Genomic DNA, 115,343 nt, shown 5'->3' on the forward strand with positions numbered 1-115,343 from the left:
TGGCGATGCCGCCTTCATAGATCAGGTCGACGATCAGCTTGACCTCGTGCAGGCACTCGAAATAGGCCATTTCGGGCTCGTAGCCAGCCTCGACCAGGGTTTCGAAACCCATGCGGATCAGCTCGACCAGGCCGCCGCACAGCACGGCTTGTTCACCGAACAGGTCGGTTTCACATTCCTGACGGAAGTTGGTCTCGATGATGCCCGAACGGCCGCCACCGATGCCCGAGCAATAGGAGAGGCCCAGCTCCATCGCCTTGCCCGACGCGTTCTGGTGAACGGCCACCAGGCAGGGGACGCCGCCGCCCTTGGTGTATTCGCCGCGCACGGTGTGCCCGGGGCCCTTGGGGGCCATCATGATGACATCGACGCCGGCCTTCGGCTCGATCAGGCCGAAGTGGACGTTCAGACCATGAGCGAAGGCAATCGCAGCGCCCTCACGCAGGTTGTCATGGACGTATTTCTTGTAGGTGTCGGCCTGCAGTTCGTCGGGCATGGTGAACATGATCAGGTCGGCCCAGGCGGCGGCCTCGGCGATGCCCATCACGCGCAGACCTTCGGCTTCGGCCTTTTTGGCCGAGGGCGAACCGGGACGCAGAGCGATGACCAGCTCTTTGGCGCCCGAATCGCGCAGGTTCAGCGCATGGGCGTGACCTTGCGAGCCATAGCCCAGGATGGCGACCTTGGTGTTCTTGATCAGATTCACATCGCAATCGCGATCGTAATAGACGCGCATGGCGTTCTCCTTGTTTGATGGGGGCAGGATACGGGGATTTTGCCGCGGATCGGTGCAAAGTTTGACATTTCGGCGGCGATCTGCGCAGGTTCATGCGTCATTTGGACCAAAGGTGAAGATTTCATGCTGGACGATGCCGACCGCCGCATCCTGCGCCATTGGCTGGCCGAGCCCGGGGCCCCGCGGGGCGCCTTGGCCGAACGCGCCGGGGTGACGCCCGCCACTTTGGGCCGCCGGCTGGAGAAGATGCGCGCGTCGGGCGTCATCAAGGCGGTGCGGGCGCGGATCGACTGGCGCGCCTTGGGCTATGCGGTCGAGGTCTCGTTGCGGTTCACCCTGGACAAGACCAACCCCCGCGCCTTTGACGAATTCATCGCGGCGGCAAGGGGCGTGCCCGAGGTCGTCGGCATCGAGACCTTCCTTGGAAGGGTGGATGTCCGCCTGAACGCCGTGGCCCGCGATATGGGCCATTGGCAAGAGGTCTACCGCGAAAAGATCCTCGGCCTGCCGCATATCTCGGAGGTCGAGGCGCTCATGCTGATCTCCACCATCAAGGAGTCGGAGGGGCTGCCGCTATGATTGACCTTGATGACACCGACCGGGCGCTGTTGCGGGGGCTCTCGCTGGAGGGCGATCTTTCGGCAGGCGAACTCGGGCGGCGGCTGGGGCTGTCGCAGCCAGCCGCCTGGCGCCGGGTCAAGCGGCTGGAGGAGGCGGGGGTGCTGCAGGGGCTGCGCATCGAGACCGACCGCGCGGCCTTGGGCTTTGGCGTGACGGTGTTCCTGGGGGTCAAGCTTGCCGCCAAGGGGCGCGGCAGTTTCGAGGACTTTGAACGCGCCGTGGTGGCCATCCCCGAGGTTCAGGTGGTCCAGCATGTGTTGGGGCTGTTTGACTACCGGCTGCGGGTCGTGGCCCGCGATATTCCCGATTTTGAACGCGTCCTGCGACGGCGGGTGATGACCCTGCCAGGCGTGGGCAATGTCGAGGCCAATGTGCTTTTGTCAGAAGAAGCGCGGCCGGGGCCGATTGGGTAGCGGCGGGGTTCACCCCGTCACCCCCAACCCGTCACCCCCAACCCGTCACCGGGGCAGGTCGATCACACCCTTTTTCAGGATGAAACAGCCATAAGGCCCGGGGTCCGATGTGCGGATCACGGCAAAGCAGGACTTGGCCGCCTCGTAGAAGTCGAAGCGCTCCAGAGGGTTCAGGGTGATCGCCCGCCCCTCCATCCGCGTGCACAGCGCCTGGAACTCTTCGAACAGCGGCAAGACGCGGCCCGGCGCGCCCACGACCTGCATCCGGGCCACGGGGGCGGGGACGAATGTGTCCAGGGGCATCAGCGACAAGATCGCCTCGGCCGCCTGCAGCAGGTCGCAGCCCGCCATGTCGATCAGCCGGCCATGGGTCGTCCGGGCGGCGATGGTCGCGGCCGGGTGGTTGATGTCGCACAAAAGAAGGTCATCGCCATGGCCCATCTGCATCAGGACATGCAGGACCTCGGCAGTCAGGCGGCGGTCGATCCCTTTCAGCATTACTTCACCGCCCCCGCCGCCATGCCCTTGATGATGAACCGCTCCAGCCCAATTCCGATCACGATCAGGGGGAGGATGGCGGCGAAGCTTAGCGCGGCCATCGACCACCAGGAGATGCCCTGCGACCCGGTTTGGCTGGCGACCATGACGGGCAATGTATTGGCATAGGTCGAGGTCAGAAGGGCGGCAAAGAAATATTCGTTCCAGGTCAGGACCAGCGACAGGATCAGCGCGGCCACCATGCCGGGCAGGGCAATCGGCAGGATGATCGTCAGGAAGGCCCCCCAGATCGACAGGCCATCGACCATGGCGGCCTCTTCCAGCTCGGTCGGGATCGAGGCGAATTGGTCCTTCATGATCCAGATGACGATGGGCAGGACCGACAGCGTATAGATGGCGATCAGGCCGACATGGCTGTCCAGAAGCGCCAGCTCTTTATACAGGACCAGAAAGGGCAGGGCGAGGACCACGGGCGGCAGGATCAGTTGGCTGAGGAAAAAGAACGAGATGTCGTCGTTCTTCATCCACAGGAACTTGAACTGGAACCGGGTCAGACCGTAAGCCGCCATGGCCCCGATCACCGTGGCCAGCACCGAGGAACTCCCCGCGATGATGGTGGAATTCCAGAACCGTCGCAGGAACTCTTCGCGCACGGTGGAGTCCTGCAAGATCGTCTCGGGCGAGAGGCCAAGCGACTTCCACCCCAGCCATTTCGGCGCGAAATCGACGTAAGGGATCATCGAGCCCTTCATCACATCCGCCGCCGCCTTGAACGAGGTCGTGGCCGTCCAATAGATCGGGAAGAGGCAGATGAAGGCCCACAAAAGCAGCGCGCCATAGATGGCAACGCGGCCGGTGAACCATTTGGCGCGGAACTGGCGGTCGGCGGGGGCGTCGTGGAAAATCTGGCTCATGTCAGGTCCGGGGCCTTAGTGCCTTGTCGGCGAATTTCATCAAGACGGTCATCACCACGATGATGATGACCAGGTAAACCATGGCCAGAAGCGTGCCATAGCCCACGTTCGACCGGTCGCGATATTCGCGGAAGATGAAGGAGGTGACGCTATCGGTCGCCCCCCCCGGCCCGCCAGAGGTCACGTTGATGATCACATCGGCCAGCTTCAGTTTGAAGATCAGGCGGATCAGCAGGGCGGTGATGGACACCGGCAGCATCAGGGGGAATGTGACCTCCCAGAACGACTTCCAGCCGGTGGCGCCATCGACGCGGGCGGCCTCTTGCAGCTCTTTGGGGATGGCCTGCAGGCCTGCCAGGATCATGATCATCATGAAAGGGATAAAGGTCCAGGCATCCATGGCCATGATGACCGCCTTGGCCGTCCAGCCGTTGGAAAACAGCGCCGGGCTTTCGACGCCCATGGTTCGCAACAGGCGGATGATGGGGCCTGCGGGCTGGATCACCAGCATCGACTTGCCGATCATCCAGGAGACGGCAACGGGCGAAAGCATCAGGGGCAAAAGGAAGGCCACGCGAAAGAACTTCCGCGCCCGGATCTGGGTGTTCAGCATCAGCGCCAGGCCAAAGGCCACGATATATTCGGGCAGGATCGCCAGGCAATACCAGATCATATTGGTCAGCGCGTTCCAATAGAACGGGTCGGCCCACATCTGCCGGATATTGTCCAAGCCGTTGAACTGCCGACCGTTCGGCGAAGACAGGTTCCAATCCGACAGGGCAATGATCATGCCAAACAGCAAGGGAAACACGGTCAGCGACACGACGAACAGCGCGGCCGGCAGGACGAACAGCGTGCGCTTGCCCTGCTCTCCGCGCAAGATCACTTGCGCCCAACACAGGCAGATGGAAAACACCAGATAGGCGTAAAGCGTCGGCCGCCAATTGGTGAAGCCCAGGTCCTGGCCTCCCCAGACCTGCTGGCTTTGCAGTCCCGCGACCAGCGCCAGAAGCCCAAGGCTCCCCCAGATCATCGCGCGCCCCAAAAGCCTGCGCCCGGAGGAGATGTCGTCCACCGTCACGACATGAAGATATTCGCCGCTGCTCATGCTGTCATCCGATAGAAAAGGTGCGTGCAAGCACGCACCCTGAAAAAGTGGCCGGGGGCCCTTTGGCCCCCGGTATGCTTTGGGTTACATCCCCAACGAAGCCTTATACAGCGCGATTTGCGCGTCACGGCCGATCTGGTCGGTGATCTTCTCCCAGGCGGCGGCGATGGCATCGGCGGTCTCTTGCGCGCTGGCATATTGACCGGCAAAGCCCTTGGCCAGTTCGTCTTCCGCAACCGAATAGTATTGGAAGATGCCCGGAATCCGCGGTTCGATCGCGGCGTTGGGGTGGTTGTAGCTGTCGGCGTTCGACCCGAGGTAATCCTCGACAAAGGCCTTGTCGTAGCCCGCAGCCGCCCATTCGTCATAGTTGAAGTGGCTGTTGCGATAGGGCTGGAAGCCCGAAGGGTAGGCCGCGGTCCAAAGCGACAAGTCCTTGCCGCCCAGATGCGCCGCCGCCGACCAGGCCGCCTTGCGCTTTTTCTCGTCCGTGGACACGCGCGAGGTCACATAGACGCCCCACCCAAGGTAAGCCATGTTGGGCGCGAAGTTTTCCTTTTCCTCCCAGGCCGAGGTCTTGGAGTTGTAGACCTTTTTCGCACCCGGGTTGATCGAAAAGCCCACGACATCGCCGATGACCGACGAGTCCGAGGTCTTGGCGTTCGAACCCACATCACCCCACCAGGTGATCATCGAGCCCGTGCCGGCCAGGAACTGCTGGAAGGCGGTCGTGCCGGGGTCGGCGTTGATCTGGTCGGGCGGCAGGGCATTGCCCTTGATCAGGTCCATCACGTCCTGGATCGCCTGCACCCAGGCCGGGTTGTTGACGCGCGGCTTCATCGTGTCGGCGTCAAACAGCCATGCCGGATCGTCGGGATGCTTGGCATAGGCCGAAGCGCGGTCCTCCAGGAAGTAAAAGCCAAAGCCGCCCCAGCCCTTCAGCGGGTCCAAAAAGCCAAAGGCCGGAGAGCCGGTCAGCGGGTCGGTCTTGCCCACAACGGCCAAAGAGGCCGCGTTGACGTCTTCCCAATGCATCGGCGCCTCGGCCATGCCCGAAATCGAGCCCTCGCCGAAATAGTCCTTGCGATAGGCGAAGGTGTGGCAGTCGCCGTCCACCGTGATCCGATAGGTCTTGCCGTCCCAGGTGCCAACCGGCGCCTTCAGGTAGTTCACATAGTCGTCCATGTCGATCTGGGCCTTGACCCAATCCGGCATCTCGTCCAGCAGGCCTTTCGACGCGGTGTCGCCCTCGAACGGAGCGCCCATCTCGATGATGTCGAAATCGACGGTGCCGGTGGCAATCGCCTGTTGCAGGCGCGGGTTATAGTCGGCCTGCGCCAGGTCGATCCAGTTGATCTTGGCGCCGGTATAGGTCTCCCAGGACTTCAAGAATCCGCGGAACAAAAGGTTGTGCAGGTTCTGGTTGTTCAGGCCAAGGAAGGTCAGCTCGACGCCGGCGAACTCGCCCTCGGCGACATTGGCCTTGGTGGCGCCAAGGCACAGCTCGCCCACCTTCTGCCAATCGGCATCGGTCGGAGAGCCCGCGCCGACGCCCGGGATCGCCAGGATCTGCGCCCGAAGGTCGTCTTGCGCCAGGGCCGCGCGCGGCTTCAAGGCGCCGCCCATCATCGACAGGGCCGCCACAGAGGCCGCCGATTGCATCACGCCGCGACGGGTCATGCCCCGACGCATGGCATAGTCGTAAAGTCCGGTTTTCATCTCTTCCTCCGCAAGAGCCCCCAGGGTTCGCCCGGGTGTTTGTCGTCCGCATCCCGACCCCCCGCAGGGTCCTCCGGTCCGGTCAGACTTGCATTGACATTCACCAAGCCGGGCGCGCAAGTCAAGCACTGACATGTTAGCACGCCAGAAGACGCGTTCGTGGTGGACAAAGGGCCCCCGGCGCGGCTACCAAAAGGGCGACTGAGGGGGAGAGACCGATGGCCGAAGTGAAAATCCGCGACCTGGTGAAGGCCTATGGCGGGCTGCAAGTGGTGCATGGCGTGAATGTCGACATTCCGGACGGCGAATTCGTCGTGCTGGTCGGGCCTTCGGGCTGCGGGAAATCGACGCTGTTGCGAATGCTTGCGGGGCTGGAGGCGATTTCGGGCGGCACGATTTCCATCGGCGACCGGGTGGTGAACAACATCGCGCCCTCCGAACGCGACATCGCCATGGTCTTTCAGAACTACGCTTTGTATCCCCATAAAACCGTGGCCGCCAACATGGGCTTTCCGCTGAAGATGGCGGGGATGCCCAAGGCCGAGATCGACAAGCGCGTGTCCGAGGCCGCCGAGATCCTGGGTCTGACGCCTTACCTTGCGCGCTATCCCCGCGCCATGTCGGGCGGCCAGCGCCAGCGCGTCGCCATGGGCCGAGCCATCGTCCGCAACCCGCAGGTCTTCCTGTTCGACGAGCCGCTGTCGAACCTGGATGCCAAACTCCGCGTCCAGATGCGCACCGAAATCCGCGAACTGCATCAGCGGCTGAAGACCACGACGGTCTATGTCACCCATGACCAGATCGAGGCCATGACCATGGCCGACCGAATCGTCGTGATGCGCGATGGCCGCATCAGCCAGATCGGCGCGCCGCTTGACCTTTACGACCGCCCGGCCAACACCTTTGTCGCCGGTTTCATCGGGTCTCCGGCGATGAACCTGATCGAAGGCCGCGTTGAAAATGGACGCTTTACCGCCCCCGGCCTGAACCTGCCCCTGCCGCCCGGCGCCGCCGAGGGCCGCAAAGTGACCTACGGCATCCGCCCCGAACATCTGGCCCTGACGCCGAACGGAACCGAAGCCCATGTCGTCGTGGTCGAACCCACCGGCGCCGAAATCCACCTTGTCTTGCGCGCGGGCGATCAGGAACTCGTCGCCGTGGTCCGTGAACGCCAGGCCTTCAAGCCGGGGCAGGTGCTGCATGTGACGCCCGACCTTGGCCAGGTCCATCTGTTCGACACCGCCAGCGGCGAGCGCATCGGATGACCATTCTCTGCTTTGGTGACAGCAACACCCATGGCACCATGCCGATGCCCGCGCTGGATTTCGACGGCCGCTTTCCCCATGCGGCGCGCTGGCCCTCGGTTCTGGCGAAAGCCACCGGCCATGAGGTGATCAACGAAGGCCAGCCGGGCCGCACCACGGTGCATGATGATCCGATGTCGGGACCGCATCGCAACGGGCTGACCGTGCTGCCCGCCCTGCTGGAATCCCACAAGCCGCTGGACCTGGTCATCGTCAAACTGGGCACCAATGACCTGAAGCACTGCTTCCATGTCTCGGCCCATGACATCGCCTTTTGCCTGGAACGGCTGGCGCAGGTGATCCGCACCCAGGCGCCGCGCACGAAAATCCTGATCGTCGCCCCGCCGCCGATCCTGGAACAAGGCTGCCTTGCCCAGATGTTCAGCGAGGGCGCCGCGAAATCCCGCCAGCTTGCCGCCGCGATCCAGTCCATGTGCCAGCGCAGCGGCCTGCCTTTCTTTGATGCGGGCGCCCATATCGCGGTCTCTGCCATCGACGGCATCCATTATGAGGCCGAAGCGCAAGTCACCCTCGGCCTTGCCTTGGCCGACGCGGTGCGCAACATATTGGCCTGACGGCCTGCTTTCACATTGGCTTAAATATTCTGCGGGGGTCCGGGGGTGCAAAACCCCCGGCCTTTCCGCAAAGGGGGAGGATACATGCTCAAGAACTTCGACAACCGCCTGAACGCCGAGGTGATCCAGGTGCTGCGTGCCATGGGTCACGGCGACACTTTGGTCCTGGCCGATACCAACTTCCCCAGCGATGCCATCGCGCGCCAGACCACGACCGGACAGCTGTTGCGGATGGAGAACCTGACGACGGCCGAGGCCGCCGAAGCGATCCTCTCCGTCCTGCCCTTGGACACATTCGTCCCCGACCATGCCGCGCGGATGGAGGTCGTGGGCGCGCCTGCCGAAATCCCGCCCGTGCAACACGAGGTCCAGGCCGCTATCGACCACGCCGAAGGCCAGCCGCGCCCCATGGTCTCGGTCGAACGCTTTGCCTTTTATGAGGCGGCAAAACAGGCCTATGCCGTGATCCAGACCGGTGAACGCCGGTTCTACGGCTGCTTCATCTTCCGCAAGGGCGTCATCGCGCCCGAAGGAGCAAAGTGATGGGTAAAGTTGTCAATCTCGGCGTTTTCGTCGCCGACACCGCCTATCGCGCCGCCCGCCAGCCCAAGATGGGCGAGACCATCCTTGGCCGCAGTTTCGTTCTGGGACCGGGCGGCAAAGGGTCGAACCAGTCGGTCGCCTCGGCCATGGCAGGCGCCGAGACGCATTTCATCTCGCGCCTCGGCGCCGATGCCTTTGCCGATATTGCTTTGGCCACCTGGGCCAAGGCGGGGGTTCACCCGGCCGTGACCCAGGACCCCCAAAGCTATACCGGTGCGGCTTATATCTTTATCGAGGATGCGACGGGCAATAACGCCATCATCATCTCGCCCGGGGCGGCGGCCGATATTTCCAACGCCGATATCGACGCCAACAAGGCGCTGATCGAAAGCGCGCAGGTCTTTATCACCCAACTGGAACAGCCGATCCCGGTGGCGCTTTACGCCCTGCAACTGGCGCGGGCGGCTGGCGTCACCACGATCTTGAACCCGGCCCCCGCGGCGCAACTGCCCCAGGGGATGCTGGGCTTTTGCGATTACGTCACGCCGAACGAATCCGAGGCCGAGGCCCTGACCGGCCTGCCCGTGACCTCGGTCGCCGAGGCCAAAGTGGCCGCCCGCCGCCTGCGCGAATTGGGGGCAGGGGCTGCGATCATCACCCTGGGCGACAAGGGCGCCTTGTTCCATGACGGCACCCGCACCGTCCATATCCCGCCCTTCAAGGCGGGGCCGGTGGTGGAAACCACGGGGGCGGGCGATGCGTTCAACGGCGGTTTCGCGGCAGCGCTGGCCGAGGGTCAAGACCCGGTCGAGGCCTGCCGGTTCGGTTCTGCCACGGCGGGGATCTCGGTCACAAGGCCGGGCACGGCGCCCTCAATGCCCGCAAGGGCCGAAACGCTGGCCTTGTTGAACGGGTGAAGCGGGCGCTGCCCCCGCGCTGACGCGCCCCCCGGGATATTTGTGTCAGTCTGAAAGGGGGAGCGATCCCGCGCCAAGATGAGTATTTGGGCAAGTCTGAAAGCCAAAGGCGCGCAGGGGGGACCCGCGCGCCTTTTCAGTGCTGTGTCAATCTGGTGCCAGCCTGCGCCCCGAGGTCCGCGCGCGCTGCCCGAGCCGGTTGGCCGCAGGCCAGAGGCGAGATGAAAAATCTTGCGCGCGCTGCGCGCTCAATTTGATCTGGGCCAGCGATCAGGCGGCGGTCAGGTCCACAGGAAGTCCAGCGCGCTCAGCTGGTTGGCATCGGTCAGGCCGGTCAGGGTGATCGTGATATCGGCCACCCCGCTGCCATCGGTATCGACCAGAAGCTGGTTGCCCTGCACGCGGGCTTCGGAATGATCCAGCCCGCCGGTGAAGGCGTCCGTGCCAAGCCAGGCAAAGGTTCCGACCTGCAAGCCGCGGAACTCGAAGCGGTCGCCCTCGGCCGCTCCGCCGTCCAGAGCGTTGAAGTCGGCCACCGTGTCGATCCCGTTGCCAAGCGCCGTGACGAAGACGAAGGTATCGGCCCCCGCTCCGCCGTTCAGCAGGTCGTTGCCGCCGTTGCCCTGCAGCACATCCGCCCCATCCCCGCCCAAAAGCTGGTTGGCGCCGCTGTTGCCCGTCATCCGGTTGTCGGCCGCATTGCCCACCCCGATCAGCGCCGCAGTGCCGGTGAAGACCAGGTTTTCGAACTCTGCCCCCAGCGTGTGCCCAAGCGCGGTTTGCACCGTATCCACCCCGCCGCCGGCGGCCTCGACGATCACATCCCCGACATTGTCCACGACATAAAGGTCATCGCCCGCGCCGCCGACCATGCTGTCGGTGCCCGCCCCGCCGTCCAGCGTGTCGTTGCCCGCCCCCCCTTCCAGCGTGTCCAGACCCGCCAGGCCCGACAGGAAGTTGGCGGCCTCGTTGCCCGTCAGCCGGTTGTTCAGCGTGTTGCCCGTCCCGTTCAGGGCCTGGGCGCCGGTCAGCTCCAGATCCTCGACCGCGCCGGCCAGGGTCAGCGTCACCGAGGACAGGACCTTGTCCGTGCCGCCGCCGGTCAGTTCGATCACCTTGTCGGTCGTGGCATCGACGATATAGAGATCGTCCCCCGCCCCGCCCGTCAGGCTGTCATTGCCCGCCCCGCCGTCCAGCGTGTCATTGCCAAGGCCGCCGGTCAGCGTGTCATTGCCGGTATCCCCGATCAGCTCATTGGCGCCGTCATTGCCGATCAGCACGTTGTTCAGCGCGTTGCCGATCCCGCTGAGCCCCTCCAGACCGGTCAGGGTCAGGTTCTCGACCTGGTTGCCCAACACCAAGGACACGGTCGAGATCACGGTATCGGTGCCGCCGGCCGCGGCCTCGACCACCACATCCATCACCGAGTCGACGTAATACACATCGTTGCCGGTGCTGCCGGTCATGATGTCATTGCCGGACCCGCCGTCCAGCGTGTCGCTTCCGGCGCCCGCGTTGATCGTGTCGTTGCCGTCCAGGCCGGTCAGCCGATTGGCCCCGCCATTGCCGGTCAGGATGTTGTGCAGCTCGTTGCCGGTGCCGGTGATGCCCGCGCTGCCGGTCAGGGTCAGGCGTTCGACATTGGCCGTCAGCGTGTAGCTGACCGAGGACTGGACCGTGTCGATCCCCTGGGTCGCGGCCTCGAAGACCACATCGCCCAGGCTGTCCACCATGTAGACGTCGTTGTTCACCCCGCCCGCCAGATAGTCGTTCCCCGCCCCGCCGGTCAGAATGTCATTGCCGACCCCGCCATAGATCGTGTCATTGCCCGCCCCGCCATCCAGCGCATTGGCGACGCCATTGCCGGTCAGGATATTGTTCCCCGCGTTGCCGATCCCGTCCAGCGCCCCGGCCAGAAGGATCAGGTTCTCGACATTGGCGACCGAAGCCAGAGAGAAGGTCACTGTCGTCTGAACCGTGTCGGTGCCCGCCGTCAGGCCCTCGGTCACGACATCGGTGGCGCTGTCGACCAGGTAAAGGTCATCGCCCTGGCCGCCGGTCAGGCTGTCATTGCCCTCGCCGCCGTCCAGCGTGTCATTGCCGGCCCCGCCAATCAGCGCGTCATTGCCCAACAGCCCATACAGCGCGTTGTTGCCATCGTTGCCGGTCAGGACGTTGGCGACCTCGTTGCCCGAGGCCGAAAGGTTGTCCGTGCCGACCAGGGTCAGGTTTTCGACATTGGCCATCAGCCCGATGGCAAAAGAGGTCACGACCGTGTCGATGCCGCCGGTCAGGTCCTCGACGATGATGTCATTGGCGCTGTCGATGATGAACATGTCATTGCCGGTGCCGCCGATCATGCTGTCGTTGCCCGTGCCGCCGTCCAGCGTGTCGGCGCCCGACCCGCCCTCCAGCGTGTCGGCTCCGGCCAGACCCGTCAGCAGGTTGTTGCCCGAGTTGCCGACGATCCAGTCCGCCTTTTCGCCGCCCGTGCCGCTGACGCCCTGTGACCCGGTCAGCACCAGCTTTTCGACCGATCCGGTCAGGGTAAAGCTGGCCAGGGAGTTGACGATGTCAAAGCCCTCGCCGTCGATTTCGGTGACGATGTCGGCGGTGGCATCCACGCTATAGATGTCGTCGCCCGCGCCGCCCGCCATGAGGTCGTTGCCGCCGCCGCCGTCCAGCGTGTCATTGCCCGCCCCGGCCAGGATCGTGTCGTCGCCCAACTGGCCCGAAAGCGAATTGGCCCCGGACGTGCCGGTGATCGCGTTGTTGGACGCGTTGCCCGTTCCATTCACTGCGGCTCCGGTCAGGATCAGGTTTTCGACATGGGTGGACAGGGTCAGCGTCACCGAGGAATAGACCGTGTCGGTGCCAGCATTGATGACCTCGACCGTCTTGTCGTTGGTGCTGTCGACGTAATAGGTGTCGTCGCCCGCGCCGCCCGTCATCACGTCGTTGCCCGCGCCGCCGTAAAGCGTGTCGTCGCCCGCCTCGCCCAACAGCGAGTCATTGCCCTCCAGCCCGTAAAGCACGTTGTTGCCCGCGTTGCCGGTCAGGACGTTGGCGCCGATATTGCCGGTGCCGGTCGCGTTGGCGCTGCCCGTCAGGGTCAGGTTTTCCACGAAGACCGAGGTCAGGGTATAGGTCAGGTCGGTCAGGACCGTATCCACGCCTTGGCCCGACAGTTCGACCACGATATCGGACAGGCTGTCGACGATATAGGTGTCGTTGTCCAGCCCGCCGACCATGCTGTCGGTGCCGGTGCCGCCGTCCAAAGTGTCGTCGCCGTTCAGCCCGACCAGCGTGTCATTGCCTGCAAGGCCCTGCAGCAGGTTCCAGCCGCGCATCCCGATAAAGCCCGCAAGGCCCGAGTTGCCGGTGATCACATTGTCCAGCGCATTGCCCGTGGCCGAGATGTCCAGCCGCCCGGTCAGGGTCAGGTTCTCGAAGTTGTCGCCAAGCGCCAGCTCGGCATTGGTCAGGATCGTGTCGATCCCGCCGCCCGCGGCCTCGAAGATCACGGTTTCCGCGGTGGCCACGTCATAGGTGTCGTCGCCCGCCCCGCCGTAAAGCGTGTCGATCCCGCCCGAGCCGCCCGACAGCACATCATTGCCGTCGCCGCCCGCGATGTTGTTGTTGTCGGCATCGCCCACCAGCGTATCGCCATGAGACGAGCCGATCAGGTTCTCGATATTGACCAGGTTGTCGCCCGCCGCGGCCCCGCCCGTGCCCCAGCCGCCGTTCAGCGACATGTTCACCCCGGCCGCCGAGCCGACATAGGACACGGTGTCCAGACCGTCCGACCCGTTGATCGTGTCCGCGCCCTCGCCGCCGATGATCAGGTTGTCGGCGGTGTTGCCGACGATGCTGTCATCCCAGGCCGAGCCGATGGCATTGGTCATGCCCGAAATCGTGTCGCCCGCGGCATGGCCGCCCTCGACCGTCTGCGCGCCAAGATCGACGATGACGGCGGCGTCGGACCCGGTGTAATCGACCGTATCCACCCCACCATTGCCGGTGATGACGTCAGCCCCCGCGCCGCCGCGGATGATGTTGTCGCCCGCGCTGCCGGTCAGCGTGTCGTTAAAGGCCGAACCCGCGACGCCCTCGATCGAGGTCAGCACATCGGCGCCCTCGGTCGATCCGGTCAGGACCCCGGTGCCGATGTTGAAGTTGATCGCCGTGGTCGAGCCCGACAGGTCGACCATGTCGACGCCCTCGCCGCCGTCCAGGTTGTCGGCCCCCGCGCCGCCGATCAGGATGTCGTTGCCGGCGCCGCCGATCAGCGTGTCGTTGCCAAGACCCCCGTTCAGGATATTGGCGTCGCCATTGCCGGTCAGGCTGTCAGCCAGGCCCGAGCCGATGACATTCTCGACCCCCGTCACCACATCGCCCGCCGCATCGCCGCCCAAGGCGGCTCCGGTGGCCAGGTTGACCGTGACCCCCGCGCCGGATGCCGCGTAATCGACCGTATCAACCCCGGCACCGCCCGAAAGCACATCGGCCCCGGCGCCGCCGTTCAGATAATCGTCGTCCTCGCCGCCGTAAAGGCTGTCGGCCCCGGCGCCGCCGGTCAGCACATCGTCTCCGCCATTGCCGCCCAGCACGTTGTTGGCGCCATCGCCGCCCAGCGTGTCGTTGAATTGCGACCCGAAGACGCCCTCGATGGCGGTCAGCACATCGCCCGTCGCATCGCCTCCGGTGCCCGAACCCGAGCCCACGGTGATCGAGATCCCCACGGTCGAGGTCGAATAATCCACCTGGTCGTTGCCCGCGCCGCCGTCCAGCGTATCGGCGCCCTCGCCGCCCTTGAGCAGGTCATCGCCCGACCCGCCGAAAAGCGCGTTGGCATTGGTGTCGCCGACCAGCGTGTCGTTGAAATTGGTGCCGATGACGGTCTCGACATTGACCAGCACATCGCCCGTCGCATCGCCCGCCTTGCCGACATCGCCCAGGATCACATGGACGCCCGCGGTCGCGGTGGCATAGGTCACGGTGTCATTGGCCGCGCCGCCGTCCAGATAGTCGGCACCGCCGCCGCCCACCAGGATGTCGATCCCCGCCCCGCCATAGATCGCATTGTTGCCGGCATCGCCGGTCAGCGTATCGGCATAGGCCGAGCCAAGCAGGTTCTCGATGCCCACCAGCACATCGCCCGCGGCGTCTCCGCCGGTGTTGGCGCTGCCGTTGATCGTGACATTGACCGCAAGGGTCGACCCGCTGTAGTCGGCCTGGTCAGTGCCAAGGCCGCCGTTCAGCACATCGGCCCCCGCGCCGCCCTGCATCGCATCATTGCCGTCGCCGGCGTCAAGGCTGTCATCGCCCGCGCCGCCCAGAAGGCTGTCGTTGCCCGTGCCGCCAAACAGCGTGTTGGCCGCGCCATCGCCGCCCAGCGTGTCGCCATAGGCCGTGCCGATCAGAACCTCGATATTGGTCAGCACATCGCCCGAGGCCTCGCCGCCCGAACCGGCCGCACCGCCGATGGTGATGTTGGCCCCCTGGGTCGCGGTCGCATAGCTCACCGTGTCCTTGCCCGCGCCGCCGTCGATCGTGTCCGACCCAAGGCCGCCGCGCAACAGATCGTCGCCCGCCCCCCCCGAAAGGCTGTTGGCCGCGCCATCGCCCGTCAGCGTGTCGTTCAGGCCAGAGCCGATCAGGCCCTCGATGGCGATGAAGCTATAGGTCTCGCCCCCCGCACTGGACCCGGTCGCGTTGATCGTCGCCGTCACCGCCGTGGTGACGGCCGAGAAATCGACGATATCGGTGCCAACCCCGCCGTCCAGCGTATCGGCCCCGCCGCCGCCCACCAGAGTGTCATTGCCCGATCCGCCGGTCAGAAGGTTGGCCGAGCTATTGCCGATCAACCGGTCCGCCAGGGCCGAGCCGATCAGGTTCTCGATCCCGGTCAGCACATCGCCCGCAGCGTCTCCGCCGGTGTTGGCGGCGCCGGTGACCAGGCTGACCACCACGGCCACGGTTGACGCGCTATACGAGGCGGTGTCGATGCCCGCCCCGCCATCCAGGATGTCATTGCCCGCGCCACCCGTCAGCGTGTCATTGCCATTGCCGCCATAGATGCTGTCGACACCGGCATCGCCTGAAATCAGGTCGTTGCCGTCAAGGCCCGTGATGCTGTCGGCCGAGGTCGAGCCGGTGATCGTATCGTTCAGGGCGGTGCCGACATAAGTGGTCATGGGGTTCTCCAATCTGTGACGCCCGTGCGGGAAGCGGGCCGGAATATCCTGTCCAAGGGCTAGGCGCGGCTTGGGGCGCAATTTGGACGGCACTGGCGGCGCAAAAGGTCTTTTCGCGGCGCGATTGTGGCAGTGTTGGGCGATCCGCCCGGGAAAGCCGGGGTAGGGGGGAATTGTCGCGCCGGCTGCGACAATTCACGCGCTTTGCGGTCAAGCTACGCGTTGATTCCGGTAGCTCTTCCGTCTAGGTCTTGGGCATGATCACGCAGAAGATGAAATATGCGCTGAAGGCGCTTTTGACCCTGGCCGATGCGGCCGCCGGTCCCGCCCCCGAGGCGCTGACGATCGAAGAGATCGCCAGGCGTTCGGGTGCGCCGAAAAGGTTCCTGGAACATATCCTGCTGGAGATCCGCAACGCGGGCTATATCGCCTCGACCCGGGGCAGGTCGGGGGGCTATCAGATGATCAAGCCGCCCGAAGCGATTTCGGTATCAGAGCTTTTGCGGATGATCGACGGGCCCATCGCGCCCTTGCAATGCCTGTCGCGCCGCGCCTATCAGCGCTGCGAGGATTGCAGCGACGAAGAGACCTGCCGCATCCGCAAGGTCTTTGCCGAGGTCTTCTGGTCTTACCTGGTGCTGATCGAAAGCCTGACCTTGGCCGATATCCAGAAATCGGCCGAAGTCAGCGACCGCATCCTGGGGTGATCCAATAGCGCGCGTGCCGCGCATTGTTTTTTCTCGCCTCTGGGCTGCCGCCCAACCGGCTTGGGGATGCCTCCGGCGGGAACATTTGGGTCAGTATGAAAGCCAAGGTGCCGCGCGCCTTCAGGGACGTCCGCCCTGACCTTGCGCCTGCGCCATCCGGACGAGGCGTCTCTTTCCCTTTCACCTTGGCCCAAATATCTCCGGCCCAAATATCTCCGGAGGGGTCCGGGGAGGCAGCGCCTCCCCGGGGGGGAGGTCAAACCTGCGATCTGCGTTCGCGCCATTTGTCCTGCGCTTGCAGGCCCCAATAGGTCAGCTGCGCCGCAATCAGGCCCAAGCGCCCGCCCGCCCAGTCAAGACCGAAGGGGGCAAAGGCCTTGATGCGGTCGGATTGGCCCAGCATGGCTTCGGCCAGGACCTTGCCGGCAATCGCCGTCGTGTTCAGCCCATGGCCGCCGAAGGCCGTGATATGCCACAGGTCCGGCGCCAGGCGCCCCAGTTGCGGCATCCGGTGGCGGGCATAGCCCATCAGCCCGGACCAGCTGTGGTCGACCCTTAGCCCCGCCAGCTGCGGATAGACCTCGACCATGGCGCGGTGCAGGTCGCGCGCAACGGCCGCATCCGGAGCCGCGCGGGTCGTGATCCGACCGCCCCACAGAAGCCGGCCTTGGGACACGCGGTAGTAATCGCTGGCGCGGCGGTCATCCAGCACTGCCATGGGGGTGCGGATCACCTCGGCCAGAAGGTCAGGCGCCGCTTCGGTCGCCATCATATAGGTGGCAATCGGCAGGATGGCGCGTTGCAGCCTGGGGATCAGCGCGCCGGTATAGCCGCCCGTGGCCAGCACGATGCGCCGCGCCGTCACCATGCCCTTGGGCGTCCTGATCCGCTGGCTGATGCCGAAATCGGTCGCCACGGCGGGGGTGTTTTCATAGATCCTGACGCCAAGGCTTTCGGCTGCCCGCGCCAGGCCCAGGACATAATTCAACGGGTGGATGTGGAAGGCCTGCCGGTCCTCGATCCCATGGTGATAGCGCCGCGTCTCCAGCCGGTCGGCGATGGCTTCGGCGTCCAGATAGGTGACGGGCAGGCCCTGGGTCGCCAGCGCCTCGGCCTCGGCGCGCAGGTCGGCGCCCTGATCGAACCGGCGCAGATGCAAAAGGCCCGGTGTCGGCTCTGCCCCCTTGATCGCGAATTCGGCGATGGTCTGGCGCAGGCGGGTGACGCCCTCGACCGACAGGGCATGAAGCTGTTCCGCCCCCGCAGCCCCTGCACGCGCCCGGATCGCGCTGGCCCCGCAGGCATAAGAGGCCGAGACGATGCCGCCATTGCGCCCCGAGGCGCCAAAGCCCAGGCTTTGCGCCTCGATCACGGTGACGCGGGTGCCGTGGCGCGCCAGTTCCAGCGCGGTGGTCAGCCCCGCAAGGCCGCCGCCGATGATCACGGTGTCGGTGTCATGCGCGCCCTTCAGCGCGGGGCGTTCGGCCCGGTCCAGGCGGGTTTCGCTATACCAGGTCGCGGGCGAGGTTGGGGCCCCCCCCTTTGCAGCGGGGCTCATGCGTCCAGGTCCACCCAGACCGGCACATGGTCCGAGGGTTTGTCGCGGCCGCGCACATCCTTGTCGATGCCGGCGTCCGACAGAAGGTCGGCGGCCTGGGGCGACAGAAGCAGGTGGTCGATGCGGATGCCGTTGTTGCGCTCCCAGGCGCCGCGCTGGAAGTCCCAATAGCTGTAGACCCCCGGCCCCGGGTGCCGGACGCGGATCGCATCGGTCAGGCCCAGGTTCAACAGCCGGCGAAACGCCTCACGCGAGGCGGGCAGGTAAAGCGCGTCCTCGGTCCAGTCCTTGATGTTGGCGGCGTCCTCGGCCTGGGGGATCACGTTATAATCGCCACACAGGACCAGCGGTTCCTCTTGCGCCAAAAGATCGCGGGTGCGGGCCTGCATCCGCTCCATCCAGGCCAGTTTGTAATCGTATTTCGGCCCCGGCGCCGGGTTGCCGTTGGGCAGGTAAAGCCCGCAGACCCGGACGGGCCGCTTGCCGATCACCGTCGCCTCGATCCAGCGGGTCTGTTCGTCGGCCGTGCCGTCAGGATTGGCGCCGGGCAGGCGGCGGGTGACATCCTCAAGCGGCAGTTTCGACAGGATCGCCACCCCGTTGAAGCCCTTCATCCCATGGGTTTCGACCCGGTAGCCCAGCCGTTCAAAGGCCTCACGCGGGAAGGCCTCGTCAACCGATTTGATCTCTTGCAGGCAGGCCACGTCGGGGGTGGTCTCTGTCAGCCATTGCACCAGCGCGTCGTGCCGGGCCTTGATGCCGTTGATGTTGAAGCTTGCGATTTTCATGCCGTGATTTGCGCCGCGGAGCGGGCGGCTTGCAACCACAAACTGTCGACCTCGTCCAGAAGGCGCGGGTCGAAGCGGTGCGCCTCCTCCCAATAGCGGCCCGAGGGGACGACATAGCCGAGTTCAGCCTCACGCATCAGGGCGCGGGTGATCAGCGCCTGATCCAGGGGCAGGGGGCGCAGGTCGGGCAGGTCGTCCAGCGTCGCACGGGGCCAGATCAGCCGCGAGGGCGCTTGGCTGAGGTTCACCGCCGCCACGCCTTCGCGCGCAGCCAGGCACAGGAACCGCGCCGACTTCGCCTCCAGCGAGCGCAGGGTGATATCGGCGCGCAAAGGATCAGGCGTGCCCTGGCCGTAAAAATGCGTCGGGCCAGTGGCGGGGTAATGCATGTCGCAGCCAAAGGCCGCGAGGACGCGGGGTTTCAGCGCATCCAGCACCCAATAGGCCGTGGTGAAGGCCATGGTGCCGCCGCCATAGACAAAGCCGCCAAAGCGGTTCTGGGCCTGGACGAAGGCGTCTTCGGCGACGATGCTTTGGCCCGCGGCGGGGGTCGGGTGGCGGTCGGCGGGAAAGTCCCAGGGGTAGATGGCATGGTCCCAGTCGGGGCGGATGCGCCAGGCGTTGTTGATCGCGACGATGGGGCCGAAATGCGCCCGGGGCCAGGCCGCGGCCTCGACGGCGGAGGGGGCCGAGCCCAGCATCAGAACGGGTTTCATCCGGCTTCTCCAGGTCAGGCCGGGCCTTTGGACGCGGCATGGGGATTATAGCATGACAGGCCGTCAGACGGCGGCCTTTTCAGCAGCTTTGTTCGGGCGATTTAGCGCGCCGGCGCCGCGGTCAAGGGAGAAGGGCGGGGAAATCCCGGCTTGGGCCTTGGGAACAGGGCGGCCCGGGGAAGGTTCGGACTGGTGAAGGTGCAGGCCCGGAAATGTTCAGGCCCTGAAAAGCTCAGGCCAGCGAGAACGAGGTTCCGCAGCCACAAGATGCGACCGCATTGGGGTTTTCGACAACGAAGCGCGCCCCGATCAGCTCGGCTGAAAAGTCGATGACGGCGTTGGACAGATAGGGCAGAGAGATCGAGTCGATCAGAACGCGCTGGCCGTCTTTCTCGATCACCAGGTCGTCAGAGGTCGGATCATCCAGCTTGATGTCGTATTGAAAGCCCGAACAGCCGCCGCCCTCGACCGCAACGCGCAGGGATTTCTGCTGGCCGGTGGCCTTGAGGATCTCGCCAAGGCGCTGAAAGGCGCGGTCGGTGACTTTGGGCGGAAAGGTGAGGGTCATCATGGGTCTCCTGAGGGGGAATGTAAGGGCAGGGCGCGCCGGGTTCAAGGCTTCGGCGTCTTCTCCATGCGGGGGGCTGCCGCCCCCCGCACCCCCCGCCATCGGGGGGACTGCCGTCCCCCCGAACCCCCCAGCCTCAAGGGGAGCCAGCTCCCCTTGAGAAACCCCCGAGATATTTGGGTCAGTATGAAAGGACGGGGGCGCGCAGTCCGGGTGGCGTCCTGTGTCGGTGGTGGGTGCCGCTTGGTCTTGTGTGCGGCCGGCAAGATGCGCCTTTTTGGGGGGGATGTAAGTAGCGAGGGGCGGCGGGGGGGCGGCGGGGCAGGGGGGCCAACCTTCACCGCTTGGCCTTTTGCCCGCGCCCGGCTAAGCTTTGGCAAAACAACGGAAGATCCCATGCTTGCCCCCTATGCCTGCCAGCCCGACCAATCCCGGGGCCGCCTGTTTCCGGAAAGCCTGTCCTCGTTCCGCTCGCCCTTTCAGCGCGACCGCGACCGGATCATCCATTCCTCGGCCTTCCGCCGGCTGAAACACAAGACCCAGGTCTTTGTCGAACACGAGGGCGACTATTACCGCACCCGCCTGACCCATACGATCGAGGTGGCCCAGGTCGCCCGCACCATCGCGGGCGTGCTGAACCTGAACACCGACCTGGCCGAGGCCGTGGCGCTGGCTCATGACCTGGGCCATACCCCCTTTGGCCATACCGGCGAGGACGCGATGGAGCGGCTGATGGCGCCCTATGGCGGCTTTGACCACAACGCCCAGGCCCTGCGCATCGTCACAAGGCTGGAGCGCCATTACGCTGATTTCGACGGGCTGAACCTGACCTGGGAGACGCTGGAGGGCATCGCCAAACATAATGGTCCAGTTGTCCGGCCTTCGCCGGACGGGGGCCCAGTTGTCCGGCCTTCGCCGGACGGAGGCCCAGTTGTCCGGCCTTCGCCGGACGGGGGCCCCGTCCGTGGCCCGAACGCGGATGAGAAACATGCCCATTCCGAAGAGGGGGGCCCCCTCCCCTATGCCCTGGCCGAGGTCAACGCCGCCTGGGACCTGGAGCTGCACACCCATGCCAGTGCCGAGGCTCAGGTGGCGGCCATCGCGGATGACGTCGCCTATTCGCATCACGACCTGCATGACGGGCTCCGCTCGGGGCTTTTTACCGAAGACGACCTGATGGACCTGCCCGTCACCGGCCCGGCCTTTGCCGAGGTTGACCGGCTCTATCCCGGTCTGGACAAGATGCGCCGCCGTCATGAGGCGCTGCGCCGGGTCTTTGGTCGCATGGTCGAGGATGTGATTGCGGTGGCCCAGAACCGCCTGTCCGCGGCGCAGCCCAAGTCGGTCGACGACATCCGCCTGTTGGGGACCACGGTCATCCGCTTTTCAAAGCCGCTGTATCAAGAGCTGAAGGCGATCCGGTCCTTCCTGTTCACGCGGATGTATCGCGCGCCCTCGGTCATGGTCGAGCGTGCGCGGGTGACGCGGGTGGTGGATGGGCTTTTCCCGCTGTTCCTGGAGCGGCCCCACCTGCTGCCGGACACCTGGACCGCCGATATCGCCGCCGCCCGCGATCAGACCGAACTGGCCCGCGTCATCGCCGATTACGTGGCCGGCATGACCGACCGCTTTGCGCTGCAAGAGGGGGAAAGACTGTTGGGTATCCCCGCTCAGGCCTAGGCCTAGGCCTTGCGCGTCGCCGCATAGACCCACACGCCGACCAGGGCCAGCGAGGCCAGCATGTTCCACGACGCCATCGACAGGCCGAACATCTCCCAGGCCACCTGGTCGCATTGCACGACCGGCGCGGCCTGGATCTTGGCCAGAAGGTCCTTGGCCGACAGCGCCGACACATCGCCCGAGGTGCAAGTCGAGGGCCCAAGCCACCACTTGCGCTCGACCCCGGTGTGATAGGCGCCGATCCCCGCCGTTGTCAGTGCGGCCAAAGCGCCGGCCCAGGGGATCACGCGCGCCAGCACGGTGTTGCGCAGGGCCAGCATCAAGGCCCCCAGCGCAATCGCCGCCGCATGGGGCCAGCGCTGCAACAGGCACAGATGGCAGGGCGCCATGCCGCCGATATATTGGAACCCGAAGGCCCCGCCCAACAGCGCGGCAGAGCCCAGGGCGGCAAGCAAAGAGGCGGTCAGACGGGTCATGCGAAGCTCTTGATCAACCAGAAGGCAATGGCGGCCACGATCACCAAAACCGTCGCCAAGGCAAGGCGCTTCTTGATCACTTCGGCGACAGTCTCGCCATAGCGCGCCAAAGCCCAGCCCAGGATCAGGAACTTGCCAAAGCGCGCCACGATGGCGGCCGCGATGAAAAGCCACAGATTGAAGCTGACCGCGCCGGCCAGGATCGTCACCACCTTCATCGGCGGCAAATGCGCCGCGCCCGATGTGACAAGCAGCAGCAACAGCATCTCGACCCCGGTGCGGGCCTTCAGCGCCTCGAAGGCCTCGACCGAGTTCCAGAATTGCAACAGCGGCAGGGCCACGAGTTCAAACAGGTAATGCCCGATCACCCAGCCAAAGATCCCGCCCAACACCGAAGCAAGCCCCGCAATCACCGCATAGCGCATGGCGCGTTCGGGGCGGGTCAGGCACATGGGCAGGAACATGACCTCGGCCGGAACCGGAAAGAACGAGCTTTCGGCAAAGGCCACGAAAGCCAGAAGCGGTTCGGCCCGCTTGGAGCGGGCGGCGGCGGTCAGACTTTGGGCCATGCGTGCGAACATGGGGTCCAGATGGCCCGCCCCGGGCGCGCGGTCAAGAGGGGGCGGGGAAAGCCGCCGCCACAGGGTGTTGACGGCGCCAAAGACAGGGCTTAAACGATGCCCGGACAGCGGGGCGACCCGGTGTTCGCCCGGACCGCGTGACGACTGCCTTCGTCGTGCGCTCCGTGGCTGAACTTGGGGCGAAGCCCCCTTGGTCAACGACCGTGCCCTTGCCGCAAGGCCTACCTGGGGGTGCGTGATGTGCGGGCGTGGCGGAATGGTAGACGCGACAGACTCAAACTCTGTTTCCGCAAGGAGTGTCGGTTCGAGTCCGACCGCCCGCACCATTTAAAATCAAGCACTTACAGATCAGTTGCGAAAGTTGACCGTCCGAGCGTCCGAGTGCGTCCGGCCGGACGATGGTTTTCGGGGCGGTGGTCAGTCGGCCCGCGCTCCGCATGACACTGGCGCCGGGATGTCGCGATCAAATGCACCTTTCGCCGCACGATGCGGCGCAGGCGACTGCTGGTCCCGCCGCCGCGATCGCGGCAAAGGCACAATCGCAGCTTTGAGGGAGATGGCACCCCCCGAAGTTTGCCCCCCCGGGCTTTGGCACACCCGGGATCTTCGGTGGTTTTGCGGGGCAAGGTGGGAACATCCCCGGAACGCATCGCGGCATTCCCGTGGCCTTTCTGCGGCCGGTGATTCGGTCAAAGCCTGCCCCGCCAATGCGTTAGCGGGCAAAAATCCCGGCAATTTTCCGCAATTGATGCTCAACTTGAAACTTGCACCAGGGGCGGAGACCGGATTTGGGCGGAATTCAGGCAAATTTTCGGGGTCGTGGTAAACAGAAGGTTGCGTTTCCATTCTGGCGACACTTGCTGCAGGTGCAAAGTCGGTCTTTCGCGAAAAGGGAAGGGATTCAAGGCGCAGCGCCGATTCCTTCATGTGGCACTGTTTCCAGGCCTTTTACAGTGCGCAACCTTGAGGAGAAGATTTTCCCCTTCTTGCCGCGGCACCGCAGAATTTCCCCCCTGCTGCGGCCCCGGTTCCGCCGTTTTTTCACTTTTCCTGAACCTTAACGCCGGGTAATCAAGACGTGTCCTGCCCTGGTGGGACAAGGCCGTGGGGGCGGTCTGTAAGTGGTGTTGCACTTGACGGTGCAGGAATGTTGTTAAAAGACCGAGCGGTTTCGACGCTGCGTCGAACCCTGCGGGCCAGAAGGCCCCGCTCGCCTTTTGGCGTCCTCCTGCCACCCGACCATCACGACAGTCCGGCATTCGGGCCGCGCATCACTTGCGCAGCCCGGATCAGGAGCTTTGCGGCTCCTGCATTTCGGAGAACGGGGGTTTCCCCCAGAGGCGTGGAGTGGTCGGTGACGAAACCTGGCAAAATTAGGCGCAATGACCTGCGGGTCTGCTCGATTCTGTCGGTGTCGCCTGCCCTGTCCTCTGTTTCGGCGGCAAGAAATGAAGGGGATCGGGTATGACGCTGTGCTTCTTTTACACTGACTTTTGGGGCAACAAGTGCTGGGTCGATTCCAGCTGCGTGAGCCAGCGTTCGGACGGCTGCTGGTATGACCAGTATGGCCGCAAATGCCAGGACACCCGGGACGGCACCGTCGAGGGCACCGCGGGCAACGACCTGATCGACTACAATTACACCGGCGATCCGGAAAAGGATCTGATCGACCACAATGATGCCATCCTGGGCAACAAAGGGTCGAATGACGATGTGGTTTACGCCAATGGCGGCAACGACACCGTGATCGCGGGCGAGGGCCATGACACCGTTTACGGCGGCGACGGCAACGACAGCCTGTCGGGCGGCAATGGCAATGACAACCTGCAGGGCGAGGCGGGCAATGACACGCTGACCGGCGGGTCGGGCGCGAACGTCGAATATGGCGGCGCGGGCGATGACAAGTTCATCGGCGGCGCGGGCGCGGACACGTTCTTTGGTGGCACGGGCCAGGACAATATCGACTATTCGAACTCGGCCTCGGGGGTGAACGTCAACCTGTCGACCGGCGTCCTGTCGGGCGGCGATGCGGCCGGCGACAGCGTCGGCAGCGGGATCGACGGTGTCATCGGGTCGAATTCGGCCGACAGCCTGACGGGCTTTGACAGCCAGGGCACGACCGCGGGCGATGTCTATACCAACCAGTTCTGGGGCAATGGCGGCAACGACACGATCACGGGCGCGGGTGGGAATGACCTGCTGTATGGCGGCAACGATCAGGACAAGCTGGACGGCGGCGCGGGCGACGACCTGATCGCGGGCGACGCGGGCAACGATTCCATCGACGGTGGCACGGGCCAGGACACGATCTATGGCGACAGCGCCACGACGGCGGCGCCCTCGCCGGTCACGATCACCCTGACGGGCGATGCCGGGGCCTATGACTGCAAGCTGTTCGTCTATTCGATCAACCCGGTCACGGGGGCGATCACCAATATCCAGACGCTGAACACCGACACCGATGTCGGCATCGGCACGAATTACACCTATAACGTCGCGCCGGGCACCGTGATCGGCGTGGGCATCGTCTCGCCCGATGGGACCTATTATTCCTCGGGGTATGGTGGGCGGATCGGCCTGAACAACGACAACCAGATCCACACCAAGGGTCTGGGCGTTGATGCCAATGGCGCGGTCAACATCGGTTTTGAAGACACCAAGGCGCTTGGCGACAAGGACTTCAACGACGTGTCGGTCAAGGTCAACCTTGGCACCTCGGGCGCCAGCTTTGACAATGCGCATTACACCTATACCTCGGTCACGCCGTCGGACGCGGGCGCGGGCCATGACACGGTCAATGCTGGCGACGGCAACGACCTGGTTTATGGCGGCGCGGGCAATGACGTGCTGGCCGGCGAAAAGGACAATGACACCCTGTCCGGCGACAAGGGCGACGACACGTTGAACGGCGGCGCGGGCAATGACAGCCTGTCGGGCGGCGACGACCGTGACGTCTTTGTCGGCGGCAATGCCGGCGACAAGGTGGACGGCGGCGAGGGCGGCAACGACCTGGACACGCTGGATCTGCGCGGTCTGGGCCCTGTCACCGTGGTTTACGACCCCGCCAATCCCGAGAATGGGACGATCCAGTTCCTGTCGGGCTGGGGTGGCACGGTCACGGGGTCGATGTCCTTCACCAATATCGAAAACATCCTCAAGGATGCGCCGCCGCGCGATGGCTATGTCGACGGCACCACGGGCAATGACCTGATCGACGGCGCCTATACCGGCGACCCGCAGGGCGACCGCATCGACGCCAATGACGCGATCATCGGTGGCGCCGGTCCGAACGACGACGTGGTCCGCGCCGGTGAGGGCGATGACACGGTCCGCTCCGGCATCGGCAACGACCTGGTCTATGGCGGCAACGGCAATGACTCGGTCGAGGGCGGCGAGGGCAACGACACGCTGAACGGCGAGGCGGGCAACGACAAGCTCTTTGGCGGCGCGGGCAATGACAGCCTGGACGGCGGCACGGGCGATGACACGCTGACCGGTGGCGAAGGCCGCGACACCGCGGTGGGTGGCGAGGGCAATGACGTCATCGACACCGGCTCGGCCACGGATGCGCCCGATATCGCGGTGCCCGGTTTCAATGGGGCCGACACCGATCCGAACGACGACCGCGATCTGGTCTATGGCGGCAATGGCGACGACGTGATCCGCACCGGCGATGACGCCGACACCATCGACGGCGGCGAGGGCCGCGACAGCATCGACGCGGGCAGCGACGCTGACCTGGTGACGGCGGGCGCTGGCAATGACACGGTTGTCGGCGGCGAGGGCTCTGACACGATCGAGGGCGGCGCGGGCGATGATCTGATCACCGCGGGCATCGTGACCTCGGGCGCTGCGATCCCGGATGCGACCGACCCGGCGCCGAACAACGACCGCGACCTGGTGCGCGGCGGTGACGGCAATGACACGATCATCGGCGGCGACGATGCGGACACGCTGTATGGCGACGCGGGCAACGACCGGCTGGATGGCGGGATCGACGACGACAGTCTGATCGGCGGCGCGGGGCAGGATACGGCCCTGGGCGGCGACGGCAATGACGTGATCGACACCTCCTCGGGCGCGGGCTCGCCCGATATCGGGCTGGGTGCGGCGGGCGATGCAGATGTCAACGACGACCGCGACTCAGTCTCGGGTGGCAATGGCGACGACGTGATCCGCACGGGCGACGATGCCGACACCATCGACGGTGGCGACGGGCGCGACAACATCGACGCGGGCAATGATGCCGACCTGGTCACGGCGGGCGCTGGCAATGACACCGTCGTCGGCGGCGAGGGCTCTGACACGATCGAGGGCGGTTCGGGCGATGACCTGATCACCGCCGGGATCGGGGCGGGCGCCATTCCGGATGCAACCGATGGCGCGCCGGGCAATGACCGCGACCTGGTGCGGGCTGGCGACGGCAACGACACCGTCTTGGGTGGCGATGACCGCGACACGATCTATGGCGATGCCGGCAATGACGTCATCGACGGCGGCATCGACGATGACAGCCTGTTTGGCGGCGACGGAAGGGACTCGATCCTGGGCGGCGACGGCAATGACGTCATCGACACCTCCTCGGGCGATTTGGCGCAGCGTCCCGACATCGGCTATCCGGGGCTGTATGCCGCCGATACCGACGTCAACAACGACCGTGACACGGTCGATGGCGGCGCGGGCGATGATGCGATCAAGACCGGCGACGATGCCGACCTGATCACCGGCGGTGACGGGCGCGACACGATCGACGCGGGCACCGACAACGACACCGTCTATGGCGGCGCGGGCGCCGACAGCATCGTGGGCGGCGAGGGCTCTGACACGATCGAGGCCGGCACGGGCAATGACGTCGTTTACGGCGGCTATGGTCCGGGCGTGCCCGACAGCGTCAACATCCCCGACGCGACCGATCTTGCGCCGACCAACGGCCTTGACCTGATCCGTGGCAACGAGGGCGATGACACGCTCTATGGCATGGACGACAAGGACACGATCTTTGGCGATGCCGACAATGACCTGATCTATGGCGGCATCGACGACGACAAGCTTTATGGCGGCGCCGGCAATGATGCGGTCAATGGCGACGAGGGCAATGACACGCTTTACGCCGATGCGGGCCGCGACACCCTGACCGGTGGCGCCGACCGCGACGTCTTTGTCGGCGGCAACGCCGGGGATGTGGTCGATGGCGGCGAGGCTGGCAACGACTACGACACGCTGGACCTGACCGGCGCTGGCCCCTTGAAGGTGATCTACGACAGCGCCAATCCGGAAAACGGTGTGGTGCAGTTCCTGGATGCCGACAAGAACGTCACCGGCACGATGACCTTCACGAATATTGAAAACGTCATCCCCTGCTTTACCCCCGGCACGCTGATCGCGACGCCGCGCGGCGAGGTTCCGGTGGAATCCCTGCGCGCCGGCGACCGGATCATCACCCGCGACAACGGGATGCAGGAAATCGCATGGGTTGGCCGTCGTGACCTGTCCTGGGCCGACCTGAACGCCGCTTCGCATCTGAAGCCGGTTCTGGTCCGGGCCGGATCGCTGGGCAATGGCCTGCCGGAGCGCGACATGCTCGTCTCGCCGAACCACCGCCTGTTGGTCGCCAACGACCGCACGGCGCTGTATTTCGACGAACACGAGGTTCTGGTGGCCGCCAAGCACCTGACCGCCGCCAAGGGCGTTCATTCGGTCGATGCGGCAGGGGTCAGCTATATCCACTTCATGTGCGCTCGCCATGAAGTCGTGCTGTCCAACGGCGCCTGGACGGAAACCTTCCAGCCCGGCGACCAGACCCTGCGCGGCATGGGCAATGCCCAGCGTTCGGAAATCTTCGACCTCTTCCCCGAGCTGAAGACCGATGCCGGGATCGAGACCTATCAATCCGCCCGCAAGACGCTGAAGCGTCACGAGGCCGCGCTTTTGATGCGCTAACAAGTTATGCAGCTGGTCGGGGATCACCCCGGCTCTGGGAAAGGGGGGCGCAGGCCCCCCTTTTCAATTTCAGGCCCCCTTGGTTCCATATCGGCCCGCAGGTTCTGCAAGGCCCGGCGTCCCATTCGGGCAAAAAAGTGGCCCGCTGCCCGCATCCCGCCTTGATTGCCCGGAAAACGCCACGGGTCCTGCCGTATTTTAATAGAATTTGCCTCTTATCCGAAGGGCTTAGCCTCGGAGACGCAGATGGCCACCTATAACGACACGCTCAATGTCAACAATTCCCAGACCGGGACAGGCTTTGCCGACACGATCTATGGCAATGGCGGCAATGATACCTTGTCGGGGGCGGGCGGGGTCGATGCGATCTATGGCGGCACCGGCAATGACATCCTGGATGGCGGGACCGCGGGCGACTCGCTTTTTGGCGGTGGGGGCGACGACCGCATCCTTTTGACCGGAACCTTCGGGGCCGACACGATCCAGGGCGGCGAGACGACGGACGAGGTGACGGGCGACACGGTCGACGCCAGCGCCCTGACCGCGGCGATCTCGGTCGTGTTTTCGGGGGCCGAGGCGGGAAGCATCACCTCGGCCAACACGACGGCGACCTTCTCGCAGATCGAGGGCCTGGTTCTGGCGGGCCTGGCCGACAGCCTGAACGCGACGCTGGCCACCTCGGCGGTGACGGCCGATCTGGGCGCGGGCAATGACACGGCCTGGGGCGGCTCTGGCGCCGATACGCTGATCGGGGGCGGGGGGGCGGATTCGATCCTGTCCGGGGCGGGCAATGATCTGGTTTATGACGAGGCCCAGAACAACACCAATGCCGGGGCGGCCGATTATGTCGATCTGGGCGCGGGCGATGACCGCTATATCGGCACCGGGATCGGGGCCACGGATACCGACCAGATCTATGGCGGCACGGGCAATGACCAGATCACGGCGCTGGGCGGCAATGACTCGCTTTATGGCGGGTCGGGCAATGACACGCTGACGGCGGGCAATGACACGCTGACCAGCGCGGGCGACCAGCTTTATGGCGGGCTTGGCAATGACCAGCTGAACGGCGCGGGCACGGCCGACACGCTGGACGGCGGCGATGGCGCCGACACGCTGACGGGCGGCGCGGGCAATGACATCCTTTACGGCGGCGACACGCTGGCGGGGGCGGGCGGGACCTTTATCCTGAACGGCAATTTCACCGCGGGCACGGCGAATTGGTCGGGCACGGACATGGAGGTCAATCCCGAGAGCGCCTATTTCACCGGCGGCTCGACCAGCAACATGACCGTCGAGATGGACGGCAACTCTGGTCAGACCACGGTCATGGAGCAGAGTTTCACCGTGGCGGGGACGCAGGCGGCGACGCTGTCCTTTCGGGCGGCGCTGCGTGCGTCGCCTGCGGGCACGGCGGGGGTTGATGGCTTTACCGTCACCGTGGTCGATGCCAACGGTGCTGCGATCCTGAGCCAGACGGTTTTGCCCGCTGCCTGGGCCAATTATACCTTCAACTTCACCTTCCCCAGCGGCGGCACCTATACGCTGCGCTTCACCGAGGTTGGCAACAACGACAGCATCGGGTCGATCCTGGACGATGTGCAGATCACCGGGTCGTCGGTGGCCTATGACGCTGCGGGCGATGTGATCTCGGGCGGGGATGGGGATGACACGATCTATGGCTATGCCGGCAACGACAGCCTGTCGGGGGATGCGGGCAATGACAGCCTGATCGGGGGCGAGGGCGATGACACGCTTGCGGGCGGCGATGGCGCGGACAGCGTCAATGCCGGCGGCGGCAATGACCGGATCATCCTGTCCTCGACCGATACGATCGACGGCGGCGCGGGTCTTGACACGCTGGACGGCACGGCGGGCACCACGGCCGAGGTCGTGACCTTTACCAGCGGCACCGGCGGCACGACCAATATCGGCACCGGCTTTGCCAATATCGAAACCTTTGTCAGCGATCAGGGCGCGGACCGCTATGATGCAAGCCTGGCCACCGGGCCGCTGACCATCCTGACCGGGGCCGACAATGACACGGTGACGGGCGGGGCGGGCAATGACACGCTGGACGGCGGCAGCGGCGACGACAGCCTTGCGGGCGGCGCGGGGGCGGACAGCATCACCGGCGGCACCGGGGCGGACACGCTGGCGGGGGGTCTGGGCGATGACCTGCTTTCTGGCGGCGACGACGCCGACCGCTTTGTCATCGCAGCCACGGGCGGCGCCGATCAGGTCTTTGGCGGCGAGGGCGGCACGCTGGACCAGGACACGCTGGACCTGTCGGCCCTGACCACCGCGGTCACGGCCGCGTGGTCTGGCGCCGAGGCGGGCACGGCCACGACCTCTGGTGGCGCGGTCACGTTCGCGGGGATCGAGCGGCTGACCACCGGCACCGGCGCCGACACGCTGAACGCCAGCGGCTCGCCCACCGGGGTCTGGCTGGACACGGGCTCTGGGGCCGATGTGGTCACGGGGTCGGGCGCGGCGGATACGGTCGCGGCCGGGGATGGCGCGGACAGCGTTCTGGCCGGGGGCGGGGCGGATGTCGTCGATGGCGGCCTTGGCGCCGACACGCTGTCGGGCGAGGCGGGGGCCGACAGCCTGACGGGCGGCGAGGGCGCCGACGCGCTGTATGGCGGGACCGAGTCCGACACGCTTGCGGGCGACGCGGGCAATGACCTGCTTTACGGCGGCGCGGGCAATGACAGCCTGTCGGGCGGCACGGGCGACGACTCGCTTTTGGGCGAGGCCGGGGATGACACGCTGCAGGGCGGCACCGGGTCGGATGGCTTTGTCTATCTGGCCGATGGCTTTGGCGCCGATGCGGTCACTGGCGGCGAGGATGTCGGCAGCGCCGAGATCGACTATATCTATGCCGATCTGCCCGGTCCGGTGACGGTGGTCTATTCCGGGTCCGAGGCCGGCACGATGACGGCCCCGGGCGCGGGCAATGGCACGGTCAGCTTCTCGCAGATCGAGGCGCTGTGGACCGGCGCCGGGGCCGACCTGATCGACGGCCGTCTGAACGGGGCGGGCGGCTATGTCCTGACCAATGACGGCGCGGATACGATCTGGGGCGGGGCAGGGGTCGAACAGATCTATGCCGGAAGCGGCGCGGATTCCATCGACGGTGGGGCCGGGGCCGATCAGGTCTTTGGCGGCGCCGGCAGCGACTGGATCAAGGGCGACAGCGGCGACACGGTCGACGGCGGCGCCGGGGATTTCGACACGCTGGACCTTTCGGCCTGGGGCTTTGCCCGGACCAATGTGATCTACAGCGCCACCGATCCTCAGGCTGGAACGGTCGAGTTCCTGAATTCTGATGGCACGGTGCAAAGCACCATGACCTTCTCGAACATCGAGAAAGTCATGCCCTGTTTCACCCCCGGCACCCTGATCCAGACCGGTCGCGGCGCCGTGGCGGTTGAATGCCTGGCGCCCGGAGACCTGATCCTGACCCGCGACAACGGGGTCCAGCCCCTGCGCTGGATCGGCAGGCGGGCGCTAAGCCTGGCCGATCTGATCGTTCAACCTCGGCTGCAACCGCTGCGGATCACGGCGGGTAGCCTTGGGGCGGGCCTGCCGCGGCGTGACCTGACCGTGTCGCCGCAACACCGCATGTTGATCGAGGGCGCGCGGGCCGAGATGCTGTTTGGCGAGGCCGAGGTTCTGGTGGCCGCCCGCCATCTGGAGGCCACCCCGCTTTTGCCGGCCGGTGTCACCTATATCCACCTGCTGTTTGATGCCCACGAGATCATCCAGGCCGAGGGCGCCTGGACCGAAAGCTTCCAGCCCGCCGCCCGGATGCTGTCCGAGATGGAGGCCGAGACCCGCGCCGAGATCGAGGCGCTGTTCCCCGACCTGTCCCATCAGGGCTTCCCCGCGGCCAGGCTGTCGCTGAAGGCGCATGAGGCCAAGGTGCTGCTGGCGGCGTAAGACGCGTCGCAAGTCCCGGGGGGGCTTGGCCAAAGCCCGCCCCGGGACTTGCGCTCTGTCATCTATCCCCGCCACAGGCCAGAGGCGAGATGGCATCTTGCTTGCGTCAGCCCGCGCCGTTTTGTGACGCGCGCCAGGCGGCCCAGGCCTCGGGCGTGTCCAGATCGGTGGTCGCATGACATCCCGGCAGGGCGATCCGCTCCAGCAGGTGGGGATTGTCTTGCAAGATCACCCGCGCGCCCGCATCCCCCTGCAGCGACGCAAAGGCCGGTCGCAGATGGGCCGGAAAGATCACCGGATGGCCGGGGGTCCCCGTCTGGTCGGTGGCCTGCAGGATGGAGGCCGGCCGCAGCTTGTGCCGCGCCAGCATCGCCATCAGGTCATGCCGGGTGATATCGGGCATGTCGGCGGGCAGCACCATCAGGATGCCCGCCCCCGCAGCCCCGCGCCGCAAAGAGGCCGCCAGCCCCTCGGCCGCCTCGGGCACCTCGCGGATTTCGACGGGCAGGCCTGCGATCAGCGCCCGGCGGGGATCGTTCACACGCAGGGTGACGATGACATCGCGGCGCAGGGTCAGGGCACGTGTGACGGTGCGGCGGAGGAGCGGTTCTCCGTCGATCAGTTCGGCCAGCTTGTCGCGCCCCCCCATGCGGGACGAGCGGCCTGCAGCGGGGATCAGAACATCCATCTTGGTCTTTCGCGGAACCCGCAGGGGGTTGCACACCCCCTGCACCCCCGTGGAGTATTTGGGTCAATGTGAAAGGGCAAGGGGGCGGTGGTTTGCGGAAGCGGCGCGTCCCCGGGCAGAGGACGCGCCGGTCAAGCGGGCGGCGAGCGGCTGCGTAGCCCGGGTTTACCCGCGCATGCGGCCCTGGTCGTCCCAGAGCGGCGCGAGGTGGACGCGAGCTTTGCGACGCTGGCCGAGGATTTCGACCTCGACTTCCAATCCGTCCTGAACGCGGTCAGCCGGAATGAAGCCTTGGGCCACGGATTTCCCGGTCCAGTGGCTGAAGCCACCGCTTGTGCACCAGCCGACCACGGCGCCGTCCAACCAGATCGGCTCCCAGGCGACGACATCGGCGTCGTCGGCATCGACCACCAGGGGGACCAGCTTGCGACTTGGGCCCTTGGCTTTCTCGGCCAGCGCTGCGGCTTTGCCGATCCAGTCGCAGGGCTTGTTCCAGGCGATGAACTTGTCCAGACCCGTTTCGGCGGGGGTGTAGTCGGGCGAGAACTCGCGGCCCCAGCTTCCGAACCATTTGTCCAGACGCAGCGACATCATGGCGCGCATGCCGAAGGGGCGCAGGCCCAGGTCTTGGCCCTTTGCGTTCAGGATATCCCACAGGTGGCGGACCGACATGTGATCGGTGAAGATCTCGTATCCGAGGTCGGCCGTGTAGCTGACGCGTTGGACGATGCAATTGGCCATGCCCACGGTCAGGCGTTTGACGTCCATGAACTTGAAGGCCTCAGGCCCGACATCGGCGCGGGTGACGCGGGACAAGAGCTCGCGGGCTTTCGGCCCGGCGATCTGGAAGCCCGACCGCGCGTCGGAGATGTTCTCGACGCTGACGCCGGGTTCCGCGTGTTGTTCGAACCAGCGGCTGTGCCAGCCCTGCGCGCCATAGCTGGCGGTCAACTGGAACTCGACCTCTGACAGGCAGGATACGGTGAAGTCGCCGATGATCTTGCCGCTTTCCGCCAGCATGGGCGTCAAAGACAGCCGCCCCGGCTTGGGGATGCGGCCCGCCATGATGCGGTCCAGCCAGGCGCGGGCATTCGGCCCCTTGACCAGGTATTTGCCGAAATTCTGCACCTCGTTGATGCCGACGCCTTCGCGGACGGCCATGACCTCTTGGCGCGTGGCCTCCCAGGCGTTGGAGCGTTTGAACGTGGGTTCCTCGTAGCGGGGTTCGCCGGGTAGGGCGTAGTAGTTCGGGACCTCAAGCCCGTATTGCTGGCCCCAGACGGCGTTCAGGCTCTCGTTGACCTCATACATCGGGGTCGTGCGGAAGGGGCGGGCGGCCGGGCGTTCTTCGTTCGGATAGCCGACCGAAAAGCGCATCTGGTAGTTTTCGATGACCTTCGGCACCGTATAGCCGGGCGAGGTCCAGTTGCCAAAGCGCGCCACGTCAAAGCCGCGGGGGTCGCGTTCGACCTCGCCGTGGATCATCCATTGCGCCAAGGCCAGACCCATGCCGCCGCCTTGGCTGAAACCGGCCATGACGGCGCAGGCGCTCCAGTAGTTGCGCAGACCCGGGACCGGGCCGATCAGCGGGTTGCCATCGGGGGCGAAGGTGAAGGGCCCATGGATCACGCGCTTGACGCCCGAACGCTCCAGCACCGGGATGCGGCGATAGGCGAAGTTGACGGAGTCTTCGATCTTGTCGAATTGCTCGTTCAACAGCTCATGGCCAAAGTTCCAAGGCGTGCCATCGACGGCCCAGGGCTCGCAGGGCTTTTCGTAAAAGCCGATGCACATGCCACGGCCTTCCTGGCGGAGGTAGAATTCGCCGCCCGGGTCCATGACATGGGGGAATTCGCGGCCCGCCTTCAGGATGTCCATGATTTCCGGGATGTCATCGGTGACGATATATTGGTGGGCCATCGGGAGCAAAGGCAGGTAGACGCCTGCCATGGCGCCGATTTCCCGCGCCCAAAGGCCGCCGGCGTTCACCAGATGCTCACAGTAAACCGTGCCCTTTTCGGTGACGACCTCCCAGCCTTCGGCGGTCGGGTTGGTCTCCAGCACGCGGCTGTGCAACACGATTTCCGCGCCGCCCATGCGCGCGGCCTTGGCATAGGCGTGCGTCGTGCCCGAAGGGTCCAAGTGGCCGTCCAGCGGGTCATAAAGGCCCCCAAGGATGCCCTTCACATCCACCAGCCCATCGGTCAGCTTGGTGATCTCGGCGGGCGTCAGGATCTCGGTGTCCAGCCCCATATAGCGGTGCTTGGCGCGTTCGGCCTTCAGCTGTTCGAACCGCGCCTCGTTGTCGGCCAAGGTCACGCCGCCGACATGGTGCAGCCCGCAAGACATGCCGGTGATCGCCTCCAGCTCTTTATACAGCCGGATCGTATAGCCCTGCAGCGCGGCCATATTGGTGTCGCCGTTGATCGTGTGAAAGCCCCCCGCCGCATGCCAGGTCGAGCCCGAGGTGAGTTCCGACCTTTCGATCAGCATGACATCGGACCAGCCAAGCTTGGTCAGGTGATACAGGACCGAACAGCCGACGACGCCGCCGCCGATGACCACCACGCGGGTATGGGTTTTCATGGGATTTCCTTGTGAAACCGGGATTGGCGCCAGATGACGCCGGGCCAAGGCGCGCGTCACGTCAATCCGCGACAGAAAGCGTCGCAAGCAGACTATGGTCGCCAATTGAAAAGGGCCGGCGCTGGGCCGGCCCTTTCATCAGCTTGCATGGCTTACTTCTCGGGGATCAGGCCCCTGGGCGCAAACCGCAGCACGATCAAAAGCGCCAGCCCCAGGGTCAGAAGTCGCATCTGCGGCGCCACGTCGATCAGGTGAGTCTTCAGGTCGCCATCCGGCATCCCCGCCGTGATGGCCGCGGCAATCATCGGCCCGGCATTGTCGACGATCAGCCACAGCCAGCCGACCAGCAGCCCGCCCAGCACCGAGCCCCAGTTGTTGCCCGACCCCCCCAGGATCACCATGATCCAGATGAGAAAGGTGAACCGCAGCGGCGAGAACTCGCCCGGGACCAGTTGGCCCAGCATCGAGACATACATCGCCCCCGTCATCCCCACGACGGCAGAACCGAGGATGAAGATGATCAGATGCTGACGCTTGACGTCCTTGCCCATGGCAGAGGCCGCGATTTCGTTGTCGCGAATGGCGCGCATCATGCGGCCCCAGGGCGAGTGGACGGCGCGTTCCAACAGCCAGATCAGGATGCCCAGGATCAGGGCAAAGATCGCGCAATAGATCAGCTTGACCAGGATGGTCGAGGCGGTGGTGGGGTTCAGCCCCCATTGCGCGCACAGGTCCAGGAAGCTTTGCGTCTTTTGCAGGTCGACTTCATAGGGCACCGGCCAGGGGCGCGGCAGGCCCACGAAGTTCTTGACCCCGCGCGACATCCAGTCCTCGGATTTCATCGCGGTGATGATGATTTCCGCGATGCCCAGGGTGGCGATGGCCAGGTAATCTTCGCGCAGGCCAAGGGCGATCTTGCCGATGGCCCAGGCGCCCGCAGCGGCGAACAAAGCGCCCACCGGCCAGGCCAGAAGCGAGGGCAGGCCCAAGCCGCCGATATTGCCATGGGTGGCGGGGTCATAGGCCTCGATCGCCGCAACCGCCGGGTCGAAGATGGCGCGATACAGGAAAAAGCCGCCGATCAGCACGACGGCGAGCGCAAGGCTGCGGCTGCGACCCTGGGGCAGGGCGCCCCAAACCCGGACCCCGACCGCGATGATCAACAGCGCCAGGACCAGGGCCGCGATGACCTGCCAGCCGGCAGAGCCGAGGAAAACGCCGTCTCCTGTCGCAGCAAAGGCCTCGGGCACCGGTTGGCCCGAGATGAACACGACGGCCAGGCCACCCAAGGCGACCGACCCGACGATGCCGGTCGAAAAGAGCCCGGCATAGCCCCATTGCATGTTCACGCCCAAAGCGGTGATCGCGGACAAAAGCCCGATCACCAGGATGGACAGCGACACGTTCCAGGACAGCATCTGCCCGGTCAGGATATACAGAAGGGCGACGCCGCCGAAGAGGACGATGTTCTTCATCACGAGCCTCGCTTTCCGAAGATGCCATTGGGCATGAAGAGCAGCACCAGGATCAGGATCGAGAAACTGACCGCGAATTTGTAATCGGTGCTAAGCAGTTGCAGCAGGTTTTCCGGCGCCCAGGCCTCGGGGACGATATAGGTCACGACCTTTTTCCAGGCATAGGTCAGGAACACTTCCGAGAAGGCGACGATAAAGCCGCCCGCGACCGCGCCCAGGGGCGAGCCCAGGCCCCCCACCACGGCTGCGGCAAAGATCGGCAGCAGCAATTGGTAATAGACAAAGGGACGGAAGCTTTTGTCCAGGCCGTAAAGCGTGCCCGCGATGGTCGCAAGGATGGCCGCGATGACCCAAGTCACCTGAACGACACGGTCGGGGTTGATGCCCGACAAAAGCGCCAGATCCTCGTTGTCCGAAAACGCCCGCATCGACTTGCCGGTGCGGGTGTTTTGCAGGAACCAGAACAGCGCCGCCATGGTCACAAGCGCCGTGACCAGGGTGATCGCGGTGGAGCCCTTGATCGCCAGACCCTCGGCCAGGCCGGTCATGGCCTTGAAATCCCCCGCCGAAATCAAAAAGCGGCCGCCATCGGCGAAGTTCTGTTCCTCGGTGCCGATGATGATGCGCACGACACCATTCATCACGAACATCACCCCGGCCGAGACGATGACCAGGATGATCGGCTTGGCCTTTTGCTTGCGGTAGAATTTATAGACCGCGGTGTCGGTGCCAAGAAGCAGGGCCGAAGTGGCCACGATCCCGAAAGGCAGCGCCAAAAGCGCGGTGGGCAGGGGCGCAATCGAGATCCCCAGCGATTGGAACCACCAGGTCATCAGGATGACGACCGTGGTCCCAAAGGCCATGGTGTCGCCCCAGGCAAAGTTGGAAAACCGCAGGATGCCAAAGATCAGCGTGACCCCCAGCGCCCCGATGGCCAGCTGTGCGCCATAAGAGGCCGCGGGGATCACGACAAAGTTCAACAGGGCGATCAGAGCGTTCAGAAAATCCATGGCTCAGCCCCCCAGGAAGGTGCGGCGGACGTCCGGATTGGCCATCAGGGCCGCGCCGGTGTCGGTGAAAGCGTTCTTGCCCTGGACCAGGACATAGCCCTTGTCGGCGATGTTCAGCGCCTGGCGGGCGTTCTGTTCGACCATCAGGATGGAAATCCCGGTGCGAGCGACCTCGATGATGCGGTCGAACAGTTCGTCCATGACGATGGGGGAGACGCCTGCAGTGGGTTCGTCCAGCATCAGGACGGAAGGCTGGGTCATCAAAGCGCGACCCACGGCGACCTGCTGACGTTGACCGCCCGAAAGCTCTCCCGCCGGTTGGCGCCGCTTGGTTTTCAGGATCGGGAACAGCGTATAGACCTGTTCAATCGTCTGTTTGATGTCATCGCGGCGCAGGAAGGCGCCCATCTCCAGGTTCTCTTCGACCGTCATGGTGGTGAAGATGTTGTGGGTCTGGGGCACAAAGGCCATGCCCTTGGCGACGCGGTCTTGTGGGGACAGCTTGGTGATGTCCTCGCCGTTCAGCCGCACGGCACCGCCGCGCAGCTTCAGCATCCCGAAGACCGCCTTCATTGCGGTGGATTTGCCCGCGCCATTCGGGCCGACAATGACCGCGATCTGGCCCTTTTCGACGGCAATGGTGCATTGGTGCAGGATATCGACCGGGCCATAACCGCCCGTCATCGCATCCCCGATCAGGAAGGGTTCGCTCATCCCCTTTCCCCTTTCATACTTGGCAAAATACGCTCTGGGCTTTGCCCTTGGTTTCGCCACGGATTCAAGAAACCGATGGCATGAGGGGCGCAGACGGCCCCCCTGCGTGCCGCCAAAGCCAAAGCGTCAGCCATGGGCCACCACCTTGTTCTTCAGCCCGGTGCCAAGATAGGCCTCGATCACGCGTTCATCGGATTTCACTTCCGCCACGGTGCCTTGCGCCAAAACCTTGCCCTCGGCCATGACGATGACCGGATCGCACAGCCGCTGGATGAAATCCATGTCATGCTCGATCAGACAGAAGGTATAGCCGCGTTCCTTGTTCAGCCGCACGATGGCATCGCCAATCGTGTTCAGCAGCGTGCGGTTCACGCCCGCGCCGACCTCGTCCAGGAAAACGATCTTGGCATCGACCATCATGGTGCGGCCAAGCTCCACCAGTTTCTTTTGCCCGCCCGAGATATTGCCGGCTTTTTCATCGGCGATATGGCTGATGGTCAGGAAGTCCAGCACCTCATCGGCACGTTTGCGCAGCGCGGCTTCTTCCTCGGCCACGCGGCCGCGGTTGAACCAGGCGTTCCACAGATTCTCTCCGGACTGGCCGGCGGGCACCATCATCAGGTTTTCCCGCACCGTCATGGACGAAAACTCATGCGCGATCTGAAAGGTGCGCAGCAATCCCTTGGCGAAAAGCTGGTGCGGTTCCAGGCCAGAGATGTCCTCTCCGTCCATCAGAACCCGCCCCGAGGTCGGCTTCAGCCGCCCCGCAATCACGTTGAACAGCGTGGTCTTGCCCGCTCCGTTCGGTCCGATCAACCCGGTGATCGACCCGGTCTTGATTTCCAAAGACGCACCATCCACGGCGCGAAAGGCCCCGAAGTGCCTGTGAAGGTCCTCGACGACGATCATGATTCCCCCTGTTGGCCTTTGGCCCGTTTGCGGGCTCTGCGGCTTATATGCGACGGCCCGGGGCATCAACCCCGGGCCGTGCTGGTTATGGTGTCAGATCAACGGAACTTGACGGTTTCGAACTTGCCGCCCTTGATCTCGAACTCTTTGTAGCGGCCCGCGGATTCGCCCGGCCCGATCAGGGTCACGCCCGAAGCGCCGTCATAGTCGATGGCGGTGCCAGCGGCGATCAGCTCAAGCGCCTTGCCCAGTTCGCCCGGCAGGATCTTGACGCCCGAACCATCGGCGGGGCCGTTGGCGATCTCGGTGATCTTGTCCTTGTAGACTTTGGGGTCCGACGAACCGGCAGCGTTGATCGCAAGCATGATCAGCGCGGCCGCGTCATAGGATTCCATCGTGTAGGGCGAGGTCGCGTCATAGGCGGGCGAGTTCGCCTTGCCCATTTCGGTCAGAACGGCGGCGCCGGGGCTGTCCGACTGCGGAACCTGGCCATAAGAGCCGTCGATCTGGGTGCCGAAGTGGTCGGTCAGGCTGTCGCCCACCATGCCGCCCGGGATTTCGAACTGCGAGAAGGCGCCGCTGTCCAGCGAGGCCTGGATGATGCCCTTGCCGCCCTGGTCGACATAGCCCGCGACGACGAGGATATCGCCGCCCGCAGCCGCCAAAGAGGCAACCTCGGCCGAATAATCCGACTTGCCGTCTTCATGCGGGATGTTGATGTTGACCTTGCCGCCGACCTTTTCGAACGAGGTCGCGATGGCTTCGGCCAGGCCCTTGCCGTAATCCGAGTTGGAATAGGTCAGCGCGATCGACTTCACGCCCTTTTCCATCAGGATTTCGGCGGCGATTTCGCCCTCACGCGCGTCCGAAGGCGCGGTGCGGAAGAACAGGCCGTCGTCTTCGGCGGTGGTCAGCGCCGGCGAGGTGGCCGAGGGCGAGACCATGACGATGCCGTTCGGGCGCGCCACGTTCTGCAGGACGGCACCGGTCACGCCCGAGCAGTCGCCGCCAAGGATGCCCTTGACGCCATCGGACGTCACCATCTTTTCGGCAGCGGTCTGGGCGGCGGCGGCGTCGACGCAGGTCGAATCGCCCCGGACGGCCGAGAAGACGAAGGGCGATTTGCCCGAAGCATTCACTTCGGCAATCGCGGCTTCAGAGGCATTGGCCATATGGCCGGTCAGCGATTCGATCGGGCCGGTAAAGCCGTAGAGAATCCCCAGTTTGACATCTTCGGCATGGCCCATGCCCGAGGTCACAGCAATCGCGGCCGAAGCCAGCAGCAGTTTTTTCATTCTTGTCTCCCGTGTCGGATTTGTATCCTGAGGGCAGACTAGAGGGGGAAAAATAAAAAGGAAAGGGGGGTCTTGTCGACATCGTGCCGACATAAAGGGAGGGCCTGCCGACCAGGGGGAGGGGATTGACCCGGGCGCAACAGCAGGGCGGTCGCGCCCGGGTCTGATGGGCCTTGCCCGACGCGGAACATTGGCCGTGGTCCTTGGCAGCCCCTCTGTGACCGGGCGGCGACACTTGGGCTCCGCCGCACAGCCGGGGCTTGACCTTGACGGCTTTGATGCCCACCTGTCACCCTGATACCAAGGTTTCGAGAGGACCACCATGTCGCAGCGCTTCGGTCTTGTTCTGGCTTGTGCCATTGGCTTTGGCGCGCCTGTGTCGGCCGCTGACCTTTTTGGCGCCATCGCCTTTTCGCCCTCGACTGGCAAGGTGGGTGGCGGCTGGAACTTCGCCTCCAAGGAAGATGCTTCCGGTGAGGCTGTCACGCAATGCGGCGTGGGCGATTGCGCCTCGGTCGTTGTGTTCCCCTCCTGCGGGGCGGTGGCTGTGGGCGACGGCTATGGCATGGGCTTTTCGGCCGATGGCGCCGCCGCCAAGGCCGAGGAAACCGCGCTGGCCAATTGCTCGGGCTATACGGCCAACTGCCTGATCACCATGAGCTTTTGCAACGACGCACAATAAGGCTGGCCCGAAAGCGATCCTGTGTCCAGCGCGCCACGTTTGACGCGGCTGGCAAGGTGCGCCCGATCTTGCGGTTGATCTGCTCCGGGACGCGGGTCAAATGGACCTCAGACATTTCAGGAGGTCATGATGACATTCACCCAATCGGTCAAATCCGTCTATTCCGCCAGCATCTTTCCCGGCCGCGCCGCGCGGTCGGAATTCTGGTGGTTCGCCCTGTTCCAATTCCTTGTCGCCCTTGTCGTCTACGCCATCTTTGGCGCGTTGATCGGCATGACGATGTCGCCCGAAGTCATGATGTCGGGCGGCCCGAGCGGCGGCGCCTTTGCCATGTTCTTTGTCCTGATGCTTCTGCTTTACGCCTTCAGCGCGTTGAACCTTGTCCCCGGCCTGGCTGTCTCGGCCCGTCGCCTGCATGACCGCGACATGTCGGCGCTGTGGCTGTTCATCGCCTTTGTCCCGCTGGTCGGCCCGATCGCGCTTCTTGTGATCTTCTGCCTGCCGGGAACCCCGGGACCGAACCGTTTCGGCGCAGACCCGAAGTCCGGCGCGAACGTTTTCTGACCCAACCGCAAGACCAAGGGCGCCCCGGGTCTGACCCGGGGCCTCCTTAGATCGACAGCCGACCGGCCGCCGGCGCCTGGGGCACGTTCCCTTGCGTCCCGCGCTCGCGGTAGGGCGTCGTGTTGTAATGGCTGCGGTAGCATTTCGAGAAATGCGACGGCGAGGCAAAGCCGCAGGCCAGGGCCACGTTGATCACCGACATATCGGTCTGCATCAACAGGTTGCGCGCCTTTTGCAGGCGCAGTTCCATGTAATACCGCTTGGGGGACCGGTTCAGGTAACGGCTGAACAAACGCTCCAGCTGGCGGGTCGACATGCCGACTTCCTCGGCCAGATCGGCGGGCGACATCGGGTCTTCGATATTGCCTTCCATCATCTGGATGACCTGAGACAGCTTCGGATGGCGCACCCCGATCCGCGTCGGGATCGAGAGCCTTTGCGTGTCCTGATCGGTGCGGATCGTCGAATAGATCAGCTGATCGGCGACCGTGTTGGCGACATCCTCGCCGTGATCGGCGGCAATCACCTTCAGCATCAGATCCAGCGACGAGGTCCCCCCGGCGGTCGTCCAGCGGTTGCCATCCATGACAAAGACCGATTTCGTCAGGTCGACTTCCTCGAATTCCTCCAGGAAACCGTCCTGATTCTCCCAGTGGATCGTGGCCTTCTTGCCATCCAGCAGCCCCGCCTTGGCCAGCGCATAGGCCCCGGTGCAAAGCCCGCCAATGGTGACGCCGCGCCGCGCTTCACGGCGCAGCCAGTTCAGCACGCCCCGCGTCGCAGCCCGGCCCACGTCGATCCCGCCGCAGACCAGAAGGATGTCGTCGCGGTCGATCTCGTCCAGCCCCATGTCCAGCTTGAAGGCCGCGCCATTGGAACAGGTCGCCGTCTCGCCCCCCTCGCCGGCCAGCGCCCAAGTATAGGCGGGCTCGCCGATCACGCGGTTGGCGATGCGCAAAGGTTCGATGGCCGAAGCAAAGGCCAGCATGGTGAATTTGTCGAGAAGAAGGAAGACAAAGCGACGCGGTGCCTCGGGTTTCGAGGTCTGGGTAGCTTTGCGGGGGCCCGTGGACATTGCGCGACCTGACATGTCGGATTTGGGCCAAGGAAACAGGAATCCCGCGGAACCGCAAGGGGTAAGGAAAAGGATTTTCTTGCAGGTCAAAAGACCGGGGGTTCTGGTTGGAAAGGCGGGGGGTCTGGCTGGAAAGGGCCGCAAAGCGACGCTTTCGGCCTTTGCATCGGGGCAAGATTTCCTTAGAAGACTTGCAGATTCTGACGTGAGGGTGAAGCCATGACCAAGGGCTGGACGAAAACCGATTGGCGCGTGAAGCCGCGGGTGCAGATGCCGGACTACCCGGATCAGTCCGCGCTGAAGGATGTCGAGGCGCAATTGGCGAAGTATCCTCCGCTGGTTTTCGCCGGCGAGGCGCGCAAGCTGAAGAAACAGTTGGCGGCGGCGGCCGAGGGGCGGGCTTTCCTGCTTCAGGGTGGCGATTGCGCCGAGTCGTTCTCCGAATTCTCGGCCGACAACATCCGCGATACTTTCCGCGTCATGCTGCAGATGGCGGTTGTCCTGACCTATGGCGCAAAGGTGCCGGTGGTGAAGGTCGGTCGCATGGCGGGGCAGTTTGCCAAGCCGCGCTCGGCCGGGACCGAGGTGATCGGTGGCGTCGAGCTTCCGTCCTACCGCGGTGACATCATCAACGGGTTCGACTTCGACGCCGGCTCGCGCATCCCCGATCCGCAGCGCATGTTGCAGGCCTATACGCAGTCGGCGGCTTCTTTGAACCTGTTGCGGGCGTTTTCGACGGGCGGTTTCGCTGATATCCACCGGGTCCATTCCTGGACCCTCGGCTTCGCCGAACATGACAAGGCGGAGCGTTACCGCGCCCTGTCGAACCGGATTTCGGACGCGCTGGACTTCATGTCGGCGGCGGGGATCACGTCGGACACTGCGCCTTCGCTGTCGACGGTGGACTTCTACACCAGCCATGAGGCGCTGCTTCTGGAATACGAAGAGGCTTTGTGCCGGATTGATTCGATCACCGGTCAGCCGGTGGCGGGCTCGGGCCACATGATCTGGATCGGCGACCGGACGCGGCAGCCCGATGGCGCGCATGTCGAGTTCTGCCGCGGCGTGCTGAACCCGATCGGGCTGAAATGCGGGCCTTCGACGACGGCCGAAGACCTGAAGGTGCTGATGGCCAAGCTGAACCCTGGCAACGAGGCCGGGCGTCTGACGCTGATCGCGCGCTTTGGCGCGGGCAAGGTGGGCGACCATCTGCCGCGTCTGGTCAAGACGGTGCAAGAAGAGGGCGCCAATGTGCTGTGGTCCTGTGACCCGATGCATGGCAACACGATCAAGGCGGCTTCGGGCTACAAGACCCGGCCGTTTGAATCGGTCCTGCGCGAGGTCCGCGAGTTCTTTGCCATCCACGCGGCCGAGGGCACGATCCCGGGCGGCGTGCATTTTGAGATGACCGGCAAGGATGTGACCGAATGCACCGGCGGTCTGCGCGCCGTGACGGATGAGGATCTGTCCGACCGCTACCACACCGCTTGCGACCCGCGCTTGAACGCGTCCCAGGCTTTGGAGCTGGCTTTCCTCGTGTCCGAAGAGTTGTCGTCGCGGCGCGACGAACCCAAGCGCGTCGCCTTGTAAGCGCAGGGCTGTTGCCAAATGGAACGGGCGCGCGAAAGCGCGCCCGTTCCATTTGGCGGGGGCCGGGGGGAGGGGGCTTGCCCCCTCCCCCCGGCCCCCGCTCCTCGCCCGAAGGTCATGCCAGCTTGCTGGCTTGGCCTGATGGGCGAAACCTGCGTTTGGGGGGAGATCGGGTCAAGTCCAAAACGGGCCAAGTCCAAAAGAGCGGGGTCCAAGAGAAAAGCCACGGGGCTTTGCCCCGTGGCTTTTCTCTTGGAGGGGGCGCGGCGCTTCGCGCCGCGCCCAAGTGACCCGGCAGCGCGGGCTTTGCCCGCGCGCCCCTTGGATCAAACGGACCTACTCGCGGGGCGCGTCAGTCGCGCGAATGGACCAGGCGCAGGTAGGGCTTGCCCTTGTCGGCCCGTGGCGGGCGGTTCAAGGCAGAGGGCGATGACGACAGGGGTGACGGCGGGGCAGGCGTGAAAGCGGCCTGGGGCGGGGCGGCAAAGCCTGGCCGTCCCACTGGCGGCAGGTCGGGCAAGCGGCGGTCAGAGGCCTCGCGCAGGCCGTCGCGGCGGTCGGGCTGGTTGCGGCGCTCGATCACTTCCGACATCAGGCCCGAGATCGCAAAGCGGCGCGGCGCGCGGCCCACGACGCCGTCCAGCGCCAGGCAACCAAGCGCCAGTTCCGTCTTGCCCGCCGCCGATGTCAGCGGCAAGAGCAGCATCCGGCCCTCCAGCGGCGGACGGCCGATCGACCGCTCCGCCTCCAGCCACAGTTCCAGCGTCGCAGGGCCGGCAAAGACCCCCTCCAGCGCATCCGACAGCCGGTTGCGGCCCTGCGGCTCATACAGCGCCGACAGCGGCATCCCGCGCACATCCATCCCCATCACGTCATGCACCATCATGCCCGCAATGCGGAAGCGGGCGATGCCCGGCGCGATGCGCTCCAGCAGAAAGGTGTTCTCCAGCGCCCCGGCAATGCCGCGCGGGTCGATGCGGTCACGTGCGGGCAACGAGCCGCCGACGCGCAGGCCTTCCCAATAGGCGCGGACCTCCGCCAGCATGGCAAAGCGCGGCCCGCTGGGGCCACCCGAGTTTGCCCCGGTCTTTCCACCCTTGCCCAGAAACGACAATGCCATGTATCACCGCCGCGATCTCCCGCGGCTCCCTGACGGTCCTGAACCCGGAACTTTGCCTCGGATCAAGGAGAGGTTAATCTCGCGGCAACATCTGTTACCGATGCCTTAACATACACGCTTCATGTGCGATTTGGCGCACAATCTCGACAAATGGTAAACTTCTGCAGCCCAAGGTTGCAAGCCCCAAGGAGGCCACGATGACCATCTCGATGACAGGATTTGCCACGGCCAAGGGTCAGGGCGCGGGCCATGCCTGGGCCTGGGAGATGCGGTGCGTGAACGGCAAGGGGCTGGATCTGCGGCTGCGGGTGCCCGACTGGATCGACGGGCTGGAGCTGGCCTTGCGGGCCGACCTGACGCGCGTTCTGGGGCGGGGGAATGTGTCTTTGACGCTGAAGGTGACGCGTGAGGGGGCTGAGGGCGCGGATGGCCTGCGCCTGAACGCCGTGGCGCTGGCCGCCGCCCTGGAGGCCCTGCGCGCGGTCGAGGATGCCGCCATGGCCAAGGGCGTGACCCTGGGCCAGGCCACGGCGGCCGATGTGCTGTCGTTGCGCGGTGTGCTGGACACCAGCGGGGCCGAGGTCGACACCGCCGCCTTGCGGGCCGCGATCCTGGCCGATCTGCCGGGGCTGCTGGCCGATTTCCAGACGATGCGCGGCACCGAGGGCGCGGCCTTGAACGCGATCCTTGCGGGCGCCTTGGACCGGATCGAGGCCCTGGTGTCCGAAGCCGCGGTGGCCATGGCCGCACGTGCGGGGCAGGCGGGCGCGCGCCTGCGCGAGGCGGTGGCGCGGCTCTTGCAGGCCTCGGATGGGCTGGACGAGACCCGCATCGCGCAGGAACTGGCCCTTTTGACGGTCAAGAACGACATCACCGAGGAAATCGACCGCCTGGGTGCCCATGTCGCCGCCGCCCGCGCGCTTTTGGCCGATCCCGGCCAGGTGGGTCGCAAGTTCGATTTCCTGGTGCAAGAATTCCTGCGCGAGGCCAATACGCTGTGTTCCAAGGCGCAGTCGATCGAGATGACCCGCATCGGGCTTGACCTGAAGACGATCATCGACCAAATGCGCGAGCAATCACAGAACGTGGAGTGAGCATGAGCCGCAGTTTTCACCGTCGGGGCCTGCTTTTGATCCTGTCCTCGCCCTCGGGCGCGGGAAAGTCGACGCTGTCGCGGCGGTTGATGGAATGGGACCCGACTTTGCGGTTTTCGGTTTCGGCCACGACGCGCAGCCCCCGTCCCGGTGAGCAAGAGGGGCGGGAGTATTACTTCAAGACCCGCGGCCAGTTCGAGACCCTGGTGGCTCAGGGTCAAATGCTGGAACATGCCGAGGTTTTCGGCAACTTCTACGGCAGTCCCCGCGGTCCGGTCGAAGCCGCCATGGCCGAGGGGCGTGACACGCTGTTTGACGTCGATTGGCAGGGCGGCCAGCAGATCGCCCATGCGATGGGCCGCGATGTGGTGTCGGTTTTCATCCTGCCGCCCTCGATTGCCGCGCTGGAATCGCGGCTGAACGGGCGCGGACAGGACGCGCCCGAAGTGATCAAGGGCCGCATGGACAAGGCGCTGTCCGAGATCAGCCACTGGTCCGAGTATAATTATGTGATCGTGAATGATGACCTTGACAGGGCCTTTGACGATTTGGTCACTATTCTGCGTGCAGAACGTCTGAAACGGGATCGTCAGCCGGAGCTGGCCGACTTTGTCCGTGGCTTGAATCGGGAGTTTGCGGCGCGATGATCTATGACCTGGATGGCGTGGCACCGGAACTGGGCATGGGGGCTTGGGTCGCCCCTGGCGCTCAGGTCATGGGCAAGATCCTTTTGGAAGATGAAGTCTCGGTCTGGTTCGGCGCGGTGTTGCGCGGCGACAACGAGATGATCTGGGTGGGGCAGGGCTCCAACATTCAGGAGAATGCGGTTCTGCACACCGATGTGGGCTTCCCGCTGTTGATCGGGCCGAATTGCACCGTGGGGCATCGGGCGATGCTGCACGGCTGTTCGGTGGGCGAGGGGACCTTGATCGGCATGGGCGCCACGGTGCTGAACGGGGCCAAGATCGGACGGAACTGCCTGATCGGCGCCTGTGCGCTTGTGACCGAGGGGAAGGAAATCCCCGACGGCTCGCTGGTGATGGGCACCCCGGGCCGCGTGGTGCGCGCGCTGAGCGACGATGAAATCGCGGGGCTGCTGCGATCGGCCGAAACCTACCGCGACAATGCCAAGCGCTTCCTGGTCGGCCTGAAAGAGATCAAGCCCGAGGTCGAAAAGAAAGTGACCAAGCCGCGCGCCAAGGTGACAAAGATCCAGCTGGCGGGTTAGGCGGCGGCGGGCCGCGGGTGCGGGCTGTGTTTCGCTGGGGGGCCTGGCCCCTTCCGCTGGTTTGGCCCGAACGGATGCTGACGTTATAGGCCCTGACCTTTGATGGCCCCGACCGTTGAGGGTCTGACGCATCCCCTGCAAGGGACGGGCCAAGGGCTGCGCGCGACCCCGCAGCGGGGCTCCTGACGGTGCGCATTGGGGGGCAACCACACAACCGTCACATGCAGAGCTCGGCATGGCGCCTGGCCGAGGCTGGACGCGGGCCCTCTTGCAGTGCCTCGGTCAGATCGGGCGGCCTTGGGGCACTTGCCCGGGAAGGGGGCGCGCGCGACGCTGCATGGTGTCCTTCGGCGGACATGGGATAGCGCCTTTGCTGCGCGCGGACCGGCCGCCCTCCTTCACCGCTTGGGCCCCTGGGCCTGCCGGCACCGGCTTTGAACGATGCATGAAGCGCCTCGCTTTGCCGGAGGACCCAACCCCGGCCGCCGCGTCCTCTGTCCGTTCGGTCGGCAGGGCGAGGGCCGCGCAAAAGCATTGGCGGTGCAGTCGGCGGAGCCCCTTGGTGGATCGGATGATCCTGCGCGGCCCCTGTCAGTGCGGCGTTGCCGGGCACTGGCGCCCCGGCCCCGGTTGCCCACCCCTGCAAAAGGCCCCCACCCATGGAAAAGGCCCCCGAAGGGGCCCTGTCGTCGCAACATGTCACGGCGCGTAGGGGCTATCAGCCCCAGATCATCTGCCGGGCGATCCGGTCCGCGTCCCCGGCGTTGATGCCAATGTCCAGCTGGTCGCGCCAGGACAGGCCCGCGATTTCGTCACGGATGCGGCGGTATTCGGCGCGGCGGTGGGCTTCTTGTTCGACACGGGCAAGGAATTTTTTCATCTTCATCTCCAGTTCAGCGGGGACCCTCGGGTCCCGGGGCGGGGCATTGGCCCCATCATCGGTTGCACAAGTCCGGGCAATCAGCCCCAGACGGCCTCATGAGCGATGCGCGATGCATCGCCGGGGTGGATGCCAAGGTCAGCGGCCTCGGCCGGGGAGAGGCGGGCCAATTCGTCGCGGGTGCGGCGAAACAGGGCGCGCTTGGCGGAATAGTCACGATAGGCGGCAAACAGGTTTTTCATCACATCACTCCTTACAAGCTGGAAGGGTCCAGCGAGGGGCCATCTCAGCCCCAGACAGCCTCACGGGCGATACGGTCGGCGTCTTCGGGGAAGAGGCCGAGGTCGATGGCGACAGAGCGCGGCAGCATGGCGATCTCGTCGCGGGTCTTGCGGTAGAGGGCGAAATTCGTGGCCTCGGCGCGGTAGCGGGCGAACAGGTGCTTCATGGTGTCGGTCCTTTCTTCGGAGCCTTTGTTTGCTCCATGTCCCGAATATGGACCTTTCCAGCGGCCAAACAACCGACAATGCTGCGGTGCGGCGTTGCGCTGGATGCATAGGTAACGCAAAATTAACTAGGCTCCTGCCCGATTTCCGGCCAAAGGGTGCTGAAATCCGGTCAATTCCCGGGCAAAATGCAAAAAGGCCCCCGAAGGGGCCTTTTCATTAAAATTCAACGGGTTCGACTCAGGTCAAACTGAAAGCTCAGATCAGCTTGCCCATGGCCACGGCCGTATCGGACATGCGGTTCGAGAAGCCCCACTCGTTGTCATACCAGGACAGGACGGACACAAAGGTCCCGTCCATCACCTTGGTCTGGTCCATGTGGAAGATCGACGAATGGCTGTCATGGTTGAAGTCGGACGAGACATTCTTGTCGTTGGTATAGCCCAGGATGCCCTTCAGCGCGCCATCGGCGGCGGATTTGATCGCGGCATTGACTTCTTCGACCGTGGTCGCGCGCTTGGCGATGAACTTCAAGTCGACGACCGAGACATTCGGCGTCGGCACGCGCATCGCAAAGCCGTCCAGCTTGCCCTTCAGCTCCGGCAGCACCAGACCCACGGCCTTGGCGGCGCCCGTCGAGGTCGGGATCATGTTCAGCGCGGCGGCGCGGGCGCGATACAGGTCCTTGTGCATCGTGTCCAGGGTCGGCTGATCGCCGGTATAGGAGTGGATGGTGGTCATCATCCCCTTTTCGATCCCGATGGCGTCGTTCAGCACCTTGGCGAAGGGCGACAGGCAGTTCGTGGTGCAAGAGGCGTTCGAGACGACGATATCATCCTTGGTCAGCGTGTGGTGGTTCACGCCGAAAACGATGGTCTTGTCGGCATTGTCGCCGGGGGCCGAGATCAGCACGCGCTTGGCGCCGGTCGCCAGGTGGCCCTGGACCTTTTCCTTCGAGGTGAAGATCCCGGTGCATTCCATGATGACATCGACGTCACCCCAAGGCAGCTCGGCCGGGTTCTTGATCGCGGTCACGCGGATCGGGCCACGGCCCACGTCGATCCAGTCGGCGCCCGTGGTCACGGTCCCGGGGAAACGGCCATGAACGGAGTCAAAGCGCACCAGATGGGCGTTGGTTTCCACCGGGCCCAGATCGTTGATCGCAATGACTTCGATATCGGTGCGGCCCGATTCGATGATGGCGCGCAGGATGTTGCGGCCGATGCGGCCGAACCCGTTGATGGCGACTTTGACGGACATGGTGCCTCCTCAGGACATGACGCGACTCAGCGCGCCGGAAAGATAGCGCTAACATCGTCAGTTTGCGCCGGATTTCAACAGTAAATGGTCGGTCTGGTCTAATGTCGCCAGAAAGTCAGATACAGTGCAAGGTCCATCAGCTTGCGCGCCAGAAAAAGCGAGGCCAGTCCCTGGTTCAGCAGGGCATCCAGGCCGAAAAGGCCAAGGATGAGCCCGGCAATGATCAGATGTCCGCGGATGGCGGCCTCCTGTGGCGGGGGCGCCCCGCGCTGGGAGTGCCCTGTATGGGTCGGGGGCCAGTGCGGCCTTGGGTCCGGGCGACGATAGACCAAGGGCCGCAGGGAGAGAAGTCGATTGCGCGTCTTCTTTGGTCGATCGTGCCGGCATCGCTGGGGATTTGGCGGGCGTTCATGGCGGCCTTGGCGCGATATTCGCGCGCAATGGATGGCGTTGAAAGTCGCATTGTCATTATAAATCAGTTTGTTAGAGGTAGCGCCCCCGTTTCCGCCAACATCGTCGCGGTTGAAATTCCTGCGCCATCGCGTATCTAGGCGAAAACGAAGGGATTATGATGAGCGGGCTTCTGGCACTTCTGGACGATGTCGCGGCGATTGCCAAAGTGGCGGCGGCCTCGGTCGATGACATTGCGGCGGCGGCGGCCAAGGCGGGGGCCAAGGCCGCGGGCGTGGTGATCGACGATGCGGCGGTGACGCCGAAATATGTCCATGGCTTTGCGGCCGCGCGCGAATTGCCGATCATCGGGCGGATCGCGGTGGGATCGCTCAAGAACAAGCTGATCATCCTGCTGCCTGGCCTTCTGGCGATGAACGCCTTCGCGCCCTGGGCCATCACGCCTTTGCTGATGCTGGGCGGCGCCTATCTGTGTTTCGAGGGGGCCGAGAAGGTGTTTCATGCGCTGGCCCCCAATGCCGACGACCATGTCGAGGAGGATTTCGCCACCGGCGACCCCGCCCATCTGGAAGAGGAAAAGATCGCGGGCGCCATCAAGACCGATTTCATCCTCTCGGCCGAGATCATGACGATTGCGCTGGCCGCCATCCCGGAAAGCAACTTCTGGACCGAGGCGATCACTTTGGCCGTCGTGGGCACGCTGATCACCGTGGCAGTCTATGGCGCGGTGGCTTTGATCGTGAAGATGGATGATGTCGGCCTGCATATGGCCGCCAATGCGCCGTCGCGCGCGCTGCGGGCCTTTGGCCGGGGGCTTGTCTCTTTCATGCCCAAGCTGATGTCGACCCTGTCCACGGTCGGCACGGCGGCGATGCTGTGGGTTGGCGGGTCAATCGTGCTGCATGGGTTGGAGGTCACGCATCTGTGGGCGGCACCTTACGAGGTGATCCACCATTGGGCCGAGGCGGTGGCGGCGCTGGCGCCCTTGGGCGGCTTTACCGCCTGGGCGGTGACAGCGTTTTGCGATGGCGTCGTGGGGTTGGTTCTGGGCCTGGCGCTGATCCCGCTGGCCACGCGGGTTTTGCCCAAAGTTCTGGCGCCTGTGATGGGCCTATTCCGCTGAGCGCGCCCAAAGCGCGGTAAGCGCGGGGTCGTGGGTCAAGGCCCCCGTCCCCTCCCGCGCGACTTTCCAGCCGGTGGAGCATTGCTGGCAATGGACGAATGTGGTCTGACCGGTGAACAGCGCGTCAAGGTCGCCAAAGATCCGATGCACGGTCCAGCCCTTTTTCCCCGCCAGACGCCCCGGCACCACGCACCATTTCGGCATGCAGGGCTGCGGGGTCTCGGGCCGGTGGTCATGGGCGGCCTGCGGCTTGCGGCCCCCGGTTTCTCCGGCATAGACCCAGGTCCCGTTCAGCCGTACGAGGCCCATGAGGCTGCGTTCCGCCGCCTCATGGGCGCTTGGCCCCATGGCCATCTCGTCGATATCCAAGGACAGGACCGACCGCGCCTGACCCAGCATCCGCAGCCGGGCGAGGTTGAACATCGCGGTCTGAAAGAAGCGCGCCGGAACCTCCAGCTTGGCCGTCCGCCCATGTGCGGGGCCATAGGGAAAGGGCGCGCGGATCACGACCGCCGTCTTCAGCCCCGGCACGCGGGACAGCGCCGCGGTGATGTCGGCGGCATCATAGGTGGTCGAGCCATTGTCGAACAGCAAAACAGCCTCGGTCCCCTGGGTCGCCACATGGTGACGCGCCCAGGCGGTGATCCAGTCGATCGGGTTGTCCTTTGACACCGCCATCAGCACCCGCAGGCCTGCGAAACGGTCCGCCAAAGAGGCGCTTGGCGACAGAGGCAGGCCCATGACGGACCGGGCCGAAAGCGGCGCGGTCAGATGCTCCCAGCGGAGGTGGCGGCTGCGGCGCGGCGCAAGGTCGGCGCGGAGGGAAGGCCACAGGTTCAACAGCCGCGGCGTCAGGAAATGGATGCGGCCATCCTGAACCCAATGGTCATAGGCCAAAGTCAGGCGGTCATAGCGCGCCTCGTATAGCGCGTCCCGCCGGTCAGCGGGGCGCGCGAAGTCTCGGGTCGGCCCGCCCTCGGGCAGGGTCAAAGAGGCCAGGTCAAGCGTGTCGAACCCGGCCCCCATGGATCACAGCATCGACTTGGCCAAGGCCACGGTATCCTCGGCGGTGATGCCGAACTCTTTATACAGCCGGTCGATGGGCGCCGAGGCGCCAAAGCCCGTCATGCCGACAAAGCCCGCCTTGGCTTCACGCCCGCCCTGGCCCAGAAGCCAGCGGTCCCAGCCGTGACGCACGCCCGCCTCGATGGCGATGCGCACCGAACCCGGCGGCAGGATGCGCTTGCGGTAGGCCTCGTCCTGTTGGGCGAACAGCTCCATCGACGGCATGGACACCACACGGGTGCCGATCCCATCGGCCTCCAAAGCCGCCTTGGCCGCCATGGCGATTTCGACTTCGGACCCGGTGGCCATCAGGATGACCTGACGTTTGGCCTCGGCCTCGGCCAGGACATAGGCGCCCTTGGCCGTCTTGTTGACCGAGGTCGCATCGGTCCGCAGCGTCGGCAGGTTCTGCCGCGACAGGGCCAGAACCGAAGGCGTCGCCTTTTGCGACAAGGCGATCTGCCAGGCCTCGGCGGTTTCGATCAGGTCGCAGGGGCGGAAGACCAGGGTGTTCGGCGTCGACCGCGAAATCGCCAGATGCTCGACCGGCTGGTGGGTCGGGCCGTCCTCGCCCAGGCCGATGGAGTCGTGCGTCATCACATAGACGACCGGAACCCCCATCAGCGCCGAAAGCCGCATCGCAGGCCGCGCATAGTCGGTAAAGCACATGAAGGTGCCGCCATAGGGCCGCACACCGCCATGCAAAGCCATGCCGTTCATGGCCGAGGCCATGCCATGTTCCCGGATGCCGAAATAGATGTAACGGCCCTTGCGATCCTCGGGGGTGAAGACCCCCAGATCGGCGGTCTTGGTGTTGTTCGATCCGGTCAGGTCGGCCGAACCGCCGATGGTTTCAAACAGCACCGGGTTGACCGCCTGCAAGACCTTTTCGCTGGCCGCACGGGTGGCAAGCTTGGGCTTGGTCTCCAAAGCGGCCTTTTTCACGCCGATCACGGCGCGGGCCAAAGCCTTGTCATCGACCGCGCCCGAGAACAGACGCTCGATCAACTTCTGACGGGCGGCGGGCTGGGTGGCCAAATTGGCCTCCCAAGCAGCGCGGGCCTCGGCGCCGCGGGCACCAAAGGCCTCCCATTGCGATTTCACATCAGCCGGGATTTCGAAGGGCGCCGCGGTCCAGCCATAGGCGGCCTTGGTGTCGGTGATCAGCTTGGGATCGGTCAGCGCGCCGTGGCCCTTGGAGGTGTCCTGCGCCGAAGACCCCAAAGCGATATGCGTCTTGCAGGCGATCAGCTGCGGCTTGTCAGCCTTTTTGGCGGCCAGGATGGCGCGGTTGATATCCTCGGGGTCATGGCCGTCACATTCAAAGACCGCCCAGCCAGAGGCCGCAAACCGCGCCTTCTGATCGGTGATATCGGCAATCGAGACCTTGCCGTCGATGGTGATCCCGTTGTCATCCCAGAAGACGGTCAGGTTCGACAGTTCCTGCTTGCCCGCCAGCGCGATGGCCTCTTGCGAAACGCCCTCCATCAAACAGCCGTCGCCGGCGATGACCCAGGTGCGGTGGTTCATGACCTTGGCGCCCAGACGGGCGCGCAGGTTGGCTTCGGCAATGGCAAAGCCCACCGAATTGGCGATGCCCTGACCCAGCGGGCCGGTCGTCGTTTCAATCCCGCCGGCATGGCCGAATTCCGGGTGGCCGGCAGTGCGCATCCCCCATTGGCGGAAGCCCTTGATCTGGTCCAGCGTGATATCGGCGTAACCGGTCAGATAAAGCAGCGCATAGATCAGCATCGACCCATGGCCCGCCGACAGGATGAAGCGGTCGCGGTCGGGCCAATTCGGCGCCTTGGGGTCAAAGCGCAGGTGCTTTTCAAACAGGACGGTGGCCACATCGGCCATGCCCATCGGCATCCCCGAATGGCCGGAATTGGCCGCAGCGACGGCATCCAGCGTCAGCGTGCGGATGGCGGCGGCACGCATCCAATGGTCGGGATGACGGGTGCGGAGGGTCTGAATGTCCACGTCCTGATCCTTTTTGGTTAGGTTTGCCGAGGTGCATAACACCCCTGTTCCAAGTTGCAAGTTGGCAAGGGCCCCCGACGACGCATCTCACGCGGAAATTGCGCGGGGTGGGGCCGATTTCCCGCAGGGGGCGCCGTATTGGCGCTTGACGGCGCCGCGGGGGCTCCGCACTCTGGGGCAAAGGCGTTTTACGCCCGGAAGTGAGGCAAGAATGAGCGATTTGGCAGCGGTGGAACACAGAATCCGCGAGGCTTTGGCCAGGGTCGATGCCGGGATCGACCGTTTGCCGATTGGCGGGCCCTCGGCGGCGCAGACCGACGAGATCGCCAAACTGCGCCTGTTGCTGGATGCCGAACGCGCGGCCCGGGCCGAGGCAGAGGGCCAGCTTGCAGATTTCCACGAGGCGGTCGAGGCGGCTTCGGCGGAAAAGGACGACGACCGGCTGTTGCGCCAGATCGACGCGCAAAGCCTGGACAACCAGCGGCTGCGCGCCTCGGTCGCCTCCTTGCGCGAAGAGTTGCGCCGCCTGACAGAGGCCCTGGCCGAGGGGATCGCCGACCCCGACATGATCAACCACGCCATGGCCATCGAACTGGAGGCCCTGCGCGCGCAACGCGCCAGCGAGACGACCGAGATGGCCGATATCCTGTTGGAACTTGACCGCATCGTGACCGCAGAGGAGCCCGCCCATGCCTGACGTCGAAATCGCGATTGGCGAGCGCAAGTTCTTTGTCACCTGCCGCGAGGGGGAGGAACACTTCCTGATCTCGGCCGCGCGGATGCTGGATGCCGAGGCGCAGCCGATCCAGGCCCAGCTTGGCCGCCTGCCCGAAGCGCGGATGCTGTTGATGGCGGGGCTGATGCTGGCCGACCGCACGGCCAGCCTGGAGGATGAATTGCGCCAGGCCCAGGCGCGGATTGCGGAACTTGAGTCGGAGACTGTGCCCGGCCCGGCGCCGATGGCTTTGGCCGTCGCGGCGGGGGAGGATTGGGAAACCCTGGCTGAACAGGCGGAAGCGCTTGCGGCCCGTATCGAGGAGTTGGTTGCATGAAATACCTTGGGTTTGGCGTGCTGGCTTTCGGACTGGCGCTGTCGGGCTGCGTGACCCCGCCCGAGCCGGAAAAGGCGCCTCCGGTCCTGCCGGGCCGCGTGGTCGAGTATAAATGTGCGGCCGGGGGCTCGGTCACGGTGGATTACGGCGAGGGCAAAGTGACGCTGCCGGGGCCGGAAACGCTGATCCAGGAAGAGGGCGTGCAGCGCTGGTCCTGGCCCTCGGATGGGACGCATCACATCTGGGCGCTGGATGGCGCCGGGGTGGGGACGCTGTCGCTGAGTTCGGCCGGTTCGGTCGCGGTCGAGAAGTCGGGCTGCGTCGCCAAGAGCTAAGGTCTTGCGGCGTCGGGAGGGTTTCACACCCGTCCAGACGCCGCGGCCTGATGCGGACCCATGGCGTGATGATCGGCCCATGTGGGAGATTTTAACCAAAATGAAAGGGCGCCCGCGGTTGGGGCGCCCTTTTGATCGGCGGGGGCTTTGCTTCAGCCGCGTAGCCCGGGGCATGCCCCGGGTCTGTTCAGCCCTGGTTGGCTTCGCGGATCTTGCCCGCGGCTTCTTTGTCAAAGGCGACGCCCTTGGCTTCCAAAAGCTGGTCCAGCTCTCCGGACAGGGTCATTTCCGTGACGATGTCGCAGCCGCCGACGAATTCGCCCTTGATATACAGCTGCGGGATCGTCGGCCACTCCGAGAAGTCCTTGATCCCCTGGCGGATTTCCGCATCGGCCAGAACGTTCACATCGGCATATTCCAGCCCGATGTAGTTCAAGATCCCCGCCACGCGGGAGGAAAACCCGCATTGCGGCATCATCTTGGTGCCCTTCATGAAAAGCACGACGTCGTTTTTCTCGACGGTATCCTTGATCGTATCAAGCGCGGTCATTGTCTTTGTCCTCCAGCGGCCGGTCGGGCGGCGGTGTCATATTGGATATATGGGGGGATTCGAGCCCGGTGCCAAGATAGGATGCAAGCCGGGCCTCGGTGGTCTCATACGGGCGGTGGCGCCTTGCCGCTTCTGCGCGATGGCGGGCGCGATCTTCGGGGCTGCGGGGGGCAAAAGGGCCAAGACCCACGGCATACATCAACCATGTGGTGACGATGCGCCCCAGCCCCATCACGGCGCCCTTGTCGTCAGCCCCAAGGCGTGCAGCGCTCCGGCAGGCCCGTCCATCTTGCCCTTCAAGGCCGCATAGACCGCGCGTTGCTGGTTCACGCGGGACATGCCGGCAAAGGAGGCATCGACGACCTCGGCCTGGAAATGCTGGCCGTCGTCGCCCTGCACGGTGATTTGCGCCTGGGGGAAGGCGTCGCGGATGAGGCTTTCGATCTCGGCGGCGGTGATGGGCATCGCGGTCTCCTTTTGGGGGAAGTTAGGGCGCGGGGTTCCGGGCTGCAAGAGCCTGCCATTCGCCCCGCAGCATGCCGTACAGCATCAGGTCGACACTGCGCCCCAGGGCCGGGCGATACCAATGCTGGCGCTGGCACCCTTCCAGCGTGAAGCCGGCCTTGACGTAGGACGCCATGGCGCGGGGGTTTTCCGATGAGGCATCGAGCCACAGGCGCTGCGCCCGCAAATCGCGGAAGGCATAGTCGATGAGGTCGCGCAGGAAGGGTTGGCCTTGCCCGCGCCCGGCGTCAGCCAACCCCAGGCGGCGCAGTTCGACCGCGCCCGAGGGCTCACCGATCTGGGCAAAAAGGGCAAAGCCCTGATTGTCGCCCCAGACCAGCAGGCGATGGGCCGAGGTGGTCAGATAGACAGAGAGCCCCTCTTCGTCCTCGTCGGTCAGAAAGGGGGCATAATCCGGCCGCCCTGTCAGCGACCGGATGAAGGCAAGATCGGCCCCGGTGGCGGGCCGCAGGCTCACGCCACGGCGGCGGCGAAGGCACCGCGATACAGCGCCGAAAGCTCGGCCAAGGGGGCCTTTTGGCTGCCGAAGGCCACAAGATCACCGCCAAACTGGCCGACTTGGGCGGCGGGGACGCCAGCGGCCTCGGCCCGGGCCAGCAGACCCGCCAGCGCCTCGGGGGCCACGGCCACCAGATAGCGCGCCTGATCCTCGCCGAACAAAGTGGCGATGTCCTCGATGACCAGGGTCAGGCCCAGGCCCGCGCCCTCGGCCATTTCAAAGGCCGCAAGGCCCAGGCCGCCGTCCGACAGGTCGGTGCAGGCGTGAAAGGTCGCGCCATTGCCGCGGATGAAGTCGCCGTTGCGCTTTTCGGCCACCAGATCGACGGGGGGCGCGTCGCCGGCCTCGATCTCCCAGGCTTCGGCGGCCAGGGCCGACTGGCCCAGATGCCCCAGGGTGCGGCCGATCACCACGGCGACATCGCCCGCAAGGGGCCGCCCGCCGATGATCTGCGCTGCATCCGCCAGCAGACCCACGGCGCCGATGGTCGGCGTCGGAAGGATGCCCTTGCCATCGGTCTCGTTATAAAGCGACACATTGCCCGAGACGATGGGCATATCCAAAGCGATGCAGGCCGCGCCGATCCCCTTCAGCGCGCCCACCAGTTGCCCCATGATCTCGGGCTTTTCCGGGTTGCCGAAGTTCAGGTTGTCGGTCGTGGCGAGGGGCAGCGCCCCCACGGCGGTCAGGTTGCGATAGGCCTCGGCGACGGCCTGTTTGCCGCCCTCGAACGGGTTGGCCTTGACGTAGCGCGGCGTCACGTCACTGGTGAAGGCCAGGGCCTTTTTCGTGCCATGAACGCGGACCACGCCCGCCCCCATGCCCGGAATCCGGATCGTATCGGCCAGAACCTGTGCGTCATATTGTTCATAGACCCAGGCCTTGTGGGCATAGGACGGAGAGCCGATCAGCGACCTAAGCGCCTCCAGCGGCAGGATATGGGGCAGGCGGGGCAGGGCCTCGGGTGCCGGGCTTTCCACCCAGGGGCGGTCGTATTCCGGCGCCGAGGACGACAGTTTCGACAGCGGCAGGTCGGCCTTGATGTCCTGCCCATGCAGGATCAGGAAGCGGTCTTCGGCAATGGTCTCGCCCACGATGGCGAAATCCAGGTCCCATTTGACAAAGATCGCGCGGGCGACGTCTTCAAGCTCGGGCTTGAGGACCATCAGCATCCGTTCCTGGGATTCCGACAGCATCATTTCATAGGCCGTCATGTTGGCCTCGCGCTGCGGGACCTGATCCAGTTGCAGCTTGATGCCAAGGCCGCCCTTGTCGCCCATTTCCACGGCCGAACAGGTCAGGCCCGCCGCCCCCATGTCCTGGATGGAAATCACGGCCCCCGAGGCCATCAGCTCTAGGCAAGCCTCCAAGAGGCGCTTTTCGGTGAAGGGGTCGCCGACCTGAACGGTGGGGCGCTTTTCCTCGATCGTTTCGTCGAATTCGGCGCTGGCCATGGTGGCGCCGCCGACCCCGTCACGCCCCGTCTTGGCGCCAAGGTAGACGACCGGCATGCCGACGCCGCTGGCGACCGAGTAAAAGATCTTGTCGGCGTCAGCCAGGCCCGCCGCAAAGGCGTTCACAAGGCAGTTGCCGTTATAGCTGCGGTGAAAACGCACCTCGCCGCCGACGGTGGGCACGCCGAAAGCGTTGCCATAGCCGCCGACGCCCTCGACCACGCCCTTGACCAGCTGCCGGGTCTTGGGATGCGACGGCGCGCCAAAGGAGAGCGCATTCATCGCCGCAATCGGACGCGCGCCCATGGTGAAGACATCGCGCAGGATGCCGCCCACGCCGGTGGCCGCGCCCTGATAGGGCTCGATATAGGAGGGGTGGTTGTGGCTTTCCATTTTGAAAATGACAGCCTGGCCGTCACCAATATCGACGACGCCGGCGTTTTCCCCCGGTCCGCAGATGACCTGAGGGCCCGTGGTGGGCAGGGTGCGCAGCCATTTCTTGGACGACTTATAGGAACAATGCTCGTTCCACATGGCCGAGAAGATGCCGAGTTCGGTGAAGGTCGGCTCGCGCCCGATGATGCCCAGAAGGCGTTCGTATTCGTCTGGCTTTAGCCCATGCGCGGCTACGAGTTCCGGGGTGATCACGGGGTCGGTCATCTGGGGCTCCCTCGGGCAAGGTTTGCAGGCGTCTTACGCAACTTCCCGCCCAAGGGAAAGGGTTTCAGAGGAAATCTTGGTCCGTGACTTGGTGGGAACTGTTGTAAAGCTGCGCCCGCCAGTCGAAGACGCCATCGCCATTGCGGTCCGCCTCCAGCCAAGCGGCCTGGCCATTCCAGCGCACCTCTCCGGCTTGGCCGGAGAAGGCCTCCGGACCGATCCAGGTCATCGCGGCAGAGAGTTTCAGATGGTCTTCGCCCGGGGTGAAGTCGAGGATGCGGTCCATGCCCCAGGTGGCGGACGTCAGGACGAAGACATCCGCCCCCGCCCCGCCCTGCAAGATGTCCGCGCCATCGCCCCCCTCAAGCCAATCATTCCCGCCGCCGCCGTAAAGATGGTCACCCCCATCGCCGCCATAAAGCCGGTCATCGCCTGCCTGACCCTTCAGCGTGTCATAGCCGTTGTCCCCGAAAAGCCAGTCGCCCGCGCCGCCGCCTTCAAGGATATCCGCCTCTTCGCCGCCCCACAGCCGGTCGGCACCGCCATGGCCGAAAAGCCTGTCACGCCCATCGCCGCCCTGAAAGCGATCCCCCGCCGCACCGCCCGTCAGCGTGTCATCCCCGCGCCCGCCGCGCACCGGGCCCTGGGTGCCCGCCGCTTGCGCGATGAACTGGTCATGGCCCGCCCCCAGCGCGACCTGGCCCATATGGCCCGTGTTGCGCACCAGATCATCGCCCGCGCCGAGGTTCAGATCCTCCATCCACCCGGAGTTCTCCACCTCATCCCGCGCGCCCGAGCCCTGCAAAAGCCCCGCGAACCGCCCCGAGTTCAGGATCTGCGAACCCACCCCCCGGCTCATGTCAAGCGCCGCCCAACCGCCGCTGATCGTGCCCGCATTGTCCAGCTGCAACCAGCCCAGGCTTTCGATGGCGACGCTTGACCCCTCGATCACGCCTTCATTCGTCACCTCTCCTGTATCGGCCGTCATATGGATCGCGCTATAGCTTTCGCCATGCATCAGCCCGCCCGGCGCGTTGATGATTTCAACGCGCAATCCCGTCGCAAGGACGGCCCAGTCCCCCCAAAGAATGCCCGCGTTCAGGACCCTTGCCACACCGACCTCAAGCGAACCCGCGGCCACCGCCGTGCTTGCCCGGACCTCCCCGAAATTCAGCAGCGTCAAATCGTCCATAAAGGCTTCTATCGACACGCCAAATTCAAAATCGCCCGAGATCGCGCCGTGGATCCGAATTTCGCCGAGGCCGGGTTGCTCAATCGCTGGCAGGACGAAAATCCCATATCCGCGCCCCCAGGCGACAGCGGGGGTTGTGATATCGGTCACGTCCAAGGTGAAGGCCCGGTCGTAACCCACGAAAAGTCCGGTGCCATCCGTCAGGTCGAACTGGGTCCTGTCAGGCGTGGTCAGCCAGACCCTGTCGCCAAATGCCGCCACGCAAGCTTCAAGCCAAGCCGAGGTATCTAGAGCCATACTGGCCTCCACTGGGAAAATACCTGGGCAGTACATGCGATTCGCCTGAAGACAAGGTGAACGCGCCTTCACCATGTTTCGCAGGCCGCCCGGTTTTTGGGCCAAGACCGCCCAAGCCCCCGGAAATCCGCCCCTTTCCGCCGCATCGCAGCGAAAAGCCAAAAAAAAGGCCGAGCTTTCGCTCGGCCAAGTCCAACAGGGAGGTATGAAGCGATGAGAGATACTCAATCACCGCCTCACGGGCACAGATAGGCGCAGGCGCGTCCTGTCGCAATGGCGTATGCGCCTTTGGCGTGGCAATGCCGATATGCGGCCAATGCATGGCTGAAACGCACCCGAAAGTCGCCCGCTAAAGTCTTGGAAACCATCGGCCGTCGCGCTGACCCGCTTTGCGCGCGTCTTGCCCGTCGCGCCAGGTCGCCTTTTGTCGCAAGCCGGTCTGTTCCCGCCATCTTCGCGCCGGTTTCCGCCCTCTTCGCCCGATTATTATGCATATGCAGAAAAAGAAGGCCCAAATTTTGGGCGATCTTGCTTGAATTGCACAAAGTCGCAGGTCGCGTCGGGGGCAGAGATTGCGGGGCAGGGCGGAAAGCGGCCTTCATGGGCCATCCCCGGGACAACCGGGGGATCGGCGGCAGGGGTTCGTTTTGCAGGCTCACCCCCACCGCCTTTGGTGCAACAATCGCTGCCAGCCCAATATGGGCGGCCCTTGCCCGATTGGGAAGGGTGTCAAGGCGGCCCTGACGGGGGATTCCCATGAAACTTTCTCGCCGCATGCTTTTGGCCGGGGGCGCTGCTGTCGTCTCGGCCCCGATGATGTCCCGCGTGGCCTTTGCCCAGGAAGAAACGATCAAGGTCGGCATCCTTCATTCGCTGTCGGGCACGATGGCGATTTCGGAAACCACGCTGAAAGACACGATGCTGATGCTGATCGAGGCGCAGAACGCCAAGGGCGGTTTGCTGGGCAAAAAACTGGAAGCGGTGGTCGTGGACCCGGCCTCGGATTGGCCGCTCTTTGCCGAAAAGGCGCGCGAGTTGCTGACCGTCGACAAGGTGGCGGCCATGTTCGGCTGCTGGACCTCTGTCAGCCGCAAGTCGGTCCTGCCGGTCGTCGAAGAGCTGAACGGGCTGTTGTTCTATCCGGTGCAGTATGAGGGCGAGGAATCGTCCAAGAACGTGATCTACACCGGCGCAGCACCGAACCAGCAGGCGATCCCGGCGACGGATTACTTCCTGGAAGAGCTGGGCATCCAGAAATTCGCGCTTTTGGGCACCGACTATGTCTATCCGCGCACCACGAACAACATCCTTGAGGCTTACCTGAAATCCAAGGGCATCGCGGCCGAGGATATCTTCGTCAACTACACGCCCTTTGGTCACTCGGACTGGGCCAAGATCGTCTCGGACGTCGTGGCGCTGGGGGCAGATGGCAAGAAGGTCGGCGTGATTTCCACGATCAACGGCGATGCGAACATCGGCTTTTACAAAGAGCTGGCCGCGGCTGGCGTCACCGCCGACAAGCTGCCCGTCGTCGCCTTCTCGGTTGGCGAAGAGGAACTCTCGGGCCTTGATACCTCGAACCTGGTCGGCCATCTGGCAGCCTGGAACTACTTTGAATCCGCCGTCTCGCCGGACAATGCCAAGTTCATCGCGGACTGGAAGGCCTTCATCAAGGACGACAAGCGCGTCACCAATGACCCGATGGAGGCGCATTACATCGGCTTCAACATGTGGGTCAATGCGGTGACGGCGGCGGGCACGGTGGACGTGGACCCGGTGCTGGACGCCTTGGTCGGGCAAAAGTTCCCGAACCTGACCGGCGGCATGGCGGAACTGCTGGCGAACCACCACCTGACCAAGCCCGTGCTGATCGGCGAGATTCGCGCCGATGGCCAGTTCGACATCATCAGCCAGACCGAGCCGGTCGCGGGCGACGCCTGGACCGACTTCCTGCCCGAATCCGCCGTGCTGGAGTCGGATTGGAAGGACCTGAAATGCGGGATGTATAACAAGGACACCAAGACCTGTGTCCAGTTGACCTCGAACTACTAAGACCCAAGGGGGGCGCTGTGGTGCCCCCCACCCTCCTGCCTTCCGAGACATCATGCGCATCCTGATCGCGGCCCTTCTGGGCCTGTTCCTTGCCTTGCCCGCTTGGGCCGAAACCGTGGCCGAGATCGCCACGTCCGAGGCCGCAAGCCTGGCCAAGCCCTCGCGTCAGACCATCGGCCCGGTGATCGACCGACTGGCCGCCAGTGGCGATCCGATGGCGGCACAGGTCCTGCAGGCCTGGGGCGACAAGCGGCTGGGCGCGCGCAAATCCGATGGCGCGGTCTTTATCCTGACGCCGGATGCGGCGGGCTTTGCCCTGACCGACATGACCGGCGCCCCCGCGGGCACGGCCTCCGCGGCCGACATCACCGAATTCAAACCGAACGCCGGGGTGCGCGGGCTGATTTCCGCGGCTTTGGTGCAATTCACCCTGTCCGACCCCGATCCCGCGCGCCGGGCCGAGGCGCTGACCTCGATTGCCCAGGACCCGAACGCCGAAAGCCTGACGCCGCTGCGCGCCAGCATCGAGACCGAGACCGACCCCGCCCTGAAGACGCAGAAACAGCGGCTGGAGCGGCTTTTGACCATCCGCTTCGATCCCCTCTCCGAGGCGCGCATCCTGGCCATCCAGGGCTTTGGCGCCGACACCGGGCTGGACCTCCGCGCAGCCCTGTCGCCGCTGGTGGCCACGACGCTGAAGGTGGGCGCGACCGCCCAGGGCAACGTGGCCCGCACCCTGCGCCCGGGCCGCGAGATCACGGAAGGACAGGCCTATGACCTGTTGGTGACGGCAGGCGAGGCCCCGGCCCGCCTGACGCTGGAGGATCAGAAAAAGGCGCTGGCCGCCCATATCGCCAATGGCATGGTGGGGGGCGTGAAGGTCGCGGACCTGACCACGCAAGAGGCCCGCGACCGCGCCTATACCGCGCTGGAGACCTCTGGCGCCGTCCCCCTTGCCGCCACCGCCGACGAAGTCACCGCCGCCGTCGGAGCCGTCACGGTCTATGAGACCTATGCCGAGCCCGACGCGCAAGTGACGGCCGCCGCCCTAACCGCCCTGACCCGCATCGACCGTGCCGTGGGGGCCCTGACGACGGTGGACCTTGCGATGGACGGCATCAGCCTGGCCGCGATCTATTTCCTGGCCGCCATCGGCCTGGCCATCACCTTCGGCGTCATGCGCGTCATCAACATGGCCCATGGCGAGTTCATCACCATGGGCGCCTATACCGGCTTTGTCGTTCAGACCCTGATCCCGGACAAGACCGTGTCCCTTGTCGTGGCCTTCCCCCTGGCCTTTGCCGTCACCTTCGCCGCCGGTGTCGCGATGGAGCGTCTGGTGATCCGCCACCTGATGAAACGGCCCTTGGAAACGCTCCTCGCCACCTTCGGCATCTCGATTGCGCTGCAACAGATCTTCAAGAATATCTTCGGCACGCAGGCCCGGCCCCTGACCTCCCCCGATTGGCTGGGCGGCGCTCTGGTCTTCAATGATGTGGTGTCCATCAGCTATATCCGCATCGCCATCGTGGTGCTGGCGGCGCTGTTCCTGGGCTTCTTCCTTTACATGATGAAGCGCACGCGGCTGGGGCTTGAGGTTCGCGCGGTGACGCAAAATCCGATGATGGCCGCCAGCATGGGCATCAACCCCGACAGGATCAACATGCTGACCTTTGGCCTGGGGTCGGGCATCGCCGGCATCGCAGGCGTGGCCATCGGGCTTTATGCCAAGGTCACGTCCGAACTGGGCGCCGATTACATCGTGCAAAGCTTCATGACCGTGGTTGTGGGCGGCGTGGGCAACATCTTCGGAGCCCTCGCCGGTGCAGGCATGATCGGCACGCTGCAAAAGGCCATCGAGTTCCTGAACCCCTCGAACACGCTCGCCGCCCAAACCTACATGATCCTCTTCATCATCCTCTTCATCCAGGTCCGGCCGCGCGGCATCATCGCGCTCAAGGGCCGGGCGGCCGGAGACTGACATGACCCTTCCCCTAAGCGAAATGCCCACACCGGCCCCGCAAAACCTCGCCCCCCTTTCATCTTTTCAAAAATATCCCGGGGGTCCGGGGGCAGCGCCCCCGGCGCTCTCCGCCTTCGCCAACCGGTCCTTCCTGGCGCGCAACCCCTCGGTCTTCTGGTTCCTGCTCGCTTTGGCCGTCCTGACAGCTGTGGTCACGCTCCTGTCCCCGGCCCTGGGTCTGGACGCCATGTCGACCTCCTTCATCAAGACGCTCGGCAAGACGCTGTGCCTTTGCATCGTGGCGCTCGCCATGGATGTGGTATGGGGCTACACCGGCATCCTGTCGCTGGGTCACATGGCCTTTTTCGGCCTTGGCGGCTATATGATCGGCCAATGGCTGATGTATGCCCGCACCGAGGAAATCGTGGTGGCCTCCCTGGCCGAGGGCGCCATACCGCCCATGGCCTCGGAAATCGCCCAAGGTGTCACGACGCAGATCTTCGGGGTCGTGGGCTCGTCCGACCTGCCGCTGATCTGGTCCTTTGCCCATTCCGCGCCCTTGCAGATGGCGTTGATCGTGCTGGTTCCCGGGGTGCTGGCGCTGATCTTCGGCTGGCTCGCCTTCCGAAGCCGGGTCACTGGGGTTTACCTGTCGATCCTGACCCAGGCCATGACGCTCGCCCTGTCGCTGTATCTCTTCCAGAACGACAGCGGATTGCGCGGCAACAACGGGCTTTCCGGCCTGCAGAACCTGCCGGGCCTGCCGGAGGCCTCCCAGGACGATGTCTCGCTCTGGTTCTTCTGGGCCTCGGCGCTGGGGCTGGCTTTGACCTACCTGCTGCTGGCCTGGGTCACGTCCGGCAAGTTCGGCTCGGTCCTGCGCGCCATCCGTGACGATGAGGCGCGGGTGCGCTTCCTCGGCTACCCGGTCGAGGGTTACAAGCTCTTTGTCTTTGCCGCCACCGCCGTCATCTGCGGCCTTGCGGGCGCGCTTTACTACCCGCAAGCCGGCATCATCAACCCGGCAGAGCTTGCGCCCATCGCCTCGATCTATCTGGCGGTCTGGGTCGCCATCGGGGGCCGTGGGCGGCTTTATGGCGCGGTCATTGGCGCGGCCTTCGTCTCGCTTCTGTCGACCTGGTTCACCGGGGGCCGCGCGCCCTCCATCCCGCTTGGCTTCTACACGATCGACTGGGTGGACTGGTGGCAGGTGCTTTTGGGCCTCGCCTTTGTCTGCGTCACGCTGTTTGCGCCCAAGGGCATCGGCGGGCTGTTTGACCGCATCGCGCCGCCCGACCGGCAGGGCGCCCCGCTGGGCCCCAATGACGGCGCCTTGATGGAACAGGAGGCCAAGGAATGAGCGCGCTGCTGGAAGTCTCGGGCGTCTCGGTGGCTTTTGACGGGTTCAGGGCGATCAACAACCTGTCCTTTTCCATCGGCCCCACGGAACTGCGCGCCATCATCGGACCCAATGGCGCGGGCAAGACCACCTTCATGGACATCGTCACCGGCAAGACGCGGCCCGACAGTGGCACCGTCACCTGGGGCGAGCGGGGGGTGTCGCTGCTAAAGCTCTCCGAGGCGCAGATCGCCCGCGAAGGCGTCGGCCGCAAATTCCAGCGCCCCACGGTCTTCGAGGATCAGACCGTTGCCGAAAACCTGACGCTGGCCTTGAAGTCGCCGCGCGGACCGCTGGCGGCGCTGATGTTCCGCCTGTCGGGTGCGGGCCGCGAACGGGTGACGCAACTGGCCGAAAAGGTAGGCCTGACCGATCACCTGACGCGCAAGGCGGGGGAACTGGCGCATGGGCAAAAGCAATGGCTGGAGATCGCCATGCTGCTGGCCCAGGAACCCAAACTCCTGCTGGTCGATGAGCCCGCCGCGGGCATGACCCTGGCCGAGCGTGAACAGACCACCGCCATGCTGGTGGAGCTTGCCAAATCCCATGCCGTCGTCGTCGTGGAACATGACATGGACTTCGTGCGCCGCCTGAACTGCCGCGTGACCGTGCTGCACGAAGGCTCTGTCCTGGCCGAGGGCTCGCTGGACCATGTCACCGCCGATCCCCAAGTCATCGAAGTCTACCTCGGGAGGGGATGATGCTGCAAACCAAGGGCCTGACACTGCATTACGGCGGGGCGCGCATCCTGCATGGCATCGACTTTACCGCCAAGGCGGGCGAAGTCACCGTGATCATGGGCACGAATGGGGTGGGCAAGACGTCCTTCCTGAAGGCCTTGGCCGGGACGCATCTGCGCAGCGGGGGGGATATCACCCTGGACGGCCAAGCCATCGGCCGCGCCCGCCCGCAAGAGATGGCCACGCGGGGCCTTGCCGTCGTGCCGCAGGGCCGGATGATCTTCCCCCTTCTGACCGTGCGCGAGAACCTGGAGACGGCCTACGCCACCTTGCCCAAGTCCGAACACCATATCCCCGATGAAATCTATGAGCTTTTCCCCGTCCTGCGTGACATGACGCGGCGGCGGGGCGGCGACCTCTCGGGCGGGCAACAACAGCAATTGGCCATCGCGCGGGCCATGCTGATGAAGCCCAAGGTCCTGCTGTTGGATGAACCGACCGAGGGCATCCAGCCCAATATCATCCAGCAAATCGGCCGCGTGATCACCTATCTGAAGCAAAAGGGCGACATCGCGGTGGTCTTGGTCGAGCAGTATTTCGACTTTGCCCATGGCCTGGCCGATCAGGTCTATGTCTTTCGCCGCGGCCAAGTCGCGCTGAAAGGCGCCCGTGGCGAGATCACCGAGGCCGCCTTGCGCGCCGAAGTCTCGGTCTGACCCTCGCAAACCCATAGACTTTAGCGCAAAAGTTAACGATTATGCGGTAAAGACACACGGCGGGACCAAGGCATCAGACCAAGGCCCGCCACGAGCACGAGCAGGCACATCAATTGGTCACGCTGACTGGCGGGGCGGGGGCGGAAACGCTTACCGGAGGCACGGGCAACGATTCCCTTGTGGGGAATGGCGGCAATGACACGCTTTATGGCGGTGACAATGCCGACCTGCTGTTTGGCGGGTCGGGTGTCGATCAGCTTTATGGCGGGACGGGCAATGACACGCTGACGGGCGGGACAAACAACGACCGGCTGGAGGGCGGGACGGGGTTTGACACCGCAGACTATTCGGGCGCGCTGGGGGCGGTTTCGGTCAACCTGGGCACCGGAGTTGGTGTCGGCAGTGATGCGGCGGGCGATACGCTGGTGGGCATCGAGGCGGTCGTGGGCTCTGGCCTGTCCGACAGTCTGACCGGCGACACGCTGGCCAATGCGCTGTATGGCGGAGCGGGGGCGGATACGCTGATCGGCGGCGCCGGGACGGACAGTCTTTACGGCGGCACTGGCAATGACAGCGTCGACTATACGGCCTCGGCGGCCGTGGTCATCGACCTTGCGGCAGGCACCGGCGCGGGCGGCGATGCGGCGGGGGATGTGCTTTCGTCCATCGAGGTCGTCACCGGCAGCAATTTCGACGACCGCCTGACGGGCTCGGCCGCGGCCGAAACGCTGTTCGGCGGCGCGGGCAACGACACGCTGACCGGTGGCGCGGGCGCTGACAGCCTTGTGGGTGGCGCGGGGCTGGACACGGCCGATTACACTGGATCGGCCGCCGTCACCGTCAACCTGACCACCGGGGTCGAGACCGGGGGCGACGCCGCGGGCGACGTGCTGTCGGGGATCGAGAATGTCACCGGCGGGGCAGGCGCCGACAGCCTGACCGGCGACGCGCTGGCCAATGTGCTGACCGGGGCTGCGGGCAACGACAGCCTTTACGGCGCCGCGGGCAATGACGCGCTGTATGGCGGCGAGGGCAATGACCTCATCCAGGGCGGCGCGGGCAGTGACCTGTTGTCGGGCGGGGCGGGGATCGACCGGCTGGACTATTCCACCTCGACCGCGGGGATCAGCGTCAACCTGGCCACCGGAGCCACGGGCGGCGATGCGGCGGGCGACACGCTGGACGGGTTCGAGGCCGTCACGGGCGGCTCTGGCAATGACAGCCTGACGGGGGATGCGGGCGCCAACACCCTGACCGGGGGCACCGGCAATGACATCCTGACGGGTGGCGGCGGCGGCGATCTGCTGGAGGGCGGCACCGGCACCGACACCGCCGATTACAGCGCCGAGGGCTCGGTTTCGGTCAACCTGACCACGGGACTTGAAGGGGGGGGCTTGGGTGCGGGCGACACGCTGACGGGGATCGAGAACCTGACCGGCGGCGCCTTGGCCGACAGCCTGACGGGCGAGGGCGCGGCCAATATCCTGACCGGCGGCGCGGGCAACGACAGCCTTTACGGCCTTGCGGGCGGCGACAGTCTTTACGGCGGCGATGGCGATGACCGCCTGGCCGGGGGCACGGGCAGCGACCTTTTGTCGGGCGGCACGGGGTTCGATACGGCCGATTACAGCGCCTCGACCAGCGGGGTTGGCGTCACGCTTTCGGGCGGCACGGGCGGCGATGCGGGTGGCGACACGCTGACGGGCATCGAGGCGGTCATTGGCGGGACCTCCGCCGACACGCTGCAGGGCGACGGCCTGGCCAATGCCTTTTACGGCGGGGCCGGGGCGGATCAGATCTATGCGGGCGATGGCGACGACACTTTGGCGGGCGGCCTTGGCGCCGATACGCTGAACGGCGGCGCGGGCATGGACTTTGCCGATTACAGCGAGTCCAACGCCGCGGTTTCGGTCAACCTGGACACCTGGACCGCGCTTTATGGCCATGCGCAGGGCGATGCGCTGGGGGCGATCGACGGGGTCATCGGGTCGGCCTTCAACGACACGCTGACCGGGTTCAACCAGTTCGGCCTGGTGGGCGACGTCTTTACCAACGTGTTTTACGGCGGCGCGGGTCGGGATTCCATCGACGGCCTGGCGGGCAACGACAGCCTTTTCGGCGGGACCGATGCCGACACGGTCATGGGGGGCGCGGGCGACGACACGGTCTTTGGCGACGAGGGCAATGACCTTGTTCAGGGCGGCACCGGGGCCGATACGCTCTATGGCGGCCTGGGCAATGACCTGTTGCAGGGCGGCGATGGCGACGACGTCCTTTGGGGCGATGCGGGCGCCGATACTTTCGTCGGCGGCGCGGGGTCGGACACGTTCCACGGCGGGGCGGGCGATTACATCGACGGCGAGGAAAGCGGAACCGAACGCGACATCCTGGACCTGACCGGCCAGGCGCCCTTTGTCATCCACCGCGATGCGACCAATGCCGAAAACGGGACGGTCGATTTCCTGGACGCCCAGGGTCAGGTCATCGGTCAACTGACCTTCCGCAACATCGAGACCATCGTGATGTGCTTTACCCCCGGCACGCGGATCGCGACGCCGCGCGGGCCGGTTCCGGTGCAAAAGCTGCGGGTGGGGGATCTGGTGCTGACGCGCGACCATGGCGCCCAGCCGCTCCGCTGGATCGGGCGCAAGCAGATTGGCGCGGCCGAGATGGCGGCGGACCCCTCGCTAAGGCCGGTGCGGATCAAGGCGGGCGCGCTTGGGGCGGGTCTGCCCCTGCGCGGGATGGATGTGTCGCGCCAGCATCGGATGCTGATGGGCGCCGCGCGTGAGGCCCTGCTTTTCGGCACGCCCGAGGTCCTGGTGCGCGCCTGCCACCTGACCCATCTGCCCGGCGTGCGCGAGGTGATGCGCGACAGCGTCACCTATATCCACCTGTTGTTCGACCGCCACGAACTTGTCCTGGCCGAGGGCGCCTGGTCGGAAAGCTTTCAACCCGGTGAGCGGACATTGGGGGGGATGGAAGCGGGGATGCGCGAAGAGCTTTACCGGCTGTTTCCAGAGCTGCGGGCCCTGGGCGCGGACTATGAGGGCGCGCGGCTGACGCTGAAGGCGCACGAGGCGCGGTTGGTGGGGGCGGAGTAGCGGGGTCCGGCAGACCCCATAGGCATGAAATGCCTTTGGGGTCTGCCGGAGGAAGCGGGGGGGCTGCCGCCCCCCCGCACCCCCCTGCCTCAAGGGGGGCGAGCCCCCCTTGAGAAACCCCAACCGAAGGTCGCGCAAAATGGGGCGCCGGTTTGCTCTGGACGACGGCCCTGCGCTATGCCCTGCGCTTGGGCACCCGTCCGACGGCTTCCAGAAAGTCGCGGCCTGCTTCCGATCCGAAATGCGGCGTCTGGGTCAGGCCGGGGAAGCGCGCCTTCATCTCGGCGGCGATTTCGGGCGGCAGACGCGAGACGGTCGCTTCGTTGACCAAAAGGCTCTCGCAAGGCACGCCCTCGGCATAGATGATCTCGTGGCGGTCAAAGACCAGGCTGAAGTAATCGACATAGCCGCCCTCGCGCAGATAGACCGTGTCGCCGTCGATCAGGTCGCGCGCGGGCACCAGCAGTTCCGAGGTCATCATCCCCGCCACCCGCTCGCGTTGATACAAAAACACCCGGTGGTGCTGCGAGACGACAAGGTCACCATCATTGCCCAGCTTGCCCTTGGTGATGACGACGGGCGCGGTCGCCCCCACGGCGCGCAAATGGGCCTGGCCGATCCAGCGCACGGTCTGGCGGCCATGGTCGCGGGTCAGGACCTGCAACCCCGGCACGATCTGTTCGATGGCGCGCTGGCTGCCGTCGGTCAGGGTGATCATCGTGCCGCGCGCGAAGGACAGGCACAAAAGATCGGCCAGGGCCAGATCCTCGGGCGGTTCTTCGGCCGCAAGCAGCGTGTATTCGACGCCGGTGCCAATCGGCGTCAGGGGCAGGATCGCGGCCTCGGTGCCAAGGTCGATCAGCAAGACCTCGATCCGGTCGCCATCCGGCGCCATCAGCGTGTAACGCGCGACAAGCCGCACGCCCTGACCCGCCCGACCGATGCCAGAGCCCGGCGCCACCTCTTGCCGCCCGGCCTCGGGACGGGTCAGCGCCAGGGCCAGCGGTTCGGCCTGACCATGCAGCACATAGACATCGCCCACGCAGACCTCTTCGGGGCCCATGATCCCGTCGCCCTGATTGGCGCCGTTCGAGACAAAGAAATCCTCGGCGGCGAAGACTTGGGCGATATGGCCGGGGCCGGTCGTGCTGGAATCGGTGGTCATGCAAGCACCTGGGGAACGGGATGGGCCGGGGCTAGCAATCCCATGCGGAAAGGTCAACAAAGGGACCGATTTGCGGCGGGATCGCGGCGGGGCGAAACAATGGAGCGGGATATGGATTTGGGGATCAGGGGCAAGCGGGCCCTGGTGACGGCGGGGTCCAAGGGGCTGGGGCGCGGCTGTGCGCTGGCCCTGGCGGCGGCGGGGGTCGATCTGGTGATCAATGCGCGCGGCGAGGCGGCCTTGCAGGCGACCGCGTTGGAGGCGCGGGCTTTGGGGGTGAGTGTGGCGGCGGTCGTCGCCGATATCACGACCGAGGCCGGGCGCGCCAAGGTGCTGCAGGTGGCGGGGCAGGTCGATATCCTGGTGACAAATGCTGGCGGGCCTCCGCCCGGGTCCTGGGAGAATTGGGGACGCGAAGATTACCTGGCCGCCATCGAGGCCAATATGCTGACGCCGATCCTGCTGATGAAGGCGGTGCTGCCGGGGATGATGGCGCGGGGCTGGGGGCGGGTGGTCAATATCACCAGCCAGTCGGTCAAGGCGCCGATTGCCGCCTTGGGACTGTCGAACGCCGCGCGCACCGGGCTGACGGGCTTTGTCGCGGGCGCCGCGCGGCAGGTGGCGCCCCAGGGCGTGACGATCAACAACCTGCTGCCCGGCATCCATGACACCGACCGCGCGCTGTCGCTGGATGGCGGTGTCGTGAAGGCGCGCGGCATCACGATGGAGGAGGCGCGGGCCGAGCGCATGGCGGGCATCCCCGCGCGGCGCTATGGCTCGGCCGAGGAATTCGGCGCGACCTGCGCCTTTTTGTGCAGCCAGCACGCGGGGTTCATCGTCGGACAGAACATCTTGCTGGACGGGGGCGCGACGGTCTCGACGCTGTGAGCGGGGTCCCCCGCGTTCGGGGGGCTGCCGCCCCCCGAGCCCCCTGCCCAAAGGGGCCCACGGGCCCCTTTGGAAACCCCGTGGATATTTGGGAAAAGATGAATTGGGGGGACGCGTTGGGGCGGGGCGCATAGGGCGGCGCGGGGCATCTGCTGCCATGTTGCACGGGTCACCCCCGGGGCCCGTATCAGCGCCGCGTGAGCTGCAGGTGGATGCCGTCTTGTGCCCGCACGGTCAGATGGGCCACGGGGACCGGGACCTTGCCCGCCGCTGGGGCCAGGTGAAAGGCGCGCAGGATCAGCGCCAGCAGCAACGGGCCCTCGACCATGGCGAAACCTGCGCCGGTGCAGACCCTTGGCCCTGCCGAAAACGGGATGAAGGCGTCGCGGGCGCAGGCGCGGTTTTCCGCGCGCCCCCAGCGGTCGGGGTCGAAGCCGTCGGGGTTGGTCCAGATCCGGTCGTGGCGCTGCAGGTGCCAGGGTGACAGGACGATCTGTGCCCCCTTGGGTGCCGTGCGGTCGCGCAGGGTCTCGGGCTGGGTCGTCTCACGGACCATCATGGGCACCGGCGGATAAAGCCGCAGCGCTTCGCGGAAACAGTCGCGGGTGAACTTCAGCCGCGAGAGGGCGGCGAAATCGGGGCTGTCGGGCAGGGAGGCCGCCTCCTGCGCCACGCGGGCCTGAGCCTCTGGATGGGTGGCCAGCAGATACAGCGCCCAAGCCAGCGCCGAGGCCGAGGTTTCATGCCCCGCCAGGAAAAAGATCGCGACCTGGTCGACCATCTCGGCGGTAGAGAAGGTCTCGCCCGTCAGCGGATCGGCGGTCGTCATGATCTTGGTGGCCAGGTCATCGGGCGCCTGACCCGCTGCGATCTGATCCGCGCGGGTGGCGGTCAGCTGGGTGATCAGGGCCCGGATGCGGCGGGCTGATTTCAGGGTCCGGGGGCGGTGAAACCGCGGAAACCAGGCGGGCAGCGGCAAAAACGCCGCCAGGTTCAGGATCGGCTGGCTGCGCTGATAGGCGCGGAATTCGTGGAAGGTCGCCTGGGCCACGGCATCCTCGATCGGCAGGGAAAACAGCGTGCGAAAGATCACATCGGCCGCAGCATGAGAGGTGTGTTCCTCGATTTCATGCGTGCCGGGCGTCAGGCGGGCGACCGTGGCCAGGCCCGCGGCCCACATCGCCGGAAAGGTCTCGCGCAGGCGGCCGCCCTCGAAGGCGGGGTCGATGATGCGGCGCTGGCGCTTCCAGGCATCGCCATTGGTCAGGAAGACAGAGTTGCCCAAAAGCGGGCGCAACCCTTCCGCGATGCGCAGGGATTTGGGGAAGTCGACGGGCCGTTCGGTCAGGACGCGGGCGATCAGGGCGGGGTCGTTCACCATATAGCTGCGGAAAAACGGCGTGCGGAACTCGGCCATCCAGGCGTGATACAGCCGCGCCGGTTGCGCCGACAGGATGTCGCGGCGAAACAGCTGCAGGTAACGCCAAAGCGACACGCGGTCCGGGCGCGGTGTGGGCTTGGGGGGGATCATGTCGACCGCCAACCCGAAAGTGCCGTCTCGATCCGGGATTTCGACGCGGGGCGGCCCGCATACCGCTGGCCCAAGGTCAGGGGGCCAGAGGTGATCTGGAAGTAATCGTAATCCCCCGGCCCCCCGCCAAGGGCGTCAAAGGCGCAAAGATATTGGAAATGCAGGCGAAAGAACCGCCAGCGCAGCGCCTTCCAGCGTTCGGGCGACAGGGTCTGGGTGAAGGCCGCCGAGATCACGAGGGGCCACACCTTGCCCTTTGGCGCGACACCTGTCACCGAAACCGGGTCACACAGCGCAAAGGCGCAGCCGTCGCCAGGGGCCGTGACATCGACCCAGGTGATGTCCGGGCTGGCCGACAGATAGCGCAGGTCGCCCCGCAGCCTTTGGGCGCGGGGCAGAAACGACACCATGGGCACGACCTGTCCCAGGGTCAAAAGCGACAGCGCGGGGCGGGGTTGCGGCAGGCCCTGGCGCAGAAGGTCCGACAGGATCGACACCGCCAGATGCGCGCCCGAGGAATGGCCGACCACAAGCACCTCATCGGGGACCTCGTCGCCATCGGTCAGGGCCTCGCGCAAGCGGGCGGTAAAGGCGGCCATCCGCGCCTCCAGCTCTGGCGGATTGGCGCCCAGGCTTTGCGCGGAATAGGCGTAGTCATGCATCAGATACCAGGCGTAAATCCGGTGGTCGATGCGGCGAAAGGCCCGCAGCGTATAGGGAATCGCGGGCAGGGCCAGAAAGGCGCCAATCGCGGGATGGGCAAAGGCGCCCAGCCGATAGAGCCCCGCCGCAAGCGCCAGCGCCAGCGCCAGTTGCACCAACAGCACCACGATGGGGTAAAGCGCCGCAATCATCGGCCCCTTGCGCAGCCGCATCAGCCGAAAAAGCGCGCCGGACAGGATATAGGCGCCAGCCGTGCGGATCAGCTGCAGATAGGTCGCAAGCGTCCCCTGATCCATCGAGCCGCGCACGATGTCAGACCAGACCAGGACTTCAAAGCTGGTCGCGGTCTGCACCGGGGGCGCACCGGGGAGGGGCGGCATCAGCGCCTCGGTCCGCCAACCGTAGGGGCCGGGCGTGCTGCGTGGTTTCAGCGCGATGTCATAGCCCGAAAGCCGGGCCTGGTCGCGCGATTCGGTCCGGTAAAGCTCGCGGTAGCGGCGGGGATGGATCGGATCATAGCCCGGGATGTAAAACACCCTCCGCCGGAAAGCGGGCTGTGGGTCCGGTGGGGGGGCTTTGTCCGTCATCGCGGCCATTGTGGCCGGGGAATGTGGAAATTCAAAGACCTGGCCCCGGCCCTGGGTCAAAAATTTTCACCCAGGGTCCAAGGCGACGATGGGGGCTAGCCGAGGGTCGACAGGAAGGGCAGGGTCTCTAGCAGCCAATACGAGAACTGCGAGAAGCCGCCGGTCAGCATCATCAGCCCGATGGTCCACAGCAGCAGGCCCATCAGACGCTCGATCGCCTCCATGTGGCGCTTGAAGAAGGCCAGCGTCCCGGTCAGGCGCGGGAAAAAGGCCGCCACCAGCAGGAAGGGCAGGCCCAGCCCAAGCGCATAGACCGCCAGAAGCGCCGTGCCGCGGGCGACATTGCCTTCCTGGGCCGCGATGGTCAGGATGGCGCCCAGTTGCGGCCCGATGCAGGGCGTCCAGCCAAAGGCAAAGGCCAGCCCCAGGATATAGGCGCCAAAGGCCGAGCCCCCCTGGTCGCCCGCATCCATCCGCAGGTCACGCATCAGAAAGGGCAGGCGCAGGATGCCCAGGAAATGCAGGCCAAATCCCATGACCGTCAGCGCCGAAAGCGTCGCAAAGATCTGGCCATTGCCAAGGAAAAAGGCGCCAAAGGCCGAGGTGGCCGCGCCCATCAGCACAAAGACGGTCGACAGGCCAAGGACAAAGAACACCGCCGCCAGAAGGGCGGACTGGCCGCGCTTCAGGTCTCCGACGGTGATGCCGGACATATAGGCCAGATAGGGCGGCACAATGGGCAGGACGCAAGGCGACAGGAACGACAGCACCCCGGCCGCAAGGGCCACAAGGACCGCGGGAAGAAGACTTGCGTCCATGAGATCAATGCCAAACATGCGTCGGTCATAGCGGGTTTCGCCGGCAAGGTCACGGGGGCGCAGGGGGGAGGGCGCGGGAAAGTGATGGCGGGGGGCTTGGGTCAGCGCAGCTCGGGGCGGGCTTGGGCAGAGGCTTGGGATTGGCGCTGCGCTCCCGCGGGCCAAGCGGCGCCTTGGGTCTTGTGCCTTGGCCTCGGGCGGGGCAGGAAGGGGCCGAACGGAGGATCGCCATGGATTGGGACGAGGTTGCCGATTGCGAGGGGCTTTTATGTCCGCTGCCGGTGTTGCGGGCGCGCAAGCGGCTGATCGCCATGGCGCCGGGCCAGGTTCTTTGCCTGCGCGCGACCGATGCGATGGCACGCATCGACCTGCCGCATTTCTGCGCCGAGGCCGGGCATGACTACCTGGGATCGCGAGATGAGGCAGGCGTGACGCTTCACCTGGTCCGGCGCGGGGCGGTTGTGGCCTGAGCGCTGCGGGCGGACCAAAAGGAGGCCGCCGCCCTCGATGGGGGTGGCCGGGTGCAGCGATATCTTTGGGCCTGACCTGTCCTTAGGTCGTGCAGGCAGGGCTTTCAGCCGGGGCGTGCATGACGGTCTTGCTGTCGGCGCAGCAAGCGGAGGCTCAGGCGCCCTCGACCGGGGCCAGGGCCAAAAGCAGGGGGCCGCCCGCTTCTTGCGACCTTGCGTTCAGCGCGGCCACCAGCGAAACCAGCGCTGTGGCCTGATCGGGACCGGCGTCCCGCAGCTCTGGCCACCAGGTGATTTGCAGAACCAGCGGACCCGGCCTTGCGGCATGTTGGGTCAGCAGGCGTTGCGACAGCAGGCGTTCCGACAGGGCCTCTTCCATCACGTCGATCCAGGCATCCTGGTTGCGGCCATACCAGGACGGAAACCCGAAAGCCCGAGCGAAACTGGTGTGAAAACTGGTCCAGCCGATCAGCGTCCGCCCGTCAAGTTCGACCACATCCATCATCTTGCCCCCAGACCTCGGTTTGTCCGGCGCAGCCCGGGACCTAAGGCCCATGCCAAAGAAAAAGGCCCGGGACGCGATGCCCGGGCCTTTGGTTCAGCGGCCCAAGGACCACCAGCCCTTGCGCTTGGGCTTGTTCGGATCGTCAGGTTCTGCCGGTGCAGCCTCTGCGCTTGCGGCCTCTGCGCTTGCGGGCGCGGGGGTTGCCTGAGCGGGGGCCTTGTCCTGCGGATCGGCTTGCAGCGCCGCCGCAGGGGCGGGCTCCAGGCCGGGATCGGCGGGGAAGCTTGCAGCCGGAGCCTCGACGGCGACCACCTCGACCGCAACCGCCTCGGCTGCGGGCTTTTTCGCGCGCGAGCGGCTGGCGGGTTTGCGGGCCGGCTTGGCCTCGGCCTCCGGCGCAACTTCGACGGCTTCGGGTGCGGCTTCTGCCGGCACTTCGGCCACCGGTTCGACCGCCTTCTTGGCGCGGGATGCCGATGTCCGGGTCCGCTTCTTCGGCGCCGCCTCGACGACCGGCGCCGGAGCCTCTGTGACAGGCGCCGCCGCTTCGGTCACGGCAGGCTCGTCGCCTTCGGTGGCCTCATCCCCATCCGAGGCCCCCTCGTCGGCCTCTTCGTCGGCACCCTCGTCGCCTGCATCCTCGCCCGACTGGGCCGAAACACCGGCGCCGCCCGACTTCTTCTTGCGACGCCGACGGCGCTTTTTCTTGGACCCGTTCGACGCCGCAGCCTCGCCCGCAGCCTCGCCACCAGCCTCGGGCGCCTCTGCCACTTCGGTCGCTTCGTCCACGACCTCGTCTTCGATATCCTCTTCGACCAGATCCAGCTCTTCTTCCTCGACGGCCGCGCCCATCAGGCTGGCATTGCCAGAGACGACCGGCGCATCAGGGACGAACCGCGTCGCGGTCTTGAACTTTTCGATGGTGAAATCGGGGGCGATCATATGGGGATCGGCCTCGATCCGCACGGCCATGCCGTAACGGGCCTCGATCAGGGCCAGATGCTCGCGCTTCTGGTTGAAGAGGAAGTTAACGATGCCGATGGGCGCGCGCAACAGAACCTCTTTCGACCGCTTGCGCGTGCCTTCCTCTTCCAACGCGCGCAGGACCTGCAGGCCGATGGAGTCGTCCGACCGGATCAGACCCGTGCCATGGCAATGCGAGCAGGGCTGGGTGGTCGATTCCAGCATCCCCGGACGCAACCGCTGACGCGACATTTCCAACAGGCCAAAGCCCGAGATGCGGCCGACCTGAATACGGGCGCGGTCGGTCTTCAGCTTGTCCTTCAGGCGCTTTTCAACCGACAGGTTGTTGCGGCGCTCTTCCATGTCGATGAAGTCGATGACGATCAGACCGGCCAGGTCGCGCAGACGCAGCTGGCGGGCGATTTCTTCGGCGGCTTCCATGTTGGTCTTGAGGGCGGTCTCTTCGATCGAGCCCTCTTTGGTCGCGCGGCCCGAGTTCACGTCGATGGCCACCAGGGCCTCGGTCACGCCGATGACGATATAGCCGCCCGATTTCAGCTGGACGGTCGGGTTGAACATGCCGCCAAGATATCCCTCGACCTGATAGCGCGCGAAAAGCGGCGTCTGGTCGTGATAGGGCTGCACGACGCGGGCCTGACCCGGCATGATCATGCGCATGAAGTCCTTGGCGGTGCGGAAGCCCGCCTCGCCCTCGACCAGAATTTCGTCGATCTCACGCGAATAGAGGTCGCGGATCGTGCGCTTGATCAGGTCGCCTTCCTCGTAGATCTTGGCCGGAGCAATCGACTTCAAGGTCAGCTCGCGGATCTCTTCCCACAGCCGCATCAGATATTCGTAATCGCGCTTGATTTCCGGCTTGGTGCGCTTGGCGCCCGCGGTGCGGATGATCAGGCCGGCGCCTTCCGGCACCTCCAGCTCTCCGGCGATTTCCTTCAGCTTTTTGCGGTCGGCGGCCATGGTGATCTTGCGGCTGATGCCACCGCCGCGCGCGGTGTTGGGCATCAGGACGCAATACCGACCGGCCAGCGACAGATAGGTGGTCAGCGCAGCGCCCTTGTTGCCACGTTCCTCCTTGACGACCTGGACCAGCATGATCTGGCGAACCTTGATCACTTCCTGGATTTTATAGCGCCGCGCCCGGGGCTTGCGCGGGGCGGCGATTTCCTCGGCCATATCCTCTTCGGCGATGGATTCGATCTCGTCGTCGGTATCGGCGGCGTGGTCGATGGCGCGGAACCGGGGCGCCTCGTCGTGATGGGTATGGGTGTTGTCATGGGCGTGATCGTGGGGCTCTTCGTCAGAGCCGAGGTCGATCACCTCCATCGAAGCGGGCGCCGGTTCGACGATTTCGACCGGGGTTTCGATTTCGGTCGCCTCTTCCGAGATCACCTCATCGGCAGCCTCGACCGCTGCGGGCTTGGGACCCCGGTGGCGGCCACGCCCCTCGGAACGACCCTCAGAGCGGCCTTCGGACCGCCCCTCGGACCGCCCCTCGGACCGGCTGTCGCGGCGGTTTTCTTCTTCTTCCTCGGCACGGGCAAAGGCGCGTTCCTCTTCCAACAGCGCCTTACGGTCGGCCATCGGGATCTGGTAGTAATCCGGGTGGATTTCGGCGAAGGCCAGGAAGCCATGGCGGTTGCCGCCGTAGTCCACAAAGGCCGCCTGCAACGAGGGTTCAACCCGCGTCACCTTGGCCAGATAGATATTTCCGGCCAGTTGGCGCTTGTTTACCGTCTCGAAGTCGAATTCTTCGACCTTGTTTCCGTCCACCACGACAACACGAGTTTCCTCGGGGTGGGTGGCATCAATAAGCATCTTCTTTGACATGTTGTTCCATTGCGCCGCTCTGGCGGGCCCGCAAGGGCCAGGGCAAAGGGGCGGCTTGTTCGGGCGAGAGGTCGCGCATGGCAACGGAGGGACCTGCCCCAAGGGGCGCCCTCGATCCGTTCCCGATGTTTCGCGCGTCTCATCGCGGTTCACTTCCGGGCCATCTGGCCCATTATAACACCCGGGAAATCAATGACTTGCCGGGCAACTCTCCGGTCTTGCGACCGATCCGACCACCTGCCGTTTCGACGCCGTCCAAGGCGCCCGAGCGGGCTGGCAGAGAATTCTTGCGTGGATATAGCCACGTTCTTTGACCCTAAGGCGAAAAAACCCCCAATGACAATGGGATTTCTTTGTCCGGGGCCTCAAAGGAAACAATTGGCCTTATCCAAGGCGCGCTTGCAGGTCGCGCAAGATAGCCAGGCGCATCGCGGTGGCCAGGCCCTGATCGTCACGCGCGCGGTCGATCTCGGCGGCAAGCTGGTTGACCGACAGGCCGCGCGCTTGGGCCAGGTCCTGGAAGGCCTGCCAGAACTCGGGCTCCAGCGACACCGAAGTGCGGTGGCCCTTTAGCGTCAACGAGTGTTTTTGGGGCCGCGTCATTCGCGCTTTTTGCCGTCAAGCTCGGATTTGGCGCGGGCCTCATCTTGCGCCTCGCGGGCCTTCTGCGCCTTGGTGCGGCCGAATTTGACCGCGTTTTCATCGGATTGGACCTTGGAGGCGGCGCGGGCCGCCTCCTTGCGTTTTTGTCTGAGGTTGATGACCTCTCCGGTCATGCGCCAACAGTCATTTGGGGCCCACCATATCCTCGGGCCGCACGATGCGGTCAAAGGTCTCGCCATCGACAAAGCCCAAAGCGATGGCCTCTTCGCGCAGGGTCGTGCCGTTCTTGTGGGCCGTCTTGGCGACCTTGGTGGCATTGTCATAGCCGATGGTCGGGGCCAAAGCCGTCACCAGCATCAGGCTTTCCTTCATCAGCTTTTCGATGCGTGGGATATTGGCTTCGGTGCCCACGACCATGTTGTCGGTGAAAGACGCCGCCGCATCGCCCAGCAATTGAATCGATTGCAGGACATTATAGGACATCATCGGGTTGTAGACATTCAGTTCGAAATGCCCCTGGCTGCCCGCAAAGCCCACAGCCGCGTCATTGCCCATGACATGCGCGCAAACCATGGTCAGAGCCTCGGCCTGGGTCGGGTTGACCTTGCCGGGCATGATCGAAGAACCGGGCTCGTTCTCGGGCAGGATCAGTTCCCCAAGGCCAGAGCGCGGACCGGACCCCAGCAAGCGCAAGTCATTGGCGATCTTGAACAAAGCCGCCGCCACGGTCTTTAGCGCGCCAGAGAACATGACCATCGCGTCATGGGCGGCCAAAGCCTCGAACTTGTTCGGCGCGGTCACGAAGGGCAGGCCGGTGATCTCGGCAATCGCCGCAGCCACCCGCGTGTCGAAACCGACCTTGGTGTTCAGCCCGGTGCCCACCGCCGTGCCACCCTGGGCCAGCTCATAGATATCGGGCAGGCACATTTTCACCCGGGCGATGCCCTTGTCGACTTGCGTCGCATAGCCCGAGAACTCTTGCCCCAAGGTCAGGGGCGTTGCGTCCTGCGTATGCGTCCGGCCGATCTTGATGATGTCCTTGAACTGCGCCGACTTCGCCCAAAGCGCCTTTGACAGCTTTTCCAGCCCCGGCAGCAGCACATCCCGCGTATGGGTGCCGATGGCGACATGCATGGCGGTGGGGAAGGTGTCGTTGGACGACTGCCCCATGTTCACATGGTCGTTCGGATGCACGGGCTTTTTCGACCCCATGACCCCGCCCATCGCCTCGATGGCGCGGTTCGAGATGACCTCGTTCGCGTTCATGTTCGATTGCGTGCCAGAGCCGGTTTGCCAGACGACCAAGGGGAAGTTGTCGTCGAACTTGCCCGCGATGACCTCACCGGCCGCCGCCACGATGGCATCGCCCAGGGTCTTGTCCAGGTCGCCCTGCGCCATGTTGACCTGGGCGCAGGCCTTCTTGATCACGCCAAGCGCGCGGATGATCGGGACCGGCTGACGCTCCCAGCCGATCGGGAAGTTGATGATGGACCGCTGCGTTTGCGCGCCCCAATACTTGTCGGAAGGAACCTCCAGCGGGCCAAAGCTGTCGGTTTCGGTGCGGGTGGCCGTCATGGTGCAAACTCCCAATGTTTGGCAACCTTGTACTGCTGCAGCGCGGAAATTTCAATCGGCATACTATGGCATACCGTTGAAGAAGGGGGAGCTGGCCCCCCTTCACCCCCCGAGGATATTTCCGAACAAATGAATGACCGCAGGGCGGCTGCGATTCATCTGTTCGAAAATATCCCCGCGCGGCGCACAAACCCCGAGCCGGTTGGCCGCAGGCCAGAGGCGAGATGAAAATCTTGCGCGTCAGCGCTCCGCTTTGCGACGGAAGGTGTGGACGCGGGCGGGGGGGAGGTTCAGCGCCACGAAGGCCGTCTTCTTCCAGGTCAGGCCCAAGGCGTCGATTTCGGCATCGGTCATGGCCGGGCGCGGGCCATAGGTGAACTGCACATAGATGCCACCCGGGCGCAGGATCTTGAAGGCCGCGGCGACGATCTCCATGCGCAGGGCCTCGGGCATCGACAGAAGCGGCAGGCCCGAGACCACGGCGCCCACATCCTTTTCATGATCGACGCAGGTTTGCGCCGGTGCCAGATGCACGGCAATGCCGGGGAACTTGCCCTTCAGATGGCTCACGAAATCCGGGTTCATCTCGTAGACTGACAGGTCCTTGGGGGCCACGCCGGCGTTCAGGATGCCTTGGGTCAGGCGCCCGGTGCCGGGGCCGAATTCCACCACGCGGCCGGTCTGCGGTCCCAGCTCTTTGGCCATGGCCCGCGCCAGATAGCGCGACGAGGGGGCGATGGCGGAAATCTCAACGGGTCGCGAGACCAGTTGGCGAAAGAACAGCAGCGTATCGGACATCTCAGCTCTTTCGGAAACGGTCCAGGCGCACGACCTGGGCATCTTGGGGCGGGGTGGGATCGGGTTCGGGATCGTCGTCCTCTTCGTCATCCTCGTCTTCGGCATGCGAGTCAAACCGCAGTCCGAATTCCACCGAAGGATCGACAAAGGTGCGCAGCGCGTCAAAGGGGATCGTCATGCGCGAGGGCATGTCGCCAAAGTTCAGCGTGATGGCAAAGCCTTCCGCCGTCACCTGCAGGTCGTCGAACCAGTGTTGCATGACGATGGTCATCTCGGCCGGATAGCGTTTGCGCAGCCAGTCGGGCATGTCCACGCCTTCGGCATTGGTGTCGAAGGTGATGTAGAAATGATGCGATCCGGGCAAGCCATCGCGGGCCACACCCTCCAGGACCGTCTGGATCAGACCGCGCATCGCGACATGCATCAGATTGCCGTAATCAATCGACTTGGCCATAGGCACCCCCGCGTCAGTCAGGCCCAACATAGGCGATCCGGTGCAGAAGGGAAGCCCGGATCAGAGAAGATTTGCGGCTGCGGAAAGACTTGCCGCAAGCGCGAGAACCAGGGGCAAGGGCCAATGACGCCGCAACAGGACCCAGGCCGAAAGCCCCGCCAGACCCAGCGCCAGGGGCCGCAGGCTGGTCGGATCGGGCCAGATCGTGTGCAGGGGGAAGGCGGTCAGCGGCTCGACCCGGGCAAAGATCACATGCAGCGCGAACCACAGCGACAGATGGCCGATGACGCCCACCACGGCGGCCATGATCGCGCTCAGCGCCCCCGACAGCCGCGGCATTGCGGTCAGCCGCGCGATCCAGGGGGCTCCGGCGAAGATCCACAGGAAGCAGGGCGCAAAGGTCATCCACAGCGCGATGCAGGCTGCCAGCACCGCGGCGCCCCAGCCCTGGGGCGCGGCCGCCACGAAGGCCACGAACTGCACCACCAGGATCAGCGGCCCCGGTGTCGTCTCGGCCAGACCCAGCCCGTCCATCATCTGCGTCAGTGTCAGCCATTGGTAGTCGGTGACGACGGATTGGCTCATCCAGGCCAGCACCGCATAAGCGCCGCCAAAGGTCAGAAGCGCCAGCTTGGAAAAGAACAGCGCGATGTCGGCCATCAGTCCGGGCAGGAAGATTTGCGTCGCCGCCAGCGGGATCAGCCAGACCGCGCCCCAGGTCGCGGCGGCGGTCAGGCTGGCGCGCAGCGCGGGGGGATGGGCGGCGGGCTTGGCCTGACCCCTGGCGGTCAGCGCCCCCCAAAGCCCCGCGGCCAGGATCACGACCGGAAAGGGCAGGGCGAAAAGGAACAGGCTGGCAAAGGCGACCAGCGCCAGGACCCGCGCCGTGCGGGTCTTCAGCGCGCGTTTGGCCACGCGCAACAGGGCCTCGATCACCACGGCGATCACCGCGGCCTGGATGCCCGCGAAGGCCGCCATCACCCCAGGCACATGGCCAAGCCCGACGTAAAGCGCCGAAAGCGCGCCGACCACCAGGGCTCCGGGCAGCACGAACAGCAGCCCCGCGGCCAGCCCCCCGGCCGTGCCCTTCAGCCGCCAACCGATCCAGGTCGCAAGCTGCATGGCTTCGGGGCCGGGCAAGAGCATGCAAAAGGACAGCGCCGACAGGTAATCGGCCTCGGCCACCCATTTGCGGCGGTCAACGATCTCGCGGTGCATGAGGGCGATTTGCGCGGCAGGCCCGCCAAAGGACAGGATGCCGATCCGTCCAAAGGCGGCAAGCAGCGCGCGCCAACCGACTCTGGCCGTTTCAGTGTGGCCAGCGGGGGTCATGCCTGCCTCCCGGCGGGCCAGTCGTGGCCCTCGTCGAACCCGTCGCGCGCCCAGCGGTAAAGCGCGTCATAGACCCCCATCCCGGCCTCGAGTTGGGCGAGGTCGCAGCGATACATCCGCGACAGGCCGACCGAAATCGCAAGCAGTCCCGCCGCTTGCGGGGACAGGTCATGGGCATCGGTATCGGCCGCGCGCACCACCAGCGCCAGCCGGTCAAGCGCCGGATGGCCTAGGCCGAAATCCGCGATCAGCGCGTCAAGGCTGCACAACGCGCCGCGATGCGAGAAGGTCGCGCCCTCGATGTCAAAGGGGGTGGCACCGAAGGTGTCGGCGACGGCCGCGACCTCGGTAGGGGCGACATAAAGGAATTGCGCGCCCGGGTCGACAAAGCGGCGGATCAGCCAGGGGCAGACGATTCGGTCGATCTTGGGGCGGTGGCGTGTGACCCAGAGGCGGGAGGCCGGAAGGGCGGCTTCGGGCGTCAGGGGCAGGCCCGCCGCTTCCCAGGCCAGATGGCCGCCCTCCAGCACCTCGGCCGCATGGCCCTGAAGCCGCAAGAGCGCCGCCATGCCCTCCGAGCGCTTGGCGCCCCGGGTGCAGATCACGACGACGCGGGCGTTTGGCGCAAGGTTGGGTGGGGCAAGGCCGCAGGGGATTGCGGTGGGGATGCGCCAGGCGCTGCGGTCCTCGGGGGGGCGCAGGTCAAGCAGGGCGGGGGCCTCGGGCGTGCCGATCAGGCGCATGAGCTGGACGGGGGTGATCTGGTTGAATTGCGGCATCGGGGACCTTTCACGGTCAGGGATGTCGCGCTTTGGCCGGGGCCTCACGAGGCTTGCGCGGTCTGCCCCATGGGCCATGGGTAAGCGGAAGGGCGCGCGGGGTCAAGCGGGGCGCCAGGTCGGGACAAGCGTCTGATCCCCTGCGGCGGTGCAGGCTGCTGCCGGGCTTTGCAAAGGTGCATCATGCCAGAGCCTTGGGACGCGTTTGGGGGAAGGTGCCAGATTCTGTTGCCAGGCTCTGCAGAGCTTGGGTTTGCCAGAGCCTTGGGACGCGTTTGGGTGAAGGTGCCAGATTCTGTTGCCAGGCTCTGCAGAGCTTGGGTTTGCCAGAGCCTTGGGACGCGTTTGGGGGAAGGTGCCAGATTCTGTTGCCAGGCTCTGGCGGGCCCCGCCTTACGCGGCTAAGCGCAAGGACTTAGTTTCGGCGACTCGAACTGCTTACGCAGCCAGAGCCATTGCCGGAGCACGGTTGTCATTGGCAACTGCACATTTTGGACCGATAACGGTGGTACCTCACCGAGCAAAAGCTGGCCTCTTTGAACGTCCGTCGATCCTATTTCGACCCCATTGCCCGCCAATGAACGGGAGTTTGGTGGAGTCGCCGGGTACCGCCCCCGGGTCCGAACCGTCTATTACAGGTGCGTTTATCACCATAGTCAGGGTTGCCCCTGACAAGACCGGATATAGGCCGCGGGCGACGGCGATGCAAGGGGAGAGCTTTGGGGCCAAAGTTGGGTCACGGAAATTTTCGACGACAATCCCGGGGCGAACAGGCGCGGTCTTGTGGCGCCTGGGACGCTTTGCGGGACGTTCCCGCGACGATCCGCCGGCTGGGCTTGTGGCACGACAAAAGATCCACGGCGCCGGGGCGCGCGCAAAGGAAAGCGCCCCGGGATGGCTCCCGGGGCGCTTTGTGCTGTGACCGGCCTTAGAAGCCCGACTTGATCTGTTCGAACTCGTTGACCATGCGGTCGCGCAGGCCCGGATCAATCGGGGTCTGGGTCAGGAAAGTGCCCTCGACCGGGTCGGCATAGCCCGCCGCCAGATCCGCCGGGGCGATCGTGGCCATGCCACCGGTCTGGGTTGTCGCATAGCCGACCAGCGTCAACAGCGCCTTGGCGGTTTGATCGTCCAGCCAGGCATTGATGAAGTCATAGGCCTTGTCTTCCGACCCCGGCGCGTCCTTGAGGTTCACGAACCCGCAGAAGAACTTGGAGGCGCCCTCTTTCGGCTGGCGCTGAAAGCCCACGGTGAAGCCTTCGCTTTGCAAGATCGCCACGGCGTCGTTCCAGGACCAGGAAATCAGCACCTCTCCGCTGGCCATCAACTGCGACAGCTGCGAGGGGTCGGACCAATAGGCCACCACATTCGGATGGACCGCGCGCAGCCAGTCGGCGGCGGCCTTGAACTGTTCGTCCGACACCGTGGTCCAGTCCGACACGCCGGTCGCCAGCAGCGCCAAGGCCCAGACGTCATCGGCATTGTCGGGCAGCGAAATGCGGCCCATATATTTCGGATCGGTAAAGATCTGCAGCGAGGCCACGTCCTCGACCGGGACATCGGCCGTGTTATAGGCCACGGCGGTATAGGCGTAATCGGTCGGCAGATACCAAAGGCCCGCATCGTCCTTGAAGATCGACGAGGCCAGGAAGGCCGGGTCGATCTTGGAGAAGTTCGGCATTTTGGACGTGTCCCAAGGCTCGATCAGCCCGGCGTCCCGGTATTTCTGCACCATCTGCGAACAAGGATGCGCCAGATCGACCCTGAAGCCCGAGGTCAGCTTTTGAAAGGCCTCGTCGTCATCGGCAAAGATCGCGAAAGAGGGCGCGTCACCGTGCTTGTCGACATAGGTCTGATACAGCGACGGGTCCTCAAAGCTGGACCAGTCGAAAACCGTCAGCTCGCCATCGGCCGCCAGAGAGGGGACAGAGGTAAGGGCCAAGGCCAGGGCGGTCCCCATGGACAGGGTGAAGAGGCGCGACATCGGTTCTCCTTCGCAGGTCAGTGCTTGGCTTGACCCAGGGCCTTGGGGCTTTGCCCGCCGGGGCCTTGGGAAAAGTGTTAATGTCACAAGATTGCGTCAAGCCGCGGGTTTCGCAAGTCAAGTTTTCTGACGTGGGCGGGGGATGCGGAAGTTTTGTGCGATTGCGGCCCCGGGGGTGGCGCGAAAAGCGGCGGGCTTGCGGGGGGGGCGGGGCTTGGGCTAGCGTGCGGGCTGCGCCCCGGCCTGTTGGTCCGGGGCTCTTCCGGGCAGGGGGTCTGTCCGGATCGGCGGGAAGACCCGTCCCCCCATCCGGGCCCCTGGCCCTTTCCCCATGGAGTGATCCTTGACCCTTTCGCAAACCCCGCCCCTTTCGCAAACGCTTGACCTTGGCTTTGTGCGCAGCCAATTCCCGGCCTTTGCCAGCCCGATCCTGGGTGGCCATGCCTTTTTCGAAAACGCCGGCGGGTCCTTTCCCTGTGCCCAGGTCGTCAGCCGGTTGCATCGGTTCTATACCGACCGCAAAGTCCAGCCCTATGCGCCCTATGCCGGGGCGCAAGAGGGGGGCGCCGAGATGGACGAGGCCCGCGCAAGGCTTTCGGCGCTGATGGGCTGCGCTTATGAAGAGCTGAGCTTTGGGCCGTCCACCACGGCCAACACCTATACCCTGGCCAATGCGGTGCGGATCTGGCTGCGCGACCAAAAGGCGGCCATCGTCGTGACCAACCAGGATCACGAGGCGAATTCCGGCCCCTGGCGGCGGCTGGAGGCCGAGGGGATCGAGGTCCGCGAATGGAAGATCGACCCCGCGACCGGGCATCTGGACATCGAAAGGCTGCGGGGCTTGCTGGCCGATGGCCGCGTCAAGCTTCTGGCCTTTCCGCATTGTTCCAACGTCGTGGCCGAGATCAACCCGGTCGCCGAGATCTGCGCCCTGGCGCGGGAGCATGGCGTGCGGACCGTGGTGGACGGGGTGTCTTATGCGCCGCATGGTCTGCCGGATTTCCCGGGGCTGGGGGCGGATGTCTATCTGTTCTCTGCCTACAAGACCTTTGGGCCGCATCAGGGCCTCATGATGATCCGCGCCGACTTTGGCGCCGAACTGCCGGCGCAGGGGCATTACTTCAACGCAGGCAGCCTGTATAAGCGGTTCACCCCTGCGGGTCCGGACCATGCGCAGATTGCCGCCAGTGCGGGAATGGCCGATTACATCGACGCGCTTTGGGCGCATCACGGCGGCGGCGAGGCCTTGCCGGTCGCGCGCAACCAGTTCGTCCATGACCTGATGCGGGCGCAAGAGGTCGCGGTGATCCGGCCGCTGCTGGACTACCTGGGCACGCGCAACGATGTCCGGCTTTTGGGGCCCAAGGCCGCGGGCGACCGGGCGCCGACGGTGGCCGTGGCGCTGGACCGCGCGGCGGAGCCTGTGGCCGTGGCCTTGGGCGTCGAGGGCATCGCCTGCTGGGCCGGGGATTTCTATGCCGTGCGGCCCTTGCAGGCCATGGGGATCGACCTGGACAAGGGCGTCTTGCGCATGTCGGCGGCCCATTACACCAGCCCGGAGGATGTCTCGCGGCTGATCGCGGCGCTGGACCGGCTGCTGTAGGCGGGTCCGGGAGGTTTCGCAGGCATGAAATGCCCGCGAAACCTCCCGGAGGACGCGGGGGGCTGCCGCCCCCCGACCCCCCGCCCGGGGGAGGGGCTTGCCCCTCCCCCGGACCCCCACCGGGCGTTGCGCAGATGGGATGGCGGAATATCATGGGCCGGTGTGATCCGGGGCAGAGGGGCTGACGTATACGACCTATGAACACCGCGCCGCTGATCCTTTGGTTTCGCCGTGACCTGCGGGTCACTGACTTGCCCATGTTGACCGAGGCCCTGGCCACGGGGCGGCCCCTGCTGCCGGTATTCATCCTCGACCCCGAGACCGAAGCCATGGGTGCCGCGGCTCTTTGGCGCCTTGGCCTGGGGGTCGAGTCCTTTGACGCCACGCTTCAGGCCCTGGGCAGCCGTCTGATCCTGCGCCGCGGTGAGGCCCTGCAGGTGCTGGCGCAACTGATCGCCGAGACCAAGGCCGAAGGCGTTTTCTGGAGCCGCTGTTATGACCCGGCCACAAGGCCCCGTGACCAGGCGCTGAAAGCCGCCCTCAAAGCCCGCGGCCTGATGGCGCAGTCCTTCCCCGGCTTTCTGCTGCATGAACCCTGGGAGGTTCAGACCCTTCAGGGCGGCTATTTCAAGGTCTATACGCCCTTCTGGAATTCCGCCTCAAAACGCCCGATCCCCCCAAGCCTGCCAGCCCCCCAGACCCTGCCGCAGCCCCAGGCCTGGCCCGCCAGCGACCGGTTGCAGGATTGGGACCTTGGCGCCCGGATGCGGCGCGGGGCTGCGGTCATGCGGCCCCATCAGCGGGTCGGAGAGGCTGCGGCCCTGTCTCGGCTGGCGGAGTTCACCGACCACAGGATCGGCGCTTACGGCGAGGCGCGCGACATGATGGCCTTGGACGGCACCTCTGGCCTGTCCGAAAACCTGACCTATGGCGAGATTTCGCCCCGCATGATGTGGCACGCAGGCTTTCGCGCCCGCGAAGAGGGCAAGCCGGGGGCGGGGCAGTTCCTGAAGGAAATCGTCTGGCGCGAATTCGCCTGGGCGCTGTTGCACCACACGCCCCATATCGCGCAGACCAGCTGGAAGCCGGAATGGGACGACTTCCCCTGGGGGGGCGAAAGCCCCAAGGCCGAGGCCTGGCGGCGCGGGATGACCGGCGAACCGGTGATCGACGCCGCCATGCGCCAGCTTTATGTGACGGGCAAGATGCACAACCGGGCGCGGATGCTGGTGGGGTCTTACCTGACCAAGCACCTGATGACCCATTGGCGCGTCGGCATGGACTGGTTTGCCGATACGCTGACCGACTGGGACCCGGCCGCCAATGCGATGGGCTGGCAATGGGTCGCGGGGTCTGGACCCGATGCCGCCCCTTATTTCCGCGTCTTCAACCCCGCGACCCAGGCCGAGAAGTTCGACCCGATGCAGGCCTATCGCCGCCGGTGGCTGGCCGAGATGTCGCGCGACCCCCTGGCCCACAGCTATTTCGACGCCGTGCCGAAATCCTGGGGCCTGGACCCCGCCCGCCCCTATCCGCGCCCCATCGTTAGCCTGTCCGCCGGGCGCGAAGCCGCGCTGGCGGCCTATGCGCAACGTAAGGCTTGAGAACCGCGCCTTTTTCGACAACCTTTCAGCAAGCGGCCCGGAACAAGAAGCCGCAAGGGAGCCACATGACGATTCTGACCTCGACCAAGGGCCAAAAGAACCTGCCGCGCTATTTCGGGGCGGCCTATGCCACGATCTCGCGGCTGGAACGCGGGCGGCTGGATTTCCGCCTGCCCGATGGCCGCACCTTCCGCGCCGAGGGGCGCAAACCCGGCCCCGCCGCCCTGGTCGATGTGCTGAACCCGGAAATCTTTGCCCGCATGATCCGCGAGGGCGATCTTGGGTTTTGCGAAGCCTATCTGGAGGGCTGGTGGTCCAGCCCCGACCTCATGGCCTTTTTGGACCTCATGCAAGAGGGCAACGAGGCGGTTTATGACGGCTTTCCCGGCATGGGCCTGGTGCGCGCGCTGGAGCGGATCCGGTTCTGGCTGCAAAGCAATTCCAAGACCCAGGCCAAGAAGAACATCTCGTATCACTATGACCTGGGCAATGATTTCTATGCCCTGTGGCTGGACGAAAGCATGACATATTCCAGCGCGCTGTATCACACGGGCCAGGAAAGCCTGGAGACCGCACAAGAGCAGAAATATGCCTCGATGGTCGATCTGATGGGGGCAAAACCCGGCGATCACGTGCTGGAGATCGGCTGCGGCTGGGGCGGCTTTGCCGAATACGCGGCGGCGAAACGGGGGCTGCAGGTCACGTGTCTGACGATCAGCGCCGAACAGCACAAATTCGCCGTGGACCGGATTGCCAAGGCGGGCCTGTCGGACCGCGTGACGATCAAGCTGCAGGATTACCGCGACGAAACCGGCACCTATGACGGCATCGCCAGCATCGAGATGTTCGAGGCGGTGGGCGAGAAATACTGGCCCACCTATTTCGAAACGCTGCGCGCCCGTCTGCGCCCCGGCGCCAAGGCCACGCTGCAGATCATCACCATCGCCGATCATCGCTGGGAGACCTATCGTTCGACGGTGGATTTCATCCAGAAATACATCTTCCCGGGCGGTATGTTGCCCTCTCCGGCCGTGTTGAAGCGCGAGGTGGAAAAGGCCGGGCTGAAGGTCCTGGGCTCGGTCGAATTCGGCCAAAGCTACAGCCAGACGCTGCGCCGCTGGCACGAGGCCTTCAACGACCGCTGGCACGAGATTCAGGCCATGGGCTTTGATGAACGCTTCCGGCGGATGTGGAACTTCTATCTTTGCTCTTGCGCGGGAAGCTTTCAGGGTGGCAATTGTGATGTGACGCAGATCACGATCACAAGGCCTGCCTGATGCCGACATTCGCCAAACTTGCCGCCGCCGTGGTTTTCGCCATCGTGGGGTATTGGGCGGCAGTGACCTATAACACGAAATTGCCCGACAATGTCAGCCTGCCAAGGCTGCCGCTGTCGATGCTGGGTCTGGGGATCTTGCTGGGCTGGTTTTCGATGGGGCCAATGGCGGGCAAGGGCTATCGCGACAGCGTCGCCTATGGGCTGCGGACCTCGGTTCTGATCGGGTTTCTGGCGATGTTTGGCGTGGCGCTGCTGTTGATGCTGCGCAAATCGACCAACCGGATGTATCGCGCCGACCCCTTTGCGGCCCTGCTGGATATCCCGGATCTGATGTATCAATACGGCAATTACATGCTGCAGGCCGATGTGCTGATGGTGTTGGCGGCGGGGGGGATCATCGGCGGGCTGCTGGTGGAAGTCACCGCGCGGCGTTGGGGGTAGGATGATCCTGTTCGGCCTCGCGGCAGAGCCCGCGCTTTGGCAACTGGCCGCGCCTTCGGGGCAGGGCAGGGCGGTCACGGTTCCGGGATTGCAGATGGTGCGGGCGGCGGCGGGCCCTTGGGCCGTGGCGGTTCCCGGGCGGGCAGAGGTTCCGGGCCTGGCGCTGGACGCGCCCCAGGCCGAGCGTGTGGCGCTGGCCCATCTGCTGACCGGGCTGGGCCTGCGGGCCGAGGGCGATCATTGGCTTGGCTGTGGGAGTGACGCGGCGCCCGAGGTCATGCCCGAAATCATGTCGGTGATCCTGGCTCTGGCCCGCGATATCCTTGCCCTGCAGGGCCGGGCCGCGCCCGAAGACATCGCGCGCAGGCTGGGGCCGATGCTGGTGCGCGCCGCCTCACGCCTGCGGGCGCAGGCGCAGGCCGCACCCCCGGGGCCGCGCCTTGCGGGGCGGGTGGCGGCCCAGGCCTGGCGCCAGCCCTATGCGCATTTCTTCGCCATCGAAGAGCATGACCTGTCCTGGCAGCGCTTTGACGGCAGCATGAGCGGAGTGGCCACGCGGGCGGCCTTTCTGTCGGGCGATGCGGTGACGGTCCTGCCCTATGATCCCAAGCGCGACCGGGTCCTGGTGATCGAACAGTTCCGCGTGGGGCCTTATGTCCGCGGCGATGGCGCCCTGTGGCAGATCGAGGCGATTGCCGGCCGCGTCGATCCTTTCGAGACGCCCGAAGAGGCCGCGCGGCGCGAAGCCGTCGAGGAGGCGGGGCTTGCGTTGCGCGACCTGGAATTCGTGGCGCGCTATTACCCCTCGCCCGGGGCCTTGTCGGAATATATCTATTCCTATGTCGCCCTGACCGACCTGCCCGATGACGCGGCCGGCGTCTTTGGCTTGGCGGAAGAGGCCGAGGACATCCGCGGCCATCTGCTGGATTTCGACGCCTTCATGGAGCTGGTGGCGGCAGGTGCGGTGGACAACGCGCCGCTGACCCTGACCGCGCTATGGCTGCAACGCGAGCGCCCGCGGCTTCGGTTGCCAAAATGAGCGCAAAGCGCAAGTTCATATCTCGCCTCTGGGGCTGAAGCCCCAACCGGCTCGGGATTCGGCGCGGGCGGTGAGGGTTGCGAACAGATGAAACGGGGCCGCGGGCTTTGATGGGGGTCGCAGGTTGACCGCCCCGCTGCGCGGTAGGGAGTGATCTGGCAGGCTCTTGCCTTGGTCCGCCCGACGCCGCCTCGCGGGTCAGGGTCACGACCAAGACCAACACCAAAGCGCGCGGCCCCTTCGTCTTTCATACTGACCCAAATATTCTCGGGGAGAGCGCGAGAGGGGCAGAAGGCCCCTCTCGCATCCGCTTACAACGCAAGCTTCGTCCAGGCGCCGTTCTTCTTCGAGGACCGCACGCAGGCATCGACGAAGGCCACGCCCTCCAGCCCCTCTTTCAGCCCCGGGAAGGTGACGGCCTCATCCACGGCCACCCCATCCCGGCGCGCGATGATGGCACGCGCAGCTTCGGCATAGATATTGGCGAAACCCTCCAAATAGCCCTCCGGATGGCCCGAGGGGATGCGGGTGACACGGCCCGCCGCCTCGCCCGAACCCGGACCGCCGCGGGTCAGCCGATATTTCGGCGCCCCCAAAGGCGAGACCCAAAGGTAATTCGGGTTCTCTTGCTCCCATTCGATGCCGGCCTTGGTGCCATAGATCCGCAGGCGCAACCCGTTCTCCTGGCCGCTTGCCACCTGCGAACACCACAGCATCCCGCGCGCCCCGCCCTCATAGCGCATCAGCACATGGCCATTGTCATCGACGCGGCGGCCGGGAACAAAGGCCTGCAGATCGGCGGCCAGGCTTTCCAGCGTCAGGCCGGAGACAAAATTGGCCAGGTTGAAGGCATGGGTCCCGATGTCGCCCGTAGAGCCCCCCGCCCCCGAGCGCGCCGGGTCGGTGCGCCAATCGGCCTGCTTTTGCCCCGTCGCCTCGACCGGTTCGGCCAGCCAGTCCTGGATATATTCGACATTCACCAGCCGGATATCCCCCAGGGCGCCGCTTGCCACCAGCTCTTTCGCCTGACGGATCATCGGATAGCCGGTGTAATTATGCGTCAGCGCAAAGACCACGCCCGAAGCCTCTGCGGCCTTGGCAAGCTTTTTCGCCTCGGGCAGGGTCGCGGTCAGGGGTTTGTCGCAAATCACATGGATGCCGCGCTTCAGGAACTCCATCGCCACCGGGGCGTGCATGTGGTTGGGCGTCACGATGGCCACGGCCTCGATCCCATCCTTGCGCCGGGCTTCCCGCGCCGCCATCTCGGCAAAGGACCCATAGGACCGCGCCACGCCAAGGTCCGCCGCCGAGGCCGCCGATTTCTCGGGGTCCGAGGAAAACGCCCCCGCGACCAGCTCAAACTGGTCGTCCAGCCGCGCTGCGATGCGATGCACCGCGCCGATAAAGGCGCCACGACCGCCGCCCACCATCCCCAACCGAATACGCGGAGCCCGCGCCACATGTGCCGCCGTAATGGCCATCATCTACCCTTCCTTGTTCAAAGTTCACGGGGATTTTCAAGGGGAGCGTGCTCCCCTTGAAGCGGGGGCGCGGGGGCGGCAGCCCCCGCTTCCTCCGGGAGGTTTCAGTGGCATTTCATGCCTCTGAAACCTCCCGGACCCCTCACGCCAACCCCAACATCTTGCGGTTCGCAGCCCGGTCCGTCCCGGCATCCGCGAAATCGTCAAAGGCCTTTTCCGTCACCCGGATGATATGGGCCTTGACGAAATCGGCCCCCTCGCGCGCGCCATCTTCGGGATGCTTCAGGCAACATTCCCATTCCACGACCGCCCAGCCGCTGAAATCATGCTGCGTCAGCTTGCTGAAAATCCCCGCGAAATCGACCTGGCCGTCACCCAAAGACCGGAACCGCCCCGCGCGGTTGACCCAGGACTGAAAGCCGCCATAGACCCCCTGCCGCCCGGTCGGGTTCAGCTCGGCATCCTTGACGTGGAACATCTTGATCCGCTCGTGGTAGATGTCGATATGCTCCAGATAATTCAGGTGCTGCAGCACGTAATGCGACGGATCATACAGCATGTTGGCGCGGGTGTGGCCCTTGACGCGGTCCAGGAACATTTCGAACGAGATCCCGTCGTGCAGGTCCTCGCCGGGGTGGATCTCGAAGCAGAGGTCCACGCCCATTTCTTCGGCATGGTTCAGGATCGGCACCCAGCGCCGCGCCAGCTCGTCAAAGGCCTCTTCAACCAGACCCGCCGGGCGCTGCGGCCAGGGATACAGATAGGGCCAGGCCAGCGCGCCCGAAAAACTCGCCTGCGCCGTCAGGCCAAGGTTGCGCGAGGCGGTCAAGGCCTTGCGCACCTGGTCGACCGCCCATTCCTGGCGCGCCTTGGGATTGCCGCGCACGTCCGGCGCCGCAAACCCGTCAAAGGCGGTGTCATAGGCCGGATGGACCGCAACCAACTGGCCCTGAAGATGGGTCGAAAGCTCTGTCACCTCGATGCCATTGGCGGCGGCGACGCCTTTGAACTCTTCGCAATAAGCCTTTGACGCAGCGGCCTTTTCCAGGTCGAACAGCCGCCCGTCCCAGGACGGCACCTGAACGCCCTCATACCCGCAATCGGCCGCCCATTTCGTGATCGAGTCCCACGAGTTGAACGGCGCCGCATCGCCCGCGAATTGCGCCAAAAACAGCGCCGGTCCCTTGATCGTCTTCATCCTTGTCCTCCTATACTTCGGCCGCCAGGAACTCCCCCGGCACCTCAAGCTCTTGACTGTCTTCTGGCGCGCGCTTTTCGATGGCCGCCATCACGGCGCGGGCCAGGAAAGACCCCGCCCGGTTGACATCCTCGGGCACCACCAGAATCTCGCGCCGAAAGCGGTGCAGAAAGCGGATCGCCTCCTTGGCCACCAGGTCGTAGTCCCGCCCGATCGCGCGCCCCGCCCGCTCCGCCCCCGACACTGTCGCCATGGCCGAGGTGGTCGAGCCACAGACGATGCCGTCGATCCGCGGCTCAGAGCCCAGACGCGCCATCATCGCCGCCTCGACCGCCGAGGCGGGGGCGTCCGAGGTCACGGTATCCATGATCTCGAAGGTCACGCCATGGGCGGCGGCCGCTCCGGCGAAACCGGTGATCATATGGCCGGCATAGCAATGCGACCGCGGCGGCGGCAGCAGCAACAGCCGCTTGCGCCCACGGGCGGCCAATTCGCGCGCGGCCATCTGGCCAAAGGCCTCGTTGTCGAAGTCGAAATAGGGATGCACGATCCCCATGTCGGTGCGGCCATGGGTGGCAAAGGGAAACTGGTGGTCGGCCAGATAGCGCACGCGCGGATCGTCGGGCTTGGTCTGGTTCAGGATCACCGCATCGGCCGAGCCGGTTTCCACGATATAGCGGATCGGGTCCATCGGGTCCTGGTCGGTGAAAAACGGCATGACGACCAGATGATAGGCCGTGCCGCGCAGTTCATGGGCCAGCGAATACAACAGCCGCGAGGTGTGGTTCATCACATCGGCTTCGGGCGACAGCACAAGGGCGATGACATTGGTCTTGCCGGTGCGCAGACGGACGCCCGCGCGGTTGGGCCGGTATCCCAGCCGCAAGGCGGCCTCGCGGACGCGCTTCTTTGTCTCTTCGCCGATATCGGGCGCGTCTTTCAGCGCGCGGCTGACGGTCGCCACCGCAAGCCCGGTTTCGGCCGCGATGGTTTTCAGCGTCGGGCGTTCCGAATCGCCCAAAGGGGCAGGCAGGCCATTCACCATGCAAGGCCGCTCCTGGTTTGGCGAATCACTTCGGGGCCGGGGCAGGCGCAAGCCCGGGTCGGTCCCGCCGTGCCGCGCCTGCTGTGCCGCATCGCGGCGGGCGCAAGGCAAAGCCCTGCACCACAAGCCCCCGGGCGTGATGTTGCAGCGCAGAATGTCGCGGTTCTGTCCATATCCGGCAAAGGCTTTCCGAAGCGATGATCCCGGTCTTTTGACCGGGTTCCGATCATCAATCAAGGCCGCGAAAAACCCGGGCCGCAAGCGAAAAGATTGCTTGCTCGAAAAATCTGTAACGTTATAGGATCGGTCTATAACGATTTAGAAACTGGGGAGGAGACCCAATGAAGACGTTTAAACTCGCAGCGCTCTTGGCCACCGTGGCCGTGCCGACTGCTTCTTTCGCCACCGATCTTGAAGTGACCCACTGGTGGACCTCGGGCGGTGAAGCCGCTGCCGTGGCCGAACTGGCCAAGGCTTTCGACGCCTCGGGCGACAAGTGGATCGACGGCGCCATCGCTGGCGGCGGCGACACCGCCCGCCCCGTGATGATCTCGCGCATCACCGGCGGCGACCCGATGGGTGCCACCCAGTTCAACCATGGCCAGCAAGCGCTGGAACTGGTTCAGGCCGGCCTGATGCTGGACCTGACCGACGTGGCCGAGGCCAACAAGTGGAAGGAAGTCATCAATCCGCCGAGCCTTCTGGACAGCTGCACCGTGGACGGCAAGATCTATTGCGCGCCGCTGAACATCCACTCGCCCGAGTGGCTGTGGCTGAACAACAAGGTCTATACCGATCTGGGTCTGCCGGTTCCGGCCAACTGGAACGAATTCGTGGCCTCGGCCGCGCAAGTCGAAGCCGCTGGCAAGATCCCGCTGGCTCTGGGCCGTCAGCCCTGGCAGTCGAACCTGGCTTTCGGCGCGCTGACCATCGGCGTCGGCGGGCTTGACCTGTGGAAGTCGATCAACGTCGACAAGAACATGGACGCGGCCGGTGGCGCCGACATGCTCAAGGTCTTCCAGGCTGCCGCTGATGCGCGCAAACTGGCGGCCAAGTCGACCGTCCAGGACTGGAACCAGGCGACCAACATGGTGATCACCGGCGAAGCCGCGGGTCAGATCATGGGCGACTGGGCGCAGGGTGAATTCCAGGTCGCGGGCAAGGTTGCCGGCACCGACTACACCTGCCTGCCGGGCATGGGCCTGAACGCCTATATCTCGACCGGCGGCGACGCCTTCTACTTCCCGGTCACGGGCGACGCCGAAAAAGAGGCCGCGCAAAAGCGTCTGGCCGCTCTGTTGGTCTCGCCCGCCGTCCAGGTGGCCTTCAACCTCAAGAAGGGCTCCTTGCCGATCCGGGGCGACATCGACATGTCCACCGCCAACGACTGCATGAAGAAGGGTCTGGAGATCCTGGCTTCGGGCAATATCGTTCCGGCCGGTGATCAGGTCTGGTCGCCCGACGTGCAAACCCAGCTGGGCGACCTTCAGGGTCAGTTCTGGTCGGGCGACATGTCGGCCGAAGACGCCCAAGCCGCCTATGTCGAGATCCTGAAGTCCTCGATGTAAGCCAAGCCTGAAGCAGGGGGCCGCGCCGCCAAGGCGCGGCCCTTTTGCCACCAAAAACACTGAAATAGGGGGGGCTATGTCAGGACAAACCAGACCGGTGCGTGTGCTGCGCAACCTGAATGCCAAAATCGCCGCCGTGCCGATGATCCTGACCACGCTGGTGGTCTTTGTGGGCGGCACGATCTGGACGGTGATCTATTCGTTCACAAATTCGAAACTGCTGCCCAAGCTGCAATGGGTCGGCACCGCGCAATATGAGCGGCTGTGGAACAACGACCTGTGGAACGCCGCGATCCACAACCTGCTCTTCTTTGGCGTCATGTCCATGGTCTTCACCATCGGGATCGGCTTTCTGCTGGCCGTGCTGATGGACCAGAAGATCCGGTTCGAGGACACGTTCCGCACCATCATGCTCTATCCCTTTGCCCTGTCCTTCATCGTGACGGGTCTGGTTTGGCAATGGATTCTTGACCCCGGCATGGGTCTGCAAGAGGTCGTGCGCCGCATGGGTTGGGAGAGCTTCTCCTTCGACCCGCTTCATGACCCTGACACGGTGCTGTATGGCCTGTTGATCGCGGGGCTGTGGCAGGGCACGGGGTTCACCATGTGCCTGATGCTGGCCGGTCTGCGCGGCATCGACGAGGACATCTGGAAAGCCGCCCGCGTCGACGGCATCCCGCGTTGGAAGACCTATATCTTCGTCGTCATCCCCATGATGCGGCCCGTGTTCATCACGACCCTGGTCCTGGTCGCCGCCGGCATCATCAAGCTTTATGACCTGGTCGTGGCCCAAACCAACGGCAACCCGGGCAACGCCAGCCAAATGCCTGCCATGTATGTCTACCGCTATATGTTCACCGCGCAGAACCTGGGTCAGGGCTTTGCCGCCTCGACCATGATGCTGCTTTCGGTCCTGATCGTTCTGATCCCCTGGGCCTATCTGGAATTCGGAGGCAAAAAGCGTGGCTGACACCGTGACCCCGCGCGGCAAGCGCCCGCAAAGCCGCTTTACCACCAACAACATCGTGCTTTATGGCATCCTTGGCGTGATGAGCATTTACTACCTTCTGCCGCTGTATGTCATGGTGATGACCAGCCTGAAGGACATGGTCGAAATCCGCGTCGGCAATATCTTTGCCCCCCCCGTGGAAGTGACCTTCCAACCCTGGATCAAGGCCTGGTCCCAGGCCTGCACCGGGCTGAACTGCGACGGGCTCTCGCGCGGGTTCTGGAACTCGGTGATGATCACGGTGCCTTCGGTCATCATCTCGATCATCGTGGCTTCGGTGAACGGCTATGCCTTGGTGAACTGGAAATTCAAAGGGTCGGAAGTCTTCTTCACCATCCTGATTTTCGGAAGCTTCATCCCCTATCAGATCATGCTTTACCCGATCGTGATCATCCTGCGCGAGCTTGGGATTTATGGCACGCTGTCGGGCCTGATCCTGGTGCATACGATCTTTGGCATGCCGATCCTGACGCTTCTCTTCCGCAACTATTTCAGCAGCTTGCCGGAAGAGCTGTTCAAGGCCGCCCGTGTCGATGGCGCAGGGTTCTGGGGCATCTACTTCCAGATCATGTTGCCGATGAGTATGCCGATCTTCGTCGTCGCCCTGATCCTGCAGATCACCGGCATCTGGAACGACTTCCTGTTTGGCGTCGTCTTCACCAAACCCGAGATCTATCCGATGACCGTGCAACTGAACAACATCGTCAATTCGGTGCAGGGCGTGAAGGAATACAACGTCAACATGGCGGCGACCATGCTGACCGGTTTGGTTCCGCTGATCGTCTACTTCGTCTCTGGCAAACTCTTCGTCCGCGGCATTGCCGCCGGTGCCGTGAAAGGCTGACCCATGACCCATTCCATCCAAGTCAAGGACCTGAAGCTGGACTTCGGCTCTGTCTCTGTCCTGAAAAACCTGAACCTTGATGTGGCCGAGGGCGAGTTCATTGTCCTCCTCGGGCCTTCGGGCTGCGGGAAATCGACGCTTCTGAACTGTCTGGCCGGGCTGTTGGACATCACCGACGGCGAAATCTGGATCAAGAACAAGAACGTCACCTGGTCCGAGCCCAGTGACCGCGGCATCGGCATGGTCTTTCAAAGCTATGCGCTTTATCCCCAGATGACCGTGCGCGGGAACCTGTCCTTTGGCCTGAAGAACGCCAAGGTCCCCAAGGACGAGATCGACCGCCGCATCGCCCGCGCCTCCGAGATCCTGCAGATCCAGCCTTTGCTTGACCGCAAGCCGGCCGCGCTTTCGGGCGGACAGCGTCAGCGTGTGGCCATCGGTCGCGCTCTGGTGCGGGATGTGGACGTCTTTCTGTTCGATGAACCGCTGTCGAACCTGGACGCCAAACTGCGCGCCGAACTGCGGGTCGAAATCAAGCGTCTGCATAGCCGCCTGAACAACACGATGATCTATGTGACCCATGACCAGATCGAGGCCCTGACTTTGGCCGACCGCATCGCCATCATGCGCGGCGGCATCATCCAGCAACTCGCCGCCCCGCAAGAGATCTACAACCGCCCGGTGAACCTGTTCGTCGCGGGCTTCATCGGGTCGCCGGCGATGAACTTCCTGAAAGGGGCGACGGTCGACAATGGCCGCGCGATCCAGGTGGGGGATGTGAAACTGGACCTTGCCGGCTATGACGGCGGTCAACCGACCGACCGTCCGCAAGCGATCCTGGGTCTGCGCCCGGAACATCTGACCATCCAGGACCATGCCGAAGCGGGACACACGATCCCGGCTTTGGTCGAACTGGATGAGCCGATGGGCGCCGACGCCCTGGTTTGGCTGCAGGTCATGGGCCAGCAAGTCTCGGTCCGGGTGCCGTTTGAGCGGCGGCCGGTGAAGGGCGCGCAGGTCCATCTGAAGGTCGATATCTCCAAGGCGTCGATCTTTGACGCCACCACGGAACTGCGGGTCTGATCATGCTGAACCTGGCCGGGGATTGGGTGCTTTCGTCAGAAGGCCATGACATCCCCTTCACGCTCCCCGGCGACGGGATCGACGCTTTGCATCAGGCGGGCGTCATCCCGGACCCCTATTTCGGGCGCAACGAATATGGGTTGCGCTGGATTTCCGACCGGACCTGGGTGGCGCGGCGGTCTTTTACCACGACGCGCACCGATCTGGTTCTTGTGGCCTCGATGCTGGACTGTTTGGTGACGGTTGCGGTCAATGGTCAGACGGTGCTGGTGTCGGACAACATGTTCCTGTCGCACCGGGTCGACCTGTCGGGCGCCCTGCGGCAGGGCGAGAACGAGATCACCTTGACCTTCGGCAATGTCGTGACCGAGGGTCAACGCCGTCAGGACGCGCAGCGCTATTTCGTGCCGTTTTCCGCGAACAACACGCCGATCCACAACGGCAACATGTTGCGCAAACCGTCTTGCGACTTCGGTTGGGATTGGAACATCGCGCTTGCGCCCTTTGGCGTCTATGGCGACCTTTACCTGGAGGAAGCAGGCCCGCGCATCGACCATCTGGTGATCGCCCAGACCCATGAGCCGGGGAAGGCGACGGTGACGGTCGCGGCCCATTCCGAGGCAGAGGGCGCCGAAGTCAGTTTCGTGCTTTGTGGCGTCCATGCCCGGGCCGTGGTCCGGCGCGGGGTGGCACAGGTCGCCTTGCCGATCGACGATCCGCAGCTGTGGTGGCCCGCCGGGCAGGGCGCGCAGCCCTTGCATCTGCTCAGCGTCAAGATGGGCGCCCATGTGCTGACCCGCAAGATCGGCCTGCGCCAGATGGAGCTGGTGACGGAAAAAGACGCCGTCGGCCTGGGCTTCAAGTTCCGTGTCAATGGCCGCGATGTCTTTGCCAAAGGCGCAAACTGGATACCGCAGGACGCTTTGTCGGGCCGGATCAACGAGGCCGACACGCGGGGGCTGTTGCAATCGGCGGTTGACGCCAACATGAACATGATCCGCGTCTGGGGCGGCGGGCGCTATGAGCCGACGTGGTTCTATGACCTGTGTGACGAAATGGGCCTGATGGTCTGGCAGGATTTCATGTTCTCGTGCCACATCTATCCGGCGGATGAGGCCTTTCTTTCGGGCGTCGCCGAAGAGGTCCGCCAGAACGCATTGCGCCTGCATCACCACGCCTGCCTTGCGCTGTGGTGCGGCGATAACGAGCTGATCGGCGCGCTGACCTGGTTCCCCGAAACCCGCGCCAACCGCGACCTCTACCTGGTCGGCTATGACCGGCTGAACCGCACCATTGAAACCGCGCTGAAGGCTGCCGTGCCGGGTGCCGTATGGTGGCCTTCCTCGCCGTCTCCCGGCCCGATGGATTTCGGAGACGCCTGGCATGACGACAGCAAGGGCGACATGCATTTCTGGAGCGTGTGGCACGAGGGGCGCGATTTCGACCATTACCGCGATGTCAGCCCGCGGTTCTGTTCGGAATTCGGCTTCCAAAGCTATCCGTCGATGGCAACGATCCGAAAATTCGCAGCGCCCGGCGATTGGAATATCGCGGCGCCGGTGATGGAGAGCCACCAAAAGAACGCCGGTGGCAATGCCCGCATCGCGGAAACCATGTTCCGCTATTTCCGCTTTCCGGTGGATTTCGAGAACTTCGTTTACCTGAGCCAGGTGCAACAGGGCCTGGCGATCAAGACCGCCGTGACCCATTGGCACAGCCTGCGGCCGCATTGCATGGGGACCTTGATCTGGCAGCTGAACGACACCTGGCCGGTGTGTTCCTGGGCCTCGCTGGACCACGGCGGCAATTGGAAGCTGTTGCACCACATGGCAAAGGACTTCTTTGCGCCGGTCACGGTTTCGGCGGTGCCGGTTGCGGGCGGGGTCGAGCTTCGGGCGATCAATGACACCGGCGCGCCTGTGAACCTGACCGTGGTAGCCCATGCGGTGGCCATGACCGGCCAAACGCGCGAGCTTGCCCGCGCGACCATCGAGGTCGCGGGTCAAGCGCTGCCGGCGCTTTGTGTCACGGTCGAGGATCACGAGATTCTGGCCTTTACCTGGGCGGGCGATGGCCACCAGGGCGGTGATACTTTCGCGCCGAAGCCCTACAAGTCCTATGACCTTTTGCCTCCGCGCCTCACCCAAAAGGTGAAAACCGTCGGGCAAGCCTATGAGATCACGGTGGAAACGCAGTCCCTGGCTCTTTTCGTCGCGCTGGAGGCCGATCAGCCTGGCCGCTTCAGTGACAACGCCTTCACGCTGTTCCCCGGCCATCCCGCCCGGATCACCTTTACCCCCGATCACCCCGGACCCGAGCCGCGCTTTACCCTGCGCGACCTGTATTCGGCCACCTATGGAAAGGACGCGACATGATCGCATATCAACTTTACTCCAGCCGCAATTTCCCCCCCCTGTCCGAAACCTGCCGTATGCTGGCAGAGGCGGGGATCGAGGGCACCGAGGGTTTTGGCGGGCTTTATGCCGATGAGGCCGCTTTGGCCGAGACGGCGGCTGCGATCAATGCGGCGGGCCTGACCATGAAGACCGGCCATTTCGGCCTCTCGCAGATCGAGGACACGCCGGATTGGGCGCTGAAGGTCGCGCGCACCCTGGGGATGGAGCGGCTTTACGTGCCCTATATCATGGCCGAAGACCGCCCCACCACGGGCGCGGGGTGGCGTGAGTTCGGCGCGCGGCTGGAGCGTGCCTTTGCGCCGATCCGCGCGGCCGGCTACGGCACGGGCTGGCACAACCATGACTTCGAGTTCATCGCCTGCGCCGATGGCGCGATCCCCGAGGCGGCAATCCTTGAGGGCGGGCCTTCGCTGGAAATCGAGCTGGATGTGGCTTGGGTGATCCGTGGCGGCGCCGATCCGATGGCCTGGATCGAACGCTACGGCAGCCGCATCACCGCCGCCCATGTGAAGGACATCGCGCCCAAGGGCGAGAACCTGGCCGAGGACGGTTGGGCTGATGTCGGCCAGGGCACGGTGGACTGGAAAAAGCTGATGGCCGCGCTGCAGGCCGTGGGCTGCAAGAATTTCGTTTTGGAACATGACAACCCGGCCGATCACAAGCGGTTTGCAACCCGCTCGGCCGCCTACGTGAAGGGCCTTTAAGATGGAAAAACTCGGCATCGGCATCATCGGATGCGGCAATATCTCGACCTCGTATCTGCGCCTGGCGCCCTTGTTCAAGGGGCTGGAGGTCCGCGCGGTCGCCGACCTGAACATGGAGGCCGCCACCGCGCGCGCCGCCGAGTTCAACACGACGGCCCAGTCGGTCGATGACCTGCTGGCCAACCCGGATCTGGACATCATCATCAACCTGACGATCCCGGAAGCGCATTTTCCGATCACCAAGCGTATCCTGCAGGCGGGCAAGCACGCCTATTCGGAAAAGCCTCTGGTGCTGACTCTGGAACAGGGCGTCGAACTGCGCGATCTGGCCAAGGCCAAGGGCCTGTCGGTCGGCTGCGCGCCGGACACCTTTTTGGGCGGCGCCCATCAACAGGCCCGTGCCATCGTCGACAGCGGCGAGATCGGGACGATCACCACGGGGAACGCCGCGATCCAGGGCCATGGTCCGGAAAGCTGGCACCCCTCGCCGGACTTCTTCTATCAGCCCGGCGCCGGTCCGATCATGGACATGGGGCCCTATTACTTCGCCAACCTGATCAACCTCTTGGGTCCGGTGCGCCGCGTGGGCGCGCTGACCTCCTCGGCCGAGGCCAAGCGTCCGATCGGCTCTGGCCCGCGTGCCGGTGAGCTGATCGACGTCAACACGCCCTCGAACATCCAGGCGCTGCTGGAGTTCCATTCGGGTGCTACGATCAGCTTTTCGGCAAGCTGGGACGTCTGGCACCACAAGCGCAACCACTTCGAGCTTTATGGCACCAAGGGGACGCTTTACGTGCCGGACCCGAACTTCTTTGGCGGCACGGTCGAGGTGGCCAAGCCGGGTGGCGAGGCTGTTGCGGTCGCGCCCTGGGATCACCCTTTCCTTGTGGTGAACCAGAACCACAATGGCCGCGAGCTGGCGAATTATCGCACCGCGGGCCTGGCCGACATGGCCGTGGCGCATCTGACGGGCCGCGAACACCGCTGCTCGCTGGAGCGGACCTTGCACGGCGTCGACGTCATGACCTCGATCCTGAAGTCGGGTGAGACGGGGCAGTTCGTGACGCTGACCACGACCTGCACCCGACCCGAGGCCCTGGGCATCGAAGAGGCCCGCGCGCTTTTGGCCTGAGGCGGGGTCCGGGAGAAACCTGCGGCATGAAATGCCGCAGGTTTCTCCCGGAGGAAGCCGGGGGGCGGCCGCCCCCCGGACCCCCTGCCTGGAGGGACCCGCGGGGTCCCTCCAGACCTCCCACGGAATATTTATCCCAGTATGAAAGCCACGAGAGCGCCGCGGGAAACCGGCGCTCTTTCACATTTGCCCAAATACTCATTGGTGGAAGGGGCTTCTTCGGCGGTGCGGGGCGCGCGGGCTTTCCCGTGCGACCTTGGCCCGAGGCGCCTGATTTCCGCTTGATCCGCCCGCAAAACCCGCCATAACCGGGTTTGATCAAACCGGGGCCAAGATGACCGAGACGCGCAAGATCCCGACCCATGAAGTGACCTATGTCCGCCTGCGTGACATGATCCTTTTCGGCAGCCTTGCCCCCGGTCAGCCCGTCACGATCCAGGGCCTGGTCCAGGATCTGTCGGCCGGCATGACCCCCGTGCGTGAGGCGATCCGCCGCCTGGCCGCCGAGGGCGCGCTTATGCCCCAGGGCAACCGCCGGGTGACGGTGCCGCGTCTTGATCCCGGTCTTCTGGGCCAGATCGCCTTTGCGCGCCTGACCCTTGAACCCCACCTGGCCGAACTTGCCGCCCGCAAGGCCTCTCCCGCGCTGATCGCCACGCTTGAGGCCCATGACGCCCGCGTCGATGCCGCGATCAAGGCGGGCGACATCCATGCCTATCTGGAAAGCAACCACGCCTTCCACTTTGCGCTTTATGACGCCGCGGGGGCAGGGGTCCTGACCGATATGGCGCAGTCGCTTTGGCTGCGCTTTGGCCCCTCCTTGCGGTTCGTGATCGAGCGGGGCGGCGCCTCGGGCCTGCCTGACCTGCACGAAGAGATGCTTTCGGCCATGGTCCGTGGCGACGCCCCGGGCGTGGCGCGGGCCATGCGCGCCGATATCGACCAGGGGGTGGAACAGGTCCGGGCCGCGCTGGAAAAGGGAGAGATCTGATCCTGTCCCTTTCCGCAAGATCCTGACCGCCGCGGCCCCCTCACAGTCGGCAGGGCCAAGGGGCGGGGGCGCAGGGCGGACGGTTCAGTCGGCAGGGCCCCCCTCGGTCACATCAAGGTCTGCTGCGGACTCAGGCGCCCGAGCAGACATTGACCGAGCGGACATTCAAAGACCGCGCCGAAATTTGATCAAATTTCTTGAAGCCGGGACGATTTGATCATAAACTCCCCCCAAGGCGGACCAAGCCGCACCGGATTCGACCCAAGGGGGATGCCATGAACCAACCCGTCAAGATCACCAACCACCTGCCGACTGCGGAACTTCAGGCGCTTGACGCCGCCCACCACATGCATCCTTTCACCGACAATTCCGCGCTGGCCAAAAAGGGCGCGCGGATCATGAAATCGGCCAAGGGCGTCTGGCTGACCGACACCGAGGGTCACAAGATCATCGACGGCATGGCTGGCCTCTGGTGCGTCAACATCGGCTATGGCCGCAAGGAATTGGCCGATGCCGCCAGCGCCCAGATGCTGGAACTGGCCTATTACAACACCTTCTTTCAGACCTCGCATATTCCGGCCATTGCCTTGGCCGCCAAGATCGCCGAAGTCGCGCCCGAGGGCATGAACCACACCTTCTTTGCCGGCTCAGGCTCCGAGGCGAATGACACCAATATCCGCATGGTGCGGCGCTATTGGGACATCAAGGGCCAGCCGGAAAAGCGCATCATCATCGCGCGCAAGAATGGCTACCACGGCTCGACCCTGGGCGGCGGGTCGCTGGGCGGCATGTCGGGCATCCATGCCCATGGCGGCAAGATCGCGGGCATCGTCCATATCGGCGAGCCGAACTGGTGGGAACAGGGCGGCGACATGACGCCCGAGGCCTTCGGCCTGATGCGCGCGCAGGAACTGGAAAAGATGATCCTGGACCTTGGCGTGGAAAACGTCGCGGCCTTTATCGGGGAACCCATCCAGGGTGCCGGTGGCGTCATCGTGCCGCCCGACAGCTACTGGCCGGAAATCCAGCGCATCTGCGACCGCTACGGCATCCTGTTGATTGCCGACGAGGTCATCACCGGGTTCGGGCGCACCGGCAACTGGTTCGGATCGACCACCTTCAACATCAAGCCGCATATCATGACCATCGCCAAGGGCCTGTCGTCCGGCTATCAGCCCATCGGCGGGTCGATTGTCTGTGACGAGGTGGCCGAGGTCATGGGTTCGGCCGGGGATTTCAACCACGGTTACACCTATTCCGGCCATCCGGTCGCCGCCGCCGTGGCGCTGGAAAATATCCGTATCATGCAGGACGAGGGCATCGTGGACCATGTCCGCAACGTGGCCCATCCCTACCTTGCCAAGAAATGGGCTGCCCTGACCGAGCATCCGATGGTGGGCGAGGCGAAATTGGTGGGGCTCATGGGCTCTATCGCCTTGACGCCCGACAAGGCCAACCGCGCCAAGTTCGCCTCCGACACCGGAACCGTCGGCTACAAATGCCGCGAGCGCTGCTTTGCCAATGACCTGATCATGCGCCATGTCGGCGACCGGATGATCATTTCTCCGCCGCTGGTGATCACGCCCGAAGAGATCGACATCCTGATCGACCGCGCCTGGAAATCCATCGACGAATGTTACACCGCGGTCAAGGCCGAGGGGCTTTGGCAGGCGCGCTGACCCCGTTGACGTCATCAGGGAACCCGGGTCATCATGGCCCGGGTTTTTTCATGTCCCGGTTCTTCATGGCTCGGGTGTTCACGTCCCGGGTTTTCATGCCCGGACCAGTGCCGGCCGGTTTTACAGGAGGTCATCTTGCGTCACGCCCTTGTCTGCGCCCTGTTTCCCGTGCTGGCGGCCCTCCCCGGTTTCGCCTGCGTGACGGCCGAAGATGCCACCACCGGGGTCCGCTTTACCCTGGCCGATGGGGCAGAGGGGACGGTTCAGGTCTCGGGGCAGATGGTCGCCCTGAACTATGCGACCAACAAGGGCGCCAAGATCGACGAGCGCCAGTCGCGCTATGGCATCTATGACGTCAAGCGGCTGCGCCAGGACAGCGAATTGCCCGTGGTGGGCTCGGGGGCGGATCGGCTGAGCTGGTTCTACCAGACCACGCCGCCCCGGCCAGAGCCGGGGATGGTCTGGCATGGCACGCTGCGCCAAGAGCTTGACCAGGTCGGCTATGGGACCGAGATGGTCGAGCTTCATTCGCGCAGCCAAGTGAGCTATGGCGCGACCTGGACGGTGTTGGAGGGCAAGGAGGTCACGCTTTCGGGCTGTCCCTACCGCGTCCTGCCGGTCGAGATGACGCGCGACGGCGAAACCGCGGTGGCCGGGCGCTGGATCTGGTTCGCGGACCTGGGCTTTGGCATCCAGACGATCCGAGAGGGCAAGTCGAACGGGATCACCGGGTTGACCGCGCCCTGAGCGCGGCCGCCCGGGGGCCCTGCCGACTGTCCCGCAGCGCCCGGCGCCGGGTGTCGCCCTGCCGACTGGGGGCTTCGGTTCCGCTGACGGCCTGGCCCCGACGCCCGCTCTCCATCCGCGACATGGCGTGTCGGGCGGGGGCGCGGCACCGCCTGCGTCAGGCGCTAACCTGCCCCCATGACCGCGCTTTCCGACCTGACCCGCGCCCGGGCGCCGCTTGCGTCCTTTTTCGCCATGGGCGTGCTGTGGGGCAGCTTTGCTGCTGACCTGCCCGATATCAAGACCATGCTGGGCGTCGACGAGAGCCGGCTTGGCCTTCTTCTTCTGATGACCCCCATCGCGGCCCTGATCGCCATGGCGCTGTCGGGCCGCATCGCCGAGGCGCTTGGCCCGCGCGCGCTGATCACCGCGACCCTGGCCATGGCGCTGGCCTTTACCCTGCCGGGGCAGGTGGGCACCTGGTATCTGTTCCCGCTGGCCATGCTTTTGTGCGGCGCCACCACCGGCGCGGTCGATGTCCTGATGAATGCCCGCATCGCCGCATTGGAGGCCGGGGGGCGCAGTCTGATGACGCTGGCCCATGCCGCCTATTCCTTCGGCTATGCCAGCGGCGCCCTGGCCACCGGAGCCTTGCGCAGCCTGGAGTTCGGCCCCTCGGGCGTCATGGCGACGATCGGTGTGGCGGCGGCGTTCCTCGCTTTGCTGTCCCATGACGGCGCGCGGATCGAGGGCCTGGGGCCCGCCGCCCGCGCCCGGCTGGGCCTTGTGCCTCTGGTCGGCGGCGGCGTCGTGCTGATCGCCTTTCTGACGGAAAACGCCGCGGAATACTGGTCGGCGCTGCATATCGAACAGACCCTGGGTGGCAGCCCGGCCTTTGGCTCGGCGGCGCCGGCGCTTTTGGCGCTGACCATGGGGGTCTCGCGGCTTTTGGGTCATGGGCTGGTGGCGCGCGTGGGGGCGGGGCGGCTTTTGGTGCTGGGCGCGGGTCTGGCCTCGGTAGGGGCCCTGGGGATCGCCATGGCGCAAAGCCCGGGCCAAGCCTATCTGGGCTTTGTCGTCATGGGCTTGGGCGCCTCGGTCATTGCGCCCACGGCATTCACGCTGGTGGGCGCGCTGTGCCGCGACGAAGACCGCGCCCGCGCCATCCAGGCCGCGACGATGCTGGGCTATTCGGGCTATTTCATCGGACCGCCGGGATTGGGGCTTATCGCGGGCGCCTATGGCCTGCGGGCGGCCTTTGTCACGGCCGCCCTCGCGCTGTGCCTGGTGCCCGTGCTGGTCTGGGTGCTGGCGCGGATCAGGCGCTGACCAACAGCCGTTGCAGCCCGTGGAAGTGGTAGACATCGGCGTAAACCGGCGCCTCGGCCAGACGCAGCCCGGGCAGGCGGGCCATCAGGATGGGCAAGGCCACTTGCAGCTCCAACCGGGCGAGCGGCGCACCAACACAGAAATGCAGCCCCGCGCCAAAGGTCGCCAGAGGCTTGGCCGCCCTTGTCGGATCAAAGACCTCGGGCGCCTCCCAGACGCCGGGATCGCGGTTGGCCGCGCCCAGCAAAAGCCCGACCTGGTCGCCACGCCGGAAGGTGACGCCCATGACCTCGATATCCTCATAGGCCCAGCGGGTGAACATGTGCAAAGCCGGATCAAAGCGCAGGATCTCTTCGACGGCGCGTTCAGGGTCGCCCAGCGGCAGACCGGTCTCCAGCAGCGCCTTGACGCCGTTGCCGATGGTGTGAACCGTCGCCTCGTGGCCGGCGTTCAGCAACAGGATGCAGGTGGTGATCAGCTCGTCCGTGGTCAGACGCTCGCCCGCCTCTTCGGCCTGGATCAGCGAGGTGATCAGGTCGTCGCGCGGGTCCTGGCGGCGGGCCTCGACATAGGTGCGCAGGAAGGCCACGAAATCCTCGGTCGCCTTGACGGCGCGGTCTTCACGGGCGCGGTCACGGCCGGCCATATACATGCCGACCATGGCATTGGACCACCGCAAAAGGTCGGGCGCCATGTCCTCGGGGACGCCCAAGAGGCGGGCGATGATGATGACCGGCAGCTTCTGGCCGAAATGTTCCAGAAGGTCGAAGTCGCCCCCCGGAAAGGCGTCGATCAGCTGATGGGCCAGGGCCTCAATTTCAGGGCGCAGAGCCTCGATCCGGCGCGAGGTGAAGGCGCGCAGGACAAGAGACCGCAGGCGGGTGTGACGCGGCGGCTCCAGCTCCAGCATGGAATGGGCCTCGACCGCGTAAAACGGCTTCAGGTGGTCGGGGATGACCGGCGCCATTTCGGGCGGCGCCTCGCGGCCGAAGCGGCGGTCGCGGAAGATGACATTCACCGCCGCCGCATTGCCGGTGCAGGTCAGGTCATAATCGGCCCAGCGGAAAAACGCCCCATGTGCGCGTGCCGCCTCGTAGAACGGATAGGGGTTCTGGACGAAGGCGGGATCGGTGGGCGATTGGTGCAGCGTGATCATGAGGTCTTTTTCGCGAAGCTGTGGGGGCCGATGATGCCTTGGGCGATCAGCACGCCAAGCGCCACCAGGCAGGCGGCCCCGGCCTGAACCCAGGACCAGCCATGGCCCAACAGAAACAGCAGGACCATGACATAAAACGGGGCGGCGTTGATATGCAGGGCAGAAAGGCCGATGCCCAGACGCTCGACCGACATGATCCACAGCAGTTGGCTGATGGCAAAGGAGCCCACGGAAAAGGCCAGAAGCGCGCCATATTCCGCCGGGCCCCAGGGGGTGAAATCCGGCAGCGGGCTGCCCAGGGCCACCTGGATCAGCGCGACGGTGCCGGTGGCGATGGCCGCGCCGGTGACGGTCAGCGTGGTGCGGCCGATGGGCGACAGGGCCGGAAAGGACGTGACCGTCAGCCGCGAGCCCACGGTAAAGGTCACGACTGAGCCAAAGCAAAAGACCGCGCCAAGGCCCAGCGACAGGCCCCCCGCCCAGTCCAGCGCGGCAAGCCCGCCCGCCAGCGACAGGATGATGCCCAGCACCAGGCCCCGCGTCACGCGGCGCCCGTCCAGCAGGATTTCGATGGCCATGCCGACGACGGGCAGGGTGGCCGAGATGACGGCGGCCGTGACGGCGCCGCCCCTGGCCTGGCCTATGATCAAAAGCCAGGCGCCCAGGCCGATCAACCCGCCGACGAAGATCCCCTTGATCCAGTTGACCCGTGTCAGGGCGGCAGGCCCCTCCATCAGCGCCCAGACCGGCAAAAGCGCCAGCGCCGCAAGCCCCATGCGCAGCGCGGTCAGTTGTTCGGAGGCCAGAAGCGGAATGATGAAATCCGCCGCAGGCAAGCCCGCCGCCCAGATCAGCATCGAGGCCATGCAGACGAGATTGGCGGAGAGGGTGGACGGGATTGGGGCTGTTGTCGCGGTCATCGGGCTTTTGTGCCGCGCGGGCGGGGGGCTTGCGCGCCTGCCCGCGACGGCAAAAGTTCTGTTCGCGCCAAATCGTCAGGCGGCGGAAAGCGCGGCCACGATGGCGCCGAAATCGGCCGCCTTGAGGCTGGCGCCGCCGACCAGGGCGCCGTCCACATGGGGCACGGCGAAGATCTCGGTCGCATTGGAGGGCTTGACCGAGCCGCCATAAAGGATGCGGACGCCGTTGCCGTCCTCGCCCAGGGCCTTGACCAGTTCGGCGCGCAGATAGGCATGGACCTCGGCGATTTGGGCAATGGTGGGGGTGCGGCCGGTGCCGATGGCCCAGACCGGTTCATAGGCCAGCACGGTGTTGGCCGAAGTGGCGCCCGCGGGCAGCGAGCCATGCAGCTGTTCGCCGCAGATGTCCAGCGTGGTGCCCGCGTCGCGCTGCGCCTCGGTCTCGCCGATGCAGACGACCGCGGTCAGGCCTGCGGCCAGGGCGGCTTCGGCCTTGGCCTTGACCTGGGCCGAGGTCTCGCCATGATCGGTGCGCCGTTCGGAGTGGCCCAGGATGACATGCGAAGCGCCGGCATCTTTCAGCATCGCGGCCGAGATATCACCGGTATGGGCGCCCGAGGCTCGGGCATGGCAATCCTGACCGCCGATCTTCAACGGCCCGCGCGCCATCATGGCCGCGGCCGAAGCGATCAGCGTGGCGGGCGGGCAGATCAGCATTTCGCAACCGGGGGCGGGATGGGCCTCGGTCAGGGCCACCAACTCGGCCAGGGCAGCGCCCGAGCCATTCATCTTCCAATTGCCGGCGGCGAGTTTCTGCATCGGGGTCCTCCACGGGGTTGCGGAGAAAGAGGTAACGGAACGGGGGGGCTTAGGGAAGGGGGGGCTTGGGGACGCAAAGCCGCAGCCCGATCCCTTGTGGACACGCCCGGGAGGGTTTCACGCCCTCTCTGAT

General features: G+C 65.1%; 96 protein-coding genes, 1 tRNA gene and 1 other RNA gene (1 of these 98 running past the window's edge). 45 read left to right on the forward strand and 53 right to left on the reverse strand.

Annotated features, from left to right (window positions below):
• Window positions 1-736 carry the 5' portion of a ketol-acid reductoisomerase gene (ilvC, locus tag NX862_RS02450; RefSeq protein ID WP_264492283.1) on the reverse strand. 287 nt of this gene lie to the left of the window's left edge, so the window shows 736 of its 1,023 coding nt (coding positions 1-736); the start codon lies at window positions 734-736; its stop codon lies beyond the left edge, outside the window.
• A 123-nt stretch (window positions 737-859) separates the two neighbouring features.
• Here ilvC and NX862_RS02455 point away from each other — a divergent pair, with 123 nt between their 5' ends.
• Together NX862_RS02455 and NX862_RS02460 are read left to right on the forward strand one after the other, a co-directional pair.
• Window positions 860-1,315, forward strand: coding sequence for an Lrp/AsnC family transcriptional regulator (locus NX862_RS02455; protein WP_264492284.1), 456 nt, complete (start codon window positions 860-862; stop codon window positions 1,313-1,315).
• Entirely contained in the window at window positions 1,312-1,770 is a 459-nt protein-coding gene (locus NX862_RS02460) for an Lrp/AsnC family transcriptional regulator (protein WP_264492285.1), read from the forward strand. Before NX862_RS02455 ends, NX862_RS02460 begins: the two co-directional genes overlap by 4 nt.
• 45 nt (window positions 1,771-1,815) lie before the next feature.
• Here NX862_RS02460 and NX862_RS02465 read toward each other — a convergent pair whose 3' ends face one another.
• From NX862_RS02465 to NX862_RS02480, 4 genes are all read right to left on the reverse strand, one after another.
• A complete protein-coding gene (locus tag NX862_RS02465) occupies window positions 1,816-2,268 on the reverse strand; it encodes an RbsD/FucU family protein (RefSeq protein ID WP_264492286.1) in 453 nt (150 codons plus the stop codon).
• A complete protein-coding gene (locus NX862_RS02470; protein WP_264492287.1) occupies window positions 2,268-3,182 on the reverse strand; it encodes a carbohydrate ABC transporter permease in 915 nt (304 codons plus the stop codon). Before NX862_RS02470 ends, NX862_RS02465 begins: the two co-directional genes overlap by 1 nt.
• A gap of 1 nt (window position 3,183) precedes the next feature.
• Entirely contained in the window at window positions 3,184-4,290 is a 1,107-nt protein-coding gene (locus tag NX862_RS02475; RefSeq protein ID WP_264492288.1) for a carbohydrate ABC transporter permease, read from the reverse strand.
• 84 nt (window positions 4,291-4,374) lie between these two features.
• Window positions 4,375-6,009, reverse strand: a complete 1,635-nt coding sequence (locus tag NX862_RS02480) for an extracellular solute-binding protein (protein ID WP_264492289.1) — start codon at window positions 6,007-6,009, stop codon at window positions 4,375-4,377.
• Window positions 6,010-6,227: 218 nt separating this feature from the next.
• Between NX862_RS02480 and NX862_RS02485 the strand changes: the two genes are divergently transcribed.
• From NX862_RS02485 to NX862_RS02500, 4 genes are all read left to right on the forward strand, one after another.
• Window positions 6,228-7,274, forward strand: a complete 1,047-nt coding sequence (locus NX862_RS02485) for an ABC transporter ATP-binding protein (RefSeq protein WP_264492290.1) — start codon at window positions 6,228-6,230, stop codon at window positions 7,272-7,274.
• Window positions 7,271-7,888 carry an SGNH/GDSL hydrolase family protein gene (locus NX862_RS02490; RefSeq protein WP_264492291.1) on the forward strand — a complete coding sequence of 206 codons (618 nt, stop codon included), beginning with the start codon at window positions 7,271-7,273 and terminating at the stop codon, window positions 7,886-7,888. The genes NX862_RS02485 and NX862_RS02490 overlap by 4 nt, the downstream gene beginning before the upstream one ends.
• Before the next feature lie 84 nt (window positions 7,889-7,972).
• Complete coding sequence (locus tag NX862_RS02495; RefSeq protein WP_264492292.1) at window positions 7,973-8,431, forward strand: RbsD/FucU family protein; 459 nt, start codon at window positions 7,973-7,975, stop codon at window positions 8,429-8,431.
• Window positions 8,431-9,348 (forward strand): ribokinase, encoded by a 918-nt coding sequence (locus NX862_RS02500; RefSeq protein ID WP_264492293.1) that lies wholly within the window; start codon window positions 8,431-8,433, stop codon window positions 9,346-9,348. The genes NX862_RS02495 and NX862_RS02500 overlap by 1 nt, the downstream gene beginning before the upstream one ends.
• Window positions 9,349-9,629: 281 nt before the next feature.
• Here the strand turns inward: NX862_RS02500 and NX862_RS19365 are convergent, their stop codons facing one another.
• Window positions 9,630-15,545, reverse strand: a complete 5,916-nt coding sequence (locus tag NX862_RS19365) for a calcium-binding protein (RefSeq protein WP_319800859.1) — start codon at window positions 15,543-15,545, stop codon at window positions 9,630-9,632.
• Between the two features lie 257 nt (window positions 15,546-15,802).
• On the opposite strand from NX862_RS19365, the gene NX862_RS02530 reads away from it, so the two are divergent.
• On the forward strand, window positions 15,803-16,252 hold the full coding sequence (locus tag NX862_RS02530; protein WP_264492294.1) for an RrF2 family transcriptional regulator: 450 nt from the start codon (window positions 15,803-15,805) through the stop codon (window positions 16,250-16,252).
• A 256-nt stretch (window positions 16,253-16,508) separates the two neighbouring features.
• Here NX862_RS02530 and NX862_RS02535 read toward each other — a convergent pair whose 3' ends face one another.
• The 4 genes from NX862_RS02535 to NX862_RS02550 all read right to left on the reverse strand — a co-directional run bounded on the left by NX862_RS02535 (window position 16,509) and on the right by NX862_RS02550 (window position 19,882).
• Window positions 16,509-17,810 (reverse strand): NAD(P)/FAD-dependent oxidoreductase, encoded by a 1,302-nt coding sequence (locus NX862_RS02535; RefSeq protein WP_264492295.1) that lies wholly within the window; start codon window positions 17,808-17,810, stop codon window positions 16,509-16,511.
• Window positions 17,807-18,598: an exodeoxyribonuclease III gene (xth, locus tag NX862_RS02540; protein WP_264492296.1), complete on the reverse strand. Its 792-nt coding sequence runs from the start codon at window positions 18,596-18,598 to the stop codon at window positions 17,807-17,809. Before xth ends, NX862_RS02535 begins: the two co-directional genes overlap by 4 nt.
• Window positions 18,595-19,314, reverse strand: coding sequence for a hypothetical protein (locus NX862_RS02545; protein ID WP_264492297.1), 720 nt, complete (start codon window positions 19,312-19,314; stop codon window positions 18,595-18,597). Before NX862_RS02545 ends, xth begins: the two co-directional genes overlap by 4 nt.
• A gap of 232 nt (window positions 19,315-19,546) precedes the next feature.
• A complete protein-coding gene (locus NX862_RS02550) occupies window positions 19,547-19,882 on the reverse strand; it encodes a HesB/IscA family protein (protein ID WP_264492298.1) in 336 nt (111 codons plus the stop codon).
• A 396-nt stretch (window positions 19,883-20,278) separates the two neighbouring features.
• Between NX862_RS02550 and dgt the strand changes: the two genes are divergently transcribed.
• Window positions 20,279-21,562, forward strand: a complete 1,284-nt coding sequence (gene dgt / locus NX862_RS02555; protein ID WP_264492299.1) for a dGTP triphosphohydrolase — start codon at window positions 20,279-20,281, stop codon at window positions 21,560-21,562.
• A 2-nt stretch (window positions 21,563-21,564) separates the two neighbouring features.
• Here dgt and NX862_RS02560 read toward each other — a convergent pair whose 3' ends face one another.
• The gene (locus NX862_RS02560) at window positions 21,565-22,038 is read right to left on the reverse strand and encodes a disulfide bond formation protein B (protein ID WP_264492300.1); all 474 of its coding nucleotides are present in this window, start codon (window positions 22,036-22,038) and stop codon (window positions 21,565-21,567) included.
• Window positions 22,035-22,619 carry a YqaA family protein gene (locus NX862_RS02565; RefSeq protein ID WP_264492301.1) on the reverse strand — a complete coding sequence of 195 codons (585 nt, stop codon included), beginning with the start codon at window positions 22,617-22,619 and terminating at the stop codon, window positions 22,035-22,037. Before NX862_RS02565 ends, NX862_RS02560 begins: the two co-directional genes overlap by 4 nt.
• 242 nt (window positions 22,620-22,861) lie before the next feature.
• Here NX862_RS02565 and NX862_RS02570 point away from each other — a divergent pair.
• The 3 genes from NX862_RS02570 to NX862_RS02580 all read left to right on the forward strand — a co-directional run bounded on the left by NX862_RS02570 (window position 22,862) and on the right by NX862_RS02580 (window position 32,504).
• Window positions 22,862-22,945, forward strand: a tRNA-Leu gene (locus NX862_RS02570).
• A gap of 1,201 nt (window positions 22,946-24,146) precedes the next feature.
• Window positions 24,147-28,559 carry a Hint domain-containing protein gene (locus NX862_RS02575; RefSeq protein ID WP_264492302.1) on the forward strand — a complete coding sequence of 1,471 codons (4,413 nt, stop codon included), beginning with the start codon at window positions 24,147-24,149 and terminating at the stop codon, window positions 28,557-28,559.
• 246 nt (window positions 28,560-28,805) lie between these two features.
• On the forward strand, window positions 28,806-32,504 hold the full coding sequence (locus tag NX862_RS02580) for a Hint domain-containing protein (RefSeq protein ID WP_264492303.1): 3,699 nt from the start codon (window positions 28,806-28,808) through the stop codon (window positions 32,502-32,504).
• Window positions 32,505-32,610: 106 nt separating this feature from the next.
• Here NX862_RS02580 and NX862_RS02585 read toward each other — a convergent pair whose 3' ends face one another.
• The 7 genes from NX862_RS02585 to NX862_RS02615 all read right to left on the reverse strand — a co-directional run bounded on the left by NX862_RS02585 (window position 32,611) and on the right by NX862_RS02615 (window position 41,181).
• On the reverse strand, window positions 32,611-33,192 hold the full coding sequence (locus tag NX862_RS02585; RefSeq protein ID WP_264492304.1) for a nucleotidyltransferase family protein: 582 nt from the start codon (window positions 33,190-33,192) through the stop codon (window positions 32,611-32,613).
• Between the two features lie 165 nt (window positions 33,193-33,357).
• Window positions 33,358-35,778 (reverse strand): GcvT family protein, encoded by a 2,421-nt coding sequence (locus NX862_RS02590; protein ID WP_264492305.1) that lies wholly within the window; start codon window positions 35,776-35,778, stop codon window positions 33,358-33,360.
• A 152-nt stretch (window positions 35,779-35,930) separates the two neighbouring features.
• Window positions 35,931-37,256 carry a branched-chain amino acid ABC transporter permease gene (locus NX862_RS02595; protein WP_264492306.1) on the reverse strand — a complete coding sequence of 442 codons (1,326 nt, stop codon included), beginning with the start codon at window positions 37,254-37,256 and terminating at the stop codon, window positions 35,931-35,933.
• Window positions 37,253-38,263, reverse strand: coding sequence for a branched-chain amino acid ABC transporter permease (locus tag NX862_RS02600; RefSeq protein ID WP_264492307.1), 1,011 nt, complete (start codon window positions 38,261-38,263; stop codon window positions 37,253-37,255). The genes NX862_RS02595 and NX862_RS02600 overlap by 4 nt, the downstream gene beginning before the upstream one ends.
• Before the next feature lie 3 nt (window positions 38,264-38,266).
• Complete coding sequence (locus NX862_RS02605) at window positions 38,267-38,977, reverse strand: ABC transporter ATP-binding protein (protein WP_264492308.1); 711 nt, start codon at window positions 38,975-38,977, stop codon at window positions 38,267-38,269.
• A gap of 126 nt (window positions 38,978-39,103) precedes the next feature.
• Window positions 39,104-39,886 carry an ABC transporter ATP-binding protein gene (locus tag NX862_RS02610; RefSeq protein ID WP_264492309.1) on the reverse strand — a complete coding sequence of 261 codons (783 nt, stop codon included), beginning with the start codon at window positions 39,884-39,886 and terminating at the stop codon, window positions 39,104-39,106.
• A gap of 98 nt (window positions 39,887-39,984) precedes the next feature.
• Window positions 39,985-41,181, reverse strand: a complete 1,197-nt coding sequence (locus NX862_RS02615; RefSeq protein WP_264492310.1) for an ABC transporter substrate-binding protein — start codon at window positions 41,179-41,181, stop codon at window positions 39,985-39,987.
• 322 nt (window positions 41,182-41,503) lie between these two features.
• On the opposite strand from NX862_RS02615, the gene NX862_RS02620 reads away from it, so the two are divergent.
• On the forward strand, window positions 41,504-41,863 hold the full coding sequence (locus tag NX862_RS02620) for a DUF4189 domain-containing protein (RefSeq protein ID WP_264492311.1): 360 nt from the start codon (window positions 41,504-41,506) through the stop codon (window positions 41,861-41,863).
• Window positions 41,864-41,992: 129 nt separating this feature from the next.
• On the forward strand, window positions 41,993-42,427 hold the full coding sequence (locus tag NX862_RS02625; RefSeq protein ID WP_264492312.1) for a DUF805 domain-containing protein: 435 nt from the start codon (window positions 41,993-41,995) through the stop codon (window positions 42,425-42,427).
• A gap of 46 nt (window positions 42,428-42,473) precedes the next feature.
• Here the strand turns inward: NX862_RS02625 and NX862_RS02630 are convergent, their stop codons facing one another.
• Window positions 42,474-43,502 (reverse strand): GlxA family transcriptional regulator, encoded by a 1,029-nt coding sequence (locus tag NX862_RS02630; RefSeq protein WP_264492313.1) that lies wholly within the window; start codon window positions 43,500-43,502, stop codon window positions 42,474-42,476.
• Window positions 43,503-43,721: 219 nt separating this feature from the next.
• On the opposite strand from NX862_RS02630, the gene NX862_RS02635 reads away from it, so the two are divergent.
• A complete protein-coding gene (locus NX862_RS02635; RefSeq protein ID WP_264492314.1) occupies window positions 43,722-45,092 on the forward strand; it encodes a class II 3-deoxy-7-phosphoheptulonate synthase in 1,371 nt (456 codons plus the stop codon).
• 352 nt (window positions 45,093-45,444) lie between these two features.
• Here NX862_RS02635 and NX862_RS02640 read toward each other — a convergent pair whose 3' ends face one another.
• Entirely contained in the window at window positions 45,445-46,212 is a 768-nt protein-coding gene (locus NX862_RS02640; RefSeq protein ID WP_264492315.1) for a PAS domain-containing protein, read from the reverse strand.
• Window positions 46,213-46,409: 197 nt separating this feature from the next.
• Between NX862_RS02640 and NX862_RS02645 the strand changes: the two genes are divergently transcribed.
• From NX862_RS02645 to NX862_RS02655, 3 genes are read left to right on the forward strand one after another with little or no spacing between them, the layout of a single operon-like run.
• Window positions 46,410-47,306 carry a YicC/YloC family endoribonuclease gene (locus tag NX862_RS02645; protein WP_264492316.1) on the forward strand — a complete coding sequence of 299 codons (897 nt, stop codon included), beginning with the start codon at window positions 46,410-46,412 and terminating at the stop codon, window positions 47,304-47,306.
• Between the two features lie 2 nt (window positions 47,307-47,308).
• Complete coding sequence (gene gmk, locus NX862_RS02650; protein ID WP_264492317.1) at window positions 47,309-47,953, forward strand: guanylate kinase; 645 nt, start codon at window positions 47,309-47,311, stop codon at window positions 47,951-47,953.
• On the forward strand, window positions 47,950-48,534 hold the full coding sequence (locus NX862_RS02655; RefSeq protein ID WP_264492318.1) for a gamma carbonic anhydrase family protein: 585 nt from the start codon (window positions 47,950-47,952) through the stop codon (window positions 48,532-48,534). Before gmk ends, NX862_RS02655 begins: the two co-directional genes overlap by 4 nt.
• A 718-nt stretch (window positions 48,535-49,252) precedes the next feature.
• On the opposite strand, the gene NX862_RS02660 is transcribed toward NX862_RS02655, so the two are convergent.
• From NX862_RS02660 to gap, 4 genes are all read right to left on the reverse strand, one after another.
• The gene (locus NX862_RS02660; protein ID WP_264492319.1) at window positions 49,253-49,414 is read right to left on the reverse strand and encodes a hypothetical protein; all 162 of its coding nucleotides are present in this window, start codon (window positions 49,412-49,414) and stop codon (window positions 49,253-49,255) included.
• An 80-nt stretch (window positions 49,415-49,494) separates the two neighbouring features.
• The gene (locus tag NX862_RS02665; RefSeq protein WP_264492320.1) at window positions 49,495-49,656 is read right to left on the reverse strand and encodes a DUF1127 domain-containing protein; all 162 of its coding nucleotides are present in this window, start codon (window positions 49,654-49,656) and stop codon (window positions 49,495-49,497) included.
• A gap of 44 nt (window positions 49,657-49,700) precedes the next feature.
• On the reverse strand, window positions 49,701-49,862 hold the full coding sequence (locus tag NX862_RS02670) for a hypothetical protein (RefSeq protein ID WP_264492321.1): 162 nt from the start codon (window positions 49,860-49,862) through the stop codon (window positions 49,701-49,703).
• A gap of 256 nt (window positions 49,863-50,118) precedes the next feature.
• On the reverse strand, window positions 50,119-51,120 hold the full coding sequence (gene gap / locus NX862_RS02675) for a type I glyceraldehyde-3-phosphate dehydrogenase (protein ID WP_264492322.1): 1,002 nt from the start codon (window positions 51,118-51,120) through the stop codon (window positions 50,119-50,121).
• A 571-nt stretch (window positions 51,121-51,691) separates the two neighbouring features.
• On the opposite strand from gap, the gene NX862_RS02680 reads away from it, so the two are divergent.
• Window positions 51,692-52,654 (forward strand): DUF808 domain-containing protein, encoded by a 963-nt coding sequence (locus tag NX862_RS02680; RefSeq protein WP_264492323.1) that lies wholly within the window; start codon window positions 51,692-51,694, stop codon window positions 52,652-52,654.
• Here NX862_RS02680 and NX862_RS02685 read toward each other — a convergent pair.
• Both NX862_RS02685 and tkt read right to left on the reverse strand, forming a co-directional pair.
• A complete protein-coding gene (locus NX862_RS02685) occupies window positions 52,643-53,680 on the reverse strand; it encodes a hypothetical protein (protein WP_264492324.1) in 1,038 nt (345 codons plus the stop codon). The two genes, NX862_RS02680 and NX862_RS02685, sit on opposite strands and share 12 nt — an antisense overlap.
• A 3-nt stretch (window positions 53,681-53,683) precedes the next feature.
• Window positions 53,684-55,702, reverse strand: coding sequence for a transketolase (gene tkt, locus NX862_RS02690; protein ID WP_264492325.1), 2,019 nt, complete (start codon window positions 55,700-55,702; stop codon window positions 53,684-53,686).
• Between the two features lie 211 nt (window positions 55,703-55,913).
• Between tkt and NX862_RS02695 the strand changes: the two genes are divergently transcribed.
• The 3 genes from NX862_RS02695 to NX862_RS02705 are packed head-to-tail and all read left to right on the forward strand — an operon-like array spanning window position 55,914 to window position 57,089.
• The gene (locus NX862_RS02695) at window positions 55,914-56,399 is read left to right on the forward strand and encodes a hypothetical protein (protein ID WP_264492326.1); all 486 of its coding nucleotides are present in this window, start codon (window positions 55,914-55,916) and stop codon (window positions 56,397-56,399) included.
• Entirely contained in the window at window positions 56,392-56,754 is a 363-nt protein-coding gene (locus NX862_RS02700) for a cell division protein ZapA (RefSeq protein ID WP_264492327.1), read from the forward strand. Before NX862_RS02695 ends, NX862_RS02700 begins: the two co-directional genes overlap by 8 nt.
• Window positions 56,751-57,089 carry a hypothetical protein gene (locus NX862_RS02705; protein ID WP_264492328.1) on the forward strand — a complete coding sequence of 113 codons (339 nt, stop codon included), beginning with the start codon at window positions 56,751-56,753 and terminating at the stop codon, window positions 57,087-57,089. Before NX862_RS02700 ends, NX862_RS02705 begins: the two co-directional genes overlap by 4 nt.
• 187 nt (window positions 57,090-57,276) lie before the next feature.
• Here the strand turns inward: NX862_RS02705 and grxD are convergent, their stop codons facing one another.
• The 5 genes from grxD to NX862_RS02730 form a co-directional block, all read right to left on the reverse strand.
• Window positions 57,277-57,639: a Grx4 family monothiol glutaredoxin gene (grxD, locus tag NX862_RS02710; RefSeq protein ID WP_264492329.1), complete on the reverse strand. Its 363-nt coding sequence runs from the start codon at window positions 57,637-57,639 to the stop codon at window positions 57,277-57,279.
• Window positions 57,640-57,870: 231 nt separating this feature from the next.
• A complete protein-coding gene (locus NX862_RS02715; RefSeq protein WP_264492330.1) occupies window positions 57,871-58,104 on the reverse strand; it encodes a BolA/IbaG family iron-sulfur metabolism protein in 234 nt (77 codons plus the stop codon).
• A 22-nt stretch (window positions 58,105-58,126) separates the two neighbouring features.
• Window positions 58,127-58,621, reverse strand: a complete 495-nt coding sequence (locus tag NX862_RS02720) for a GNAT family N-acetyltransferase (RefSeq protein WP_264492331.1) — start codon at window positions 58,619-58,621, stop codon at window positions 58,127-58,129.
• Window positions 58,618-60,777 (reverse strand): phosphoribosylformylglycinamidine synthase subunit PurL, encoded by a 2,160-nt coding sequence (gene purL, locus NX862_RS02725; RefSeq protein ID WP_264492332.1) that lies wholly within the window; start codon window positions 60,775-60,777, stop codon window positions 58,618-58,620. Before purL ends, NX862_RS02720 begins: the two co-directional genes overlap by 4 nt.
• 64 nt (window positions 60,778-60,841) lie before the next feature.
• The gene (locus NX862_RS02730; RefSeq protein ID WP_264492333.1) at window positions 60,842-62,266 is read right to left on the reverse strand and encodes a calcium-binding protein; all 1,425 of its coding nucleotides are present in this window, start codon (window positions 62,264-62,266) and stop codon (window positions 60,842-60,844) included.
• A 756-nt stretch (window positions 62,267-63,022) separates the two neighbouring features.
• On the opposite strand from NX862_RS02730, the gene urtA reads away from it, so the two are divergent.
• The 6 genes from urtA to NX862_RS02760 all read left to right on the forward strand — a co-directional run bounded on the left by urtA (window position 63,023) and on the right by NX862_RS02760 (window position 72,180).
• Entirely contained in the window at window positions 63,023-64,318 is a 1,296-nt protein-coding gene (urtA, locus tag NX862_RS02735) for an urea ABC transporter substrate-binding protein (RefSeq protein ID WP_264492334.1), read from the forward strand.
• 52 nt (window positions 64,319-64,370) lie between these two features.
• Window positions 64,371-66,299, forward strand: a complete 1,929-nt coding sequence (gene urtB / locus NX862_RS02740) for an urea ABC transporter permease subunit UrtB (RefSeq protein ID WP_264492335.1) — start codon at window positions 64,371-64,373, stop codon at window positions 66,297-66,299.
• Window position 66,300: 1 nt separating this feature from the next.
• Entirely contained in the window at window positions 66,301-67,641 is a 1,341-nt protein-coding gene (urtC, locus tag NX862_RS02745; protein WP_264492336.1) for an urea ABC transporter permease subunit UrtC, read from the forward strand.
• Entirely contained in the window at window positions 67,638-68,381 is a 744-nt protein-coding gene (urtD, locus tag NX862_RS02750) for an urea ABC transporter ATP-binding protein UrtD (RefSeq protein ID WP_264492337.1), read from the forward strand. The genes urtC and urtD overlap by 4 nt, the downstream gene beginning before the upstream one ends.
• Entirely contained in the window at window positions 68,378-69,076 is a 699-nt protein-coding gene (urtE, locus tag NX862_RS02755; protein WP_264492338.1) for an urea ABC transporter ATP-binding subunit UrtE, read from the forward strand. The genes urtD and urtE overlap by 4 nt, the downstream gene beginning before the upstream one ends.
• A gap of 113 nt (window positions 69,077-69,189) precedes the next feature.
• Window positions 69,190-72,180, forward strand: a complete 2,991-nt coding sequence (locus tag NX862_RS02760; protein WP_264492339.1) for a Hint domain-containing protein — start codon at window positions 69,190-69,192, stop codon at window positions 72,178-72,180.
• A 175-nt stretch (window positions 72,181-72,355) separates the two neighbouring features.
• On the opposite strand, the gene NX862_RS02765 is transcribed toward NX862_RS02760, so the two are convergent.
• Window positions 72,356-73,345 carry a Hint domain-containing protein gene (locus NX862_RS02765; protein ID WP_264492340.1) on the reverse strand — a complete coding sequence of 330 codons (990 nt, stop codon included), beginning with the start codon at window positions 73,343-73,345 and terminating at the stop codon, window positions 72,356-72,358.
• Window positions 73,346-73,456: 111 nt separating this feature from the next.
• Here NX862_RS02765 and NX862_RS02770 point away from each other — a divergent pair, with 111 nt between their 5' ends.
• Window positions 73,457-74,233 (forward strand): SDR family oxidoreductase, encoded by a 777-nt coding sequence (locus tag NX862_RS02770; protein ID WP_264492341.1) that lies wholly within the window; start codon window positions 73,457-73,459, stop codon window positions 74,231-74,233.
• Between the two features lie 187 nt (window positions 74,234-74,420).
• On the opposite strand, the gene NX862_RS02775 is transcribed toward NX862_RS02770, so the two are convergent.
• From NX862_RS02775 to NX862_RS02785, 3 genes are all read right to left on the reverse strand, one after another.
• Window positions 74,421-75,764: a cytochrome P450 gene (locus NX862_RS02775; protein ID WP_264492342.1), complete on the reverse strand. Its 1,344-nt coding sequence runs from the start codon at window positions 75,762-75,764 to the stop codon at window positions 74,421-74,423.
• The gene (locus NX862_RS02780) at window positions 75,761-77,014 is read right to left on the reverse strand and encodes a hypothetical protein (RefSeq protein ID WP_264492343.1); all 1,254 of its coding nucleotides are present in this window, start codon (window positions 77,012-77,014) and stop codon (window positions 75,761-75,763) included. The genes NX862_RS02775 and NX862_RS02780 overlap by 4 nt, the downstream gene beginning before the upstream one ends.
• 95 nt (window positions 77,015-77,109) lie before the next feature.
• The gene (locus tag NX862_RS02785; protein ID WP_264492344.1) at window positions 77,110-77,850 is read right to left on the reverse strand and encodes a cytochrome c biogenesis CcdA family protein; all 741 of its coding nucleotides are present in this window, start codon (window positions 77,848-77,850) and stop codon (window positions 77,110-77,112) included.
• 212 nt (window positions 77,851-78,062) lie between these two features.
• On the opposite strand from NX862_RS02785, the gene NX862_RS02790 reads away from it, so the two are divergent.
• Window positions 78,063-78,302: a sulfurtransferase TusA family protein gene (locus tag NX862_RS02790; protein WP_264492345.1), complete on the forward strand. Its 240-nt coding sequence runs from the start codon at window positions 78,063-78,065 to the stop codon at window positions 78,300-78,302.
• Between the two features lie 154 nt (window positions 78,303-78,456).
• Here NX862_RS02790 and NX862_RS02795 read toward each other — a convergent pair whose 3' ends face one another.
• From NX862_RS02795 to NX862_RS02845, 11 genes are all read right to left on the reverse strand, one after another.
• Window positions 78,457-78,804 carry a barstar family protein gene (locus tag NX862_RS02795; RefSeq protein ID WP_264492346.1) on the reverse strand — a complete coding sequence of 116 codons (348 nt, stop codon included), beginning with the start codon at window positions 78,802-78,804 and terminating at the stop codon, window positions 78,457-78,459.
• Window positions 78,805-78,900: 96 nt separating this feature from the next.
• Entirely contained in the window at window positions 78,901-81,618 is a 2,718-nt protein-coding gene (locus NX862_RS02800) for an Rne/Rng family ribonuclease (protein ID WP_264492347.1), read from the reverse strand.
• A gap of 384 nt (window positions 81,619-82,002) precedes the next feature.
• Window positions 82,003-82,221: a ribbon-helix-helix domain-containing protein gene (locus NX862_RS02805; RefSeq protein ID WP_264492348.1), complete on the reverse strand. Its 219-nt coding sequence runs from the start codon at window positions 82,219-82,221 to the stop codon at window positions 82,003-82,005.
• The gene (locus NX862_RS02810; protein ID WP_264492349.1) at window positions 82,218-82,394 is read right to left on the reverse strand and encodes a DUF4169 family protein; all 177 of its coding nucleotides are present in this window, start codon (window positions 82,392-82,394) and stop codon (window positions 82,218-82,220) included. Before NX862_RS02810 ends, NX862_RS02805 begins: the two co-directional genes overlap by 4 nt.
• Before the next feature lie 10 nt (window positions 82,395-82,404).
• Window positions 82,405-83,796: a class II fumarate hydratase gene (gene fumC, locus NX862_RS02815; RefSeq protein ID WP_264492350.1), complete on the reverse strand. Its 1,392-nt coding sequence runs from the start codon at window positions 83,794-83,796 to the stop codon at window positions 82,405-82,407.
• A gap of 240 nt (window positions 83,797-84,036) precedes the next feature.
• Entirely contained in the window at window positions 84,037-84,594 is a 558-nt protein-coding gene (locus NX862_RS02820; protein WP_264492351.1) for a class I SAM-dependent methyltransferase, read from the reverse strand.
• A 1-nt stretch (window position 84,595) separates the two neighbouring features.
• Window positions 84,596-85,048, reverse strand: coding sequence for an SspB family protein (locus tag NX862_RS02825; protein WP_264492352.1), 453 nt, complete (start codon window positions 85,046-85,048; stop codon window positions 84,596-84,598).
• Between the two features lie 60 nt (window positions 85,049-85,108).
• Complete coding sequence (gene chrA, locus NX862_RS02830) at window positions 85,109-86,380, reverse strand: chromate efflux transporter (RefSeq protein WP_264492353.1); 1,272 nt, start codon at window positions 86,378-86,380, stop codon at window positions 85,109-85,111.
• Entirely contained in the window at window positions 86,377-87,159 is a 783-nt protein-coding gene (locus NX862_RS02835) for a chromate resistance protein ChrB domain-containing protein (RefSeq protein WP_264492354.1), read from the reverse strand. Before NX862_RS02835 ends, chrA begins: the two co-directional genes overlap by 4 nt.
• 354 nt (window positions 87,160-87,513) lie before the next feature.
• Window positions 87,514-87,872, reverse strand: a transfer-messenger RNA (tmRNA) gene (gene ssrA / locus NX862_RS02840).
• 215 nt (window positions 87,873-88,087) lie between these two features.
• Window positions 88,088-89,143 (reverse strand): ABC transporter substrate-binding protein, encoded by a 1,056-nt coding sequence (locus NX862_RS02845; protein ID WP_264492355.1) that lies wholly within the window; start codon window positions 89,141-89,143, stop codon window positions 88,088-88,090.
• 343 nt (window positions 89,144-89,486) lie between these two features.
• On the opposite strand from NX862_RS02845, the gene NX862_RS02850 reads away from it, so the two are divergent.
• The 5 genes from NX862_RS02850 (at window position 89,487) to NX862_RS02870 (ending at window position 95,109) form a co-directional block, all read left to right on the forward strand.
• A complete protein-coding gene (locus NX862_RS02850) occupies window positions 89,487-90,746 on the forward strand; it encodes an aminotransferase class V-fold PLP-dependent enzyme (protein ID WP_264492356.1) in 1,260 nt (419 codons plus the stop codon).
• A 197-nt stretch (window positions 90,747-90,943) separates the two neighbouring features.
• Window positions 90,944-92,350 (forward strand): cryptochrome/photolyase family protein, encoded by a 1,407-nt coding sequence (locus NX862_RS02855; RefSeq protein WP_264492357.1) that lies wholly within the window; start codon window positions 90,944-90,946, stop codon window positions 92,348-92,350.
• A gap of 65 nt (window positions 92,351-92,415) precedes the next feature.
• On the forward strand, window positions 92,416-93,627 hold the full coding sequence (locus tag NX862_RS02860) for a class I SAM-dependent methyltransferase (protein ID WP_264492358.1): 1,212 nt from the start codon (window positions 92,416-92,418) through the stop codon (window positions 93,625-93,627).
• On the forward strand, window positions 93,627-94,070 hold the full coding sequence (locus tag NX862_RS02865; RefSeq protein ID WP_264492359.1) for a TrgA family protein: 444 nt from the start codon (window positions 93,627-93,629) through the stop codon (window positions 94,068-94,070). Before NX862_RS02860 ends, NX862_RS02865 begins: the two co-directional genes overlap by 1 nt.
• Window position 94,071: 1 nt before the next feature.
• Window positions 94,072-95,109 carry an NUDIX domain-containing protein gene (locus NX862_RS02870; RefSeq protein WP_264492360.1) on the forward strand — a complete coding sequence of 346 codons (1,038 nt, stop codon included), beginning with the start codon at window positions 94,072-94,074 and terminating at the stop codon, window positions 95,107-95,109.
• Between the two features lie 311 nt (window positions 95,110-95,420).
• On the opposite strand, the gene NX862_RS02875 is transcribed toward NX862_RS02870, so the two are convergent.
• The 3 genes from NX862_RS02875 to NX862_RS02885 all read right to left on the reverse strand — a co-directional run bounded on the left by NX862_RS02875 (window position 95,421) and on the right by NX862_RS02885 (window position 98,833).
• Window positions 95,421-96,593, reverse strand: a complete 1,173-nt coding sequence (locus NX862_RS02875) for a Gfo/Idh/MocA family protein (protein ID WP_264492361.1) — start codon at window positions 96,591-96,593, stop codon at window positions 95,421-95,423.
• Between the two features lie 139 nt (window positions 96,594-96,732).
• Window positions 96,733-97,788, reverse strand: a complete 1,056-nt coding sequence (locus NX862_RS02880; RefSeq protein ID WP_264492362.1) for a sugar phosphate isomerase/epimerase family protein — start codon at window positions 97,786-97,788, stop codon at window positions 96,733-96,735.
• Window positions 97,789-97,798: 10 nt separating this feature from the next.
• Window positions 97,799-98,833 (reverse strand): LacI family transcriptional regulator, encoded by a 1,035-nt coding sequence (locus tag NX862_RS02885; RefSeq protein WP_264492363.1) that lies wholly within the window; start codon window positions 98,831-98,833, stop codon window positions 97,799-97,801.
• Between the two features lie 341 nt (window positions 98,834-99,174).
• On the opposite strand from NX862_RS02885, the gene NX862_RS02890 reads away from it, so the two are divergent.
• From NX862_RS02890 to NX862_RS02940, 11 genes are all read left to right on the forward strand, one after another.
• Window positions 99,175-100,401, forward strand: coding sequence for an ABC transporter substrate-binding protein (locus tag NX862_RS02890; RefSeq protein WP_264492364.1), 1,227 nt, complete (start codon window positions 99,175-99,177; stop codon window positions 100,399-100,401).
• A gap of 76 nt (window positions 100,402-100,477) precedes the next feature.
• Complete coding sequence (locus NX862_RS02895) at window positions 100,478-101,371, forward strand: carbohydrate ABC transporter permease (protein WP_264492365.1); 894 nt, start codon at window positions 100,478-100,480, stop codon at window positions 101,369-101,371.
• Window positions 101,364-102,254, forward strand: coding sequence for a carbohydrate ABC transporter permease (locus tag NX862_RS02900; protein WP_264492366.1), 891 nt, complete (start codon window positions 101,364-101,366; stop codon window positions 102,252-102,254). The genes NX862_RS02895 and NX862_RS02900 overlap by 8 nt, the downstream gene beginning before the upstream one ends.
• 3 nt (window positions 102,255-102,257) lie before the next feature.
• Entirely contained in the window at window positions 102,258-103,337 is a 1,080-nt protein-coding gene (locus NX862_RS02905; RefSeq protein ID WP_264492367.1) for an ABC transporter ATP-binding protein, read from the forward strand.
• 2 nt (window positions 103,338-103,339) lie between these two features.
• Entirely contained in the window at window positions 103,340-105,712 is a 2,373-nt protein-coding gene (locus NX862_RS02910; RefSeq protein WP_264492368.1) for a beta-mannosidase, read from the forward strand.
• A complete protein-coding gene (locus NX862_RS02915) occupies window positions 105,709-106,458 on the forward strand; it encodes a sugar phosphate isomerase/epimerase family protein (protein ID WP_264492369.1) in 750 nt (249 codons plus the stop codon). Before NX862_RS02910 ends, NX862_RS02915 begins: the two co-directional genes overlap by 4 nt.
• A gap of 1 nt (window position 106,459) precedes the next feature.
• Window positions 106,460-107,590 carry a Gfo/Idh/MocA family protein gene (locus tag NX862_RS02920; protein WP_264492370.1) on the forward strand — a complete coding sequence of 377 codons (1,131 nt, stop codon included), beginning with the start codon at window positions 106,460-106,462 and terminating at the stop codon, window positions 107,588-107,590.
• Window positions 107,591-107,924: 334 nt separating this feature from the next.
• On the forward strand, window positions 107,925-108,581 hold the full coding sequence (locus NX862_RS02925; protein WP_264492371.1) for a GntR family transcriptional regulator: 657 nt from the start codon (window positions 107,925-107,927) through the stop codon (window positions 108,579-108,581).
• Between the two features lie 275 nt (window positions 108,582-108,856).
• The gene (locus NX862_RS02930) at window positions 108,857-110,260 is read left to right on the forward strand and encodes an aspartate aminotransferase family protein (RefSeq protein ID WP_264492372.1); all 1,404 of its coding nucleotides are present in this window, start codon (window positions 108,857-108,859) and stop codon (window positions 110,258-110,260) included.
• A 135-nt stretch (window positions 110,261-110,395) separates the two neighbouring features.
• Window positions 110,396-111,007: a hypothetical protein gene (locus NX862_RS02935; protein ID WP_264492373.1), complete on the forward strand. Its 612-nt coding sequence runs from the start codon at window positions 110,396-110,398 to the stop codon at window positions 111,005-111,007.
• 177 nt (window positions 111,008-111,184) lie between these two features.
• The gene (locus NX862_RS02940) at window positions 111,185-112,315 is read left to right on the forward strand and encodes an MFS transporter (RefSeq protein WP_264492374.1); all 1,131 of its coding nucleotides are present in this window, start codon (window positions 111,185-111,187) and stop codon (window positions 112,313-112,315) included.
• Here the strand turns inward: NX862_RS02940 and NX862_RS02945 are convergent.
• From NX862_RS02945 to tpiA, 3 genes are all read right to left on the reverse strand, one after another.
• Complete coding sequence (locus NX862_RS02945; RefSeq protein ID WP_264492375.1) at window positions 112,305-113,471, reverse strand: cytochrome P450; 1,167 nt, start codon at window positions 113,469-113,471, stop codon at window positions 112,305-112,307. The genes NX862_RS02940 and NX862_RS02945 overlap by 11 nt on opposite strands.
• Window positions 113,468-114,391 (reverse strand): DMT family transporter, encoded by a 924-nt coding sequence (locus NX862_RS02950; protein WP_264492376.1) that lies wholly within the window; start codon window positions 114,389-114,391, stop codon window positions 113,468-113,470. Before NX862_RS02950 ends, NX862_RS02945 begins: the two co-directional genes overlap by 4 nt.
• A gap of 75 nt (window positions 114,392-114,466) precedes the next feature.
• A complete protein-coding gene (gene tpiA, locus NX862_RS02955) occupies window positions 114,467-115,210 on the reverse strand; it encodes a triose-phosphate isomerase (RefSeq protein ID WP_264492377.1) in 744 nt (247 codons plus the stop codon).
• Window positions 115,211-115,343: the final 133 nt, after the last annotated feature.

Source organism: Stagnihabitans lacustris, assembly GCF_025950525.1.
Taxonomy (GTDB): Bacteria; Pseudomonadota; Alphaproteobacteria; order Rhodobacterales; family Rhodobacteraceae; genus Stagnihabitans.

Bases quoted from the DNA above. Each gene is read 5' to 3' on its own strand.
- NX862_RS02770 (WP_264492341.1), top strand. From the start codon at position 73,457: ATGGATTTGGGGATCAGGGGCAAGCGGGCCCTGGTGACGGCGGGGTCC.
- chrA (WP_264492353.1), bottom strand. From the start codon at position 86,380: ATGACCCCCGCTGGCCACACTGAAACGGCCAGAGTCGGTTGGCGCGCG.
- NX862_RS02895 (WP_264492365.1), top strand. From the start codon at position 100,478: ATGTCAGGACAAACCAGACCGGTGCGTGTGCTGCGCAACCTGAATGCC.
- urtC (WP_264492336.1), top strand. From the start codon at position 66,301: ATGACCCTTCCCCTAAGCGAAATGCCCACACCGGCCCCGCAAAACCTC.
- NX862_RS02580 (WP_264492303.1), top strand. From the start codon at position 28,806: ATGGCCACCTATAACGACACGCTCAATGTCAACAATTCCCAGACCGGG.
- NX862_RS02945 (WP_264492375.1), bottom strand. From the start codon at position 113,471: ATGATCACGCTGCACCAATCGCCCACCGATCCCGCCTTCGTCCAGAAC.
- dgt (WP_264492299.1), top strand. From the start codon at position 20,279: ATGCTTGCCCCCTATGCCTGCCAGCCCGACCAATCCCGGGGCCGCCTG.
- NX862_RS02670 (WP_264492321.1), bottom strand. From the start codon at position 49,862: ATGAAGCACCTGTTCGCCCGCTACCGCGCCGAGGCCACGAATTTCGCC.
- grxD (WP_264492329.1), bottom strand. From the start codon at position 57,639: ATGACCGCGCTTGATACGATCAAGGATACCGTCGAGAAAAACGACGTC.
- NX862_RS02640 (WP_264492315.1), bottom strand. From the start codon at position 46,212: ATGGCATTGTCGTTTCTGGGCAAGGGTGGAAAGACCGGGGCAAACTCG.
- tpiA (WP_264492377.1), bottom strand. From the start codon at position 115,210: ATGCAGAAACTCGCCGCCGGCAATTGGAAGATGAATGGCTCGGGCGCT.
- NX862_RS02475 (WP_264492288.1), bottom strand. From the start codon at position 4,290: ATGAGCAGCGGCGAATATCTTCATGTCGTGACGGTGGACGACATCTCC.
- NX862_RS02625 (WP_264492312.1), top strand. From the start codon at position 41,993: ATGACATTCACCCAATCGGTCAAATCCGTCTATTCCGCCAGCATCTTT.
- NX862_RS02655 (WP_264492318.1), top strand. From the start codon at position 47,950: ATGATCTATGACCTGGATGGCGTGGCACCGGAACTGGGCATGGGGGCT.
- NX862_RS02925 (WP_264492371.1), top strand. From the start codon at position 107,925: ATGACCGAGACGCGCAAGATCCCGACCCATGAAGTGACCTATGTCCGC.
- NX862_RS02910 (WP_264492368.1), top strand. From the start codon at position 103,340: ATGCTGAACCTGGCCGGGGATTGGGTGCTTTCGTCAGAAGGCCATGAC.
- NX862_RS02465 (WP_264492286.1), bottom strand. From the start codon at position 2,268: ATGCTGAAAGGGATCGACCGCCGCCTGACTGCCGAGGTCCTGCATGTC.
- NX862_RS02530 (WP_264492294.1), top strand. From the start codon at position 15,803: ATGATCACGCAGAAGATGAAATATGCGCTGAAGGCGCTTTTGACCCTG.
- NX862_RS02885 (WP_264492363.1), bottom strand. From the start codon at position 98,833: ATGGTGAATGGCCTGCCTGCCCCTTTGGGCGATTCGGAACGCCCGACG.
- NX862_RS02800 (WP_264492347.1), bottom strand. From the start codon at position 81,618: ATGTCAAAGAAGATGCTTATTGATGCCACCCACCCCGAGGAAACTCGT.
- NX862_RS02460 (WP_264492285.1), top strand. From the start codon at position 1,312: ATGATTGACCTTGATGACACCGACCGGGCGCTGTTGCGGGGGCTCTCG.
- NX862_RS02620 (WP_264492311.1), top strand. From the start codon at position 41,504: ATGTCGCAGCGCTTCGGTCTTGTTCTGGCTTGTGCCATTGGCTTTGGC.
- NX862_RS02705 (WP_264492328.1), top strand. From the start codon at position 56,751: ATGAAATACCTTGGGTTTGGCGTGCTGGCTTTCGGACTGGCGCTGTCG.
- NX862_RS02600 (WP_264492307.1), bottom strand. From the start codon at position 38,263: ATGGATTTTCTGAACGCTCTGATCGCCCTGTTGAACTTTGTCGTGATC.
- NX862_RS02485 (WP_264492290.1), top strand. From the start codon at position 6,228: ATGGCCGAAGTGAAAATCCGCGACCTGGTGAAGGCCTATGGCGGGCTG.
- NX862_RS02880 (WP_264492362.1), bottom strand. From the start codon at position 97,788: ATGAAGACGATCAAGGGACCGGCGCTGTTTTTGGCGCAATTCGCGGGC.
- NX862_RS02560 (WP_264492300.1), bottom strand. From the start codon at position 22,038: ATGACCCGTCTGACCGCCTCTTTGCTTGCCGCCCTGGGCTCTGCCGCG.
- NX862_RS02785 (WP_264492344.1), bottom strand. From the start codon at position 77,850: ATGTTTGGCATTGATCTCATGGACGCAAGTCTTCTTCCCGCGGTCCTT.
- NX862_RS02765 (WP_264492340.1), bottom strand. From the start codon at position 73,345: ATGACCACCGATTCCAGCACGACCGGCCCCGGCCATATCGCCCAAGTC.
- NX862_RS02585 (WP_264492304.1), bottom strand. From the start codon at position 33,192: ATGGATGTTCTGATCCCCGCTGCAGGCCGCTCGTCCCGCATGGGGGGG.
- NX862_RS02875 (WP_264492361.1), bottom strand. From the start codon at position 96,593: ATGATGGCCATTACGGCGGCACATGTGGCGCGGGCTCCGCGTATTCGG.
- NX862_RS02855 (WP_264492357.1), top strand. From the start codon at position 90,944: ATGAACACCGCGCCGCTGATCCTTTGGTTTCGCCGTGACCTGCGGGTC.
- NX862_RS02845 (WP_264492355.1), bottom strand. From the start codon at position 89,143: ATGTCGCGCCTCTTCACCCTGTCCATGGGGACCGCCCTGGCCTTGGCC.
- urtE (WP_264492338.1), top strand. From the start codon at position 68,378: ATGATGCTGCAAACCAAGGGCCTGACACTGCATTACGGCGGGGCGCGC.
- NX862_RS02940 (WP_264492374.1), top strand. From the start codon at position 111,185: ATGACCGCGCTTTCCGACCTGACCCGCGCCCGGGCGCCGCTTGCGTCC.
- NX862_RS02685 (WP_264492324.1), bottom strand. From the start codon at position 53,680: ATGGGGGCCGGGTTCGACACGCTTGACCTGGCCTCTTTGACCCTGCCC.
- NX862_RS02865 (WP_264492359.1), top strand. From the start codon at position 93,627: ATGCCGACATTCGCCAAACTTGCCGCCGCCGTGGTTTTCGCCATCGTG.
- purL (WP_264492332.1), bottom strand. From the start codon at position 60,777: ATGACCGACCCCGTGATCACCCCGGAACTCGTAGCCGCGCATGGGCTA.
- NX862_RS02820 (WP_264492351.1), bottom strand. From the start codon at position 84,594: ATGTCCGATACGCTGCTGTTCTTTCGCCAACTGGTCTCGCGACCCGTT.
- gmk (WP_264492317.1), top strand. From the start codon at position 47,309: ATGAGCCGCAGTTTTCACCGTCGGGGCCTGCTTTTGATCCTGTCCTCG.
- NX862_RS02550 (WP_264492298.1), bottom strand. From the start codon at position 19,882: ATGACCCTCACCTTTCCGCCCAAAGTCACCGACCGCGCCTTTCAGCGC.
- NX862_RS02480 (WP_264492289.1), bottom strand. From the start codon at position 6,009: ATGAAAACCGGACTTTACGACTATGCCATGCGTCGGGGCATGACCCGT.
- NX862_RS02915 (WP_264492369.1), top strand. From the start codon at position 105,709: ATGATCGCATATCAACTTTACTCCAGCCGCAATTTCCCCCCCCTGTCC.
- NX862_RS02615 (WP_264492310.1), bottom strand. From the start codon at position 41,181: ATGAAAAAACTGCTGCTGGCTTCGGCCGCGATTGCTGTGACCTCGGGC.
- NX862_RS02790 (WP_264492345.1), top strand. From the start codon at position 78,063: ATGGATTGGGACGAGGTTGCCGATTGCGAGGGGCTTTTATGTCCGCTG.
- urtD (WP_264492337.1), top strand. From the start codon at position 67,638: ATGAGCGCGCTGCTGGAAGTCTCGGGCGTCTCGGTGGCTTTTGACGGG.
- NX862_RS02695 (WP_264492326.1), top strand. From the start codon at position 55,914: ATGAGCGATTTGGCAGCGGTGGAACACAGAATCCGCGAGGCTTTGGCC.
- NX862_RS02715 (WP_264492330.1), bottom strand. From the start codon at position 58,104: ATGCCCATCACCGCCGCCGAGATCGAAAGCCTCATCCGCGACGCCTTC.
- NX862_RS02890 (WP_264492364.1), top strand. From the start codon at position 99,175: ATGAAGACGTTTAAACTCGCAGCGCTCTTGGCCACCGTGGCCGTGCCG.
- NX862_RS02780 (WP_264492343.1), bottom strand. From the start codon at position 77,014: ATGACGGACAAAGCCCCCCCACCGGACCCACAGCCCGCTTTCCGGCGG.
- NX862_RS02495 (WP_264492292.1), top strand. From the start codon at position 7,973: ATGCTCAAGAACTTCGACAACCGCCTGAACGCCGAGGTGATCCAGGTG.
- NX862_RS02590 (WP_264492305.1), bottom strand. From the start codon at position 35,778: ATGAAAACCCATACCCGCGTGGTGGTCATCGGCGGCGGCGTCGTCGGC.
- NX862_RS02565 (WP_264492301.1), bottom strand. From the start codon at position 22,619: ATGTTCGCACGCATGGCCCAAAGTCTGACCGCCGCCGCCCGCTCCAAG.
- NX862_RS02810 (WP_264492349.1), bottom strand. From the start codon at position 82,394: ATGACCGGAGAGGTCATCAACCTCAGACAAAAACGCAAGGAGGCGGCC.
- NX862_RS02805 (WP_264492348.1), bottom strand. From the start codon at position 82,221: ATGACGCGGCCCCAAAAACACTCGTTGACGCTAAAGGGCCACCGCACT.
- NX862_RS02700 (WP_264492327.1), top strand. From the start codon at position 56,392: ATGCCTGACGTCGAAATCGCGATTGGCGAGCGCAAGTTCTTTGTCACC.
- NX862_RS02730 (WP_264492333.1), bottom strand. From the start codon at position 62,266: ATGGCTCTAGATACCTCGGCTTGGCTTGAAGCTTGCGTGGCGGCATTT.
- NX862_RS02535 (WP_264492295.1), bottom strand. From the start codon at position 17,810: ATGAGCCCCGCTGCAAAGGGGGGGGCCCCAACCTCGCCCGCGACCTGG.
- urtB (WP_264492335.1), top strand. From the start codon at position 64,371: ATGCGCATCCTGATCGCGGCCCTTCTGGGCCTGTTCCTTGCCTTGCCC.
- NX862_RS02490 (WP_264492291.1), top strand. From the start codon at position 7,271: ATGACCATTCTCTGCTTTGGTGACAGCAACACCCATGGCACCATGCCG.
- NX862_RS02795 (WP_264492346.1), bottom strand. From the start codon at position 78,804: ATGGATGTGGTCGAACTTGACGGGCGGACGCTGATCGGCTGGACCAGT.
- fumC (WP_264492350.1), bottom strand. From the start codon at position 83,796: ATGACGGCCACCCGCACCGAAACCGACAGCTTTGGCCCGCTGGAGGTT.
- NX862_RS02635 (WP_264492314.1), top strand. From the start codon at position 43,722: ATGACCAAGGGCTGGACGAAAACCGATTGGCGCGTGAAGCCGCGGGTG.
- NX862_RS02455 (WP_264492284.1), top strand. From the start codon at position 860: ATGCTGGACGATGCCGACCGCCGCATCCTGCGCCATTGGCTGGCCGAG.
- NX862_RS02825 (WP_264492352.1), bottom strand. From the start codon at position 85,048: ATGGCCAAGTCGATTGATTACGGCAATCTGATGCATGTCGCGATGCGC.
- NX862_RS02470 (WP_264492287.1), bottom strand. From the start codon at position 3,182: ATGAGCCAGATTTTCCACGACGCCCCCGCCGACCGCCAGTTCCGCGCC.
- NX862_RS02835 (WP_264492354.1), bottom strand. From the start codon at position 87,159: ATGCCGCAATTCAACCAGATCACCCCCGTCCAGCTCATGCGCCTGATC.
- xth (WP_264492296.1), bottom strand. From the start codon at position 18,598: ATGAAAATCGCAAGCTTCAACATCAACGGCATCAAGGCCCGGCACGAC.
- NX862_RS02605 (WP_264492308.1), bottom strand. From the start codon at position 38,977: ATGAGCGAACCCTTCCTGATCGGGGATGCGATGACGGGCGGTTATGGC.
- urtA (WP_264492334.1), top strand. From the start codon at position 63,023: ATGAAACTTTCTCGCCGCATGCTTTTGGCCGGGGGCGCTGCTGTCGTC.
- NX862_RS02860 (WP_264492358.1), top strand. From the start codon at position 92,416: ATGACGATTCTGACCTCGACCAAGGGCCAAAAGAACCTGCCGCGCTAT.
- NX862_RS02930 (WP_264492372.1), top strand. From the start codon at position 108,857: ATGAACCAACCCGTCAAGATCACCAACCACCTGCCGACTGCGGAACTT.
- NX862_RS02950 (WP_264492376.1), bottom strand. From the start codon at position 114,391: ATGACCGCGACAACAGCCCCAATCCCGTCCACCCTCTCCGCCAATCTC.
- NX862_RS02660 (WP_264492319.1), bottom strand. From the start codon at position 49,414: ATGAAAAAATTCCTTGCCCGTGTCGAACAAGAAGCCCACCGCCGCGCC.
- NX862_RS02610 (WP_264492309.1), bottom strand. From the start codon at position 39,886: ATGATCGTCGTCGAGGACCTTCACAGGCACTTCGGGGCCTTTCGCGCC.
- NX862_RS02680 (WP_264492323.1), top strand. From the start codon at position 51,692: ATGAGCGGGCTTCTGGCACTTCTGGACGATGTCGCGGCGATTGCCAAA.
- NX862_RS02500 (WP_264492293.1), top strand. From the start codon at position 8,431: ATGGGTAAAGTTGTCAATCTCGGCGTTTTCGTCGCCGACACCGCCTAT.
- NX862_RS02775 (WP_264492342.1), bottom strand. From the start codon at position 75,764: ATGATCCCCCCCAAGCCCACACCGCGCCCGGACCGCGTGTCGCTTTGG.
- NX862_RS02665 (WP_264492320.1), bottom strand. From the start codon at position 49,656: ATGAAAAACCTGTTTGCCGCCTATCGTGACTATTCCGCCAAGCGCGCC.
- NX862_RS02905 (WP_264492367.1), top strand. From the start codon at position 102,258: ATGACCCATTCCATCCAAGTCAAGGACCTGAAGCTGGACTTCGGCTCT.
- NX862_RS02630 (WP_264492313.1), bottom strand. From the start codon at position 43,502: ATGTCCACGGGCCCCCGCAAAGCTACCCAGACCTCGAAACCCGAGGCA.
- gap (WP_264492322.1), bottom strand. From the start codon at position 51,120: ATGTCCGTCAAAGTCGCCATCAACGGGTTCGGCCGCATCGGCCGCAAC.
- NX862_RS02920 (WP_264492370.1), top strand. From the start codon at position 106,460: ATGGAAAAACTCGGCATCGGCATCATCGGATGCGGCAATATCTCGACC.
- NX862_RS02545 (WP_264492297.1), bottom strand. From the start codon at position 19,314: ATGAAACCCGTTCTGATGCTGGGCTCGGCCCCCTCCGCCGTCGAGGCC.
- NX862_RS19365 (WP_319800859.1), bottom strand. From the start codon at position 15,545: ATGACCACTTATGTCGGCACCGCCCTGAACGATACGATCACCGGCTCG.
- NX862_RS02870 (WP_264492360.1), top strand. From the start codon at position 94,072: ATGATCCTGTTCGGCCTCGCGGCAGAGCCCGCGCTTTGGCAACTGGCC.
- NX862_RS02645 (WP_264492316.1), top strand. From the start codon at position 46,410: ATGACCATCTCGATGACAGGATTTGCCACGGCCAAGGGTCAGGGCGCG.